122 protein-coding genes, 1 tRNA gene, 14 pseudogenes and 1 other annotated feature (2 of these 138 only partly in view) are annotated in these 113266 nt (G+C 41.5%); of the genes and pseudogenes, 39 read left to right on the forward strand and 98 right to left on the reverse strand.

The window, feature by feature from the left end:
• Window positions 1–8 (forward strand) — tRNA-Gln (locus AC0OMU_RS09410) (it extends 63 nt beyond the left edge of the window).
• Window positions 9–74: 66 nt separating this feature from the next.
• On the opposite strand, the gene mgsR is transcribed toward AC0OMU_RS09410, so the two are convergent.
• Window positions 75–455, reverse strand: a complete 381-nt coding sequence (mgsR, locus tag AC0OMU_RS09415) for a transcriptional regulator MgsR (protein WP_003230147.1) — start codon at window positions 453–455, stop codon at window positions 75–77.
• A 231-nt stretch (window positions 456–686) separates the two neighbouring features.
• Here mgsR and AC0OMU_RS09420 point away from each other — a divergent pair, with 231 nt between their 5' ends.
• The gene (locus tag AC0OMU_RS09420) at window positions 687–932 is read left to right on the forward strand and encodes a DUF2626 domain-containing protein (RefSeq protein ID WP_003226300.1); all 246 of its coding nucleotides are present in this window, start codon (window positions 687–689) and stop codon (window positions 930–932) included.
• 39 nt (window positions 933–971) lie between these two features.
• Here the strand turns inward: AC0OMU_RS09420 and AC0OMU_RS09425 are convergent, their stop codons facing one another.
• Window positions 972–1607, reverse strand: a complete 636-nt coding sequence (locus AC0OMU_RS09425; protein ID WP_014480263.1) for an MBL fold metallo-hydrolase — start codon at window positions 1605–1607, stop codon at window positions 972–974.
• A 156-nt stretch (window positions 1608–1763) separates the two neighbouring features.
• Between AC0OMU_RS09425 and AC0OMU_RS09430 the strand changes: the two genes are divergently transcribed.
• Window positions 1764–1937, forward strand: a complete 174-nt coding sequence (locus tag AC0OMU_RS09430; RefSeq protein ID WP_003230141.1) for a DUF2759 domain-containing protein — start codon at window positions 1764–1766, stop codon at window positions 1935–1937.
• A 31-nt stretch (window positions 1938–1968) separates the two neighbouring features.
• Here the strand turns inward: AC0OMU_RS09430 and AC0OMU_RS09435 are convergent, their stop codons facing one another.
• The 12 genes from AC0OMU_RS09435 to AC0OMU_RS09490 form a co-directional block, all read right to left on the reverse strand.
• Entirely contained in the window at window positions 1969–2283 is a 315-nt protein-coding gene (locus AC0OMU_RS09435) for an MTH1187 family thiamine-binding protein (protein ID WP_003230139.1), read from the reverse strand.
• A gap of 2 nt (window positions 2284–2285) precedes the next feature.
• Complete coding sequence (locus AC0OMU_RS09440; RefSeq protein ID WP_015483435.1) at window positions 2286–3341, reverse strand: YqgU-like beta propeller domain-containing protein; 1056 nt, start codon at window positions 3339–3341, stop codon at window positions 2286–2288.
• 67 nt (window positions 3342–3408) lie between these two features.
• The gene (locus AC0OMU_RS09445) at window positions 3409–4539 is read right to left on the reverse strand and encodes a M14 family metallopeptidase (protein WP_474241190.1); all 1131 of its coding nucleotides are present in this window, start codon (window positions 4537–4539) and stop codon (window positions 3409–3411) included.
• 82 nt (window positions 4540–4621) lie between these two features.
• The gene (locus AC0OMU_RS09450) at window positions 4622–6538 is read right to left on the reverse strand and encodes an LTA synthase family protein (protein WP_474241113.1); all 1917 of its coding nucleotides are present in this window, start codon (window positions 6536–6538) and stop codon (window positions 4622–4624) included.
• A gap of 116 nt (window positions 6539–6654) precedes the next feature.
• A complete protein-coding gene (gene glcK, locus AC0OMU_RS09455) occupies window positions 6655–7620 on the reverse strand; it encodes a glucose kinase GlcK (protein ID WP_130572563.1) in 966 nt (321 codons plus the stop codon).
• Window positions 7621–7630: 10 nt separating this feature from the next.
• Complete coding sequence (locus AC0OMU_RS09460; RefSeq protein WP_004399107.1) at window positions 7631–7846, reverse strand: YqgQ family protein; 216 nt, start codon at window positions 7844–7846, stop codon at window positions 7631–7633.
• 109 nt (window positions 7847–7955) lie between these two features.
• On the reverse strand, window positions 7956–9479 hold the full coding sequence (gene yqgP / locus AC0OMU_RS09465; protein WP_474241114.1) for a rhomboid protease YqgP: 1524 nt from the start codon (window positions 9477–9479) through the stop codon (window positions 7956–7958).
• An 89-nt stretch (window positions 9480–9568) separates the two neighbouring features.
• Entirely contained in the window at window positions 9569–9742 is a 174-nt protein-coding gene (locus tag AC0OMU_RS09470; RefSeq protein WP_003230126.1) for a hypothetical protein, read from the reverse strand.
• A 66-nt stretch (window positions 9743–9808) separates the two neighbouring features.
• Window positions 9809–10372, reverse strand: coding sequence for a 5-formyltetrahydrofolate cyclo-ligase (locus tag AC0OMU_RS09475; RefSeq protein WP_474241115.1), 564 nt, complete (start codon window positions 10370–10372; stop codon window positions 9809–9811).
• Between the two features lie 84 nt (window positions 10373–10456).
• Window positions 10457–10606, reverse strand: coding sequence for a 50S ribosomal protein L33 (gene rpmG, locus AC0OMU_RS09480; protein WP_003153056.1), 150 nt, complete (start codon window positions 10604–10606; stop codon window positions 10457–10459).
• Between the two features lie 83 nt (window positions 10607–10689).
• Window positions 10690–11769, reverse strand: coding sequence for a glycosyltransferase family 4 protein (locus AC0OMU_RS09485; RefSeq protein WP_474241116.1), 1080 nt, complete (start codon window positions 11767–11769; stop codon window positions 10690–10692).
• On the reverse strand, window positions 11766–12236 hold the full coding sequence (locus AC0OMU_RS09490) for a hypothetical protein (protein ID WP_072175540.1): 471 nt from the start codon (window positions 12234–12236) through the stop codon (window positions 11766–11768). Before AC0OMU_RS09490 ends, AC0OMU_RS09485 begins: the two co-directional genes overlap by 4 nt.
• 180 nt (window positions 12237–12416) lie before the next feature.
• Between AC0OMU_RS09490 and AC0OMU_RS09495 the strand changes: the two genes are divergently transcribed.
• A complete protein-coding gene (locus AC0OMU_RS09495; RefSeq protein WP_003245993.1) occupies window positions 12417–12770 on the forward strand; it encodes a hypothetical protein in 354 nt (117 codons plus the stop codon).
• On the forward strand, window positions 12767–13231 hold the full coding sequence (locus tag AC0OMU_RS09500) for an endolytic transglycosylase MltG (protein WP_014480272.1): 465 nt from the start codon (window positions 12767–12769) through the stop codon (window positions 13229–13231). The genes AC0OMU_RS09495 and AC0OMU_RS09500 overlap by 4 nt, the downstream gene beginning before the upstream one ends.
• 28 nt (window positions 13232–13259) lie before the next feature.
• Here AC0OMU_RS09500 and pstB (AC0OMU_RS09505) read toward each other — a convergent pair whose 3' ends face one another.
• The 9 genes from pstB (AC0OMU_RS09505) to AC0OMU_RS09545 all read right to left on the reverse strand — a co-directional run bounded on the left by pstB (AC0OMU_RS09505) (window position 13260) and on the right by AC0OMU_RS09545 (window position 22758).
• Window positions 13260–14042, reverse strand: coding sequence for a phosphate ABC transporter ATP-binding protein PstB (gene pstB, locus AC0OMU_RS09505; RefSeq protein WP_014480273.1), 783 nt, complete (start codon window positions 14040–14042; stop codon window positions 13260–13262).
• 10 nt (window positions 14043–14052) lie between these two features.
• Entirely contained in the window at window positions 14053–14862 is an 810-nt protein-coding gene (pstB, locus tag AC0OMU_RS09510; protein WP_015384102.1) for a phosphate ABC transporter ATP-binding protein PstB, read from the reverse strand.
• A 20-nt stretch (window positions 14863–14882) separates the two neighbouring features.
• A complete protein-coding gene (gene pstA, locus AC0OMU_RS09515; RefSeq protein ID WP_003230103.1) occupies window positions 14883–15767 on the reverse strand; it encodes a phosphate ABC transporter permease PstA in 885 nt (294 codons plus the stop codon).
• Window positions 15767–16696 carry a phosphate ABC transporter permease subunit PstC gene (pstC, locus tag AC0OMU_RS09520; RefSeq protein ID WP_015714268.1) on the reverse strand — a complete coding sequence of 310 codons (930 nt, stop codon included), beginning with the start codon at window positions 16694–16696 and terminating at the stop codon, window positions 15767–15769. The genes pstA and pstC overlap by 1 nt, the downstream gene beginning before the upstream one ends.
• A 68-nt stretch (window positions 16697–16764) precedes the next feature.
• On the reverse strand, window positions 16765–17667 hold the full coding sequence (locus AC0OMU_RS09525) for a phosphate ABC transporter substrate-binding protein (protein WP_015384104.1): 903 nt from the start codon (window positions 17665–17667) through the stop codon (window positions 16765–16767).
• A 155-nt stretch (window positions 17668–17822) separates the two neighbouring features.
• Window positions 17823–19976 (reverse strand): penicillin-binding protein 2A, encoded by a 2154-nt coding sequence (gene pbpA, locus AC0OMU_RS09530; RefSeq protein ID WP_015483440.1) that lies wholly within the window; start codon window positions 19974–19976, stop codon window positions 17823–17825.
• Window positions 19977–20089: 113 nt separating this feature from the next.
• A complete protein-coding gene (locus tag AC0OMU_RS09535) occupies window positions 20090–21382 on the reverse strand; it encodes an MFS transporter (protein WP_003230095.1) in 1293 nt (430 codons plus the stop codon).
• A 106-nt stretch (window positions 21383–21488) separates the two neighbouring features.
• Entirely contained in the window at window positions 21489–22097 is a 609-nt protein-coding gene (gene sodA, locus AC0OMU_RS09540) for a superoxide dismutase SodA (protein ID WP_004398583.1), read from the reverse strand.
• A 178-nt stretch (window positions 22098–22275) separates the two neighbouring features.
• Window positions 22276–22758: a DUF456 domain-containing protein gene (locus AC0OMU_RS09545; protein ID WP_015483441.1), complete on the reverse strand. Its 483-nt coding sequence runs from the start codon at window positions 22756–22758 to the stop codon at window positions 22276–22278.
• A gap of 109 nt (window positions 22759–22867) precedes the next feature.
• Here AC0OMU_RS09545 and AC0OMU_RS09550 point away from each other — a divergent pair, with 109 nt between their 5' ends.
• From AC0OMU_RS09550 to ispG, 3 genes are all read left to right on the forward strand, one after another.
• Window positions 22868–23629: a DUF1189 domain-containing protein gene (locus AC0OMU_RS09550; RefSeq protein WP_474241117.1), complete on the forward strand. Its 762-nt coding sequence runs from the start codon at window positions 22868–22870 to the stop codon at window positions 23627–23629.
• Window positions 23630–23723: 94 nt separating this feature from the next.
• Window positions 23724–24023 (forward strand): LysM peptidoglycan-binding domain-containing protein, encoded by a 300-nt coding sequence (locus AC0OMU_RS09555; protein WP_474241118.1) that lies wholly within the window; start codon window positions 23724–23726, stop codon window positions 24021–24023.
• 122 nt (window positions 24024–24145) lie between these two features.
• Entirely contained in the window at window positions 24146–25279 is a 1134-nt protein-coding gene (ispG, locus tag AC0OMU_RS09560) for a flavodoxin-dependent (E)-4-hydroxy-3-methylbut-2-enyl-diphosphate synthase (RefSeq protein WP_010886567.1), read from the forward strand.
• A gap of 25 nt (window positions 25280–25304) precedes the next feature.
• On the opposite strand, the gene AC0OMU_RS09565 is transcribed toward ispG, so the two are convergent.
• Window positions 25305–25694: a DUF308 domain-containing protein gene (locus tag AC0OMU_RS09565; RefSeq protein WP_010886568.1), complete on the reverse strand. Its 390-nt coding sequence runs from the start codon at window positions 25692–25694 to the stop codon at window positions 25305–25307.
• Between the two features lie 132 nt (window positions 25695–25826).
• Here AC0OMU_RS09565 and AC0OMU_RS09570 point away from each other — a divergent pair, with 132 nt between their 5' ends.
• The gene (locus AC0OMU_RS09570; RefSeq protein WP_003246215.1) at window positions 25827–26408 is read left to right on the forward strand and encodes a nucleotidase; all 582 of its coding nucleotides are present in this window, start codon (window positions 25827–25829) and stop codon (window positions 26406–26408) included.
• 42 nt (window positions 26409–26450) lie between these two features.
• Here the strand turns inward: AC0OMU_RS09570 and zur are convergent, their stop codons facing one another.
• Together zur and AC0OMU_RS09580 are read right to left on the reverse strand one after the other, a co-directional pair.
• Window positions 26451–26888 (reverse strand): zinc uptake transcriptional repressor Zur, encoded by a 438-nt coding sequence (zur, locus tag AC0OMU_RS09575; protein WP_004398578.1) that lies wholly within the window; start codon window positions 26886–26888, stop codon window positions 26451–26453.
• 137 nt (window positions 26889–27025) lie between these two features.
• Complete coding sequence (locus AC0OMU_RS09580; protein WP_003230077.1) at window positions 27026–27907, reverse strand: YitT family protein; 882 nt, start codon at window positions 27905–27907, stop codon at window positions 27026–27028.
• 115 nt (window positions 27908–28022) lie between these two features.
• On the opposite strand from AC0OMU_RS09580, the gene AC0OMU_RS09585 reads away from it, so the two are divergent.
• On the forward strand, window positions 28023–28277 hold the full coding sequence (locus AC0OMU_RS09585) for a DUF2624 domain-containing protein (protein ID WP_003230076.1): 255 nt from the start codon (window positions 28023–28025) through the stop codon (window positions 28275–28277).
• Window positions 28278–28303: 26 nt separating this feature from the next.
• On the opposite strand, the gene AC0OMU_RS09590 is transcribed toward AC0OMU_RS09585, so the two are convergent.
• Together AC0OMU_RS09590 and cshB are read right to left on the reverse strand one after the other, a co-directional pair.
• A complete protein-coding gene (locus AC0OMU_RS09590) occupies window positions 28304–29197 on the reverse strand; it encodes a deoxyribonuclease IV (protein WP_015483442.1) in 894 nt (297 codons plus the stop codon).
• A 9-nt stretch (window positions 29198–29206) separates the two neighbouring features.
• Complete coding sequence (gene cshB / locus AC0OMU_RS09595) at window positions 29207–30523, reverse strand: DEAD-box ATP-dependent RNA helicase CshB (protein ID WP_015483443.1); 1317 nt, start codon at window positions 30521–30523, stop codon at window positions 29207–29209.
• Between the two features lie 168 nt (window positions 30524–30691).
• On the opposite strand from cshB, the gene AC0OMU_RS09600 reads away from it, so the two are divergent.
• A complete protein-coding gene (locus tag AC0OMU_RS09600; RefSeq protein ID WP_100506300.1) occupies window positions 30692–31429 on the forward strand; it encodes a YqfQ family protein in 738 nt (245 codons plus the stop codon).
• Between the two features lie 122 nt (window positions 31430–31551).
• Window positions 31552–32496 carry a 4-hydroxy-3-methylbut-2-enyl diphosphate reductase gene (locus AC0OMU_RS09605; protein ID WP_014477361.1) on the forward strand — a complete coding sequence of 315 codons (945 nt, stop codon included), beginning with the start codon at window positions 31552–31554 and terminating at the stop codon, window positions 32494–32496.
• A 22-nt stretch (window positions 32497–32518) separates the two neighbouring features.
• Here AC0OMU_RS09605 and AC0OMU_RS09610 read toward each other — a convergent pair whose 3' ends face one another.
• From AC0OMU_RS09610 to rpsU, 25 genes are all read right to left on the reverse strand, one after another.
• Window positions 32519–33637, reverse strand: coding sequence for a Nif3-like dinuclear metal center hexameric protein (locus AC0OMU_RS09610; protein ID WP_474241119.1), 1119 nt, complete (start codon window positions 33635–33637; stop codon window positions 32519–32521).
• Window positions 33630–34280 carry a tRNA (adenine(22)-N(1))-methyltransferase TrmK gene (trmK, locus tag AC0OMU_RS09615; protein ID WP_014480286.1) on the reverse strand — a complete coding sequence of 217 codons (651 nt, stop codon included), beginning with the start codon at window positions 34278–34280 and terminating at the stop codon, window positions 33630–33632. Before trmK ends, AC0OMU_RS09610 begins: the two co-directional genes overlap by 8 nt.
• A gap of 256 nt (window positions 34281–34536) precedes the next feature.
• Window positions 34537–34899 (reverse strand): cytochrome c550, encoded by a 363-nt coding sequence (gene cccA, locus AC0OMU_RS09620; protein WP_474241120.1) that lies wholly within the window; start codon window positions 34897–34899, stop codon window positions 34537–34539.
• 328 nt (window positions 34900–35227) lie between these two features.
• Window positions 35228–36343, reverse strand: a complete 1116-nt coding sequence (gene rpoD / locus AC0OMU_RS09625; protein WP_003226225.1) for an RNA polymerase sigma factor RpoD — start codon at window positions 36341–36343, stop codon at window positions 35228–35230.
• Between the two features lie 198 nt (window positions 36344–36541).
• Complete coding sequence (gene dnaG / locus AC0OMU_RS09630; RefSeq protein WP_474241121.1) at window positions 36542–38353, reverse strand: DNA primase; 1812 nt, start codon at window positions 38351–38353, stop codon at window positions 36542–36544.
• Window positions 38354–38386: 33 nt separating this feature from the next.
• The gene (locus AC0OMU_RS09635; RefSeq protein WP_015714278.1) at window positions 38387–38881 is read right to left on the reverse strand and encodes a YaiI/YqxD family protein; all 495 of its coding nucleotides are present in this window, start codon (window positions 38879–38881) and stop codon (window positions 38387–38389) included.
• Window positions 38882–39134: 253 nt separating this feature from the next.
• On the reverse strand, window positions 39135–39947 hold the full coding sequence (locus AC0OMU_RS09640) for a pyruvate, water dikinase regulatory protein (RefSeq protein ID WP_003230064.1): 813 nt from the start codon (window positions 39945–39947) through the stop codon (window positions 39135–39137).
• Window positions 39948–39972: 25 nt separating this feature from the next.
• Window positions 39973–40611, reverse strand: a complete 639-nt coding sequence (gene ccpN, locus AC0OMU_RS09645) for a transcriptional regulator CcpN (protein ID WP_003237058.1) — start codon at window positions 40609–40611, stop codon at window positions 39973–39975.
• 132 nt (window positions 40612–40743) lie between these two features.
• Complete coding sequence (gene glyS, locus AC0OMU_RS09650; RefSeq protein ID WP_474241122.1) at window positions 40744–42783, reverse strand: glycine--tRNA ligase subunit beta; 2040 nt, start codon at window positions 42781–42783, stop codon at window positions 40744–40746.
• Window positions 42776–43663, reverse strand: coding sequence for a glycine--tRNA ligase subunit alpha (glyQ, locus tag AC0OMU_RS09655; RefSeq protein WP_003226213.1), 888 nt, complete (start codon window positions 43661–43663; stop codon window positions 42776–42778). Before glyQ ends, glyS begins: the two co-directional genes overlap by 8 nt.
• An 82-nt stretch (window positions 43664–43745) precedes the next feature.
• Window positions 43746–43921, reverse strand: a binding site (T-box leader).
• A 39-nt stretch (window positions 43922–43960) separates the two neighbouring features.
• A complete protein-coding gene (gene recO, locus AC0OMU_RS09660) occupies window positions 43961–44728 on the reverse strand; it encodes a DNA repair protein RecO (RefSeq protein ID WP_014477369.1) in 768 nt (255 codons plus the stop codon).
• 36 nt (window positions 44729–44764) lie between these two features.
• Window positions 44765–44908, reverse strand: coding sequence for a YqzL family protein (locus AC0OMU_RS09665; RefSeq protein WP_003230053.1), 144 nt, complete (start codon window positions 44906–44908; stop codon window positions 44765–44767).
• A 147-nt stretch (window positions 44909–45055) separates the two neighbouring features.
• Complete coding sequence (gene era, locus AC0OMU_RS09670) at window positions 45056–45961, reverse strand: GTPase Era (RefSeq protein ID WP_003230051.1); 906 nt, start codon at window positions 45959–45961, stop codon at window positions 45056–45058.
• Entirely contained in the window at window positions 45942–46352 is a 411-nt protein-coding gene (locus AC0OMU_RS09675) for a cytidine deaminase (RefSeq protein ID WP_003230049.1), read from the reverse strand. Before AC0OMU_RS09675 ends, era begins: the two co-directional genes overlap by 20 nt.
• Before the next feature lie 118 nt (window positions 46353–46470).
• A complete protein-coding gene (locus AC0OMU_RS09680; RefSeq protein ID WP_015384119.1) occupies window positions 46471–46842 on the reverse strand; it encodes a diacylglycerol kinase family protein in 372 nt (123 codons plus the stop codon).
• On the reverse strand, window positions 46823–47296 hold the full coding sequence (ybeY, locus tag AC0OMU_RS09685) for an rRNA maturation RNase YbeY (protein ID WP_003230039.1): 474 nt from the start codon (window positions 47294–47296) through the stop codon (window positions 46823–46825). The genes AC0OMU_RS09680 and ybeY overlap by 20 nt, the downstream gene beginning before the upstream one ends.
• Window positions 47297–49432: a cyclic-di-AMP phosphodiesterase PgpH gene (gene pgpH, locus AC0OMU_RS09690; RefSeq protein WP_010886570.1), complete on the reverse strand. Its 2136-nt coding sequence runs from the start codon at window positions 49430–49432 to the stop codon at window positions 47297–47299.
• Between the two features lie 78 nt (window positions 49433–49510).
• Window positions 49511–50470 carry a PhoH family protein gene (locus tag AC0OMU_RS09695; protein WP_014477373.1) on the reverse strand — a complete coding sequence of 320 codons (960 nt, stop codon included), beginning with the start codon at window positions 50468–50470 and terminating at the stop codon, window positions 49511–49513.
• Window positions 50467–51663 (reverse strand): sporulation protein YqfD, encoded by a 1197-nt coding sequence (gene yqfD / locus AC0OMU_RS09700; protein ID WP_047182893.1) that lies wholly within the window; start codon window positions 51661–51663, stop codon window positions 50467–50469. The genes AC0OMU_RS09695 and yqfD overlap by 4 nt, the downstream gene beginning before the upstream one ends.
• An 18-nt stretch (window positions 51664–51681) precedes the next feature.
• On the reverse strand, window positions 51682–51963 hold the full coding sequence (gene yqfC / locus AC0OMU_RS09705) for a sporulation protein YqfC (protein WP_003226191.1): 282 nt from the start codon (window positions 51961–51963) through the stop codon (window positions 51682–51684).
• A gap of 56 nt (window positions 51964–52019) precedes the next feature.
• Window positions 52020–52439, reverse strand: coding sequence for a hypothetical protein (locus AC0OMU_RS09710; protein WP_474241123.1), 420 nt, complete (start codon window positions 52437–52439; stop codon window positions 52020–52022).
• A gap of 24 nt (window positions 52440–52463) precedes the next feature.
• Window positions 52464–53459 carry a flotillin-like protein FloA gene (gene floA / locus AC0OMU_RS09715; RefSeq protein WP_003237085.1) on the reverse strand — a complete coding sequence of 332 codons (996 nt, stop codon included), beginning with the start codon at window positions 53457–53459 and terminating at the stop codon, window positions 52464–52466.
• Between the two features lie 21 nt (window positions 53460–53480).
• Window positions 53481–54794, reverse strand: coding sequence for an NfeD family protein (locus AC0OMU_RS09720; protein WP_181219781.1), 1314 nt, complete (start codon window positions 54792–54794; stop codon window positions 53481–53483).
• Between the two features lie 130 nt (window positions 54795–54924).
• Window positions 54925–55371, reverse strand: coding sequence for a GatB/YqeY domain-containing protein (locus AC0OMU_RS09725; RefSeq protein WP_003230022.1), 447 nt, complete (start codon window positions 55369–55371; stop codon window positions 54925–54927).
• Between the two features lie 14 nt (window positions 55372–55385).
• Complete coding sequence (gene rpsU, locus AC0OMU_RS09730; protein ID WP_003152957.1) at window positions 55386–55559, reverse strand: 30S ribosomal protein S21; 174 nt, start codon at window positions 55557–55559, stop codon at window positions 55386–55388.
• Between the two features lie 172 nt (window positions 55560–55731).
• Between rpsU and AC0OMU_RS09735 the strand changes: the two genes are divergently transcribed.
• Window positions 55732–56655 (forward strand): Na/Pi symporter, encoded by a 924-nt coding sequence (locus AC0OMU_RS09735; protein WP_047182896.1) that lies wholly within the window; start codon window positions 55732–55734, stop codon window positions 56653–56655.
• Between the two features lie 36 nt (window positions 56656–56691).
• Here AC0OMU_RS09735 and mtaB read toward each other — a convergent pair whose 3' ends face one another.
• From mtaB to gpr, 12 genes are all read right to left on the reverse strand, one after another.
• Window positions 56692–58047, reverse strand: coding sequence for a tRNA (N(6)-L-threonylcarbamoyladenosine(37)-C(2))-methylthiotransferase MtaB (gene mtaB, locus AC0OMU_RS09740; RefSeq protein ID WP_003230017.1), 1356 nt, complete (start codon window positions 58045–58047; stop codon window positions 56692–56694).
• Window positions 58047–58817: a 16S rRNA (uracil(1498)-N(3))-methyltransferase gene (locus AC0OMU_RS09745; RefSeq protein WP_015384126.1), complete on the reverse strand. Its 771-nt coding sequence runs from the start codon at window positions 58815–58817 to the stop codon at window positions 58047–58049. Before AC0OMU_RS09745 ends, mtaB begins: the two co-directional genes overlap by 1 nt.
• Before the next feature lie 22 nt (window positions 58818–58839).
• Window positions 58840–59775 carry a 50S ribosomal protein L11 methyltransferase gene (gene prmA / locus AC0OMU_RS09750; protein WP_004398884.1) on the reverse strand — a complete coding sequence of 312 codons (936 nt, stop codon included), beginning with the start codon at window positions 59773–59775 and terminating at the stop codon, window positions 58840–58842.
• A gap of 24 nt (window positions 59776–59799) precedes the next feature.
• Window positions 59800–60927: a molecular chaperone DnaJ gene (dnaJ, locus tag AC0OMU_RS09755; RefSeq protein WP_003230010.1), complete on the reverse strand. Its 1128-nt coding sequence runs from the start codon at window positions 60925–60927 to the stop codon at window positions 59800–59802.
• Window positions 60928–61126: 199 nt separating this feature from the next.
• Complete coding sequence (dnaK, locus tag AC0OMU_RS09760) at window positions 61127–62962, reverse strand: molecular chaperone DnaK (RefSeq protein ID WP_014477380.1); 1836 nt, start codon at window positions 62960–62962, stop codon at window positions 61127–61129.
• A gap of 23 nt (window positions 62963–62985) precedes the next feature.
• Window positions 62986–63549 carry a nucleotide exchange factor GrpE gene (gene grpE / locus AC0OMU_RS09765; RefSeq protein ID WP_474241124.1) on the reverse strand — a complete coding sequence of 188 codons (564 nt, stop codon included), beginning with the start codon at window positions 63547–63549 and terminating at the stop codon, window positions 62986–62988.
• A 71-nt stretch (window positions 63550–63620) separates the two neighbouring features.
• Window positions 63621–64652, reverse strand: a complete 1032-nt coding sequence (hrcA, locus tag AC0OMU_RS09770) for a heat-inducible transcriptional repressor HrcA (protein WP_003246126.1) — start codon at window positions 64650–64652, stop codon at window positions 63621–63623.
• 80 nt (window positions 64653–64732) lie between these two features.
• Window positions 64733–65872: a radical SAM family heme chaperone HemW gene (gene hemW / locus AC0OMU_RS09775; protein WP_047182897.1), complete on the reverse strand. Its 1140-nt coding sequence runs from the start codon at window positions 65870–65872 to the stop codon at window positions 64733–64735.
• A 52-nt stretch (window positions 65873–65924) separates the two neighbouring features.
• Window positions 65925–67763, reverse strand: a complete 1839-nt coding sequence (gene lepA, locus AC0OMU_RS09780; protein WP_474241125.1) for a translation elongation factor 4 — start codon at window positions 67761–67763, stop codon at window positions 65925–65927.
• A gap of 133 nt (window positions 67764–67896) precedes the next feature.
• On the reverse strand, window positions 67897–68235 hold the full coding sequence (locus AC0OMU_RS09785) for a YqxA family protein (protein ID WP_181219783.1): 339 nt from the start codon (window positions 68233–68235) through the stop codon (window positions 67897–67899).
• Between the two features lie 16 nt (window positions 68236–68251).
• Complete coding sequence (gene spoIIP, locus AC0OMU_RS09790; RefSeq protein ID WP_014477383.1) at window positions 68252–69457, reverse strand: spore autolysin SpoIIP; 1206 nt, start codon at window positions 69455–69457, stop codon at window positions 68252–68254.
• A 62-nt stretch (window positions 69458–69519) separates the two neighbouring features.
• Window positions 69520–70626: a GPR endopeptidase gene (gene gpr, locus AC0OMU_RS09795; protein ID WP_014480309.1), complete on the reverse strand. Its 1107-nt coding sequence runs from the start codon at window positions 70624–70626 to the stop codon at window positions 69520–69522.
• 203 nt (window positions 70627–70829) lie between these two features.
• Here gpr and rpsT point away from each other — a divergent pair, with 203 nt between their 5' ends.
• Window positions 70830–71096: a 30S ribosomal protein S20 gene (gene rpsT / locus AC0OMU_RS09800; RefSeq protein ID WP_003229989.1), complete on the forward strand. Its 267-nt coding sequence runs from the start codon at window positions 70830–70832 to the stop codon at window positions 71094–71096.
• Window positions 71097–71110: 14 nt separating this feature from the next.
• On the opposite strand, the gene holA is transcribed toward rpsT, so the two are convergent.
• Together holA and AC0OMU_RS09810 are read right to left on the reverse strand one after the other, a co-directional pair.
• On the reverse strand, window positions 71111–72154 hold the full coding sequence (gene holA / locus AC0OMU_RS09805; RefSeq protein WP_029317888.1) for a DNA polymerase III subunit delta: 1044 nt from the start codon (window positions 72152–72154) through the stop codon (window positions 71111–71113).
• Window positions 72155–72193: 39 nt separating this feature from the next.
• Window positions 72194–72343, reverse strand: coding sequence for a hypothetical protein (locus AC0OMU_RS09810; protein ID WP_003229985.1), 150 nt, complete (start codon window positions 72341–72343; stop codon window positions 72194–72196).
• A 40-nt stretch (window positions 72344–72383) separates the two neighbouring features.
• Between AC0OMU_RS09810 and AC0OMU_RS09815 the strand changes: the two genes are divergently transcribed.
• Window positions 72384–72518, forward strand: coding sequence for a YqzM family protein (locus AC0OMU_RS09815; protein WP_003229983.1), 135 nt, complete (start codon window positions 72384–72386; stop codon window positions 72516–72518).
• A 39-nt stretch (window positions 72519–72557) separates the two neighbouring features.
• On the opposite strand, the gene AC0OMU_RS09820 is transcribed toward AC0OMU_RS09815, so the two are convergent.
• The 3 genes from AC0OMU_RS09820 to comEA form a co-directional block, all read right to left on the reverse strand.
• Complete coding sequence (locus tag AC0OMU_RS09820) at window positions 72558–74888, reverse strand: DNA internalization-related competence protein ComEC/Rec2 (protein WP_474241126.1); 2331 nt, start codon at window positions 74886–74888, stop codon at window positions 72558–72560.
• 3 nt (window positions 74889–74891) lie between these two features.
• Window positions 74892–75461: a ComE operon protein 2 gene (locus AC0OMU_RS09825; protein ID WP_003229978.1), complete on the reverse strand. Its 570-nt coding sequence runs from the start codon at window positions 75459–75461 to the stop codon at window positions 74892–74894.
• 66 nt (window positions 75462–75527) lie between these two features.
• Window positions 75528–76145, reverse strand: coding sequence for a competence protein ComEA (gene comEA / locus AC0OMU_RS09830; RefSeq protein WP_474241127.1), 618 nt, complete (start codon window positions 76143–76145; stop codon window positions 75528–75530).
• Window positions 76146–76228: 83 nt separating this feature from the next.
• On the opposite strand from comEA, the gene comER reads away from it, so the two are divergent.
• Window positions 76229–77050, forward strand: coding sequence for a late competence protein ComER (comER, locus tag AC0OMU_RS09835; protein ID WP_063335455.1), 822 nt, complete (start codon window positions 76229–76231; stop codon window positions 77048–77050).
• Window positions 77051–77115: 65 nt separating this feature from the next.
• Here comER and AC0OMU_RS09840 read toward each other — a convergent pair whose 3' ends face one another.
• Genes AC0OMU_RS09840 through AC0OMU_RS09875 form a run of 8 tightly spaced genes read right to left on the reverse strand, consistent with a single transcriptional unit; the run spans window position 77116 to window position 82127 of the window.
• The gene (locus tag AC0OMU_RS09840; protein WP_015384134.1) at window positions 77116–77859 is read right to left on the reverse strand and encodes a class I SAM-dependent DNA methyltransferase; all 744 of its coding nucleotides are present in this window, start codon (window positions 77857–77859) and stop codon (window positions 77116–77118) included.
• Window positions 77856–78212 (reverse strand): ribosome silencing factor, encoded by a 357-nt coding sequence (gene rsfS / locus AC0OMU_RS09845; protein WP_474241128.1) that lies wholly within the window; start codon window positions 78210–78212, stop codon window positions 77856–77858. The genes AC0OMU_RS09840 and rsfS overlap by 4 nt, the downstream gene beginning before the upstream one ends.
• A gap of 17 nt (window positions 78213–78229) precedes the next feature.
• Window positions 78230–78790, reverse strand: coding sequence for a bis(5'-nucleosyl)-tetraphosphatase (symmetrical) YqeK (yqeK, locus tag AC0OMU_RS09850; protein ID WP_474241129.1), 561 nt, complete (start codon window positions 78788–78790; stop codon window positions 78230–78232).
• Window positions 78780–79349, reverse strand: a complete 570-nt coding sequence (locus AC0OMU_RS09855) for a nicotinate-nucleotide adenylyltransferase (protein WP_004398676.1) — start codon at window positions 79347–79349, stop codon at window positions 78780–78782. The genes yqeK and AC0OMU_RS09855 overlap by 11 nt, the downstream gene beginning before the upstream one ends.
• 11 nt (window positions 79350–79360) lie before the next feature.
• A complete protein-coding gene (gene yhbY, locus AC0OMU_RS09860; RefSeq protein WP_003226133.1) occupies window positions 79361–79651 on the reverse strand; it encodes a ribosome assembly RNA-binding protein YhbY in 291 nt (96 codons plus the stop codon).
• Window positions 79645–80487, reverse strand: a complete 843-nt coding sequence (gene aroE / locus AC0OMU_RS09865; protein ID WP_015384136.1) for a shikimate dehydrogenase — start codon at window positions 80485–80487, stop codon at window positions 79645–79647. Before aroE ends, yhbY begins: the two co-directional genes overlap by 7 nt.
• 17 nt (window positions 80488–80504) lie before the next feature.
• Complete coding sequence (yqeH, locus tag AC0OMU_RS09870; RefSeq protein ID WP_474241130.1) at window positions 80505–81605, reverse strand: ribosome biogenesis GTPase YqeH; 1101 nt, start codon at window positions 81603–81605, stop codon at window positions 80505–80507.
• 3 nt (window positions 81606–81608) lie between these two features.
• Window positions 81609–82127 carry a YqeG family HAD IIIA-type phosphatase gene (locus AC0OMU_RS09875; RefSeq protein WP_003226126.1) on the reverse strand — a complete coding sequence of 173 codons (519 nt, stop codon included), beginning with the start codon at window positions 82125–82127 and terminating at the stop codon, window positions 81609–81611.
• A 361-nt stretch (window positions 82128–82488) separates the two neighbouring features.
• On the opposite strand from AC0OMU_RS09875, the gene sda reads away from it, so the two are divergent.
• Window positions 82489–82629, forward strand: coding sequence for a sporulation histidine kinase inhibitor Sda (sda, locus tag AC0OMU_RS09880; protein ID WP_003226124.1), 141 nt, complete (start codon window positions 82489–82491; stop codon window positions 82627–82629).
• A gap of 305 nt (window positions 82630–82934) precedes the next feature.
• On the opposite strand, the gene AC0OMU_RS09885 is transcribed toward sda, so the two are convergent.
• Together AC0OMU_RS09885 and cwlH are read right to left on the reverse strand one after the other, a co-directional pair.
• Window positions 82935–83666, reverse strand: a complete 732-nt coding sequence (locus AC0OMU_RS09885; RefSeq protein ID WP_047182903.1) for an SGNH/GDSL hydrolase family protein — start codon at window positions 83664–83666, stop codon at window positions 82935–82937.
• A 251-nt stretch (window positions 83667–83917) separates the two neighbouring features.
• Window positions 83918–84670 (reverse strand): N-acetylmuramoyl-L-alanine amidase CwlH, encoded by a 753-nt coding sequence (gene cwlH, locus AC0OMU_RS09890; protein ID WP_474241131.1) that lies wholly within the window; start codon window positions 84668–84670, stop codon window positions 83918–83920.
• Window positions 84671–84856: 186 nt separating this feature from the next.
• On the opposite strand from cwlH, the gene AC0OMU_RS09895 reads away from it, so the two are divergent.
• A complete protein-coding gene (locus tag AC0OMU_RS09895) occupies window positions 84857–85483 on the forward strand; it encodes a TVP38/TMEM64 family protein (protein ID WP_063335457.1) in 627 nt (208 codons plus the stop codon).
• Window positions 85484–85501: 18 nt separating this feature from the next.
• Here AC0OMU_RS09895 and gnd read toward each other — a convergent pair whose 3' ends face one another.
• The gene (gnd, locus tag AC0OMU_RS09900) at window positions 85502–86395 is read right to left on the reverse strand and encodes a phosphogluconate dehydrogenase (NAD(+)-dependent, decarboxylating) (RefSeq protein WP_047182906.1); all 894 of its coding nucleotides are present in this window, start codon (window positions 86393–86395) and stop codon (window positions 85502–85504) included.
• A 251-nt stretch (window positions 86396–86646) separates the two neighbouring features.
• Here gnd and AC0OMU_RS09905 point away from each other — a divergent pair, with 251 nt between their 5' ends.
• A complete protein-coding gene (locus AC0OMU_RS09905; RefSeq protein ID WP_047182907.1) occupies window positions 86647–87369 on the forward strand; it encodes a YqeB family protein in 723 nt (240 codons plus the stop codon).
• Window positions 87370–87401: 32 nt separating this feature from the next.
• Here AC0OMU_RS09905 and nucB read toward each other — a convergent pair whose 3' ends face one another.
• Window positions 87402–87812: a sporulation-specific Dnase NucB gene (gene nucB / locus AC0OMU_RS09910; protein WP_009967785.1), complete on the reverse strand. Its 411-nt coding sequence runs from the start codon at window positions 87810–87812 to the stop codon at window positions 87402–87404.
• Between the two features lie 195 nt (window positions 87813–88007).
• On the opposite strand from nucB, the gene sigK reads away from it, so the two are divergent.
• Entirely contained in the window at window positions 88008–88736 is a 729-nt protein-coding gene (gene sigK, locus AC0OMU_RS09915) for an RNA polymerase sporulation sigma factor SigK (protein WP_013308023.1), read from the forward strand.
• Entirely contained in the window at window positions 88736–88864 is a 129-nt protein-coding gene (locus tag AC0OMU_RS09920) for a hypothetical protein (RefSeq protein ID WP_367147621.1), read from the forward strand. Before sigK ends, AC0OMU_RS09920 begins: the two co-directional genes overlap by 1 nt.
• Here the strand turns inward: AC0OMU_RS09920 and AC0OMU_RS09925 are convergent.
• The 5 genes and pseudogenes from AC0OMU_RS09925 to yrkP all read right to left on the reverse strand — a co-directional run.
• Window positions 88818–89014: pseudogene (locus AC0OMU_RS09925) on the reverse strand (recombinase family protein); the annotation flags it as partial. The gene AC0OMU_RS09920 and the pseudogene AC0OMU_RS09925 sit on opposite strands and share 47 nt — an antisense overlap.
• On the reverse strand, window positions 88972–89094 hold the full coding sequence (locus AC0OMU_RS09930; protein ID WP_474241132.1) for a hypothetical protein: 123 nt from the start codon (window positions 89092–89094) through the stop codon (window positions 88972–88974). The pseudogene AC0OMU_RS09925 and the gene AC0OMU_RS09930, both read right to left, overlap by 43 nt.
• A gap of 582 nt (window positions 89095–89676) precedes the next feature.
• Window positions 89677–90008, reverse strand: a pseudogene (locus tag AC0OMU_RS09935) (phosphate-starvation-inducible PsiE family protein).
• Between the two features lie 45 nt (window positions 90009–90053).
• On the reverse strand, window positions 90054–91352 hold the full coding sequence (gene yrkQ / locus AC0OMU_RS09940) for a two-component system sensor histidine kinase YrkQ (RefSeq protein WP_015483453.1): 1299 nt from the start codon (window positions 91350–91352) through the stop codon (window positions 90054–90056).
• Window positions 91339–92033: pseudogene (yrkP, locus tag AC0OMU_RS09945) on the reverse strand (two-component response regulator YrkP). Before yrkP ends, yrkQ begins: the two are co-directional and overlap by 14 nt.
• 266 nt (window positions 92034–92299) lie before the next feature.
• Here yrkP and AC0OMU_RS09950 point away from each other — a divergent pair.
• Complete coding sequence (locus AC0OMU_RS09950) at window positions 92300–93517, forward strand: DUF418 domain-containing protein (protein WP_015384144.1); 1218 nt, start codon at window positions 92300–92302, stop codon at window positions 93515–93517.
• A 505-nt stretch (window positions 93518–94022) separates the two neighbouring features.
• The gene (locus AC0OMU_RS09955; RefSeq protein WP_015384145.1) at window positions 94023–94580 is read left to right on the forward strand and encodes a GNAT family N-acetyltransferase; all 558 of its coding nucleotides are present in this window, start codon (window positions 94023–94025) and stop codon (window positions 94578–94580) included.
• A 369-nt stretch (window positions 94581–94949) separates the two neighbouring features.
• Here the strand turns inward: AC0OMU_RS09955 and AC0OMU_RS09960 are convergent, their stop codons facing one another.
• A complete protein-coding gene (locus tag AC0OMU_RS09960) occupies window positions 94950–95306 on the reverse strand; it encodes a winged helix-turn-helix transcriptional regulator (RefSeq protein ID WP_474241133.1) in 357 nt (118 codons plus the stop codon).
• Window positions 95307–95474: 168 nt separating this feature from the next.
• On the opposite strand from AC0OMU_RS09960, the gene AC0OMU_RS09965 reads away from it, so the two are divergent.
• From AC0OMU_RS09965 to AC0OMU_RS09985, 5 genes and pseudogenes are all read left to right on the forward strand, one after another.
• Window positions 95475–96221 carry an SDR family NAD(P)-dependent oxidoreductase gene (locus tag AC0OMU_RS09965; protein WP_010334554.1) on the forward strand — a complete coding sequence of 249 codons (747 nt, stop codon included), beginning with the start codon at window positions 95475–95477 and terminating at the stop codon, window positions 96219–96221.
• Between the two features lie 526 nt (window positions 96222–96747).
• Window positions 96748–96865: pseudogene (locus AC0OMU_RS09970) on the forward strand (EVE domain-containing protein); the annotation flags it as partial.
• A complete protein-coding gene (locus tag AC0OMU_RS09975) occupies window positions 96850–97053 on the forward strand; it encodes an HNH endonuclease (RefSeq protein WP_474241191.1) in 204 nt (67 codons plus the stop codon). The pseudogene AC0OMU_RS09970 and the gene AC0OMU_RS09975, both read left to right, overlap by 16 nt.
• Window positions 97054–97065: 12 nt before the next feature.
• Window positions 97066–97505: pseudogene (locus tag AC0OMU_RS09980) on the forward strand (SMI1/KNR4 family protein).
• 72 nt (window positions 97506–97577) lie between these two features.
• Window positions 97578–97912: pseudogene (locus AC0OMU_RS09985) on the forward strand (tRNA-Val4).
• A 152-nt stretch (window positions 97913–98064) separates the two neighbouring features.
• On the opposite strand, the gene AC0OMU_RS09990 reads toward AC0OMU_RS09985, so the two are convergent.
• The 4 genes and pseudogenes from AC0OMU_RS09990 to AC0OMU_RS10005 form a co-directional block, all read right to left on the reverse strand.
• On the reverse strand, window positions 98065–98481 hold the full coding sequence (locus AC0OMU_RS09990; protein ID WP_015483456.1) for a hypothetical protein: 417 nt from the start codon (window positions 98479–98481) through the stop codon (window positions 98065–98067).
• A 118-nt stretch (window positions 98482–98599) separates the two neighbouring features.
• A pseudogene (locus AC0OMU_RS09995) lies at window positions 98600–99428 on the reverse strand (peptidoglycan recognition protein family protein).
• 44 nt (window positions 99429–99472) lie between these two features.
• A pseudogene (locus tag AC0OMU_RS10000) lies at window positions 99473–99902 on the reverse strand (phage holin family protein).
• A 45-nt stretch (window positions 99903–99947) separates the two neighbouring features.
• Window positions 99948–100151, reverse strand: a pseudogene (locus AC0OMU_RS10005) (phage portal protein); the annotation flags it as partial.
• A 229-nt stretch (window positions 100152–100380) separates the two neighbouring features.
• On the opposite strand from AC0OMU_RS10005, the gene AC0OMU_RS10010 reads away from it, so the two are divergent.
• Together AC0OMU_RS10010 and AC0OMU_RS10015 are read left to right on the forward strand one after the other, a co-directional pair.
• Window positions 100381–101223, forward strand: a complete 843-nt coding sequence (locus tag AC0OMU_RS10010) for a sialate O-acetylesterase (RefSeq protein WP_474241134.1) — start codon at window positions 100381–100383, stop codon at window positions 101221–101223.
• Entirely contained in the window at window positions 101220–101783 is a 564-nt protein-coding gene (locus AC0OMU_RS10015) for a PadR family transcriptional regulator (protein ID WP_474241135.1), read from the forward strand. The genes AC0OMU_RS10010 and AC0OMU_RS10015 overlap by 4 nt, the downstream gene beginning before the upstream one ends.
• Before the next feature lie 179 nt (window positions 101784–101962).
• Here the strand turns inward: AC0OMU_RS10015 and AC0OMU_RS10020 are convergent, their stop codons facing one another.
• Window positions 101963–102499 (reverse strand): ATP-binding protein, encoded by a 537-nt coding sequence (locus AC0OMU_RS10020; RefSeq protein WP_474241136.1) that lies wholly within the window; start codon window positions 102497–102499, stop codon window positions 101963–101965.
• 229 nt (window positions 102500–102728) lie between these two features.
• On the opposite strand from AC0OMU_RS10020, the gene AC0OMU_RS10025 reads away from it, so the two are divergent.
• The 6 genes and pseudogenes from AC0OMU_RS10025 (at window position 102729) to AC0OMU_RS10050 (ending at window position 106789) form a co-directional block, all read left to right on the forward strand.
• A complete protein-coding gene (locus tag AC0OMU_RS10025; protein WP_474241137.1) occupies window positions 102729–103265 on the forward strand; it encodes an ImmA/IrrE family metallo-endopeptidase in 537 nt (178 codons plus the stop codon).
• A 126-nt stretch (window positions 103266–103391) separates the two neighbouring features.
• The gene (locus tag AC0OMU_RS10030) at window positions 103392–104060 is read left to right on the forward strand and encodes a hypothetical protein (RefSeq protein ID WP_032722192.1); all 669 of its coding nucleotides are present in this window, start codon (window positions 103392–103394) and stop codon (window positions 104058–104060) included.
• A 1-nt stretch (window position 104061) separates the two neighbouring features.
• Window positions 104062–105030 carry a PD-(D/E)XK nuclease domain-containing protein gene (locus tag AC0OMU_RS10035; protein ID WP_032722194.1) on the forward strand — a complete coding sequence of 323 codons (969 nt, stop codon included), beginning with the start codon at window positions 104062–104064 and terminating at the stop codon, window positions 105028–105030.
• Window positions 105031–105034: 4 nt separating this feature from the next.
• On the forward strand, window positions 105035–106156 hold the full coding sequence (locus tag AC0OMU_RS10040; protein ID WP_474241138.1) for a hypothetical protein: 1122 nt from the start codon (window positions 105035–105037) through the stop codon (window positions 106154–106156).
• Window positions 106157–106274: 118 nt separating this feature from the next.
• A pseudogene (locus AC0OMU_RS10045) lies at window positions 106275–106673 on the forward strand (sigma-70 family RNA polymerase sigma factor); the annotation flags it as partial.
• Entirely contained in the window at window positions 106673–106789 is a 117-nt protein-coding gene (locus AC0OMU_RS10050; RefSeq protein WP_251247783.1) for a hypothetical protein, read from the forward strand. The pseudogene AC0OMU_RS10045 and the gene AC0OMU_RS10050, both read left to right, overlap by 1 nt.
• On the opposite strand, the pseudogene AC0OMU_RS10055 reads toward AC0OMU_RS10050, so the two are convergent.
• The 3 genes and pseudogenes from AC0OMU_RS10055 to fumC all read right to left on the reverse strand — a co-directional run.
• Window positions 106755–106952: pseudogene (locus tag AC0OMU_RS10055) on the reverse strand (recombinase family protein); the annotation flags it as partial. The gene AC0OMU_RS10050 and the pseudogene AC0OMU_RS10055 overlap by 35 nt on opposite strands.
• Window positions 106910–107088 (reverse strand): annotated as a pseudogene (locus AC0OMU_RS10060) (hypothetical protein). The pseudogenes AC0OMU_RS10055 and AC0OMU_RS10060, both read right to left, overlap by 43 nt.
• A gap of 111 nt (window positions 107089–107199) precedes the next feature.
• Window positions 107200–108588, reverse strand: a complete 1389-nt coding sequence (gene fumC, locus AC0OMU_RS10065; protein WP_474241139.1) for a class II fumarate hydratase — start codon at window positions 108586–108588, stop codon at window positions 107200–107202.
• 166 nt (window positions 108589–108754) lie between these two features.
• On the opposite strand from fumC, the pseudogene AC0OMU_RS10070 reads away from it, so the two are divergent.
• Window positions 108755–109333 (forward strand): annotated as a pseudogene (locus AC0OMU_RS10070) (LysR family transcriptional regulator); the annotation flags it as partial.
• Here the strand turns inward: AC0OMU_RS10070 and AC0OMU_RS10075 are convergent.
• A pseudogene (locus AC0OMU_RS10075) lies at window positions 109329–110368 on the reverse strand (nitronate monooxygenase). The pseudogenes AC0OMU_RS10070 and AC0OMU_RS10075 overlap by 5 nt on opposite strands.
• A 92-nt stretch (window positions 110369–110460) precedes the next feature.
• On the reverse strand, window positions 110461–111342 hold the full coding sequence (locus AC0OMU_RS10080) for a LysR family transcriptional regulator (protein ID WP_474241140.1): 882 nt from the start codon (window positions 111340–111342) through the stop codon (window positions 110461–110463).
• Window positions 111343–111551: 209 nt separating this feature from the next.
• Here AC0OMU_RS10080 and AC0OMU_RS10085 point away from each other — a divergent pair, with 209 nt between their 5' ends.
• Both AC0OMU_RS10085 and AC0OMU_RS10090 read left to right on the forward strand, forming a co-directional pair.
• The gene (locus AC0OMU_RS10085) at window positions 111552–112409 is read left to right on the forward strand and encodes an alpha/beta fold hydrolase (protein ID WP_474241141.1); all 858 of its coding nucleotides are present in this window, start codon (window positions 111552–111554) and stop codon (window positions 112407–112409) included.
• A gap of 68 nt (window positions 112410–112477) precedes the next feature.
• Window positions 112478–113266: the 5' portion of a DMT family transporter gene (locus AC0OMU_RS10090; protein ID WP_327844472.1), read on the forward strand. Its footprint extends 111 nt past the window's final position; only the first 789 of its 900 coding nucleotides appear in the window; the start codon lies at window positions 112478–112480; its stop codon lies beyond the right edge, outside the window.

Genomic DNA, 113266 nt, shown 5'->3' on the forward strand with positions numbered 1-113266 from the left:
TAGCCCAGTTTCTGAACAGGTGAAAAACCGAAGATAAGCTGATTCGTATAAATCAGCGGATCTTCGGTTTTTCATCATGCAGATTGATGAACCGTTTTCTTCTTCGATAACTTCAACAGTTCTCCCGGGTTATAACCAATCACCAGCTTTTTGTTGTCTACTAGAATCGGGCGTCGCAAAAGCTTCGGCTTCTCGATTAAAAGTTCCAGCACCTCATTTACCGTCATTTCTTCAATGTTTAAATTTAAATTTTTGAAAGTCTGGCTTCTTGTCGCCAAAATTTCATCAATTCCTTCTGTCGTTAACGATAAAATGTACTTTAATTCTTCTCTTGTCGGGGTTTCTCTGAATAAGTGCCGTTCGTTAAATTCAATTTGATGTGCTTTAAGCCAATGTTTTGTTTTTCGGCATGACGTGCAGCTTGGATATGAGTAAAAAGTTAATTGTTGTTCCATTCGTTTTTTCCTCCTCAGTTAACCATCTCTTTGTAGAATAACTACCCGGATCATTTTTCATTTAAACCATTTACAGAACTTTTTTCGGATTATTTTTTAAAAAACATTCATACAATAGAAAACACAATCAAAGGGACAAATTCCATTTGTATATTAATAATGAAAATGTTTACATTTCTAGGTGTGATCTATTATAATAACAGTCAGAGGGACTCTCGGGAGGGGATAAAAATGAATCGCATGTTCCGGGTGTTAGGATTTTGGACGGGAATTTTTGCAGTCATGTTTTATTTAGGTGATATGAAAGATGCTTCCCTTTTATTTTTTGGACAGACGATCTTATTTGTGTTTCTATCGTATTTGAACTTAACCGAACGCATGTATATTTATATTTTTGGCGCTTATTTAACAATTTTCTTCGCCGGCTTTACATATTACTCAATTTTTATTATGGTGCCCGGCGGCGGAGGTCATTAAATGCAGAAAGAGACAAACCTTATCGGTTTGTCTCTTTTTTTACAATGAAAAACCATTTAAAAACGGATTTTGGTCCTGCTCAGTCAGTACGTCTGTTTCAGGTCCATGGCCGCTTAACACCAGCGTGTGTTCCGGAAGCGTAAGCAGTTTTTCATGAATGGACGTCAGCAGCGTCTCTTGATCGCCGCCTATTAAATCCGTACGTCCTATACCGCCTTGGAACAAAACATCACCGGAGATGACCAAGTCTGCATCTTTCACGTAGTAAGACACACTGCCTGGTGAATGTCCCGGCGTAAATAATGTTTCCAAATGAAACGGCCCGATATTCAACTCACCGTCACCTTCAATTAGATGATCTGCAGGCTTAGCTGTGACTTCTATCCCTCGCAGCATGCCGGAGCCGTTTAAAGAAGCATCCGTAAGCCAATTTTTTTCATTTTGATGCAGGTAAACAGGGATATCCCATTTTTCTCTCACTTCATCAAGCGCCCCAATATGGTCAAAATGGGCATGTGTAAGCAAAATGGCTAAAGGCGTCAGCCCTTTTTCTTTTATGTATTGATTGATTTTATGTCCCTCGCCGCCCGGATCAAAAATCAGGCATTGATCATCACTGATGAGAAAATATGCGTTCGCTTGAATCGGCCCTACTGGCATTCGTCTCCATTTCACTATTATCACCTCTTTCTTTTTTATGCTCTTATTATGAGGGTTTTTTAAAAAAGATTCAAACAATCGCATTGAAAACGCTATCGACAAACCTATAAAAAACGGGTAGAATAAAACTGGAAAGAATTGCAGGTTTTTCAATGTAAAGGGGGCTGTGTTATGTTACTTGTCGTGATTTTCGGCCTTGTCGCTCTTTTCGCTTTATGGGGAGTCTTGCGTTCTGTTAGAAATAAAAATATACTCGGGTTTTTATTAGCCGGTGCCACCTTATTTGTCTTTGGATGGTTTACCGTGATGACCGTAATAAACAGCGGGTATCCAACCGCACATTAAAACCTGTATCCGATCGGATACAGGTTTATTTTTATGGCTGTAAATGTTTATTGACACTTTCTATTTTGCTCTCAAGCGTCGTTTTTTTGTCACGCCTGTCATCGATACGGATATTCGTTGCCACTCTGTGCAATCCTTTTTGAAATGGCGCTTCGTGAATTGCCTGAATGACTGCAAAAAGGTCACTGAGTTCTCCCTCGATCAGCGTATTCATCGGTGTCAGCTGATATTTGATTTTCCCTTCTGCTTGATATCCTTCTAATATCTTTTGCACATCGGCTACGTAAGCACTGACACTGGGTGTTTCCGTACCGATTGGGATAATGGTTACATCTGCGATAGCCATCGTTATTCCATCTCCTTTTGATCAATGATAAGTTGCTTCGTTTCATGTGATTTCAATAAAATAATTTGCTCAAAATGAAAGCCGTATAACGCATATTTCCCGTTCGGAGATATTTGAATCGGCTCCATTTCCCGCAGAGACACAAGATCTTTTGTCTCTCCCGATGCTACATTAACTGCTGCGAGCTTATATGCATCGCCGCTTTGTTTGAATGTATAAAACAGGCCTTCTGCTTCATCATAGTCATACTCCATTGGAGCCAAACTTGTATATTTCGCTTGGAGCGGCCATTTCGCTGTAACAGGTGATGTTGATTGCGGCGTTTTAAACTGATACGTCCCTTTTCCTCCGGAAGCTGATTTGACAGTAAAACTCATTTGATGGAAAGAATCGAAGAATAGAACGTCATCCTCAAGCTTCTGTTCCGTCTTAGAAGCTGTATCGAACGTATATAAAGGCCCTGCTTTATCGTCTCTTCCCTCTTTTACATAATCAAATGTATTTTTGGATGTCCAATGAATGAACGGAACCTGTACTGGACTTAAGAAAGATTCGTCTTTTTTAGCATTCACCTGATATGTATGGAAATCCCAGTTCTCATTGAATTCCGTAACCATCATTTGATAAGGATCATACTGATTCCAAGCAGCCTCAAGCTCATACGTTTCGTAATCTTTTTCGTAAAGCGTCTCCCCTTCTGCATTAAGCAAAACCACTGCCGTCTTTTGGCTATGTGTGATTTGCAGCAGAATCATCTGCTCCCTCGCATTGATTTGAACATCAACGATTTGACCATCCGTTTGATAGAGCTTTTTCGCTTTGCCTGTAAAGATGCGGTACGCAAAAAGCTCTGTTTTCGTCGGATTAGACGCAGTATATAATATTGTGCTGTTATTCAGCCAGCCTTCCGCCCCATCCGCTTTTTCCGCGGAAAGCGGTATGATGTCTTTTTTCTCATCTTTTGCCGCCGATGCCTGTTTTTGCTGCTGATGAGATGGTTCGCATGCCGATAGACTAAACAGCAATACCGTCAGCAGAATAAAACAAACTGATCTCATCAGCATTCCCCTCCGATCATCTTTATTCTCTCATATTTGCTTCGGCAGAAAAAAGAAAAAGTTTCAGTTACTCATGAAAAAATAACGCCCTCCACAAGATGCCGTTTGTGGCGTTATATATGTGTGAAAACTGCTGCAACGGCAAAGGATTTTGGCCTTTTCCAAGTTCCACCGTATACCCTTCCTTAAAATAATGGTGAATAAACCAATCACGAAATCCAGCATAGCTGTCTATATCCCTTACTCCCTTATAAATGTTCCCGCTTAACTCCTCAAAATCCTTTATGACGGCAGCAGATTCCTCAGGCTCAAGGCCTTTATAGCCCCAATAAATTTCTTCTCCTTGAGTATGAAGAGCCAGCAGTCTGTCAGGCGGATTCTCCGTGATCAGCCGGTACATCGCAATAGATTCCGGCTCCGTAAGTGGAGAGATTCCCGGAAAATCGCGGTAGCTGGGTGCTGTCGGTTTTCGGTATTTTTCAATTTCCCATAATGATGGAAATTGTTTATTTAAATCAACCCCGTTTATATTCGCCTTCCATTCATTAAAATTCGGACGATGTTCATTTAGCCTTTCGAGCTCATCTCTTCTGGCTCCCATGACTTCTGATCCGTTTAAAACAAGATCAACGCCATCCGGATTGACAAGAGGAACGAGGGATAAGGATGTGCTGTTAAACAGCTTTATGGGAGAAAAGCCAAAGAAAGGCGAATTGCAGCATAATGACATACAGTATTCCTTAAACCATTTTAGCAGGACAGACGTTGTAATCCACTCATTCGCATGAAATGACGCGTTCATATGGACCTTTTTTACGGCATGCTCCCCACCAGCCTTCAGTTCCCAGATAGGCCTGCCGAGTACAGAACGGCCAATTTCCCGGCATGAGACAAACGGAAAAACATCAATAATCTTCTTTATTTCCTTTTCAACAGCTGAATCATCATAGATTTTCTCTTGCTCAATCCAGCTATCAGAAAGTTCCAGCTGCCGAGGCTGTAAAAAGCGCTTTATATCCTCAATGGTTTGAAGCTCTTTGCCGCTATGCTCCTCTATCACATAACCAGGGCAATACAATTGATGTTTTTGTGCGGAGCGATTTGCACTTTTAAGCAATTCCTCGTCTATCTTCAGTTCTTTCGCCACTCTGGCCAAATTGTTCTTGATCGCAGGTTTCACCGTAATAAACGCCATCATCATCCCCCTTTTTTGTTACTATATGACAGCGTATTTAAAAAAAGAAAGCCTCCCGCTCACTTTGACGCGGGAGACATTGTGATTACGATGCCTGATCAAGCATGTGTTTTTCTTTCCGTTTTGACGAATTGTCCAGCCTTTTCTGGTCATAAAATCGCAACAAATCCCCATAAATGATTTCATCAGAAAGTGATAGCTCCTGTTTTGCTTTATCAGCAAATGCTTCACATTGTTTTGTCTCTTCTAACGGTTTTCCCGTCTCTTTGTCATAACACGCACCGTCTGTATAAACAACCTGATCTGTGATAAAGCTCCCGTCCCGGAGCACCGTAAAGTCCAGTTTTTCGTCTGAAAGCAGATCGTTGCCGAATTGAATTTGATCTTTCGTATCAATCCCTAAAAGATTCATCAGCGTCGGCCTGATATCAATCTGCCCGCCTACTGTTTCAATGGTTTGCGGCTTTTTATCAGTAATACCCGGAATATGAATGACCAGCGGCACTTTTTGGAGCTGTACCTCTTCAAATGGGGTTATTTCTTTTCCTAAAAACTGCCCCATCGCTTCATTATGGTTTTCTGATATACCATAATGGTCACCATATAATACAATAACAGAGTTGTCGTATAATCCGTCTTCCTTCAGCTTTTCGATAAACCGTTTTAGCGCCTCATCCTGATAACGCACTGTCGGAAAATATTTATTTAGCGTCTGGCTGCTTGAATCATATTCATCAATCAATTGATCCTCTTCATCAAGATCAAACGGGAAGTGGTTCGTCAGTGTAATCAGCCTCGAGTAAAACGGCTGAGGCAGATTTTTCATCAGCTCTGAAGACTGCTCAAAAAATTCTTTATCCTTCAGTCCCCAGCCGACTGAATTTTCGTCAGTTACATCATACGAGTTAATATCAAAAAACGAATCATATCCAAATGAGTCGTACATTAAATCACGATTCCAAAAGCTCTTATTATTAGCGTGGAGCACCGCTGAATAGTATCCGCTGTTTTTCAAAATTTCAGGAGCGGCCATATATTGATTGCCCGCATTCGTAAAAAACACGGCACCTCGTCCAAGCGGATACAGTGAATTGTCCACGATAAATTCAGAATCCGAGGTTTTCCCCTGGCCTGTTTGGTGGTAAACATTATTAAAGTTGTAGCTCTGTTTTATAAAGTCATTCAGAAAAGGCGTGATTTCTTCTCCATTCAATTTTTCATTAATCACGAAGCTTTGCGTCGACTCTAAGGATACGAGAATGACGTTCCTTCCTTTTGCAGCGCCGAATAAGCGTTTGTTGGCACCCTTCGCATTAGCGGTTACGTAGTTTTCAATTTCCGTCAGGCTGTTGCTGTCTGCCAACGCTCTCTGTGCAGATTGCTTTGACTGAAGAACGCCATCATAAATATGAAAATTAAACAGGCTAATGTTTTTAACAAGCATTTCTCTGTCAAATGAGCGTGTCAATAGCTGAGGTCTTTCCGCCTCAGACAAGCCCAGGTTGAAGAAATAAACAGAAGCAACGAACAAAAAATAAGCCGCCCGTTCATTTTTCGTTGAGGGAATGTCCGATTGAAAAGCTTTTTGCCGGATGTGAAGCCATATTAAAACCGCAATATCTACAGCTAATAGGAGGTCTGTCGGCTCAAGAAGTGTTCCGATGCTGCTTCCGAGATCACCCATATTGCTCGTTTGAAAAAGAACAGGGATTGTTAAGAAATCATTGTAAAAACGGTAAAAAACCATATTTGCCAGCAATACAAACGTGACAAGACAGCTCATCGCGATAATGTAGCGATTTCTGTTTTTGCCTTTTAAAAACAGGCTGAGGCCAAAAATAAGCAACAAAAAACTCAATGGGTTGATAAACAGAATAAATTCCTGTGTTAGATTGTCGATTTTAATATGAAAACTGGTTTTGTAAACAGCATACGTTTTCAGCCACATCAATAAAATGGCAATCAGCATAAATGAAATCTTCGAAAAAAACGTTTTTCGCATTTCAACCTCCTATGCAGCACGCTCAAAAAATCAGTCTATTTCCCAACATTCTCATTAACACATCAAATTAAATCTTAACCTGAGCACAACAAAAAATCAATTTCATTTACACAATTTTAACAATTTTGATGTTTCAGCCATTCATTTTTAGCGATCCAAGCGCCTCCGATAACGCCGGCATCATTTCCAAGTGCTGCGATTGAAATATCAGCAGCTTGGGCCGCCCGCGGAAACGCGCATTTGCGGAATGTTTTCTCAACTTTTGATCTCAGCAGTTCTCCGGCTCTCGATACGCCGCCGCCAAGAACGATTTTGGATGGATTAAGCGAGCTTGCCAAATTTCCGAGCACCAAACCAAGGTGCTTGGCTACATAATCAACCACCTCAAGGGCAATTTCATCATTTTCACCCGCCGCTTCAAACACATCCCGCGCTGACAATTGTTCGGTTGCTTTTAAACGTGTCGTCTTTTTAGCATTTGCTATTTTTTCTTTTGCAATTCTTACAATTCCGGTTGCTGACGCAATTGTTTCGATACAGCCCGTTTTGCCGCAGTTGCAGGGCGCTCCGCCTTCAGGGATGCTGCAAATATGGCCGATTTCTCCGCCGGCGCCATTTATGCCATGTACAATTTCACCATTTGCAATGATGCCGCCGCCAACTCCTGTGCCAAGCGTCACGAGAATGACGTCTTTTGCGCCATCACCCGCTCCCTTCCACATTTCCCCGAGCGCAGCAATATTCGCGTCATTTTCTATAACAGCTGGGATGCCGGTTTCTGTCTCCAGATGGTTTTTTAAAGCATAATTTTCCCACCCTAGATTTACTGTTTCATAAACAACTCCTGCCGCCATATCAACAGGGCCTGGTGCACCCATTCCGATGTATTTGATGATGTGCTTCGGTTTTTGCAGCTCATCCAGCTTGCTGTCGATTGTTTTTGCAATTGTGACAGTAATCGTGTCGCCGGTTTTATCAGTCGGAACTTCCCACTTATGCTGAATTTCGCCATATTGATTAATAAAAGCGAGTTTAATCGTCGTTCCTCCCAGGTCAATGCCCGCAAACCATATCTCGTCCATTTTTATCACCTTAGCCTTTATAAAAATCTCTTCCGTTTTTTGTTTGTTCCAATTCTTTTCGAAGGACAGCTGCCGCTCTGGCCCACTGCTCCTTTTCAATCATGTGGTTCATGTATAATTCCTTTAATTCATCCAGCATAAACTCAATTTCAAGCTCTCTGTCTCCAAAATAAACAATGTGGCCAAACGTTTTTAACAGCTGCTGCACATCATAAAATGTATTCATTTTCCTCACCATTTCTTGAACTTAACTATCATAAGCGTATTCATAAGGAAGCGGTCAGTCAAGAAGAAAACGCTGACAAAAAAGCCAGCTTCCTTTCCATATTCCACCTTTATGATTCTTTATTATTTTCAATATGTTGCTGAAGCTCCTTGTAGCGCTGCTCCTTCGGCTCCAATTTTAAAGCCAGCCTGATGGCCTTTTCTGCTTGTGCAAGCTCATTTTTTTCCGCATACAATAAGGCTAAATAGTAATATGAGGCATGGTCTTTAGGTTCTTTTTTCACTGCTCGTTCCAAAAGGGAAACCGCCTGATCATTTTCGCCGATTTTAATATCAGAAACAGCAAGAATTTTCAAAAGATCGGCAGAGGCATCTTTTTGCGCTGCTTCTCCGTTCAGCAATTCTGTTACTTCTTCATACTTTCCTTCCTGATACAGCTCGCTTGCCTGCTGAATCAGCGCTGACTCCTGGTGTGAAGGCGAATGCAATCCGTAATATAAAAATCCGGCAGCCAAAGCAATCAGCAAAACCGCTGACAACAATCTTTTTCCAAAGGCTCTGGCTTTGGGCAACCCCAATGCCGCTGCAGCGAAAAAGCCGCCAATCAAGCCGCCGATATGTCCTGAATTATCAATATTCGAAACTGCAAAACCAAAGCCCAGATTGATGATAATAATGACAATAATATTGGTTCCTATGGTTCTTAAAAACATTTTTCGATTAGACAAAGCAACATACAGTAATGCACCTAAGCATCCGAATATGGCTCCTGATGCCCCTGCCGAAGGATACGGGCTGAACACAAAACTCGCAATCGAACCCGTAATGCCAGCAGCCAGATAAATCAGCAAAAACCTGCCCGATCCATACATCCGCTCAACCGCTGTACCAACCGACCATAAAGCCAGCGTATTAAAAGCTAAATGCGCTATGCCGATGTGAAGCACAATGGGTGTCAGAAGCCGCCACCATTCTCCTTGTGCAATCAGGCTGTTTTCTTTTGCTCCAAAAGCCACCAGCGTCTCCGTATTAGTGCTGCCTCCGTTTATTTCGAGCAAGAAAAACATCAGGATCTGAAGCGCAATAAATAAATATGTAAAAATCGGTTTTCCGTTTTGAAAAACCGCCGCTTCAGTTTTTCTCTGTTCTTCTTGTTTCAGCACTAGCGAAAGGAAGCGTTCTCGCGCCATTTGCGCATTTTCAAACGAAGCGTGTTCCTCTGAACAATCTTCTGTACGAAATGATGGAAAAACCGCTTGAAGATCATCTCGAAGCATCGTTCCTCTAATGATCGCCGGCTCAACTGACACAGTTCCCTTCTCAAAAGTTTTTTTTGCAATCTCTTCCCAGTCATCAACAGGGGCTTCCGTTGAAAAAAACACATTCAGCAGCTTCATCCTTCGTCTGCCCAATTGATGTCTGACTCGTTCTACTCGTTCGGCCTGCTCTTCGATGTCTCTAACCATTTCTTGACGGAAATCAAGATCGTGCTTATATAGACGAACTAGATCATGAGAGGACTTGTCCGGCGCTTCCAACCATATTTCATCTGACTCACCGGCTTGTATGACGCCATACCCGCTATTCACCAGGTGCGCCGCAATTTTCCAATATGTATACTCCAGCAAAAACATGTTTACCGCTCCAATAGTTTTTTTTCATTATAACAGCTGGCGCTCCGAAACGCCTACTGAAAGCAAAAAATCCCGTTTTTCACGGGATTTTAGAAAGCTTGCTGTATAAACTTATTGCGGATAAATGGAATTCTTAAAAACAAATGGATAAAAGACCGCCTGATTCCTGGCTGGCTGAGTACAGTATTCATAAGACGGTAGCGATTTTGATAAAACATGACGGCAGAAACCGCGAAAATGGCATATATCAAAAGTTTTTTCATGATATCCCTCCTGCCAATAGGGTTTGTTATTCTACCTTATTTATTCTCGAATAAGGGACAGGAAAGTTATGAAAAACAAGAAATAATCCGATCCTCTGTTATCAGCTTATGTACCGGGATGTCATGCGGCAGACTGGGTACGTGCGCAAACAACTGGCACTCCAAAAGCAAAGAGACTGTCTTCCCTTCATATTCACTTAAATAGCGATCATAATAGCCGCCTCCAAAGCCGACCCTAAACCCGTTAACATCAAAACAAACACCTGGAACGATCATCAAGTCAATTTGTGATGGGTTTACTTCTTTTGTTTTTTCAATTACCGGCTCGAGCAGTCCGGCGTAAACGGTTTCGAGCTGATCATCAGTCTGATATGTGCGAAATTGCATTTTCTTCGTGTCCGGATGGCATTTTGGGATGCAAACTTGTTTTCCTTCTTCCCAAGCCTGCTCAATGACAGGACGCGTCGGTATCTCTAATCCTCTGGAAATAGTGACGGCAATGGTGCCGGCATTTTGCCACTCCGGCAGAGAAAACAAGTACTTATACATACGTTCCGTTTTTTGAAGCAGATCTTCATTTGATAAAGCAGACAGTGCCTCCAGCGTCTTTTTTCTTAATTTTGATTTCATCTCTCATCCCCCTCGGAATAGAAAAAAAGCCAGAACCTTTTTCAAAGCTCTGGCTTTTTTCTTACACCTCAAACAGCAAGGCTGTTATTTTGTTTCACGGTGTAACGTAGATTTTTTATCACGTGGGCAATATTTTTTAAATTCAACGCGGTCTGGATTGTTGCGTTTGTTCTTTTTAGAAATATAGTTACGCTCACCACATTCAGTGCAAGCCAAAGTAATATTAACGCGCATTATTTTCCCTCCAAACTAAAATCATTTACTTATTCAGACTTATATATAATACCACTATAATGGACGGAATGCTAGGCTGTTTTTCAATGAATTGCTGAATTATTGAAGATACGCTCATAAAGCTGCAAATATGATGACATAATGAGTCGGGGGTGGTGGAGCTTGAACACTTGTTGTCTGCCAGCTTCTTTTATCCGGCGGGCTTTTTCCCGGTCTTTTAAAAAACTGTCCAGCAGATCAGCCGCTTCCTGTACGAGCGTAAAATCAGCGATGACTGCCGTTTTGTCATGAACGGCATAGTCACAAAAACCACCCGACTGAGAAACGACAGTCAGCACACCTTGTTCCATGCTTTCTTGCGCGGCAAGCCCAAACGGTTCATAAGAACTAGGGAAAACAGCCATTTCACAGTGAGACAGTAACGTTCTGATGTCTTTCCTATTGAGAAACGGCAGGAACATGACGCGATCCTTCAGGTTATATGCCGCAGCCAATTTCTCATAGCAGGACAGAGACGGCCCCTCCCCAGCCAGCACTAGATAGAGGTCAGGCTGATGCTGCTTCAAGATGGCAAACACCTTTAACAGCTGCGAAAATCCTTTTTCCGGAACAAACCTTCCATATGAAAAGAGGAATCTTCTATTCATGCTTCTTGGGATTTTCCCCTTCTCTTCCTCCACCGATACAGGGCTCGGGATAACGGTTATTTTTTTATGTGCCGCCTTATTAAGAGACCGCTTCATAAATGTGCTTAATACGACCAAAGCATCAGCCGATTCTATAAGGAGCCGTTCGGTCATGAGCCTGTATGGGTGTGGGGCTTCTCGGCACACCTTCTTCCTTTCGCTTTCAAGGCCGTGGATTGTCGCAGCAAGCGGAAGGCCAAGCCGTTGTTTCAAATACTGGGCGGCAGGGGCTGTTGTGTCATCATGAGCATGAATCAGATCAAAGCGTTCATTGTGTGATAACACATGGCGAACCATTGTAAAGTTAGCATCAGCTATGTAATCTTCAAACTTCGCATAGGAAAACAACTGCCCGCTCGGAGTACAAACTGTAATGTTGATATGAGGGTTTAAATAGGAATTGAGGCGGTTTAAATGGACACCGAGCCCGCTTTTCGGCTCATCGGGATGTTCGGGTGAAAGCATGAGAATGTTCACCGTTCTTTTTCCCCTCTCCCATAACAGGTGTATGCAGAAAATTGCGCCTCCCAACTGGTGTGCGCTTCTTCAATCTGAAAACTGTTTATATGACGAATCCCATTTTCATCAAGATAGATGTCGTCTGTACCGGCAAGCTTGAGAGAGACATTCATTGAATTCACAATTCTGTATTCAGCCCGATATACAGCATCACCAGCCGCCTGTCTAATCGTCCATTCGCCTTTATCATACGTTGTGCGTTTTGTCCTGACAGCTTCAATGTCTTTTCTTTTGATGACAATGCGCAATTCTTTTATCATATCCTGCGTTTTTTCGAAAAGGACCGCTTCAGCCAGCCGCATTGTTTCTTCTGAGATTTCCCAGCTTACGGTCAGGGTGTGAGCGTTTTGAATGATCATGTCGAATGTGTCCCTAAAAAAGGCAAGCTTATGTCGTATATTATAGGGAAATGGGTGTTTATCCATGGACTCCTAACATTTCTCCTTTCCAATCGTTCACTTCGTGTTCCTATTAAACCATTACATAAAGAAGAAGCAAAGAAAGATTTCTCGACAAAATCTCGTTTTTTTCGCGAATTCCTTTAGAAACTATTGGTTTTATGGTATAAAAAAGAAGGATAAAAAAAGAATAGAAGGTGATGAAACGTGGAAATTGCTATTATTGCGTTGTTTATCGTCAGTATAGCGCTAATTGCATTCTCATATTCTCAAAGAGACCCGATGAAAGATGTAGAACAGGAACTCGAAACACTGCAGCTTTCTGCGATGCAGGAAATTTACAAGCTCAAAAAGAAAATGACAGTGCTTGAGGAAGAATTACTGGAAACAAACCTTGTCATTCGCAAATCAAAGCAGAACGACATCAATCAAAAAATCGCTAAACAAATACTTTCTAAATATAATAACGGTATGTCAGCTGAAGCGATTGCTAAAGCTGAGCATGTATCAGTGGAAGACGTGAATACGATTATCAAAGATAATGAGAAGGTGCTCGTATGACAAAACGGGGCATTCAGGCATTTGCTGGCGGCATCATTTTAGCGACAGCCGTTCTTGCAGCTGTTTTTTATCTGACTGACGAAGACCAGGCCGCTGCTGTAAAAGATAATAAAACAGTAACTGAACAAGACGTGAACAATTACCTTGATTCTAAAAAAATGGTTTCTGTGAACCGTGATGAATATCAAAAACTTCTTGATTCAAAAGAGAAATCGTTGACCGATGACAGCAGCTCAGACACGAAAACAGACAAAGTCAAAACGTACAAGCTCAAAATTAAAGATGGCATGAGCACTGCGGATGTATCTGCTATTCTTGAAAAAGAGGGCATTATCTCTTCGGCTCAAGACTTTAATGACTATGTCATTGATGCCGGCTATCACAAAGAAATTCGTGCCGGCGAGTTTAAAGTAAAATCAGACATGAGTTTCAAAAAGATCGTAAAAACGTTAACACGATAAAAAAACAGGCTGACTCAGCCTGTTTTTTTCATCCAAACTTTCCTGAAATGTAATCGAGCGTTCTTTGGTCCTTCGGGTTAGAGAACATTTTATTCGTATTGTCGCATTCAACAAGCTCGCCCATGTAGAAAAAGGCGGTTTGATCAGAAACCCTTGCTGCCTGCTGCATGTTATGCGTGACAATGACAATTGTGTATTTATTTTTCAGCTCTAGAATGAGTTCTTCAATTTTTCTCGTTGAGATTGGATCTAGTGCAGATGTCGGTTCATCCATCAACAAAATATCAGGATTGGTCGCAAGTGCTCTGGCGATGCAAAGACGCTGCTGCTGGCCCCCTGACAGCGAAAGAGCGGACGTATGCAATCGATCCTTCACCTCATCCCATAATGCCACGTCTTTTAATGACTTTTCCACAATTTCTTGAAGCTTCTTTTTATTTTTGGTGCCGTGGACTCTCGGTCCGTAAGCCACATTATCAAAAATAGATTGCGGAAACGGATTCCCTTTTTGGAATACCATGCCGATATTTTTTCGCAAATCCACGATGTCCACTTTATCCTTTAAAATGTTGCTGCCATTATAGTTCAGCTCACCTGCAAGCTTTACATTCGGCGTCATTTGAATCATTAAATTCAATGTCTTGATAAAGGTCGATTTCCCGCATCCGGATGGCCCGATAATCGCCGTAACCTCATTTTCATAAATGCTCAAATTGATATTTTTTAAAGCATGATGCTGTCCATACCATAAGTTCATTCCATTGACTTGATAGACTTCCTGTTTCATTACAGCTTCGGTAGCAATACTCATTGCCGCCCTCCTATCCGAATTTCCCGTTAATATAATCCTCTGTCTTTTGCTTTTTCGGACTCGTGAAAATCTGTTCGGTCTGTCCGTACTCTACAAGCTCTCCGTTTAAAAAGAATGCCGTCCGGTCAGAAACCCGCAGAGCCTGCTGCATATTGTGCGTGACAATAATAATTGAGTATTCTCTTTTCAATCCTGTAATTAATTCCTCTATTTTTGCATTTGAAATCGGATCAAGCGCTGAAGCTGGTTCATCAAGCAGAAGAACAGCCGGCTTCATCGCAAGCGTTCTCGCGATGCATAAACGCTGCTGCTGGCCGCCGGATAACGAGAGTGCTGATGAATGTAAACGATCCTTCACCTCATCCCAGAGCGCTGCTTTTGTTAAACTTTCTTCCACAATTTCATCTAAAACGGCTTTATTCCGCTCTCCGGCATATTTCAATGCATGTGTGATATTCGCATAGATCGATTTCGGAAATGGATTTGGTTTTTGGAAAACCATTCCGATTTCTCTTCTCAAGCTGACAACGTTAATATTGCCGCCCAATATATTTAATCCCTCATAAAGGATTTCACCTTCCGCTCTTGCAGATGGAATTAAATCGTTCATTCGGTTAATATTTCTCAAAAAAGTGGATTTTCCGCATCCCGACGGCCCAATTAAAGCAGTCACCGCATTCTTTTCAATATCCATGTTTACATGATGAACCGCTTGTTTATTTCCGTAAAAAATAGACAGATCTTTGACTTCAAGCACGTGGTTCTGCTTCGGAACAATAACAGCTCGCTCAGGTTTTTCTTTTACCATTTGTTCAGACATGTTTTTCGCCTCTTTCCGTTCTAATTAGCCGTAAGCTTTTTGTAGATCATCGTGCCAAGCCATCTCGCTGCGAGATTAAACACAAGAACAGAAATCACCAGCACGGCAGAACCACCGTTGGCAATCGCTTCAGCATCCGGAATCATTCCTTGTGTATTGACGTTCCAAATGTGGACCGCAAGTGTTTCAGCGGGCCTGAAAATATTAAGCGGTGATGTTTCCGAAAACGGGTTCCACTCCGTAAAATTAAGACGCGGTGTTGTCAGGCCTGCCGTAAATAATAATGCGGCCGCTTCCCCGAACACCCTTCCTGACGCTAAAATTGCTCCTGTGATAATAGAAGGAATCGCACTTGGAATCAAAACCGTTTTTACGGTATGCCAGCGTGATACACCTAAAGCGAGAGAGGCTTCCTTCAGATCTTTAGGGACTGAACGGATCGCGTCTTCTGTCACACGCACCATGACAGGAAGGTTAAAAACAGTTAACGCAAGCGCCCCGCCTATGATCGTATATCCCCAGCCTGTTAAGTTGACAAACATCAATAATCCAAACATCCCAATGACAATAGACGGAAGAGATGAAAGCACCTCTATACATGTTCTGATGAAGTCAGTCACTTTGTTATTAGGCGCGTACTCAGCCATGAAGACTCCGCCGCCCACACCGAGCGGGATTGTAATCAGCATTGTAATAAACAAAATATAAAAGGAGTTAAACAGCTGATCTCGTATGCCTCCCCCAGCTGCAATGGCGCTCGATTTTGTTGTAATAAATTGAAAACTGAGCTGAGAAACACCGTTTATAATAATATAGGAAAACAAACCTACTAAAATGGCAGCGATAATGGCTGCACACAAACCAAACATTCCGGTCGCCAGTTTATCTGTTATTTTGCGGTTCATTACACTTTCCTCCTAGATGACAAGTAGCGAATAAGCAGGATGAACAAGAATGACATCACCAGAAGCACAAGCCCCATTGACCACAGCGTATTGTTTTCAACGCTTCCGTATGTGGTGTGGCCCATATTCAGCGTGATGATCGTTGTCAGCGTTCCCGCAGTGTCAAACAGGCTTTCCGGCAATACTCTTGTATTTCCAATGACCATCTGAACAGCCAAAGCTTCGCCGAACGCCCGAGCCATGCCTAACACAACAGCTGTCATCAATGTTGGAAAAGCTGCAGGCACAAGTACTTTTCTGATCGTCTGCCATCTTGTCGCACCAAGCGCGTAAGAACCCTCTCGTAAACTCTTCGGAAGAGAAGCCATTGCATCAGCAGAAATCGATGTGATCGTCGGCAGAATCATGACGGAAAGGACAATCGTTCCCGCCAATAAACTGTGCCCTGTTCCGCTCGATTTGAACTGGGCGATAAACGGCACCAATACTGTAAGACCTATGAATCCATAAACAACAGATGGAATACCGACTAAAAGCTCAATCACCGGCTGCAGCACTTTCTTTCCCCAATTCGGGGCAATCTCTGTCATAAAAATCGCACCTGCAATGCCAAGCGGCGCAGCGATTAGAGCAGAAAGAATCGTTACTGCAAATGAGCCAAAAATAAATGGCAGCACTCCGTATTTCGGATCAGTATCTGTAGGATTCCAATTTAAGCTCGTTAAGAATTCAATTGGGCTTACACCATTTACAAGAAAAGATTGCAGCCCCTTCACGCCGAGGAAAATGGTGATTGCAACAGATGCCGCAATCATAATCAGTGCACATGCTGTTACAATCATTCTTCCCCGAACTTCATCCAATTGCCGATTTTGCCTTGAGCTGATTAAACGCTCGCTCACAGACATATTTTCTCTATTGTTTATCATTGTTTTACACTCCTATGAATGTGTTAAGAGGAGAAACGGTTGTCCCCGCACTCCTCTTTTTATTAAGATCAGCTTTGCTTCCCGTTGGCATCGCGTGTCACTTTCATATCAGTAACCGGAATGTAGCCTTGGTCAGTAACAATGCTTTTTTGAATGTCTTCACTCTTTAGATAATCAAGAAATTCTTTAGCTAAACCTGTCGCTTCACCTTTTGTATAAGAATGCTGATAAGCCCAGATCGGATACTCGCCAGTTGCTACATTTTTCGCTTCAGGTTTAACACCGTCAATAGATAGAGCAGTTACTTTGTCATCTGTTAAATATGAGAATGCAAGATATCCAATCGCTCCCGGAGTATCAGCAATGATCTTTTTCACCGTGTTGGAGGAATCTTCAGTAATGCCTTCTGCAGGCTCCGCTCCGTCAAGCGCATATTTCACAAATGTAGCACGTGTGCCAGAAGAATCAGGACGGTTTACAAGTGTAATCTTTTGGTCTTTGCCGCCGAGCTCTTTCCAGTTTTTAATTTTGCCAGTGAAGATTTTTTTCAATTCTTCTTTTGAAATATCCTTCACACCAGCATCAGGGTTTACAGCTGCTGCCATACCAACTACAGCGACTTGATGATCGACAAGCGCTTTTGCATCGATGCCTTCTTTTTCTTCAGCAAAAACGTCTGAATTCCCGATCTGAACAGCACCTTCAGAGACTTGAGAAAGCCCTGTTCCAGAACCGCCAGCTTGTACCTGTATATCAGCATCAGGGTTTTCTTCCATAAATTTTTCCGCGGCTGCAAGTACTAGTGGCTGCATAGCCGATGAACCAGAAATGGTTAAAGAACCTGATGCCTTTTCTTCTCCTTTTGCAGAATCGCTATTCGATTTTTTACTTTCTCCTGCATTTCCGCATGCAGCTGCAATCATCATAAAAGCAGCCATCAGAAGCATAAGCATCAATTTGTTTTTTTTCATTTCCTGAATTCCCCCTGCGTATAATGTGTAATTTGTCCTACACGTATAGAGTAAAGGTTCTATGTAAAAAGGGTTTGAACCGAATGTTAAGGTTTTGTAAATCAGTGCGTTTTTTTGTATAAAAAAAAACGCCCACATCATGTGAGCGTTTCTTTTTAGTTATCAGAAGACGTTGTGTTTTCTGCATTTTCTTCAATTTTGTCTTTATTCTTTTGCTGAGTATCTTCTTTGTCCTGCTTCGATTTCAGCTCAAAATATTTATCCATTACTTCCCTGCCGATTTCGTTTGTAATGGTATATTTAGCGCTGTAATCAATATAAGCCCAAGGGACTACTACAGAGATTGCAATCTCAGGATTATCAGCCGGTGCATAGGCGACAAGTGTCGTATTATAAGTCGATGTTCCTGTTTTTGATTTATCAGGTCCATCATAGAACGATTGTGCTGTTCCTGTTTTACCGGCAGGCTGATATGACGCTGAAGCAAATTGGCTGGCAGCTGTCCCTTTTGTCATCACCCGTCTGAATCCGGCCTGAACCTCTTTAATGTATTCACTCTTCATGTCGATTTTATTCAGCACTTCCGGCTGAACGGATTGTACGACAGCACCGATCCCTCTTTTAGCATCAGGTTCTCTGACTTCCTTTACAAGCTGAGGCTTTAAGCGATATCCGCCGTTTGCAATCGTTGATACGTATTGCGCGAGTTCCAGCGGTGTATACGTGTCGTATTGGCCGATCGCATAGTCAAGCAAGAATCCCGTCAATCTGTCTGTTCCTTTATAGCCTGTCATTTCATTCGGAAGATCAATTCCAGTTTTGACACCCAGTCCAAATTGGCTGAAGTAATTACGGAACGTATCAAAGGCCGTCGTATCAATCGGTAAAGCCTGGTGCGGTTTATATTCACCTTTTCCGAGCGCGATCGCAGTTTTAAACATAAATACGTTGGAAGACTGCTCTAAGGCTCTTTGAATATTGACCGGTCCTAAGTTAGTCCATGACTTTTTACCGCGTTTATCCTGACTGCCGATATACAATGGTTCATCTTGAAAAACAGTATTCAGATTAATAGCTCCGGTTTGAAGGCCTGTCAAGACTGTTGCGCCTTTGACCGCTGATCCCATGGCATAAGATGACGTCATTGTACCTAAAGCGTAATCATCAATTTTATATTTCCCATTTTCTTGTTTAATCTGCTTGCCCGCCATTGAAAGCACTTCACCGTTTCTTGGGTCCATCATGACAACGAATGCACGGTCTAACAATTGCGTGCTTGGTCTTGCTTTAGCAGATTTGAGGTTCTTCTCAATGATTTTTTCCACTTCTTTTTGCAAATCAATGTCAATCGTAAGCACGAGATCTTTACCGGCTTTGCCTTCAGATACCGTTTTTGTTCCCGTGACATTGCCGTTTGAATCTGTGATATTTTCGACTTTGGCTTTTTGGCCCTGCAGAAGGCTTTCATATTGGTATTCCAAATAGCTTTTTCCGACCCTGTCATTACGGCTGTAGCCAAGCGACAGATAATGGTCGAGCAAGTTGGACGGCAACCCTTCATTAGAGCTGGAAACACTTCCGAGCACTGAGCGAAGAAGGTTTTTATACGGATATTCACGTTCCCAATCGGACGTGACATCAACACCTGGCAGTTCGTCTAAATGTTCACTTACCACTGCCATTTCCTTCGCTGATACATCTTCGTTTTTGATATATTGAGGGGTCAATGCATAGCCCGAATCCATCTGTCTTTTGATAGCGAGGATCTGCATATCTTTATCCGTTAATTCATTCAGCTGCTTATCAGTAATCCGTTTTAGCTGAAGCTGGTATAAATCGTCATCGGATATTTTTTTGTCTTCAACCTGCTGTCTTTCTTTAGAGCTAATGAGCTTTTTCGCTTCTTTCGGTCTAGTCAAAATCCAATAATCTTTTTTATCCCGTTCTGTTACTTTTTTTGTATCGACTTTGATCATGTCAGACAGCTTTTTTGCGATCTTTAAGCGCTGTTCTTGCGTGGTCGATTTAGATCTCGTGTATGTGATTGCATTTAAAGCCTTATTTGTCACAATGGCATTAAAGTTTCGATCATAAATTTTCCCGCGTGGTACCGCTGAGCTGACTTCACTTTGTTCCTGCTTATTCGCTTGGTTTTTGTAATCATCGCCTTGCACGATCTGCTTGATGCCCAGTTCCACAATAATCCAGGTAAATATAACAAAGGCAGCTAAAAATAAAATATTCAGCCGGATCGGAAGCGACTTCTTTTTCTCTTTATGATTTTGCTTTTTTGGTTTATTTCTCCTCATAACATCACCTTTTCTATTTACAGAAAGAAAAGACACTCAAGTAAGAGTGCCAGTTTTCATTTTAAAGGTTTTTTCGACTTTTTTCTACAGATAACCCCTTTTTGGCAAAAAAATTATCTCTCGCCTTTTAACAGGGTCGGTTCTGTTACCCGTTTTTGGCCGTCTTCTTCCATGGTTTCATTTTCCCCTTCTTTCTCCTTAAAACGGATATCCTTGACAAAGTAATAAATCAAAGGATGTCCTATACCCAATATCGCAAGTGACAAAGGAATTCCCACATCCTCTTTCAGAAGGGCCACGATCAGGAGAAAGCACAAAATGGAAACAATTCTGCCGGCGTTCAAGAACATTTCTCTAAGCACGATATATTCAATTCTTGCTTTTCTTGCATGCCTCGCCCGCCCTATCACATCATATGTAAGTGATACATATGGCACAAGCAACAGAGGATAGCCGATGGCAATAAAAACGCCGTACGTTAATAATGTCGAAAAGCTCATATGAAACAAAATCAAAAACAGCGCGCCATACAAAATAAGTCCGCCCAGCAAAATCGATTTTTTTCTTGCCTTTTTCTTAATCAGCCTGGATGCAAAGTAGTAGGCAAAGAAGGAAACAGCTGAATTGACAAGACCGAATGTACCGAGAGCAAGTTCGCTGTTTGTCTCAATAAATACAAACACACTGATTAAAAAGACAAAAATCCCTTCTCTCAAACCCTGAAAAAAATGCGCATTCGTGATTCTCCGCCAATTCATATTGCTATGGCGCTCTCCAAATACTTTGCTCAGCATAAAACGGCCCTTTGATTCTCTCCGTTTTAAGAAAAAGCTCATCACGACAGCCAGGGCAAATAAACTGAGGGAGAGACTGAAAATCACTGTATAACCCGTATTATTTTCAAGCCTTGAGATCACGAATCCGGCTACAATCGGGCCGATCATTCCTGCAGAGGAAGACAGAATGCCCATAAACCCGTTGAAAAAGTCTCGCGTATCCGGCTCTGTTATTTCAAAGGTCAGCACGTTAAACGCTAGCCAATAAAAGCCATAGCCCACTCCGAGCACCGCGCCTATTAGCACGAGGCGGCTGGCCGCCGTTTCTCCGGCTAAAAGCACACTTAAATAAAAGGCAGCTAAAAAAATGACGCCGAACCTTAAAATAAATACCCTGTCTATTTTTTTGGCTAACCGTCCAGCCAAATAAAAGGTTATCGGCTGCATTGTCACAATGGATAAATTATATATCGCCAAATCAATAAATTTCCCTGACTGCTTCCAAAGATACACATTAACAAATGTATTGGACAGTGCAATTCCCAGCGAGTAAAGCCCGCCAATGGTCAGCAGAAAGAGTAACCCTTTGTTTACGTCTACATCGCCTATCACTTTTTTTAGTTTGCTCATTACTGACTCCCCTTTACTATCCCTTAGTCTGTCTCACTCAAACCGAGATATGTAAAAAGAAGACATAAAAAAACAAGGTCCCATAATGAGGACCTTGTTTGTGCCATTATTTTGCTTCGCTGTATAGACGAGCCACTTCGTCCCAGTTTACAACATTCCAGAAAGCTGAAATGTAATCAGGACGGCGGTTTTGATAGTTAAGGTAGTAAGCATGCTCCCAAACGTCAAGACCTAAGATAGGCGTTTTGCCTTCTGAAAGCGGAGAATCTTGGTTTGGCGTGCTTGTGATTTCAAGTTTACCGTTGTTCACAACAAGCCATGCCCAGCCAGAACCGAAGCGTCCAGCTGCAGCTGCTGCGAATTGCTCTTTGAATTTGTCAAAGCTTCCAAATACACTGTTGATCTCTTCAGCAAGCGCGCCAGTCGGTTCGCCTCCGCCGTTTGGAGATAAAAGTGTCCAGAATAATTTGTGGTTCGCGTGTCCGCCGCCGTTGTTGCGGACTGCAGTGCGGATGTTTTCAGGAACAGAATCAAGATCTGCAACAAGCTCTTCAACTGATTTGTTGGCAAGAGCAGTGTTTCCTTCAACCGCTTTGTTTAAATTTGTCACGTATGTGTTGTGGTGTTTCGTATGGTGAATAGTCATAGTTTCCTTGTCGATATGCGGTTCTAAAGCATCGTACGCATAAGGTAATTCTGGAAGTTCGTAAGCCATGATAATTCCTCCTTAGTATATATGTACTGAAATGCCGCTTCACAGCGAGCCTTTCTTCATTCAATGTAACAAAAGAATGCTTTGTAATCAATGAAAAAGCTCACGATTTGGCTCATTTCAGCGGACATACTTCACTTTAACCGATAATCTGCCCCATTAAACCTGCCGCCAGCATTTCTTATAGGACCGTCCATAAAAAGTATCCGATCATCAAAAGCTGTATGATGCCCTTGGCAATAACCCCTGTTAAAAAACCAATGAGTGAGCCGAGGCCAATTTTAAACGCTGACTTTAAGTCCTTCTGATGGACGATAAGTTCTGCGCAAACAGCCCCGATAAACGGACCCAATATGATCCCTGCAACCGGAATGACAAAAGGCCCGACTAATAAACCGATCGTGCTTCCCCATATGGCAGCTTTGCTTCCACCGAACCTTTTTACTCCAAGCAGATTCGACACGTAATCTGCTGCGAATAATACTGCGGCAAAAACTGCCTCAACAAGCCAGAACATATAAGAATACGGACTGAATGAAAATAAAAATCCGTACAATACAAATCCGGCAACAATAAATACTACGCTCGGAATAACAGGATACACCAGCCCGATAAAGGCAATGATAAAAACCGCTGCAATCAACAGCCAATACAACATATCCATAGCTTCCATCCTCCCATTTTACTCTGTCTTCTTCATGTCTTCCTTGTATTCACACGCATGCAACGATACAATAAGCAACATATATTAGTTTAGCTAGGAAGTGAAGATAGTGAATGTGTTTCAGCTTTTCATCAAAAGTACATACTCTCCCCGTGATATTGCAAAAACAAGATTTCAAGGAATCGGAAAAGCGATTCTTTATGTATTTTTGCTCTCTGTCCTGTTTGCAATCCCTACCGCTTATTATGTAAGTACAGGGACCGTAAAATCAATGAACGGCTTTAAAACTGTTTTAAACAAAGATTTCCCTGATTTCACAATTTCAAACGGCAAACTTCAAACGGATGAGAAAAAAGCCACGGAATCTCAAGCAAATGGTTTCGTTATCGTGTTCGATCCGACAGACTCCTATGGCACTGAACAAATTGAAGCAAAGCAAAACGCGATCGGCATCCTTCAGAACAAATTTGTTTTGGCCATTGACGGACAAGCCCAAGAAATGTCTTACTCAATGATGCCGTCAGAGTTACAGAAAAAAGATGTCATTGCAGGGTTAAACCAAAATAAAGCGATGATTGTCACTGTTCTCTCAGCTCTTATTTTTCTCATAACAGCAGCGGGAAAATTTATTGAAGTATCGTTTTTAGCGCTTATCGGGTTAATCATTAAGAATTCGCAGAAAAAACATTTATCCTATCATCAGCTCTGGAAGCTTTCTGCTTATTCCATCACCCTTTCAACTGTATTCTTTACAATCATGCGGGCATTAGAAGCAACCGTACCAAGTGAATTTTTGCTGAACTGGTTTGTCAATTTTGTCATCCTGTTTCTCGTTTTAAAAGAGATTCCGTCCAAAAAAGCTGCTGTATAAACCGAGGCTGCATTCGCAGTCTCTTTTCTTTTGTCATGAATCGAAATGGACAAGCATACTATGGTATAAAATTTCGTATGCGGGAGGAAAAGCGATGAAGCGTCTCACCTTAGTATGCAGCATTGTTTTTATACTTTTTATTCTTTTTTATGACCTTAAAATTGGAACCATACCCATTCAGGACCTCCCTGTCTATGAAGCATCAGCAAAAACGGCTGTACAAGAACCGGCTTATAAAACGGTGAATGTAAAGCAGGGTGATACGGTTATGTCGATAGTCGGATCAGCAGGTTCTCCGGATGACATTGTAAAGGATTTTGAAGCACTGAATCCAAATGTGAAAGCTAACGCCATTCAAGCCGGAACAGCGTATAAATTCCCGGTCTACCCTTAATTTAACGTTAATTTCTTGTCAGTTCGGCGAAGACACTGTTACAATGTAATTTGTAAAATAAATTCACATAAACCATACTAGAATTGTTATATCTAGAAGCGGCAACTACAATTAAGGAGCGATTGCAAGTGAGTGAAATCACACATCGTACAAAAACGCGTCCCGTCAAAGTGGGACCTTTAACAATAGGCGGCAACAATGAAGTTGTCATCCAAAGCATGACAACAACAAAAACACATGATGTAGAAGCAACGGTTGCGGAAATTAACCGTTTGGCTGAAGCCGGATGCCAAATCGTTCGGGTAGCATGTCCGGATGAACGGGCGGCAAACGCCATTGCGGATATTAAAAAGCGCATTTCCATTCCTCTCGTTGTTGACATACATTTCGATTATAAACTTGCGTTGAAAGCCATTGAAGGCGGCGCAGATAAAATCCGAATCAACCCCGGCAATATCGGCCGGCGCGAAAAAGTTGAAGCGGTTGTTAAAGCGGCCAAAGACAAAGGCATTCCGATCAGAATCGGAGTAAACGCCGGTTCATTGGAAAAACGGATTTTAGAAAAATACGGTTATCCGACTGCCGATGGAATGGTAGAAAGCGCACTTCATCACATTAAAATTCTTGAGGATCTTGATTTTCACGATATTATTGTCAGCATGAAGGCCTCTGACGTGAACCTTGCAATCGAGGCTTATGAAAAAGCGGCGAAAGCGTTTGACTACCCGCTTCACCTCGGGATCACCGAGTCAGGAACGCTGTTTGCCGGCACAGTAAAGAGCGCAGCAGGACTCGGCGCCATTTTAAGCAAAGGCATCGGGAACACCATGCGCATTTCACTAAGCGCAGACCCTGTAGAAGAGGTAAAAGTAGCAAGGGAGCTTCTGAAATCTTTCGGCTTAGCCTCCAATGCTGCCACGCTCATCTCATGCCCGACTTGCGGCCGTATTGAGATTGATCTAATCAGCATTGCCAATGAAGTGGAAGAGTATATTTCTAAGATAAAAGCGCCGATTAAAGTTGCTGTTCTCGGCTGCGCTGTAAACGGACCTGGTGAAGCGAGAGAAGCTGATATCGGAATCGCCGGCGCACGCGGTGAAGGACTGCTGTTCCGGAAAGGGAAAATTGTCCGTAAGGTTCCAGAGGAAACGATGGTAGAAGAACTCAAAAAAGAAATTGACATTCTTGCTGAGGAACACTACGCAAAACTTGAAGCTGAAAAAGCAAAATTAAAAGAAGAAACACAAAAAGCTTGACGGGAACCCGTCAAGCTTTTTTGTGTTAGAAAAATGGAATAATAAATATTCCAAGCACTAATGAAACGACACCGATACCCATTGCCCAGGCTCCAAGGCCTTGAGCACCTCTTCTTCTTGCGATATAGCCGACAATAATACCGGCAGCTCCCAATAAAACAGGCAGTACAAACAATGAAATGATGGACAAGGCTAAAGCGATGTACCCTATTCCCCGTCCTTCATTGACATTGCCGCCGCTGCGATCATTGTCTTGGTCATTGCTGCGGTCAGCAGCACGATAAGGCTCTGCGATTTCAGCAGCTGTTTCCTCAAAAAAACCGTCATTGTCGCGGGTAATATTTGTCCCTTCAGATCCATGATCAACATAGTAACTGTTGTTATCACGCTTTTCGTAATCGTTTGCCACCTTCAATTCCCCCTTCTGTTTTATTAAAGGAGCTTTTATAGTTTGATCCATTTTGCCTGATTCATGTTTGCTAAACTTTTCTGTTAATGTCAATTGTTTATGTTACACTTGAAGGGATGAAACTGAAGGAGTGTGGGCATGTTACGCTTAGGAATAGATATTGACGGCACAATCACGGCTCAGGATACATTCGTCCCTTATTTGAACCGTTCGTTTAATCTTTCCATTTCATTAAACGATATGACGGATTATGATTTAACAAAGCTGTTAAACATTACCCAGGAAGAATTTTGGGATTGGATGAATCAAAATGAAGCGATCATATATAAGGAAGCATTGCTTGCACAGCATGCGAAACAGTCACTTGATCTTCTCAAAGAGGAGCACAAGCTTATTTATATTACAGCGAGACGGACTCATTTAACTGATATTACCTATGAATGGTTTGACAGACAAAACATTCATTATGACCACATCGAACTCGTTGGCGGTCATCACAAAGTTGAAGCGGTCAAGAATCATAACATCGACCTGTTTTTTGAGGATCATCACGGGAACGCCATGATGATTGCGAAAGAAGCCGGGATACCGGTGATTTTGTTCAATTCCCCTTATAATCAGCTTCCGATTGATTCAAACATCATCAGAGTAAACAACTGGCTAGAAGCCGTTCAATGGATGAACAACAACAAACATCACTTAATACGTGTCAATAACTGAAAAAGGAGCCCAAACCGGGCCCCTTTTTCATATATACGCATTTTACGCAGTAGTGTTTTCTTGGTTTTCCGCTGTACAATCAGGGCATGTGCCATAAATCTCAAATTTATGCCCGCTGACCTGATAGCCATCCAAATCATCACAAAGCTTGTCCATCGGACATGATTCAATTTCCTTTGTTTTGCCGCAGGCAAGACAAATAAAATGATGGTGGTGATGGGTGAATGAACACTTAAATCGGAAGAGCTTTTCACCGGACAGCTCAGTTGTTTCCAAAATCCCAAGTTCTTCATATAAAGAAAGATTTCTGTAGATTGTATCAAAGCTTAAGCCTGGATAATCATCATTCAGTGCAGACAGTACGTTTTTAGCGGTAAGATATCTGTCTGAATCAGCAAAAAGCTGCAGCATATCCTCCCGTTTGTTTGTATATTTATATCCGTTTTCTTTTAGTAGGTTCAGCGCTTCTTGTACGTTCATGAAGGGTCCCCCTTTTCGCTTTGCTTAAGAACGTATCACATGTATGAAAAAGAAAATGGCAGCTGTCTGTCCAGCAAGCCATTTTCTTTACTGCAGATAAAATTATACCCATAAAATGAATAAAAGTAAATGAAAGCCTAGTGGATTGCGTTTTTGAATTTTCCGCCTCTCGTTTCATGAGTATTCATAATTGTTATGAATGCATTTTGATCAACTTCAAACACGATCGATTTGAGCTTTGTCACTTCCAGCCTTGTGACAACCGCGTAAATTACGTCTTTTTCTTCGTCCGTATATCCGCCTTTCCCCTTCAGCTTCGTTGTGCCCCGACCGAGACGGTGCAAAATCGCGTCGGAAATCTCATCATACTGCTCAGACACAATAATGACAGCTTTTGTTTCATCAAGCCCTTGGATCACGGCATCAATCGTTTTCATCGCAATATAATAAGTCATGAATGAGTACATCGCTTGCTCAGGACCGAACACAAAAACTGCCCAAATGAAAATGAACACATTGATGAACATAACGAACTCACCTACTGAAAACGGGAGTTTTTTGGTCAGCAAAATACCGAGAATTTCTGTACCATCCATTGAACCTCCGTTTCGAATAACAAGCCCGACGCCAAAGCCGAGTAAAAGACCTCCGAACACAGTAGCCAAAATAGGCTGGGTTGTGATGGCTTCTACATGGTGAAGTGAGGATTCAATAACGGCAAGCCCGACAATCCCTATAAACGTAGAGACTAGAAAGGTCTTACCGATATATTTATATCCGAAGATCATAAAAGGAATATTTAATATGACAACGAAAAAGGCGAAATTCAGAAAGGGGTTTGACATAAAGAGGTGGTCTAAAATAAGTGATACACCGATAATCCCGCCATCAATAAAATCATTGGGGATTAAAAATAATTCAATACTTACAGCCGCAGATGCAGCTCCTACCAGAATCATAAAGACCCTGAAAATAAAATGGGTAAATGTTTCTTTCTTATGTTGTTTTGTTGGGGTCATAAAATCTCCTTTCCTGCAATAACTATTTTAAATACATTATAAATCTATTTTACCATTAAACACTGACACATTTTACTGATTTGCCCATACATTAAGTCTGGAGGTGGAATGACCGATGATTTTATTTCAAAGAATTATTTTACAGCGGCTTAATCAGGCTACTGCTGACGATTTGCTGAAGTACTCAAAACAATACGGAATCAGCTTAACAAGGTCACAGGCCGTTGAAGTAGCGAACCTGTTATACGGGAAAAATGTAAACATCTTTAATGAAAGTGAACGAATGCGGCTGCTGAAACAAGTAGAGACGATTACATCGAAAGAAACAGCTCAAACAGTTAATGAACTATTCAAACAATTTACAAGCTAAAAAATGGGGGTGTTATCCCCCATTTTTTATTGCTGTAAAATCTTTTCGAGCAATGTATCATCAAATTGTTTTTCTTTCAGCATTTCAATCTCAAAACGGTATGGCGGTTTTTTGTTCTTTTTATCTTCACCGACATATGGTGTTTCAAGAATTTTTGGAATGTCTTTTAACTGCTCATGGTGAACAACATATTGCAGTGCGTCAAAACCAATTTCACCAAAGCCAATATTTTCATGGCGGTCTTTTCTCGCACCTTTGACATTTTTGCTGTCATTGATATGAAGCACTTTAATACGGTCAATGCCAATGATTTTATCGAACTCATTCAGCACTCCGTCAAAGTCTTCAACAATGTTATACCCGGCATCATGTGTATGGCATGTATCAAAGCACACTGACAGCTGCTCATTGTGTGTAACGCCTTCGATAATCAGTGCAAGCTCCTCAAAGCTTCTGCCGCATTCTGATCCTTTTCCAGCCATTGTTTCTAATGCAATCTGGACATTTTGATTCGGATCAATCACTTCATTTAAGCCTTCAATAATTTTTTTGATGCCGGCTTCAGCTCCTGCCCCTACGTGAGCGCCAGGATGAAGGACAATTTGCTTCGCTCCGATGGCCGCTGTCCGTTCAATTTCTGAACGAAGAAAATCAACACCCAGCTCAAAAGTGGACGGATTTGTCGTGTTGCCAATATTAATAATATAAGGCGCGTGTACGATAATCTCGTCAATGCCGTTTTCTTGCATATGTGCCCGGCCTGCTTCTATATTTAAGTCTTCAATTTTCTTTCGGCGCGTATTTTGCGGTGCGCCTGTATAGATCATAAACGTATTCGCCCCATAAGAGACTGCTTCCTGGCTTGCAGCCAGAAGCATATGTTTTCCGCTCATAGAGACGTGTGAGCCTATTCTCAACAACAGGTTCCCCTACTTTCTTTTCTTAGATTGGTTTCTTCTCTGTTTTTTCTTGATTTTCTCCATCTCATAGCTCATTTTCTTTTTATACCCAGGCTTAACCTTCTTAGGCTTTTTCACGAGACGATGAGCAATTTCATCCGCTTCATTCGGCGTTTTTTTACGCTTTTTGCGGCGCTGACGGTCATCGCCTTTTTTCCATTCGCCCTTTTCAAGCTCTAAGTAATCAAATTCGATGCCCATTTTTTCAAGTCTTACTAATGCATCCTCATCAGTAAGTTCATAAATGGTCATCGCTTGTCCTGATGAGCCGGCACGAGCCGTTCTGCCCACACGGTGGACATAGAAATCGAGATCATCCGGCAGCTCATAGTTGATAACATGGCTGACACCTTTAATATCAATGCCTCTTGCGGCAAGGTCAGTTGCAATGACATAAGTGAATTCCAAATCATTGATCTGCTTCATGACTTTTTTCCGCTCACGTGGTGTTAATCCGCCGTGCAGCAAGCCGATTTTCATGCCTTTGCCAGTCAGATACTGGGCAATATGGTCAGCCGTATTTTTCGTGTTGGCAAACACAATCCCCAGGTATGGATTCAAATGCGACATGATGTCAAAAAGGAGCTTGTCCTTGTCACGATGTTTCGAAGGAATGAGGATATGCTCGATTTTCGCAGCAGTCACCTGTTTTGGCTCCACATGGGCGTATTTCGGATTTTCCATGTATTTCTTCAAAAATGGTTTCAGCTTTTCCGGTATGGTCGCTGAGAACACAAGCATTTGCAGATCCTCAGGCATGCGGGAACCGATGTAATCTACATCTGCAAGGAATCCCATGTCCAGCATTAAATCCGCTTCATCAATAACAAGAGATTCCGCTTTATGAACACTTAACGCCTGTTCTTTGATTAAGTCAGCAATCCGTCCGGGTGTACCGACAACAAGATGCGGCTGTATTTTCAATTTATCAATTGATTTTTGTTTATCAGTGCCTCCGATAAAACATTTCGAGCGAATCTGACTGCCTTCCTCACCCTGCGTGATTTTAAGCGCTTCCTGATAAATCTGGTTGGCTAGCTCTCTTGTCGGAGCCGTAATGACTACCTGAACGACATCCTTAGCAGGATCGATTTTGTTTAATAAAGGCAGTAAATAAGCGTGAGTCTTTCCAGTACCCGTCTGAGACTGGCCGATGACGCTTTCTTTTTTTAACACTGCAGGAATCAGCCTTTTCTGGATATCAGTCGGTTCGTAAAAACCAAGGCGATGTACTGCATCTATAATAAATGGTTTCAATTCATAAAGTTCAAATTTCGTTTCTTTCATTTTTCCCAGCTCCTTAAAGCGGCACATTATGTGTCCATCATCACATTATACCCGATTTTGCTTAAAAACACCACGTTTGCAAGGTGTTTGTTTTATTCAGTTATGTAAAGCAAATACCGCAGCCCATGCATATTCTAATAGCAGAGAGAGCTGAAAGGAGGTACAAGTATGTTTTCACCGCAGCAGCCAATGAGAAATTACCCACAGCCCGGACCGCCCCGCCCCATGCCAAATCAGCGAATGATGGGCAGAAGACCGCCTAATATGCGAGGACCTTCATTTGGAGCACAGCAGCAAGGTTTTCAGCAAGCCGGACAATTTCTTCCTCAGGCAAATGCCGGAGCGAGAAATGGTGCAGGTGCAGGCGGAGGCTTAAAAGGAATGCTGTCAAGGTTCCTACCCGGCGGAGGAGGCGCTGGCAGCGCCGGAGTTTCTGGAATTCCAGGAGCAGGTGCAGCAGCGAGCGGAGGTGCCGGCCTGCAAGGCATTCAAAATATCGCCAATCCTGCATCATTATCCAGTATGCTTGGAAATGTGCAAAAAGTACTCGGCATGGCGCAGCAAGTCACCCCTATGATCCAGCAGTACGGCCCATTAGTCCGCAATCTGCCAGCAATGATGAAGCTGTACAGCCAATTAAGTAAAAGTGATGAAACTGAGACAGAGGCCAATGAGGAAAGTGAAAAACAATCCGTTTCAGAAGAATCATCAGAAAAAGAGACTGAAACAAAAACCTCAGATGGGAACAAAAAATCAAAACCAAAAAGTTCTTCTCTCCCAAAGAAATCTAAAACAACTGACAATAAAGAACAAGAATCAAAAACATCTGCCCCGAAGAAAAAGGAAGCTGCCTCTCCTGCTCCGAAAAGAACATCAGGCAGTTCAAAACCGAGATTATATATTTAACATTCTTTGATATCTGAAGTGAGATTGGCTATAATGAGATCAGAAGAATGCAAGAATAGAGCCGTTTGATTACGGCTTTTTATATTGCCTTTACTCACTTCAGTATTGGAGGACAACCAAAAATGGACGTAATTAAAATTTCACCGCGCGGCTATTGCTATGGTGTTGTTGATGCTATGGTCATTGCCAAAAATGCGTCACTAGATAAAAGCTTGCCAAGACCCATCTATATACTCGGGATGATTGTTCATAATAAACACGTCACTGATGCGTTTGAAGAGGAAGGGATTTTTACATTGGACGGCTCTAACCGTCTGGACATCTTAAAGCAGGTTGACAAAGGAACTGTCATTTTCACTGCGCACGGTGTTTCTCCCGAAGTCAGAAGAATCGCAGAAGAAAAAGGGTTAGTCGCAATTGATGCTACATGTCCGGATGTGACGAAAACTCATAATCTAATCTTAGAGATGAAAGAAAAAGGATATCACGTGATCTATATCGGCAAAAAAGGGCATCCAGAGCCTGAGGGAGCCGTTGGCGTAGCGCCAGAGATCGTTCACTTAGTTGAAACAGAAGAAGATGTAAAGAACCTTGATATCCAAGCAGAGAAGTTAATCGTGACGAATCAAACAACAATGTCTCAATGGGATGTTCACGACATTATGGAGCTTGTCAAAGAAAAATATCCTCATGTCGAATATCACCAAGAGATTTGCCTCGCTACTCAAGTGCGGCAGGAAGCTGTATCAGAGCAGGCAAAAAAAGCGGACTTAACAATCGTTGTCGGAGACCCGAAAAGCAACAATTCAAATAGGCTTGCTCAAGTGTCAGAGGAAATAGCCGGGACAAAAGCATACCGGATCGGCGACTTAAGCGAACTGAAGCTCGAATGGCTGAAAGGCGTTAATACCGTTGCAGTTACAGCGGGAGCTTCAACACCGACGCCGATCACAAAAGAAGTCATTCGCTTTTTAGAGCAGTTTGATCACGAAGATCCATCAACTTGGACAACTGAACATAATATACCGCTCAAAAAAATACTTCCAAAAGTAAAAGCAAAAAACTGAGGCTGTAAAAGCCTCAGTTTTTTTATAGAAATGTAAATGGATTTGTATCTGTTTCAGAAACAAAGATATTCACGTCAAACTTTTTATTACACATTGATGTCAGTTTTCTCGTGACGCCTTCTTTCATGATTTTTTCCGCGTAATGGCCCGGATCAACCACATTTAGGCCAAGCATCATCGCATCATGGGCCACATGGAAGTATAAATCTCCTGTGACGTAAACATCGGCTCCCTTTCGTTTTGCATGATGAATATACTTGTTTCCATCTCCCCCAAGAACAGCTACCTTTTTCACCATGCTGTCAGCATCCCCCACCATTCTGACACCATTGACGTCAAGCTTGTCTTTCACAAATAAAGCGAATTCCTTAAGCGTCATCTCATTTTTAAGGGTTCCGACACGGCCGAGCCCTTTTTCGGCGGGAGTCTGTTCGACAGGATAGATATCGTAAGCGACTTCTTCATATGGATGGCTTTTTATCATTGCATTGATAACAGCTTTTTCGATGCTTTTAGGAAATACAGTCTCAAGTCTTACTTCATGAACAAGCTCAAGCTCTCCCACTTCACCGATAAAAGGCTTGGCTCCATCCAATGGCTTAAAGCTGCCGATCCCTTCAGATGAAAACGCGCAATGGCTGTATTCACCGATATGGCCGGCCCCCGCATTTCCGAGCGCGGCTCTGACCTGCTCTTCATATTCCTTCGGCACGTATACTGCCAGCTTTTTCAGAGGATCCGTATAAGTAGGTGCCAGCACTTCCGTCTCACTCAGCTCTAATGCTTCAGCAAGCAAATCATTCACGCCGCCGTCCGCAACGTCTAAATTTGTATGAGCTGCATAAACAGCAATATCATGCTTCAAACACTTTTCAATTAACCTTCCGGCAGGCTGATCTGTTGAAATATGCTTTAGCGGCCGGAAAATAGGAGGATGATGTGCAATAATCAAGTCAACCTCTTTTTCAATCGCTTCATCGATAACGCTCTCTAACACATCAAGTGTAACCATCACATTTTTAATTGGTTTGTTTAAAGTGCCGATTTGCAGGCCGATTTTATCTCCTTCAACCGCATAGGCTTTCGGGGAAAATTGTTCAAACAGCTGGATGATCTGCTGCCCATTTACACTTTTAGCCATGATCGATTACCTCCTTTAACAGCTCCATTCGATCGGAGAGCTCCTTTAATTTTTGTTTGTTTTGCTCTGTATCCGCCGCTTGGCTAATCTGTTCATAAATGCTTTGAGTGTGCTGAAGCTCTTGTGTCCACTTTTTCAAAAAGACAGCATTTTTTTCTTTTGCCAAGAAAGGGCCGACGAGCATCCCGGCTGATAAAGAAATACCGTCATAAGCCGCATCCCTGTCTCCCGCTTCTGCTACCAGCACCTCATAGCACTTTCCGTCCTCTTCAAGGATTACCTCATCTATCAGCGCATATCCTTCTTTATAAAGCCACTCCCTGATATGAACAGCATGAATATTCGGCTGTAAAATGAGCCGTTCCTTCCCCGTTAATTTGTCTTTGCCCGCTTCTAAAATGTGAGCGATCAAAGCCCCGCCCATTCCGGCAATCGTAATGGCATCAGCTTCACCTTTTTTAATCACTTCCAGTCCGTCTCCCTGCCTTACAGAAATGTGCGAGTTTAAGCCTGATTTTTCAACCTGCCGCTTTGCAGACAAAAATGGGCCGTCTGTTATTTCTCCGGCAATCGCCCCGCTGGCTTTATGATTCAGCACCGCATAACAAGGAAGGTATGCGTGATCAGAGCCGATATCGGCCATCACCGCTCCATTCGGTATGTACTCCGCTACTGTTTGCAATCGTTTAGATAATTTTAATTCGTTCACTTGTCATCACAACTTTTCTCAATCATTTTTTCCTTTACTATCATATAAAAAATCAGCCCGGAATCCAAGCTGAAGCAAATGATTTTGAGATTATTTCTTTTGATGCGAGTCTGCACGCGGCAGTCAAAAATAAAAGGCTGTCGAGAACATCTCGGCGGCCTGTGAATGTATAAAGAGAAAAATGGTTCTTTTATTTAATTTTTGACACCCACTCTGCCATATCATCCAGCTTATCGGCCGGAACAAGACCGGAAGGCATTCCATTACCGCCTTTTTCGATCTTTGTTTTAATTTCAGCGACATTTTTCTTATCCCCTACACCTTTTAAGCTAGGACCCGAAACACCTTCATAATTTTCACCGTGGCATGCGATGCAGTTTGCCTTGTAAATTTCTTCTGGTGAAGCGTTTGCATCTTTCTTTTCAGCAGATTTGCTTTCTCCTCCGCTCGCAATCTCCCGAGAGTCATCAAGTCCTTTTACTGATAAAAAGAAAGTTAGACCAATTCCTAAAACAGCGATCAGCAAAAATGGAATAAGCGGGTTCCATTTCATTTCCCTTCCCCCTTTTTGATCCTTCCCCCTATGTAAACACTTCTAATTCTAACTTATTTTTACAAAAAGTAAATGGATTGCTATACAAAAGTTTTTTATTCACACTTTATACAAAATTGAATAGAAACATGCCTAAATCTCTAATATCCTTTTTATTCTATTGTATAATGTATTGTATACGCTTACAATAGAAAATATGGAATTAGATTTTGAAATTTTTCACCACAATGTCCATTTGCAAATGACATCATTTTTCAGTAAAATAAAGGCATATTATCCATATATCTTTTTAAAAAAAGAAGAACGGATCTTCAAGACCCGTTCCATCTTATTCGAGGAAATCTTTCAAACGTTTACTTCTGCTAGGATGTCTTAGTTTCCGCAACGCTTTGGCTTCGATTTGTCGAATACGCTCTCTCGTTACTCCAAATACTTTGCCGACCTCTTCTAATGTTCTTGTACGGCCGTCATCAAGACCGAATCGAAGACGCAATACATTTTCTTCACGATCAGTTAACGTATCAAGCACATCTTCCAGCTGCTCTTTCAATAGCTCGTATGCGGCGTGGTCAGAAGGTGAAGTTGCTTCTTGGTCTTCAATGAAATCACCAAGGTGCGAGTCATCCTCTTCACCGATTGGTGTTTCCAGCGATACCGGCTCTTGAGCAATCTTTAAGATTTCGCGTACTTTTTCAGGCGTTAAATCCATATCTTCCGCAATTTCTTCAGGTGTTGGTTCTCTGCCTAAGTCTTGCAGTAATTGACGCTGCACACGGATTAATTTATTAATGGTTTCAACCATATGAACGGGAATCCGGATCGTTCTCGCCTGATCGGCAATGGCGCGTGTAATCGCCTGTCTGATCCACCACGTAGCATACGTACTGAATTTATAACCTTTGCGATAATCAAATTTTTCAACGGCTTTCATCAGTCCCATGTTTCCTTCCTGGATCAGGTCAAGGAACAGCATACCGCGTCCGACATACCGTTTTGCGATACTGACAACAAGCCGCAGGTTCGCTTCAGCCAATCTGCGTTTAGATTCTTCGTCACCTTCTTCAATCTTTTGAGCGTAGGCGATTTCTTCTTTTGCAGAAAGAAGGTTAACCCGACCGATTTCCTTTAAATACATACGAACTGGGTCATTGATTTTAACACCAGGCGGTACACTTAGGTCATTAAGGTCAAACTCTTCTTCGGCTTTGGCAAGCTGCTGAATATTAGGATCTTCTGTTTCTTCATTCTCACTAATTAATTCAACACCTTGTTCACCTAAAAATTCATAATACTCATCCATTTGGTCTGATTCAATTTCAAAGCTGGACATACGCTCAGCAATTTCTTCATATGTCAAAACGCCACGTTTTTTACCAGACTCTGTTAATTGCTCTTTTACTTGGTCGAATGTTAATTCTGTCTCGTGGGTTTGTTTATCAGCCATTATGGATCCCTCCTTCCAAAGCTTGCAACGAATTCTATAAGCGGTATGATTCTTATTCGGTCCATTCAGGCGTTTTCTATGTGAACTGCCTTTAACAATGTGCGAATAATGAAATGACAATTCATGATGAGGTTAAGCGATCTATTTGCTCCTCCGCAAGGAATCATTGCCAATAAATGCTCCTCATCAGTTCTCCAGTTATTTTAAAGATCGGTTCAATGTAACGATTTCTTGAGCCAGAGAAGCAGCTCTTAAAAAATCTTTTTGCCTTTCGGCTTCGGCTCTTTCCGCCTCTTTTTCTTTTATCATTGACCAATTTCTTTGATTCAACACTTTTTTTACATAATCTGATAACTCGGCTTCGCTAAGCTCTTGATTAACCTGAAGCATTAATATATCAGACAAGAGCTGGCTTATATGATCATCCGTCACCCTGGCCATCAGATGCTGAGGCGTCAGCTCGGCTCCCTCTTCATAAAAAGCATAAAGATAGGCGGCTAATGCCCGGTGCTCATCAATATTAAATTGAAACCCTACCCGGTCAATCACTTTTTTGATGACGCTCCGATCTCGAAGCATGTGAGCGAGTAACAGCCTTTCTGCATTTTCATACGCCGGACGCAAACGTTTTTGCCTTGCTTTTGTCGTCAGATGCGCTCGCCGCGTTTTTGTTTCACCGCTATTGTCAGCAGGTTTGTTTTGCTTGCTGAAAACAGACAGCTGCTCAGTTAAAGACTCCTGTGAAAGCGAAAACTCTGAAGCAAGCTGCTTTACATAGACTTCCTGCTCTAGAGACCCTGAAAGCGTGCTGATTTCTTTCAGTACGTCTTTAATGTAAGCTAGTCGGTCGCCTTCATCGGACAGGTTTTTTCCTTTTCGGAAATATTGCATTTTGAACGCCATTACGGTGACACTGGCATCAATAATGTCGTTTTTAAATTTTTCCCCGCCGAATTTTTTGATGTAATCATCAGGGTCCAATCCGTCAGGAATCATTGCAACTCTGACTTTGCAGCCTTTTTTTTGCAGAAGCTCCGAAGCTTTTAAGGTGGCTTCATAACCGGCTTTATCAGAGTCATAGCAAAGAATGATTTCTTCGACGTTTCTTCTCAGGATCTTGACATGATCATCTGTAAGAGACGTTCCCATCGTGGCTATGCTTTCTTTTACACCCGAGCTTACGGCCGATATGACATCAGCAAACCCTTCAAATAAGACTGCTCTTTCCTGCTTTCTGATATGAATGCGGGCCTTATAAAAATTGTAAAGCAGTTTACTTTTATGAAAGAGCGGGGTTTCAGGACTGTTCATATACTTAGGCTGCTGGCTGCCAAGAGCCCTGCCTGAGAAAGCAACAACAGCCCCGTGATGATCATGGATCGGAAACATGACACGGTTTCTGAAGCGGTCGAAATATCCGCTTCCGTCTTCGCGTCTGATCAGGAGACCCGCTTTTTCCATTTGCGCCTCACTAAATCCCCTCTTTACAAGGAATTTCGTAATAAAGTCCCAAGAATCAAGAGCATAGCCAATCTGAAATTCATCAATCAGCTCTTTCGTAAAGCCCCTAGAAAGCAGATAATCCAGTGCCTCTTGACCTTCTTTTGTATTTATTAACAAATGATGGTAAAATTTCTTCAGGAGCTCATGTGCCTCAGCCATTTTTTGTTCTCCAGAAGACTCTGGCCGGGCTCCGGAATGGACTGTTATATCATCTGGAAAATCAATTTGGTATTTGTCAGCAAGGTGAGAAACCGACTCGGCAAAAGAATAGCCTTCCATCTGCCTTAAAAAAGAGAAAACATTGCCGCCCGCTCCGCAGCCAAAGCAATGAAAAATCTGTTTGTCGGGCGATACGGAAAACGAAGGTGTGCTTTCTCCATGAAAAGGACAGAGTCCAAAGTAGTTTCGGCCTTGCTTCTTTAATTGAACATAATCACCTATGACTTCAACGATATCTGCCGACTTTTGCACCTGATCCACAATTTCATCTGGTATCCGATTTCCCATCTTATAACACTCCGTCGTACATTATTCGATGCTTTAGTGCAAAATCCCTTCATCGTTCGACAGGATTTTTTGCAGCAGTGCAATAAATCGTTCTCGATCTTCTTTATTCAATTTTTTAGGCCCTTTGGCATATACGCCTTTTCTTCTTTGTTTGCCGGAAAAATGACGGCCCTCTAGAGCAAAATCAATCGTGTCTTCTTTGTAAAGACGACCTCTTTCCGACATAACAGAGACATTTCTGTTCAACAGCAGAGATGCTAATCCGATGTCCTGCGTCACAACGATATCTCCCGGTTTTACGTGATTTGCGATATATAAATCAGCAGCTTCTTTATGAGGATCAACATACTTCCATTTTTCTTCATTGCTTCTGGAAAGCTGATAATGTTCAAATGAAGCGACAAAAAGAACTTGAACTTCATACTCGGATGCTGTTTGTAAAATTTCATCTTTTACCGGACAAGCATCAGCATCGACAAAAATCGTCTTTTCTTGTTCATTAAGAAGAGTAATTCTCCATCCCTCCATTAAACTCCTGCATAAAAGCAAGCAAAATCGCACATCCTTTATTATTGTGGATGTATATGAATTTGTCGAAAAATTTCCGGGAGAAATTCTTGACATCTTACCCATAATAGTTTATTCGTATCACACGATCCTTAAACCTAAAATTAATCATTTTATCACAATTTTTTATTATAATACAAACTTCACAAAGATGCTATTGTTTTTCATTATTCCCTTTTGGCACAGCCAAAAACCCAGGATAGAGCGTCCTGAGTTATATGTTTTTTGTTTTGAGATGATGGATAATATTTGCTGTTTCCTCAACCGCTTTATTTGAAACATCAACAACCTGGCAGCCGATCCGATCCACAATCTTTTCAAAATACTCGAGTTCCTCTTTGATTCTATTGATATTTGCATAAATCGCTTTATCATTAAGCCCGAGTGATTTTAAGCGTTCTTTTCTGATATGATTCAGTTTATCAGGGCTAATCTTTAAACCGATGCATTTTTTCGGATCAACGTTAAAGAGTTCTTCCGGCGGATCAACCTCTGGTACAATCGGAACATTGGCAACCTTCAGGCGTTTGTGTGCGAGATATTGAGACAGCGGTGTTTTAGACGTTCTTGACACGCCGATCAAAACGATATCAGCTTTTAAAATCCCTCTTGGATCACGTCCATCATCGTATTTAACTGCAAACTCGATGGCCTCCACTTTTTTGAAATAATCTTCATCAAGTTGGCGCACCCGCCCCGGTTCGTATTTCGCTGTTAAACCGTAGGCTGTTTCCATTTTATCAATCAACGGGCCGATAATATCATAATATAAAACATTTGCTTTTTCCGCTTCGGCTATCAAATATTCTCTGATTTCCGGCACCACGAGTGTAAAACAGATAATGCCCCCGTCTGCCTTTGCAAGTGAAATCACTTCATTGATAGTGCCTATATCTTCAACATAAGGAATTCTTCTTACATGAGTATCATCCGCCGATCCGTTAAATTGGCTGAGTGCTGCTTTCACTACCAATTCAGCCGTTTCACCGACGGAATCCGATACAACATAGATGATGCGGTTATTCATATTATCCCCCCGTTAGTTTGCAATCTTATAGGATTTCATTTTCAGATAAACTGACAAGTATTTTGGTCATATTTGTTTTTGTCACTCTGCCGATCACTTCAAAGCCTTTATCGGTGTCTTTGATGACAGGAAGTGCATCAATTTGTTTTTCTATTAAGTGCTTTGCAATGTCCATCACATAATCCTCGCGTCTGCACACCGTAATGTTCGGCATCCTTGTCATGATGATGTGAACAGGGACCGATGTAAGCTCCTGCTGGCCAATGCTCGCTCTGAGCAAGTCTTTTCGTGAAAGCACCCCGACTAAAACAGCATCGCGGTCCACCACAAACAGAGTACCTACATCTTCTAAAAACATGGTGCAAATCGCATCGTACACAGAAACGTTTTCGTGAATCACTACGGGGATAGATTGAAAGTCTTTCACCTGAAGCTTTTTGAGTTTATCCGCCAAAAGCTGCGTGCCGGTTTTTCCCGTATAGAAATAACCGACTCTCGGGCGCGCCTCGAGGAATCCTGACATGGTGAGTATGGCTAAATCCGGGCGCAATGTCGCCCTGGTTAGGTTCAGCTTTTCTGCAATATGCTCCCCTGTAATCGGCCCGTTTTCTTTTACAATCTGCAAAATATGTTCTTGCCGTTTATTTAGTTCGATCGTACTCACCACCTTTTCACTTCATAGCTATGTAAAGAAATAATAATCCATATTATAACGTAAATATCTTGTAATCAAACAAAAAACTTATAAATGGGGAAAAGACGATTACCGATCACACAGCAACCGCCTTTTCTCTCTTTATTTTACAATAAGGGCATTCATATTCGCAAAGGACTTGATCTCATCCGCCAAGCTTACCATTTGCGCTAAACGATTTGCCTTTAATGACTCATTATCCGCTATAACCATTGTATGATCGAAGTAAGCATCGATCGGTTCTTTTAAGGCTGCAAGTGAAGCAAGCGCCGCCTCATAATCTTTTTTGCTGAAGTTTTCCTGCAGATTTTGCTTCGCTGTTTGGTAGGCATCAAACAGTTTTGCTTCGTATTCATTTTCAAACAGATCAGACTGAATGTCTCCGCGGACTCCTTTTTTGCTGATAGAGATCACTCGGCCTAACGCTTCGGCTGTTTCCTTAAAACCAGGTGCACCAAGCTTTTGCTCCAGTACTTGTGCTTTATGCAGCGCAGAGTACGGCTCAAGCTCAGAGCTTTCCAGCACGGCGTCAATGACATCATGTCTGATTTGTTCAGCATTCAAGACATATTTCAAGCGCTGAGTGAAGAAATCCAGCAGTTCATTTTCTTTATCGGTTTGTACGAAAGTTAGCAGCTCTTCAAATGAAATTCCCCAGTTGCGGTCAAGAAGAATCGCAACAATACCGCTTGCTTGGCGGCGCAGTCCGTAAGGGTCCTGGGAACCGGTCGGAATTACGCCGATAGAGAAGAATGAAGCGATTGTGTCAAGCTTATCCGCCATTGCTACAACAGCTCCGGTGAAAGTAGAAGGCGTTTCTCCGCCCGCTGATCTAGGCATATAATGTTCATTAACTGCCGCAGCCACAGCTTCATCTTCGCCAAGCATTCTCGCATACTTTTCGCCCATAATTCCTTGAAGTTCAGGGAATTCATATATCATATGCGTCACAAGGTCGAATTTAGAAATTTCAGCAGCCCGTTTCACATGTTTTAATGTATCTTCATCAGCCTGAAGACGAACGGCAAGTTTCTCTGCGATTGATGTGACTCTTCTAACCTTATCAGCAAGAGAACCAAGCTCTTCATGGAAAACGATATTTTCAAGCTTCTTCACATTTGCATCAATGTTTAGTTTCTGATCTTCCTTGTAGAAGAATGAAGCATCAGATAAACGTGCGCGCAGCACTTTTTCATTGCCTCGGGCCACATTTTCAATCGCGTGGCTGTTGCCGTTTCGGACTGTGATAAAGTGAGGCAGCAGGTCACCGTTTTTGTCTTTGACAGGGAAGTAGCGCTGATGCTCTTTCATTGTTGTGACAAGCACTTCTTCAGGAATTGACAGAAACTCGGATTCAAATGAACCGTAAAGAGCTGTCGGGTATTCTACTAAATGATTCACTTCATCAAGAAGGTCTTCGTCAACTGGAATGCTCCAATTGTTTTCATCAGCCATTGTTTCCAGCTGAGATTGAATCATTTGCTTTCGGACGCTAGGATCAGCAATAACATGCTGCCCTTTGAGCTGCTCTTCATAAGCTGAAGGTGATTCAATTGACACTTCATGTCCGAGGAAACGATGTCCCTGTGTTGTCCGTCCAGACTCAACGTTTGTGATCGAAAATGGAATGACATCCTGTCCAAATAATGCGACAATCCATTTGATCGGTCGGATATAACGCAAATCTTCATTTCCCCAGCGCATGTTTTTCGGGAAATGCAAGCTTGTAATTAAACCGCTCAGTTCCGGCAGAAGCGACTTCGTTTCTTGGCCGGCTTGGAATTTTTGCACGAATACATACTCTATGCCTTTTACTTCTTTAATGTACAGGTCTTCCACATTCGCGCCTTGGCCTTTTGAAAAGCCGATTGCCGCTTTTGTCCAGTTCCCGTCCGCATCAAGGGCAATTTTTTTCGCAGGCCCTTTTGCTTCTTCTTTTATATCATCCTGCTTTTCTGCGACATCCTTAACGAACACAGCAAGACGTCTCGGTGTATTGAAGAGTTTCACTTCACCGTGAGTAATATTTTTTTCTTTAAGCCAGCCTGTCAGCTTGTCGCCAAGCTGAACCATGCTTTCATTCAAAAAGCGCGCCGGCATTTCCTCTAATCCGATCTCTAAAAGTAAATCCTGTTTACTCATGAGAAGAACCCTCCCCTTTAAGCATTGGGAACCCTAGTTTTTCTCGTTCCTCATAATAGGTTTTTGCTACTTTTCTAGCTAAATTCCGCACTCTTGCGATATAGCCCGTCCGCTCGGTAACAGAGATCGCACCTTTGGCGTCAAGCAGATTGAAGGTGTGCGAGCATTTCAGCACATAGTCATATGCTGGATGAACAAGTCCGTTATCCATTTGCTTGATCGCTTCTTTTTCATATGTGCTGAACAATTGGAACAGCATATCGACGTCTGATGTTTCAAACGTATAAACAGAATGCTCATATTCGGCCATCATGAATAAATCTTTTACTGTAAACCCTGACGTCCATTCCAAGTCAAACACGTTTTCTTTATCCTGGATATAAGACGCGAGACGCTCAATTCCATACGTAATCTCTACAGAAACGGGTTTACACTCTAATCCTCCGACCTGCTGGAAATACGTAAATTGTGTTATTTCCATTCCGTCAAGCCAAACTTCCCAGCCTAGACCCGCGCAGCCTAAAGACGGATTCTCCCAGTTGTCTTCAACAAAGCGAATATCGTGCTCAAGCGGATCAATTCCAAGAGCACGCAAGGAATCCAAATACAACTCTTGAATGTTATCAGGAGACGGTTTAATAATGACCTGAAACTGATGATGCTGATACAGTCTGTTCGGGTTCTCCCCGTAGCGGCCGTCTGCAGGACGTCTGGAAGGCTCTACATAAGCCACTTTCCACGGTTCAGGGCCGATACTGCGCAAAAATGTATACGGGCTCATCGTGCCGGCTCCTTTTTCTACATCGTAAGCCTGCATAAGCACACAGCCCTGACTGGACCAATGCTTTTGCAAGGTTAGAATCATGTCTTGAATATTCATTTCAAGCACCTCCACTTTTCTTTCATAAGTTGACTGCGGCAGCAACCAAAAAACTCCCGTCTCTATGCTTGCCAGCCGCAAACATAGGGACGAGAGTTCTCCCGCGGTTCCACCCTAGTTGCTGAGAACAAAATCCCAGCCTCTTTTTTTAAAATTGCTCAAGAATGCCTTTCGTTGCGTGCTCATCCTTAGCTTACACCGCCCTAAGGTCGCTTTCATGAGGTAAACGCAAGTACTTCTTTCTCTCACTGCAACATATTTTATAATAAATGATCATATAAAAAGATGGACCAAATGTCAACTTTTGTTTTCACCCATAAGATGTTTCATGCTTTCCATTTGATCTAAAAAGCGCTTTGATTTTAAATACAATCCCGAATATTCTTCGTAATATAAATCAATCACTTGCTTTAATTCAGCTTTTGTTTCCTCTTTTAAGGACACATTGCCGAGTCTCGACAGATCAAAATAGTAAAAGAGTCTTAACAGCCTTGCCGTTTGCGGTTTAATCGGTATTCTGTAAGGATCTTTTTCAAAACAGCGGTGGCATATAAAACCATTATCACGAACAGAGAAATGAAAGGTTCCGTCTTGGCTTTTACAATGTACACAATGATTCAGCTCAGGATACAGGCCCATGACACCGAGCATCTTCATTTGAACAATGAAGGTGATAACATCCGGATCTGTTCCTTCATTCAGCTGTTTTAATGATTCTAGTATGAATTCAAATAAATAAGGATTTGGCTTTTTTTCTTCTGTGCCTCTGTCGACTAACTCAGCAATATAGGCAGCATATGCTGTTAAAAACAAGTCTTCCCTGATGCCTCTCATGCTGAGGATCATTTCCCCCTGCTGAAGCGTTCCGAGGCCCGATGTTTTTTGCATTAAGAAAGAACCATACAAAAAGGGCTGGCTGACTGCTGATAAACGGCTGTTCGGTTTTTTGGCGCCTCGTGCCATAACACCTATTTTTCCGTGTTCTCTTGTCAGTAATGTTACGATTTTATTCGTCTCTCCGTAATCATTTGTGCGAAGAACGATTCCTTCACATTTTGTCAGCATTTCCGCACCTTCCTCAAGCAGGAGCGGCCAAGAGGTTTATAAAATTGGATAATCAAATCGGGCTAGCTCATCTTCTAGTTCTTCGGGTCTTTCCATGTTCTCTTTTTCCAGTTCTTTAAAAAGAAGATACGTATCAACATTTCCTGTTTGAGAAAATACGTTCCAGGTAAAATTCAACACAAGAAACCCACCTTTCTGTAGTTAAACTAGCTTACCTAAACTCCAAATTCTTACCTTTATCTTGACCAGATGTCCTCCATTTCATGTTAAACAAAATTTGCTAATGTATCCCTGTTCCTGTGAGATAATGACACACACAGCAAGAGATTAATATTCGTCCTCTTTAAAGCCAAAATCGCGAAGCTGGGACATTTTATTACGCCAGTCTTTCTGCACTTTCACCCACAATTCAAGGTAGACACGGGAGCCCAACAGTGCTTCAATATCCGCTCTCGCTCTTTTTCCAACCTCTTTTAGAAGGCTTCCTTTTTTACCGATCACGATGCCTTTCTGGGAATCCCGCTCGACCACAATCGTTGCCGCTACGTGCACAGAACCGTTGTCCTGCCCTTTGATGGATTCGATGGCCACCGCAATGCTGTGCGGGATTTCTTCTCTCGTCAAATGCAGCACCTTTTCCCTGATTAATTCAGAAATGATAAATCGTTCAGGGTGGTCAGTTACCTGGTCACTCGGATAGAATTGCGGCCCTTCCGGCAAATACGCTTCAATCTGAGCGAGCAATGTTTCGATGTTATTTCCTTCTAAAGCAGAAATCGGAACAATTTCCTTAAAAGGATAACGTTTGCGGTATTCGTCAATTAGCAGAAGCAATTGGTCGGGGTGAATTTTATCAATTTTGTTTACGATTAAGAATACAGGCGTAGACATCGTCTGCAATTTCTCAATGATAAATTCGTCGCCCTTCCCGTAGCCTTCCTCAGCATTGATCATAAACAAGATCAAATCGACTTCTTTTAATGTATTTTGCGCCACTTTCATCATAAAGTCCCCAAGTTTATGCTTAGGTTTATGAATCCCTGGTGTGTCAATAAAAATGGTTTGTGATGTGCCTGTCGTCAGTACTCCTTGCACCTTGTTTCTCGTCGTTTGGGGCTTATCGCTCATGATCGCGATTTTTTGTCCAATGACTCTGTTCAAAAATGTAGATTTTCCTACGTTTGGTCTTCCAATAATGGATACAAATCCTGATTTAAAGCTTTCGTTCGTCATGTAAATCCTCCGATGAAAATGCGCCTGGCAATAATTCTTCCACAGTCATTTCTTTTATTTGTCCTTGTAAATTAGTTAGTACGACAATAACGTCTTTTGTGCAAAGCTCAGAAATCACCTGGCGGCAGGCTCCGCACGGAGATACCGGTCCAGGGGTGTCAGCCGCAACGGCCAGCATCTGAAACTCTGTATCCCCTTCAGAAACAGCTTTAAATAAAGCAGTACGCTCGGCGCAATTGCACATGCTGTATGCCGCGTTCTCAATGTTGCAGCCTCTGTACACTTTTCCATCCTTGGTAAGAAGAGCGGCTCCTACTTGGAATTTGGAATACGGCGCATATGCCATATCACGCGCTTTTAAAGCTTCTGTTATTAATTCTTGTCTGTTCATGTGTACATTCCTCTCTTACCTATAATGGTACCGCTATCACTTTATATTTTACATAATCGCGCGCTTTTTTTCACGCCCATTTCTAAAAATGTAAAATAAATGTAAGAATTTTCAGCCATTACAGCTTTGGCAAAAAAATAAGTAAACCAATGATACACGAAATCACGGCAAAAACGCAAACAGCCCCGGCGGCAGCGTCCTTGGCCGCTTTAGCAAGAGGGTGATGTTTGTCAGTTATTAAATCAACCGTATGTTCAATGGCTGTATTTAAAAGCTCAAGCGAAAACATACCGCCAATCAAAAGGAATATAATCATCCACTCAATCATGCTGAGCTCTACAAGGAAGCCGCAAATGAGAACAGCGCAGGCGGCTGCGGCATGAAATTGGAAATTCCGCTCCGTCCGCGCTGTTTCCCAGATGCCCCGGCCTGCATGCACGAAGCTTTTGAAGAATCGCTTCAGCTCATTTCTATGATCTTTTGAGTCCATAAGCGTCCAGCAATTCCTTTTGCTTAGTAAACATCTCCTCTTCTTCCTCTTTCGTCATATGGTCATATCCTAAAAGGTGCAGAAATCCGTGTACAGCTAGAAATCCGAGCTCTCTTTTAAAAGAATGATTATACTCCTCTGCCTGCTCTCTTGTGCGATCGGCACTGATGATAATATCACCTAAAACCGGAGGCATTTCAGCGCCCACGATTTCGATCTCGCCTTCTCCCTCTTCTTCAAGAGCAAATGAGATGACATCTGTCGGAGCATCCTTTCCCCGGTATTCTTTGTTAATCTGATGTATGTCATCATTGGAAACAATCGTGACAGAAACTTCAGCCTGGTCCTGAACGCCTTCACGCTCAGCGGCAAATTGAAGCAGATTTTCTACTTCTTTGAGCATCTCTTCTGAGACGCTTCCCGTTTCATCAACGATATCAATCAGTAAACTCATCTATTTCACCTTCTTAGTAGCCTCCGGATATTCAATCCGGGAGTGGAAAATTCCTTTTAATGTTGCACAGAGCGTTTTTGCGATTGTATCCAGCTCTTTAAATGTCAAATCGCATTCACTGAACTGTCCGTCCTGAAGCTTATCGGATATAATACCCCGGACAAGCTTTTCAATTCGTTCAGGATTGGGATTATGCATGGATCTGACGGCCGCTTCAACACTGTCGGCCACTGATATAATTGCGGCTTCCTTTGACTGCGGCTTCGGCCCCGGATAACGGAACTCTTCCTCTGTAATCTGGTCGCCTTTTTCCTTCGCTTTATAGTAAAAAAACTTTAAAAGCGAGGTTCCATGATGCTGCTCAGCAATATCGACAAGCTCTTTCGGAAATTTATAGCTTCTCAGCATATTCGCACCGTCTGTCGTATGCGAGATAATAATATTTTTACTCAACTGAGGTGACAGCTTGTCATGCGGATTGTCAATATTCATTTGGTTTTCAATAAAATATTGCGGGCGCTTTGTTTTTCCGAGATCGTGATAATATGCGCCGACTCTTGCAAGCAAACCATTAGCCCCAACCGCTTCACAGGCTGCCTCTGATAAATTGGCAACCATTACACTGTGATGATATGTACCTGGTGTTTCCGTCAGTATTTTGCGCAATAGCGGATGGTTAGGATTAGACAGCTCGAGCAGCCTCATGGTGGATAAAATGCCAAAGCCCGTCTCAAAAAACGGCATCAGGCCGATGATCAATACAGATGAAGCAAACCCCGACACAACCCCCATGAGCATTAACGTGCCGATTTCAAGACCCGAAAGCGCAGTGTTCTGGATCAATAATAAGGATAGAACGACAACCATATTAATAAACGCCACGAAAAGTCCGGTCTGCAAAATCTTTGATCTTGCATTGTGTTTTCCTAAAAATAATACACCTGAAATGCCGCTGATCAAATAATAAATCCCTATGACATAATTGAATGTTCCTGTCACACCCTGATTAAACATCATACTTCCGCAAATCGCAAGAATGATACTTCCCAAAATGGCAATGCGTTCATTCATCAGCAGTTTGATTAAGATGGCGCCGGCCGCAATGGGGACCAGATAGCCGATATTATTATACTCCATCTTCTGAAACAAACTGACAACCTCCATGATCACAAGCAAAAGTGTTGTGATAATCGAGAATAACAGAATGGATTGATTTTTAAACTTCAGATTTTGTTTCTGTTTTTCAAAATAATATACAAGTGTTGCAATGAAAAGTCCGATCATAATCAATAGCCCGCTGATCGGTTTAAAGAGATTTGAGTTATTTAATAACCCGGTCAGCTCAAGTTTCCTGTACACTTCCCGATCAATGAGGTCATTTTCTTCCACGAGCACTTGTCCCTGTTTGATTTGAACCTGCTGGACATTATCTGAGGCTTCCTGCCGTTTTGCCTCTGTTGCTTTCGGATCGAAGACGTAATTCGGAATAATAGCAAAACGCCCGATTTCTGTCGCGGCTCCCAAGTATTTAGACGGAATAGAATTGCTCTTTAGCTCTTTTTCTACCTTATCCTTTGCATCAGATAGTTTATCCGAAGGGATTTCACTGCTCATGACCGTATTTACTGCGGTAATGACCGTATCTCTGACAAAAGAAAAGTCTTCACTGTCTGCTTTCAGCAATGTCTTGATGGAATCCTCGGATATGGAATCATTCACATCTGACGTCAATTTATCCTTTACGGATTTGACCATTGATTTTTCCGATGGTGATTTGCTGCCTTCTTCCGATGATTTTTTCACTTCACTAATACTGTCGAATATTGATGACACAAGGTCAATCCGATTGTCTGTATATTCTTTTTTTAATGTATATTGATCTTCAACCGCGTCCTCAGCGGCTTGCTTTTTTTCCTCTGTGGCTTTTTGATCTTCTACGGTTGCCGGAGCGTAAATGGTCTTGTCGCTGACTGAAAACAGGTCTAAATCAAGTGTTTCCGGCTTAACATGTACAAAGAGCAAAGCAAACATAATGGCAGCCAGCAGAAGATACAGCAGTACATGCATGGAGCGGGCATTTTTAAAACTGCTCCATTTTTTTGAGCTGCTTTTGGTCTTAGCCTTCTTTTTCAACACAAGAACCTCCTCTTGAAACATCAAGCCCATAAGCAATCATAAAAATGACCCGATAACGCGCGATCGGGTCATTCAGCATTAATTTTGCTTATCGTATGCTTCAATAATTTTCGCAACAAGCGGATGTCTGACCACGTCTGTCTGGTCTAGCTCAATCATAGAAATGCCGTCTATTCCTTTCAGCATCTCCTTCGCTACTGCAAGTCCCGATTTGACGCCTTTCGGCAGATCAATTTGGCTAACGTCACCTGTAATGATCATTTTAGAGCCAAAACCCAGTCTCGTCAAAAACATTTTCATTTGAGCAGGCGTGGTATTCTGTGCTTCATCAAGTATAACATAAGCATCATCGAGCGTCCGTCCCCTCATATATGCGAGCGGAGCAATTTCAATGATGCCTCTTTCCATCAGACGTTCTGTATGATCTGCCCCAAGCACATCATGGAGAGCGTCATACAGCGGGCGCAAATAAGGATCTACTTTTTCTTTTAGGTCACCTGGGAGAAAACCAAGGCTTTCACCAGCTTCCACGGCAGGTCTTGTTAAAATGATTTTTTTGATATGTCCGTTTTTTAAAGCATGGACTGCTTTTACGACAGCCAGGTACGTTTTCCCGGTTCCCGCCGGACCAATGCCGAATACAAGGTCATTCCGCTTCATAGCGGCCACGTATTCCCGCTGTCCCATTGTTTTTACACGGATTGATTTGCCTTTTGCGTTTTTTGTAATTTCTTCTTCATACATGCTTTCAAAGTATTCAAGTTCATTCTTCTTTGCCATTTTGATGGCGTAAATCACATCACGTTCAGAGATCTCTATCCCCTTGCGAATTAAAGCGAGGAGCGATCCCAGCAGCCTGTCTGCAATCTGAAACGATTCATCATCGCCTGAAACATAAATCGTCTCGCCGCGCGTAATGATATTTACATTCAGATCTTTCTCCATCAATTTCAAAAAAGAATCTTGGTTCCCGAAGAGTGAAAGCGCCTCGTCCGGGTTTTTCAGTTTTTGATTCATCGCAAGTAAATGTTCTGTCATTCTTCAGTCTCCCTGACAATAGGTGTGGTTTGAACGATATCTTCTATAACTTGGTAGAGAATAATCAACTTTACTTTACCATTCTCAACAGTCTGGTGCAAAACTTTTTCACTTTTCACCTCGCCGTTTTCGCCTATTTTATCCTCTACATCCTGTTTACCCAATTTAATGCCTTCTTGAATTGCTTCTTCTTTCGTATATTTTCGTAAAGCCTCTTCACTTTCTCTCGTTTGCTCTTTGACATAGGATACAGGGAGCTTAAATCCGAGAAAATGAAGCGAATGCTTTTCTTGTTCTGTTTTTGGATGCTTCAATTCCTCTTTTTTAAACGTCATCCCCCAGATCGGGATTGCCAAAGAACCAAAAGAAAGCTTGTGCTTTGTCCTTACTTTGCCCGTATAGACGTTAAATAATGTTTCAAGCGGGACTGTCACTTCTGATCTATACCAGGTTTCTCCGTAAATTTCTGCTTTTGAGGCAACTTCTTGCTGATGGTCTTCGCTGCCGATCAGTCCCGAAACAAGCAGCTGACCCTTTTCAACATGATCGTGTATGGCAGCCATGGGCTGTCCTTTTTGCACAAACATTCTCGTAATGGTTGCTTTCTTTTTGGCGACAATATTGCGCGGGCTAACATACTTTTCTTTTTCGGGCTCATTTTTCTCCACAACTTTCATGTGAATGGTCGTCCCCTTCAGATCAACTCCGACCCAAGTGATATTGTCTATTCCATTGGTTAATGATTTCTGTATTTTTTCGGGCGACATCATTAAAAACTGCAGACGGCCCTTTTTGACGCCGATTTCATTAAGATGCTGCCTCATTTGATGTTCTGTTTCAGGCTTAGCGCCTGTCACATCAATTTTCCACACCATATTGGACAGCAAAAACAAAAGGATGAAAAAAATCGCAAAACCGATCGTAAACCCTATATTCAGCTTTGATTTCAGCAACAGGAAGGGAAAACCCTTCCGATTGATAAATCGGGCTTTACATTTAAATTTACTTCTCACCCGCCGAAAGGCATGTACATCCTGAAGCTGTATATATAACGATACGGCTTCTTTCTTTTTTTTGACATGAAAGACCGGAATCCCCTGTCTTGTGCATTCATTAAGGAGCCGCTCAATCCCTCTTCCCGTCAATTCAAGCTGGACCTTACCCGAAAAAAAAGACAGCCATTTATTTTTCACAACATTTCCCCCTCGGCTTTATGACTCAACATATCGAACGACATCAATCGTACCCTCCAAAAGTATCTCTTCCGGAAGAATCGCCTTGATGACAAAATTTTTACCAGATATGATGCACTGGCCCTGCTTCAGCATAAGCCTCACTTCATTCTCACTGAAAAGCAAAAGACCTCTGTGGTTTTCTATGTAGATATGAAGTCTGCCAACCATTGTAATCCTCGGCAGATCCATCATAACGTCCGGGGGAATTTCCAATGCTCTTGTCAGCCAAGCTTTCATACGATTCTTTCTTTGCCCCATACAAAAAGAACCCCCTTTCATCTCATATGTATGATTTGAAAGGAGGTTCTAACACTTTAATTTTTACGGGCCGGGCGCATCGTACGGTGAGGTTTTTTCGCCCGTGGAGGTCCGAACACCTCTCCTAGAACGATCCCCTGTACGACGGTGTCTTTATTCACCTGAAGCATTTTTTGTTTTGTGTATACTGTTTTTTGTTTGGCAGCAGCAAGATCTCGTTCCAGCCCTTTCAAGTTTCTTGCTGTTTCCCTGCGTCTTTCTTCCGCTTCCCGTCTTGCCTGTTCCATACGGTTAGGGATAGGTGCAGGGGCGTCTTCTTTTGACTGCTTCTTTTGAGGAGAAGCAGATTGCACGTGTTGAGTTTTTTTTCTTTTTTGGTTGTTTTGCTTTTCTTCTTTGTTCTTTTTGCCGAAAATCGCAGAAATGATTCCGATAATCGCTGCAATAATAAGCGGATTGGTCAGTATATCTTCCATCAGAGTTCTCCCTTCTTAGAGAGATTATGATTTGCGGTCTTCATCAGACGAATCTTTCGTCAGTTTGCCGAATGAATCACGCATTTCTGTGTCAGCATCGATGTTTTTGATATTCATGTAGTCCATGACGCCAATATTCCCTTCACGTAAAGCTTCTGCCATCGCAAGCGGCACTTCCGCTTCGGCTTCTACCACTTTCGCGCGCATTTCTTCTACGCGGGCGCGCATTTCCTGTTCTTGAGCGACAGCCATCGCACGTCGTTCTTCCGCTTTTGCCTGCGCGATGTTTTTATCAGCCTCGGCCTGATCGGTTTGTAAAATTGCACCGATGTTTTTGCCGATATCTACATCTGCAATATCAATGGAGAGAATTTCAAACGCAGTTCCTGAGTCCAATCCTTTTCCAAGGACTGTCTGAGAAATCATATCAGGGTTTTCAAGCACTTTTTTATGATTATCTGATGAACCGATTGTAGAGACAATCCCTTCGCCGACACGGGCTACAATGGTTTCTTCCCCTGCTCCCCCGACGAGGCGTTCGATATTCGCTCTTACTGTGATTCTCGCTTTCGCTTTCATTTCAATCCCGTCCATGGCAACACCGGCAATAAATGGTGTTTCAATCACCTTAGGGTTAACACTCATCTGCACGGCTTCCAATACGTCACGGCCGGCAAGATCAATAGCAGCACAGCGTTCGAATGTGAGTTCAATGTTGGCTCGCTGAGCAGCGATCAGAGCATTGACAACTCTGTCAACGTTTCCTCCGGCAAGATAGTGGCTTTCAAGCTGGTTTGTTCCAACGTCGAGTCCGGCTTTATGCGCTTTAATCAGCGGGTTAACAACCCGATTCGGAATGACGCGGCGAAGCCTCATCCCCACAAGAGTGAAAATGCTGATTCTAACTCCGGCTGCTAATGCTGAAATCCATAGCATCACAGGCACAAATGTAAAAAATACAGCTAAAACAATGATCCCTACTACGATAATAGCCAGAATCATAAGTGTTGATGGATCCATATCTATTCTCCTCGTTTCTGTTTAAATTTCTCGCACGACAATGCGGGAGCCTTCTACTTTAATCACCTTTACTTTCTTATCTTTTTCTGTAAACGATCCCTCTGAAACGACGTCAAGGCGTTCATCATCAATAATGACGGTACCGGAAGGACGCAGCGGTGTAAAGGTTATACCCACTTTTCCCATTAAGTCCGTGCGCGTTTGATTTGAAACGTAGCCGCTCTCCGTATTTGTAGAATCATTTAATATCAATTTCTTAAAGAATTTCATACGCTTTCCCAACACCCTTGTCAGTAAAATAAAAGCTGTAATCGAAACAGCTGAGGCGATCAAGAGAGAAACCGCCATGACAGTGAAGCTCCCCGCGGCTAAAAACAGGCTCGCAATAATCGCTCCCAAGCCCAGTAATCCAATGATTCCTCCGGGAAGAAAAATCTCAAGCAGGATGAGGATCACCCCTGCTATAAAGAGGAGAACCGTCTCATACCCGGCAAGGCCGGCTGCAAGATGCCCGTAAAAGAACAGCAATAACGCAATAAGTCCAGCCGTTCCAGGGAGGCCGACACCCGGTGAAAAAAGCTCCACCGTCAGACCTAAAAAAGCGATTGTCAGCAGAATAGGGACAATGACCGGATTCGTCAGCCACCTTGCTGACTTTTCCGCAAAGCTCTCCTTTGCGTAGCTGATCTGCGCCTTTTCGAACCCAAGCTTCTTTACGAGCGTGGACAAATTGTCAGCAGTGCCTTCTGAATACCCTATCTCAATTGCCTTGTCTGCGTTAAGTGTCAGCAGATCTCCCTTAGGCGCGCCGACTTCCTTGGCATCTATATCTGGGTCAGCCATTGCGAGCGCATATTTTGGATCGCGGTTATTTTTCACTGCGGCATCTTCCATCTCTGCCAGCCAAAGTGATTGAGCTTTTTGGTCAGCGGCATTGCCTTGGCCATCAACAATCGCGGCGGCTCCCATTTTTCCGCCAGGCGCCATATAAATGTGATCTGCTTGAAGTGCAATATATGCACCAGCAGACAACGCGCGTTTGTTGACATATGCAGTTACGGGGATCTCGCTTTCGGTTATCAAATCGGCCATATCAATAGCAGATTTGACCAATCCCCCCGGGGTATTGATATCAAGAATAATATGGTCTGCATGTGCATCCTTTGCGTCTTGTAACGAACGGGACAAAAACGAGGCGAGACCCTGTTCGACATTTTTTTCAACCGGAATCACATAAACAGTTTGTTTTTCTGCTTTTGCGTTCAGTTGTACGCCTAATAAAGAAAGCAAAAATATACTCAAAAGAGCAGCACGGAATCCTTTGATTTGAAGCAAGGGCGGTGTATCCCTCCTTCCTTTTATAATAAGTGCCTTCTCTTCATACGTAACAAATGTATCAAAGGTTTCATTTTTTTATGTATAAAAAAAGACATCTCTCTTAGAAAGATGTCCTTTTCTTTGCCATTTAAGACAGTTGACTGCTCACAAGCTTATTAATTAAACTTCCGTCAGCTTTACCTTTTACTTTAGGCATAATTGCCCCCATCACTTTGCCCATGTCCGCTTTTGAGCTCGCACCGACCTCCGCGATGGTTTCATTTACGATTGTACGCAGCTCTTCTTCTGACAGCTGCTCAGGTAAATAAACTTCTAAAATGTCCAGCTCTTTTTGAACTTTATCTACTAAATCTAAACGATTAGCGTTTGAAAATTCCTGGAGGGAGTCTTTACGTTGCTTAAGTTCACGAGAAAGGACAGTGAGTTCCTCATCCTCGGTCAAACTGTCTTTCTTAAGCTTAATTGCTTCATTTTGAAGTGAAGCCTTAACCATTCGAACGACAGTCAGTTTGTCTTTCTCACGGTTTTTCATATACAGCTTCATATCCTGGTTGAGACGCTCAAGAAGACTCATAAATCCACCCTCTTTTAGAATTTGCGTTTTCTAGCAGCTTCAGACTTTTTCTTGCGCTTTACGCTAGGTTTTTCATAAAATTCACGCTTTCTTGCTTCTTGCAAAGTACCTGTCTTTGATACACTGCGTTTGAAGCGACGAAGAGCATCTTCAAGCGATTCGTTTTTTCTAACGACCGTTTTTGACATTCTCTTTCCCTCCCTCCGAATACACCAATCGACTACCTTTAAGTTACACATATAAACATGTACTTTGACATTATAATATAAGCCATCAGTCAGGTCAACTAAGTGAGTTCACTTTTCCGTCATGAGTGCGACTGCCTGTCTATATAATGATAGAAAGGGGTTGGTGAATAGGATGTTAATTCTGATTAGCTTTACTGCTCTTATATTATTCTTTCTCGCAGGCATGAACATGCTTCGAAAGGGCTTAATTTCAATGGCGTACTCAAAAATTGAAGAACGTTTGCTTTTATTTACGGACCATCCGTTAAAAGCGTTTCTTATCAGTATTGTATTTACGGGGATACTTCAGAGCAGTTCAGCTTTTATGGTCATTGTCATCGGCTTTGTAAGTGCGGGCGTTCTTTCTTTTAAGCGTACAATACCGATGATTCTGGGGACGAATGTTGGCTCTACTTTTACAACTGAATTTATTGCTATCAAAATGGATATTTTGATTTGGGTTCTTTTAATAGGAGGTTTATTGTTTTTTCTGACTGGCAGGTATCCTTTGAAACAGCTGGGAACAAGCTTCCTTGGACTGGGCATCATCTTCTTTTGCATCAGCGGATTCAGCCACCTTGCCGGGCCGCTGACGAAGCTGAAAACGGGAGCCGACGTTCTATACCATGTTAACGATTCAAACTGGTCCGCTTTGCTCATCGGGATGGTGTTAACTGCCATCATTCACTCCAGTTCTGTCTGTATCGGCATTTTGATGAGTTTTATGAATGAAGGGATTATCGGACTGACACAGGCGATGAGCGTCGTACTCGGATCCAATATCGGGACATGCATTACAGCTGTCATGGCTGCTGTATCCGGCGGATATGCGGCGAAACAGACAGCGTATGCCCATGTGGTATTTAACGTGCTAGGGGTGGCTCTAGTATTGCCTTTTCTGACCGCAGCGACCGGCTTTGTAGAGCAGTTATCACCCGATCCTGCCCAAAGGATTGCTCATTTCAGTCTTTTATTTAATGTAGTAACAGCTCTTTTATTCCTTCCGCTTACAAACTTGTTTTACCGATTGATTCACTTTCTTATCCCGGCTAAATAAAAAAACCGGTACATTTTAATGCACCGATTTTTTAGGTTAAGAAGACAAACGCATGTGTTCAGTTATTTCATCCTCAACCACACGGACAAACTGTCCTTCGTTGTAAGGATAACCTGCTTTTAGGATTTTGACTTTTACGATTTTGCCGATCATATCTTCCGTACCTTTGAAAACAACCTTCATATAATTGTCTGTGTAACCGACAAACATATTTTCTTCTTCTGTTTCCTTAAACGCTTCCTCAGGGATAATCTCAAGCACTTCATTTTCATACTGAGAAGCGTATTCTTTTGCAAGCTGGTCAGAAAGAGCAATCAGGCGGTGCACACGTTCGTTTTTCACGTTTTCATCCACTTGGTCTTCCATTCGCGCAGCTGGTGTTCCTGTACGTTTACTGTAAGGGAAAACATGCAGTTCAGAGAATTTATGTTCTTTAATAAAGTTATAGGTTTCCATAAATTCTTCTTCTGTTTCTCCAGGGAACCCGACGATGACATCAGAAGTAACAGCTAAGCCTGGCAGTGCTTTTTTCAATTTATTTAAACGGTCTGCAAAGAATTCCATTGTATATTTGCGTCTCATCCGTTTAAGCACTGTGTTTGATCCGGATTGGATAGGAATATGCAGATGATTCACTATCTTATCTGAGCGGTCTAAGACCTCGATCACTTCGTCAGTGATTTGGCTGGCTTCGATTGAAGAAATTCTGATCCGTTTCACGCCTTCCACACGGGTGTCTAATTCGCTCAAAAGCTTCGCGAAGTTGTAATCTTTCATATCTTCGCCGTAGCCGCCTGTATGAATACCCGTAAGAACAATTTCCTTATATCCGGCATCGACAAGCTGCTGCGCTTGTTTAATGACTTCTTCAGGATCGCGGGAGCGGAGCAGGCCTCTCGCCCACGGAATGATACAGAATGTGCAGAAATTATTGCAGCCCTCCTGTATTTTCAATGACGCTCTTGTCCGGTCCGTGAAAGCAGGCACATCAAGCTCTTCATATACTCTTGCTTTCATGATGTTGCTGACGCCATTAATCGGCTGGCGTTCTTCTCGGTATTGGTCAATGTAGCCAAGCATTTTTTCACGGTCCTGTGTTCCGACTACAATGTCGACACCGGGGATCGCCATAATCTCAGCAGGTGAGGTTTGCGCGTAGCAGCCTGTGACACAGATGACACCGTCAGGATTTTGACGAATGGCGCGTCTGATCACTTGGCGGCTTTTTTTATCTCCCGTATTTGTAACCGTACATGTATTAATGACATATACATCAGCTGTTTGTTCAAAATCTCTTCTTTCATAGCCCGCTTCTTTGAAAAGCTGCCAGATTGCTTCTGTTTCATAATGGTTGACTTTACAGCCAAGCGTATGGAAAGCAACAGTTGCCATTACTGATCACCTCTTAATAACTCTGTTTGATAAGAAATCGCGCTTAACGCGTATAGCGGAGCGGTTTCTGTCCTTAAAATTCTCGGTCCAAGGCCGCACGTCACACCGTCTTGCTCTGTGAGCCGTTCAACCTCCGCTTCTGTTAAACCGCCTTCGGGACCAAATACGATCAATAGAGATGATCCTTTCGGAAGGCTGCTTACAATCGCGCTGAATGCGCTTATTTCCCCTTGCTTCGATGACTCCTCGTATGCAACGACACATTTATCGAAATCCTGCATCCTTTGAAGAAGCTGCTGAAAAGAATGGACATCCATCACTCGCGGCACTTCGTTACGGTACGATTGCTCAGCCGCTTCCTTTGCAATTTTCGTCCATCTTTCCCGCTTTTTCTTTGCCTTTTTGTCATCCAGCTTGACAACAGAACGCGCGGCTTGGAAAGGAATAAAGGCATGAGCTCCGAGCTCAGTCCCCTTTTGGATAATCCATTCAAGCTTATCTCCTTTCGGAAGGCCGCTCGCAATATAGACCTTTATCGGAAGCTCTCTGTTTTCATTCGTCCATTCTATCACAAGGCAGGACACTTTATCTTTGGAAACAGATTGAAGTTCACATTTTGCCTCGAAGCCGTCTTGAGAGCAGCAGATAATCTGATCTCCCTCATTCATTCTCATCACGTTCACAATATGATGAACATCTTCGCCTGTAATCGAAAAAGCCGGCGCTTCCTCTATTTGCTGCTTCGTGAGCTCGATAAAATATCGTTGCATACGCTGTGACACCTACTAACTGTTATTTTTTCGCAATAATGCTGACCCAATCTTCCATTGAAAGGATTTCTACAATGGTAAAGCCAGCTTGTTCCAGTGCTTCTTTTACTTCTTGTTTTTTATGACCGATGATTCCTGACGTAATAAAGTGGCCGCCTTCTTTTAACAGGCTGTACGCTTGTGAAGTAAAGCGAAGAATGACTTCAGCCAAAATGTTGGCCACAATCACATCATGTTCCCCTTCAATCCCGTCTAACAAATTGTTTTGCTTCACTTGAGCAATATCGCTGACTTTGTTCAGCTTGAGATTAAGGCGTGCACTTTCTACAGCCACGGGATCAAGATCGTAGGCATGAACCGATTCAGCCTCAAGCATTGCAGCCGCAATACTTAAAATTCCCGAACCAGTGCCGACATCAATCACCTTATCACCCTTTTGCACAAAGCGTTCAAGCGCCTGAATGCAGAGTACGGTTGTCGGATGTGTCCCTGTGCCGAAAGCCATTCCCGGGTCCATTTCAATAATCAGTTCATCAGTATGGACCGGCGTATATTCCTCCCACGTCGGCACAATTGTAAACTTTTCAGAAATTTTCACAGGATGATAATACTTTTTCCAGGCAGTCGCCCACTCTTCTTCATTTACTTCAGAAATAGTGATGTGGTTTCTGCCCAAATCAATATTGTAAAGAAGGAGATTGTTAATCGTTTCTTTAATGCCGTCTACAGTTTCGCCCAGAAAACTGTTAACCGGCAGATATGCTTTGACAATGACACCCTCATCTGGGTAATCATTGGGGTCGAGCTGGTAGATTTCCCCGTACACATTCTCACGTTCTTTAATTAAATCAAGCGGGTCCTCTATCACAACCCCACTTGCACCAGCTTCATGCAATATATTTGAGATAGGTTCGACCGCTTCATGTGTTGTGTGAATGCTTAATTCGGACCATTTCAAAACTACCAACTCCTCATCCAATAATTAATCGCCTTTAAACGCGCGTTTTACCTTGTCAAAGAAACTCATTTCCTGTTCGTCAGGCAGGTTTCCGCTGACTTCGGCAAATTCGCGGATAATGTCTTTTTGTTTATCAGTCAGATTTGTCGGCGTAACGACGCGGACGACGATATGCTGGTCACCCTGTCCATAGCCTCTGACATTTTGAACGCCTTTGCCTCTTAATCTGAATTTCGTCCCTGTTTGTGTACCGGCCGGAATTTTCAATTTCACTTTTCCATGCAGCGTCGGCACTTCTACCTCATCTCCAAGAGCAGCCTGAGCAAACGTTAACGGCATTTCACAGTAAATATCATCGCCGTCACGCTCGAAGAACTCGTGTGCGCGTACATGGAACACGACAAATAAATCCCCGGCAGGGCCGCCGTTTATTCCTGGTTCACCCTGTCCCGAGAGACGAAGCTGCTGCCCGTCATCTACACCGGCTGGAATTGTCACGTTGATTTTCTTGCGTTTTTTGATTTTTCCTTTGCCGCCGCAGTCCGCACATTTGTTTTTAATGATTTTGCCTGTACCTTCACAGTGGTGGCAGACCCGTCTGTTAACGACTTTTCCAAACGGTGTATTTTGCTCCACGTTTAACTGGCCGGAGCCTCCGCAGTGGGAGCATGTTTCTGGATTTGTTCCAGGTTTCGCGCCTGAGCCTTTACATGTTTCGCACGTTTCCTCGCGGGGAATTTCGATGGTTGTTTCTTTACCGAAAGCCGCATCCTCAAACGACAGGGTCATCGTATACTGTAAATCAGCACCCTGGCGCGGAGCATTTGGATCTCTTCGTCTAGTACCTCCGCCGAAAATACTTGAGAAAATATCATCGAAACCAAAACCGCCGAAATCGCCGCCGCCAAAACCTCCGCCGCCGAAGCCTTGGTTAGGATCAGTGTGACCAAATTGATCGTAATGCGCTCGTTTTTGGTCATCTGACAGCGTTTCGTACGCTTCTTTTACCTCTTTAAATTTTTCATCTGATCCGGCTTCTTTGTTAATATCAGGATGATATTTTTTTGACAGCTTCCGATAAGCTTTTTTAATTTCATCCTTTGAAGCGCTCTTACTTACTCCCAGCACTTCATAGTAATCACGCTTACTCATCTCGCTTCACTCTCCCGAATTTCTCACATAAATTAGATTGTATCATTTTGAATTATGATTTTTCAATTCCTTTTATCCCGGGCAAGAAAAAAAGTCAAAGCCAAGAGATGCCTGACTTTGACTTTCTAATCATTGAATCAGATTATGAAATGTGTTCTTTTCGGTCAGCTCCTGAAGCGGGACTGACCCTAAAAAGAACTTATTTTTTGTTTTGGTCGTCGTTTACTTCTTCGTATTCAGCGTCGACAACGTTGTCATCCGCTTTGCCTTCAGCGTTTGCTCCGCCTTGAGCTTGCTGTGCTTTAGCAGCTTCTTCATAAAGCTTCATAGAAAGCTCTTGAACGATTGTTTGAAGCTCATCTTTTTTCGCTTTGATCTCTTCAAATTCGTTTTTCTCAATCGCTGCTTTTAAAGCGTCTTTGGCATCGTTGGCTTTTTTCACTTGTTCTTCGTCCACTTTGCCTTCAAGATCTTTTAATGTTTTCTCAGTTTGGAAAACAAGCTGATCTGCTTCGTTGCGGACTTCGATTTCTTCTTTTTTCTTCGCATCAGCGTCAGCATTTTCTTCCGCTTCTTTTACCATGCGTTCGATCTCTTCATCTGAAAGACCTGAAGAAGATTTGATTGTAATGTTTTGTTCTTTTCCTGTGCCTAAGTCTTTTGCTCTTACGTTTACGATACCGTTTTTGTCAATATCGAAAGAAACTTCGATTTGAGGCACGCCGCGCGGTGCTGGCGGGATATCAGTAAGCTGGAAGCGGCCGAGTGTTTTGTTGTCGGCAGACATTGGGCGCTCACCTTGAAGAACATGGATATCAACAGCTGTTTGGTTATCAGCAGCAGTTGAGAACACTTGAGATTTGCTTGTCGGGATCGTCGTGTTGCGGTCGATCAGTTTTGTAAACACGCCGCCCATTGTTTCGATACCGAGAGAAAGCGGTGTAACGTCAAGAAGAACAACGTCTTTTACGTCACCTGTGATAACGCCGCCCTGAATCGCAGCACCAAGCGCTACAACTTCATCCGGGTTTACGCCTTTATGCGCTTCTTTTCCAGTTTCTTTTTTGATTGCTTCTTGTACGGCAGGGATACGAGTTGATCCGCCGACAAGGATGACTTTGTCGATTTCGCTTGCAGAAAGTCCTGCATCTTGAAGCGCTTGACGGACAGGACCCATTGTGCGCTCTACTAAATGAGAAGAAAGCTCTTCGAATTTAGCGCGAGTTAATGTAAGTTCAAGGTGAAGCGGTCCTGCTTCTCCAGCTGTGATAAACGGTAAAGAAATTTGCGTAGAAGATACGCCGGAAAGATCTTTTTTCGCTTTTTCAGCTGCGTCTTTCAAACGCTGAAGCGCCATTTTGTCTTTTGACAAATCAATGCCGTTTTCTTTTTTGAATTCAGACACAAGATGATCGATGATAACTTGGTCAAAATCGTCCCCGCCCAGACGGTTGTCGCCGGCAGTTGAACGAACTTCGAATACACCGTCGCCAAGCTCAAGGATGGAAACGTCGAATGTACCGCCGCCAAGGTCGTATACTAGGATCGTTTGATCTTCATCTGTTTTATCAAGTCCGTATGCAAGCGCTGCTGCAGTCGGCTCGTTGATGATACGTTCTACTTCAAGACCTGCAATTTTACCAGCGTCTTTTGTTGCTTGACGCTCAGCATCGTTAAAGTATGCAGGAACTGTGATAACTGCTTTTGATACTGTTTCGCCAAGGTAGCTTTCAGCGTATGATTTAAGGTGCTGAAGGATGATAGCAGACACTTCTTGAGGAGTGTAATCTTTTCCTTCAATTTCCACTTTATAGTCAGTACCCATATGGCGTTTAACAGACATGATAGTGTTAGGGTTTGTGATAGATTGGCGTTTAGCCACTTCCCCTACTTGACGTTCGCCATTTTTAAACGCAACAACTGATGGCGTTGTGCGGTTTCCTTCAGCGTTAGCAATCACTTTAGGCTCGCCGCCTTCAAGCACTGCCACACATGAGTTTGTTGTTCCTAAGTCGATTCCGATAACTTTACTCACTTGAATAACCTCCTGCTATGTAATTATTGATTCACTTTGACCATGGAAGGGCGAATGACGCGATCCTTCAGCTTATAGCCTTTTTGCATTTCCTCAACAACAATGTTGGAGCCGTAGTTTTCGTCTTCAGCCTGCATAACAGCTTGGTGCAGATTAGGATCAAATTCCTGCCCTACAGCTTCGATGGCTTCGACGCCTTCTTTTTTCAAGGCTTCTACGAGCTGACGGTGGACCATTTCCATTCCCTGGAGCAAACTTTTCGTCTGTTCATTGTCGGCTTCAACCTGAAGCGCTCGTTCAAAGCTGTCAAGAGCCGGCAGCAAATCAGTCACGATATTTTGAGAACGGTATTTTTGGGACGCTTCCATCTCTAAACGGCTGCGTCGTTTATAGTTTTCAAAGTCTGCTTGAACACGCAAAAGTTTGTTTTCTTTTTCCTCAAGCAAACCTTGCAATTCGTTAATTTGGTTTTGAAGAAGTTCGCTTTCATTTATTTTTTCCTGCTGTTCATCAGCGGCAGCTTGTTCTTCAATGATTTCTTGCTCTTCTGTTTCGTTTTGTTCAACGGTTTGTTTTTCTTCTGACATTGTGTTCACCTCCCTCAAAGTGTAAGGAGAAGGACAGGTGCTGCCCTTCAATAAAATTTGCCAAAATTCCCTTATTCATCATACAGACTTGTTAATGCTTTTGACAAGTCCGAAGTCACATGCTGAAGCAGGCTGACAACCCTGGAATAATTCATGCGGGTCGGGCCGATAATCGCAATTGAGCCGATCTGCTTCTGGTCTACGGAATAAGAAGCCGTAATCAGACTGCAATTTTCCATCTCTTCATAGTCGTTTTCTTTTCCGATTTTAATCGAAATTCCCGTGTGCGGGGATTGAACCAGCTTTAAAACATCCTGTTCTTTCTCAATTAATGAAAGCAGTGACCGAACTCGGGTGATATCATGGAACTCAGGCTGGTTCAGCATATTGATTTTCCCGCCAAAAAACAACTTTTCAACATGATTTGTGGAATGAAAGGTTGAACGAAGCGCGTCGAGTATATTGTCATAGTTTTTAATGTGCTGTCTTAGGTACATGACAACTTCCTTAAATATGCGCTCATTCAGTTCATCCATTGGAACGCCGCTTAAACGGTCGTTCAGTATATTTACCAGTTTTTCAATATCAGACAGATCCATTTTGGTCGGAAAGTTAATCGTTTTGTTTTCCACATGCCCCGTATTGGTAACGAGAATCGCTACCGCCATATCAGGCTGAATCGGAATGATTTGAATCTGTTTAAGGTAATTCTCACTCAGCTTCGGCCCGAGTACGATGGATGTGTAATTCGTCAGATCGGACAAAATTTGCGCTGATTTTTGAACTGTCTTCTCCAGCTCGAAAATTTTCTCTTTGAAGATCGAGTGGATTTGGTCCAGGTCGCTTTTCGTCAGTTTGACGGGTGACAGCAAATGGTCAACATAGTACCGATACCCTTTTTCTGACGGAACACGTCCTGAGGATGAATGGGTTTTTTCAATAAAGCCCAATTCCTCCAAGTCAGCCATCTCGTTTCTTATTGTTGCAGAGCTAAATGTGATTTCATCTTTTTTCGAAAGAGTTCTTGATCCCACCGGCTGTGCCGATTTAATAAAATCGTTGATTATAACCTGAAGGATCAGCAGCTGACGATTTGTTAACATCATCATCACCTCTGTTAGCACTCTCAATAAGCGAGTGCTAATTCTATAACAAAAGTATCAAACCACAAGAAAAATGTCAATTATAACTCACCCAAAAAAGCGCCAAAAACTTCATTGCCTAATAATTTCCCTTGATGAGTCAAATAAACGGCAGACTCCGAATTGTGAATCAGCCCTTTTTCAGTGAGGTCTTTTAATACGCTTGGGAAAAGTCCATCCAGGGAACGGCCGTATTTTTCTGCGAATCGTTTTTTGCTGACACCGGCTGTTTTTCTCAAACCTAAAAACATTTCTTCTTCAATCTGTTCCTCTGTTGTCACTTCATGTGTATCTCTGTACGGAAAACCCTTTTCAGCTATCAGGTCAATGTAATGCTTAACAGGTCCGACATTCACTGTTCGTGTGCCGCCGATATATCCGTGAGCGCCGGCTCCGAAACCGAAATATTGTTCGTTGCTCCAATACGTTAGATTGTGCTTAGATTCCATGCCTGCCTTAGCAAAGTTGCTGATTTCATATTGATGAATGCCGTGAGCTTCCATCTGGCTCATCACCATTTCATACATTTCAGCTTCCTGCTCCTGCGGCGGAAGATGAAGCCGCCCTTTTTGCATCAAATTATAAAATACCGTTTTCGGTTCTACAATAAGGGAGTAAACGGAATAATGCTCGGCATCCAGTGATAAAGCAGTGTTGATGGAATGTTCCAGATGCTTGAGGGTTTGCCCCGGAAGCCCGAACATGAGATCAAGACTGATATTCTCAAAACCAATTTCCCGCGCTCTTTCAAAAGAGGTGAATACATCTTTTTGCTTGTGCACTCGGCCGATTTTTTCTAACAGATCGTCTTCAAACGTTTGTACACCAAAGCTGAGGCGATTTACGCCTGCTTCTTTTAATATTTTTAATTTCTCTGCGGACAAGTCGTCCGGATTCGCTTCAACCGCAAATTCCGATAAGTCGCTTGAGGGCTTCAGCACACGGTTGATCATGTCCATCAGCTTTTTAAGCTGTTCCTCAGACAGGGAGGTCGGCGTGCCTCCTCCAATAAAGATTGTTTTGAGATCAGGCTGCCCAGTTTTTGCTATTGTATTTATCATTTCCTGTTCGAGTGCGTTTAAATACTCGTCGACTGGCTGACTTTGAATAAAATATTTATTGAAATCGCAGTAGTGGCAAATATGCTCACAAAATGGGATATGGATATAAGCTGATTTCAACGGATTCACCTTCTTTACAGAAAGAAGCCGCAGTACAAGACTGCGGCGGCTTCTATTGTTTTTTCGGACTGTCGTCCATTTTCAGAACTGCCATAAATGCTTCTTGCGGCACTTCAACTGAGCCGACCTGCTTCATACGGCGTTTTCCTTCTTTTTGTTTTTCAAGAAGTTTCCGTTTACGTGAGATGTCCCCCCCGTAACATTTAGCCAATACGTTTTTACGCATTGCTTTTATGGTGGAGCGGGCCACGATTTTCTGGCCGATTGCGGCTTGTACCGGAACTTCAAACTGCTGGCGCGGAATGAGTTCTTTCAGTTTTTCAACGATCACTTTTCCGCGTTCATATGCGTAATCACGATGCACGATAAAGGAAAGGGCATCGATTTTTTCACCATTCAGCATAATGTCCATTTTCACAAGCTTGGACGGTTTGTAGCCGATCAGCTCATAATCAAAGGACGCATAGCCTTTAGTGCTTGATTTCAGCTGGTCAAAAAACTCATATACGATTTCCGCTAATGGCATATCATAAATGATGCTGACTCGGTTTGCGTCTAAATACTGCATATCAATGAAATTGCCGCGTTTACCTTGGCAAAGCTCCATTACAGCGCCGACATAGTCATTCGGCACCATCATCGTCGCTTTTACGTATGGCTCCTCAACCCGTTCGATCTTTTGAGGATCCGGCATGTTGGACGGGTTGTCGACAACGACCTTTTCGCCGTCTGTCATATACACGTCATAGATAACGCTTGGCGCTGTCGTAATCAGGTCGATGTTGAACTCACGCTCAATTCGCTCCTGAATGATCTCCATGTGAAGCATGCCTAAAAATCCGCAGCGGAACCCGAATCCAAGCGCTTGCGAAGTTTCCGCTTCATATTGAAGGGAGGAATCATTCAGCTCAAGCTTTTCAAGAGCTTCCCTTAAATCATTATACTTCGCTGTATCAATCGGATACAAACCACAGTACACCATCGGGTTTAGCTTGCGGTATCCCGGCAGCGCTTCTTCTGCAGGATTGGCAGCACTCGTTATTGTATCACCGACACGTGTGTCACCGACATTTTTGATTGAGGCAGTCAGGAAGCCTACATCACCGACCGTCAGTTCATTTGTCGGAGTTGCTTTCGGCGTGAACACGCCCACCTCTGTTACTTCGAATTCTTTGCCGGTTGCCATCATTTTGATTTTTTGTCCCGGCTTTACCGTTCCTTCAACGACTCTGATATAAGCCACGACACCGCGGTAGGCGTCATAAAGCGAGTCGAAGATCAGCGCTTTGAGCGGCGCCTCCGGATCTCCGGTCGGAGCTGGCACCTTTTCTACGATTTGTTCTAAAATCTCCTCAATCCCGATACCAGCTTTTGCTGAGGCAAGCACGGCTTCTGATGCGTCAAGGCCGATAACGTCTTCTACCTCTTGGCGCACACGTTCAGGCTCGGCGCTCGGAAGGTCGATTTTATTGATGACCGGAAGGATTTCAAGATCGTTGTCAAGCGCTAAGTAGACATTGGCGAGCGTCTGCGCTTCAATCCCCTGGGCTGCATCCACGACAAGAATCGCTCCCTCGCAGGCAGCAAGGCTTCGGGATACTTCATACGTGAAGTCGACGTGTCCCGGCGTATCGATTAGATGCAAGATATATTCTTCTCCGTCTTTTGCTTTATATTTAAGCTGAACAGAGTTTAATTTAATGGTTATGCCCCGCTCACGTTCAAGATCCATAGAATCGAGCAATTGTTCTTTCATTTCTCGTTGAGTGATTGCCGACGTTTTTTCTAAAATACGATCCGCTAAGGTCGATTTTCCGTGGTCAATATGGGCAATGATAGAGAAATTCCGTATTCTCGATTGCCTCTCTAAACGCTTTTCTTTATCTGTCACAATCTATCACTCCTACTATTAAACGCAAAATACACTAGCTTAGATTATATCAATAGGATTGTAAAGATTCAATGTAAAACAAGAAAGAGAAAAGTTCCCTGTCATATCTGGGCTGCTTTTCTCTTTCACGTACTTATTGATTCATATCCCGTATCCATTCATACATTGACTGGGCAGTATTGGTTACGGTGTCTGAAAGCGCTTTTCCGGCTTTCGAAAACATATTGAAGGTCTCCACCTTTTCCAGCTCTTTTTGTTTTTCTTCTAAATCTTTTGCCGTGAATGTTTCTCCTAGGATTGAGGCTTCTTTTTCATTATCTTTTCCGTCGGTGAGCGTAAACGCCCCCTTCAGTGAAGGATCATGATAGCCTTTCATACTCAGCATCCCGTTGTTTGCCTGCTGCATGCCGAACAGCACGCCTAAAAACATGATCGTGACAAGCAGTAAGCATTTTCCAAAATACGCAATCAAATCAACCACCTATTTCTTATTGTTTTTTCGTCTCCCCGCTCGCTGCGTTGACCTTTTCAGCATCCCAGTACATTTCGCTGAATACGTCCGCGGCCGCGTTAGCCGCACGCTGCAGCTCTTCGAGATTATTATCTACCCCGCCAAACTCGAGCAAAAGCGCTCTATCGGTTAAATCCTGATTGTAAACACCATTATCGCCTGGCGAGCCTTTGGAAAAGACACCTGTGCTAAGTCCGGGGTATTTTTTCTCCATCAGTTTATGAAGCTCACTCGCAATTTTATAGTTTTCTTCGAAGTTTTTGCTTTTTTTCCCGACGACAAAGGCTACCCTGGCATAGCTTTTTCCTTTAATCGTTGCGGTTGTGTCTTTTTTGCGCCGTGAGTCTCTGTGGATGTCAATGATATATTGCAGATTTTTGTTTGAAGCGAGGGCGTCTTTCACGACCGGCCTTGATTCATCGTAGGACCTGGCATAGTTTAAGCCTTTTTTATTCAATTTTGACTGTATATCGGTTTTATTCACTGTGGCTCCGATTCCCTGGGATTCAAGCGCTTGTCCGAACATATCTCCTACAAGCGTGACGTTGGCTTTAGAATGGCGCGCCATGTCAGGATCGGTCTCGCCTTTTAATAGAGGGAGATATGATTCCGTATTGTGCGTGTGATAGATAAACACGACCTTTTTATCACCTGTTGTTTGTTTGGGCGGATCTTTTTGCGCATTATCTGATTGCGTTTGCTGTTTTTCAATCTCTGCCAAATTCGCTTCCCTTTCTTCCTCCATCACCTTAGACGGCGGCGGCGATTCCGCAGGCATATTCGTATAATCCGTTCCTTGTCCAGCTAACAAAATCTCGGTATCAAATTGTGCAAATCCTGGCAGCTCCCGACCGAGAAAGCTCCGCGGATCTTCGAGGTTAATGCTCGTCGCCAGCTTTAAAGAAAGACGAGAAAGATGAAATGAGCTGTCTGTTTGAGAGAGGTCAGAAGCGAAATAATGGTTTTCCATCCGCAGCAAATGTGCAAATACGTCACCCGGCAATTCTTCAGCAATCCCATAAAAAGAGTCAGACGACGGCCTAAGTTCCGGCCGGAGAGACGTCAGCACACCGGATAGAACAAAAATCACGATAAGGCTTACGATAAATAGAAAGATGGCTTTTACCGCTTTCCCTCCATTTACCGCAACAACAATTTGTCTGTTTCTGCGTTTATTTCTCATTGAATCCCTCCAGCGCTTGTCTAGTAATTACTCTATGAACAAGCTAGAGGAAGTAGAACTGTTTAGTGATTGTAGGAGCCTTTGTTTTCTTGTGACACTTTTTCATGAAGCGCTGTGTTTAATCCGTTCGCTAAAACATTTGCCATATCGTCGATAAATGAATCGACTTCCTTCGGCGTAACCATTAAGTTGTGCCCTAAAGGCGAAAGCACCTCGTGAATGAGCTGCCGTTTTTCATCTTCTTGAAGGGTTCCGACAATCCCTAGGAACGATTGGCGCTGCTTTTGATCGGGAAGATCTTCTTCAGTGAGCACTTTCTTTTTCCCAAACGTCATGCCTGCCGGAACAAGCGATCTTGATGGCCTGTTATCCTTCATTTCTCTGCCAAAATGTTTTAATATGTAGTCCACCGTGTCACTGGCAATTGTCACGGCATCAACTACTGTCGGAACACCGATAGCAATCACCGGAACACCAAGCGTGTCTTTGCTTAAATCTTTTCGTTTATTCCCCACTCCAGATCCCGGGTGAATGCCTGTATCCGATATTTGAATGGTTGTGTTGACCCTTTCCACCGCCCGCGCCGCCAACGCATCAATGGCGATGACAAAATCAGGCTTCGATTGCTCAATCACACCTTTAATAATGTCACTTGTTTCGATTCCTGTTATCCCCATTACACCCGGTGCAAATGCACTGACAGGCCTGTACCCCTCCTGTACGTTTTCCGGCTGAAGCTTAAACAAGTGCCTTGTTACCAACAGATTTTCTACTGCCATCGGTCCAAGCGCGTCAGGTGTCACGTTCCAGTTGCCGAGCCCAACGATCAAACAGCTCGCATCTTTTGAGATATTAAGGTTTTCAAGAAAAGCTGAGAATTCCTCCGCAAAGACAGCAGAGACCTTCTCCTGCATTTCCGAATCATTCTCCCTGATTCCCTGTGCTTCAAGCGTTAAATAGCGCCCTTCTTTTTTTCCCGAAAGCTCTGCGCCTTCCTTTGTAACATCAACTGTGCGGATTTTAATGCCGCCGTGATCACGCTCTTTTTCAATAAAGCCTTTAATTTCTTTTGTCGGCACAGCCTGCTGATTGGCCATTGCTTCCTTCGTTTCTACTGCCAAATCGGTCCGTATCAAATACTGATTCACATCCAGCTCACTCTTTTTCATACAGGGGCCTCCTTCACATTAAGTACCTATATTGTTGCCATTTGCTGAATGAATCATGCTAAAAAGAGAACCTTCAATGAAAAATACTTTACATTTATATTGCAATCTAAAGGTGTGTTTGATAGAATACAATTTGTTCTATTGTGAAGAAGATTTAACCTTAAGACACTGTGCTACAGGTTGTATCTTAGGAGGTGAAACACATGCCAAACATTAAATCAGCGATTAAACGTACAAAAACAAACAACGAACGCCGCGTTCATAACGCGACAATCAAATCTGCTATGCGTACTGCAATCAAACAAGTTGAAGCTTCTGTTGCCAACAACGAAGCTGACAAAGCGAAAACTGCTCTTACTGAAGCAGCTAAACGTATTGATAAAGCAGTGAAAACAGGTCTTGTACACAAAAATACCGCAGCTCGATACAAATCAAGACTAGCGAAAAAAGTGAACGGACTTTCTGCATAATATAAAAACGATCCTCAATAATGGGGATCGTTTTTTTCATTTCTTTTTAACAGCTGTAAAAGGAACAGTTCGAGCAGGAGCTGCTTGTCCTTTTTCCCGGTTTTCATCTCATAGTCCATGACGGCAAGCTGTTCAATAATTGAACGGAGCTCCTCCTCTGAAAAAAGCCTTGCTTGATCCATCGCCAGCTTTACCCGAAATGGGTGAACTTTTAGATTAGAAGCGATTTGTTTTTGTCCGTATCCCTGTTCCGCGAAGTACTTTGTCTGCAGAATCAGCCGGAACTGGTTCGAAATCAGCGCCATAATTTTGATCGGTTCTTCATTTTGTTTAAGCAAATCATAAAAAATTTGCAGACTCTCTGTTCGTTTTCTGTTGACGATTTTATTGATCAGCTCAAAAATATTTTGTTCAAGGCTTCTAGCAACAAGCATTTTCACATCATCCAGCGTAATTTCTTCACGATCTCCAATAAACGTGCAGAGCTTTTGAATCTCCTGAAAAATCGATGACAGATGCCCGTTCACAAGCAGAACCAAATGCTCCGCCGCTTCCGTGCCGATTGTTTTCTGCTCTGTTTTTGCAAGGTTGACAGTAAAGTCCGTCGTTTCCTTTGCGTTTAATTCCTTCGCCTCCATCATAAACGCGTGCTTCTTTAACGCTTTCGTCAGCTTTTTCCGCTCATCAAGCTTTTCATACGGAGCAAGCAGGACAAAGACTGTGTAAGGCGCAGGTGATTGTATATATGATTCAAGCGCACTGACGTTGTGCTCAATTTTTTCTTTTTTCTTTTCACCTGTTAAAAAATATGGATTTTTCACAATGACAAGACGCCGCTCCCCCATAAACGGAAACGTTTCAGCATCTGCAATTGCTTGATCCAGCGGGTCCTCTTCCAGATCAAAAACGGACAGATTGAAATCCTTTGTCTCCTGATCAACGACCGTCTGTCTGATCCTGCTGACGGTTTCTTGCAGCAGATATGTCTCTTTTCCGTATAAACAATAAACCGGATGGACATCTCCTTTTTTCAGGCTTTTCCACACATCAAATACCATTGTTGTACGACTTCCTCTCTTTCATCATCCCCTTCTATCCTAAATTGAGTTTGCAAAATAGTAAAGAGGAAGCCTGACTGCTGCTTCCCCATTTATATTAAACGCCTGTTCGCAAGCCCCCGGGACAGCTTGTAAAAAGGCGATAATCACCAGAACAGAAAACGTTACCTTAGCTTCTAGATTTTTCAAAACAATTCCATTATACTTAAATCAGTCAGGAGGGATAAAGTTGAATGATTTTGAAAAAAACGTTCAAAGCAAACGAAATGATGCTGTAGATTCAGCTGTTGGTTTTGTTGTGTCCTTCGGATTTTTCGCCTTCTTGTTTGTCATGGCAACGGTTATTCACCTAGTTGGTTCATAACAGCGACTGCCCGGGCTGCTGATTTCTCGGCAGTCTTTTTTAGTTCGTCTCTGTTATATCTGATGTATCATATGGAGGATAGACAGAAAAGGTTCCACCTCTGTTTTTGTATCTATATTGGATCGTTCCGTTTTGATCTGTTCGCAGCACGCGGATAGAATGTCTCTGTAATAGTTGCAGAACTTCTTGATGAGGATGATGGTACCGATTGTTTTTCCCAGCTGAGATAATGGCCGTTTCCGGCTGAAGCTGTTGGATGAATTCTTCACCGGTAGAGCCTTTGCTCCCATGGTGCCCCACCTTTAAGACATCTGCTTTAATATTTGGAAACACGTCCATCACCTCCTGTTCCCCTTCTTTCTCCAGATCACCCGTCAAGATCCAGCTCATACCGCCCGTCTCCATCCACAGAACGAGAGAGGAATTATTTTTGCTTGCCGGATCAGGTGCTTCAGGTGACAGTACATGGAACTGCAAATCCTTTATTTGCAATACATCGCCTCGCTTCACCTCTTCAATTGTCACTCCCTCTTCTCTGGCTGTCTGCAGCACTTTCTCATCTTTAGGTTCAGAAACGAACCCTTTCGGAATCACGAGGCGCTTTACTTTATGATACTTCAGCAGAGTCTCCGCCTCTCCGATATGATCTTGGTCAGCGTGCGTCAGAATTAAAGCGTCAAGCTGTTTGATTCCCTTAGCAGTTAAAAACGGAATCAGCACCTTTTCCCCCAGTAAAAACGGATGCTGTTTTTCGCGCCAAGGCTCTGACGAGTAAGACAAAGTGCCGCCGGTATCAATTAAGACACGACCCCGCTGATGCGGAGCACCTACAAACATGCTGTCACCCTGTCCAATATCTATCATATCCACTTCTCCTTCGGAACTAAGACACGGATATATAAAGAGCAGAAACAGCACCGTGCAGCAAATGCCTCCAGTTACCATCAACTGCGACAAGGAGCGTTTTTCAATCGCCATAAGCAATAGGAGGATCGTGACCGTGAATAAAAAAAGCAAAACAGGTGCAGGATGTGCGATCATAATCGTGAATACATCAACATCTGCAATGTTTGTGATTAGCCTATTGGTCCAGCTTATCAATAAATCAAACCAGCTGAAAAACAATCTCCCAAACGAAGCGGAAAGACTTAATAGAAGAACACCTGCTACAGCTTCCGGCAAAATACAGAAGGTATAAAATGGTACCATCAACATATTCATCGGTACGCTGATGATAGAAAACTGATGAAAATGATATAGGAGAATCGGAAGCGAGCCCAGCTGAGCGATGAGTGATACAATTGTCAGCTGCCCCAAGGAGGTTTTAACCTGCTGAAAAATAGAAGAGGATAGAATTAAAGAAAAACTGACGGCGAACGATAGCTGAAAACCGGCTTCAAAGAGATGATAAGGATTGAAGAGCAGAAGGACGATGTATGAAAGGCAAATTGCAGTTGCAGAGTGGACACGCCATTTGACAAGGCTTCCAGCTAAGTAAACACCCGACATGAGAGCGGCGCGTAGCACTGAAGGAGCAGCGCCGGTCAACATCACATAGAGCGGCAGAAATAACAGCAACAGAATTGACGCCTTTTCTCTTGTTATACCAAGGCGTATCATGATATAAAACAAACCTGCTGTCAAAATCCCCACGTGGAGCCCTGATATTGCCAAGAGATGGACAACACCAAGCTTTTGATACGCAGTAAGCACTTCATCTTCCACATAAAATTTGTCACCAACTGTAAGTGCCTGTACAATCCCTGCCGAATCAGGAGGCAGAAGGCTGTTTGTGAATGATATGATATGTTTTCTCAAGCTGAGCACCTTGTACTTGAAATTTTCAGGTTCGCTGCAGTTTTGGATAGACGTGACAGAGTAGTTCCAATGAATATGCTGCCGATAAAGATACTCGTTATAATCAAATGCACCCGGCACAGTTGCGTGATTCGGTTCTTCCAATGTACCAGTCAACTCACATGACATTCCTGGTTCTATGTATAACAGCTGTTCTTTTTCACCAGCAGACTGAATGCGATACGCAGCAGCCCATTTTTCCTTATCAGGTGTCTCAACCATCATAGACATACGGTCGCCGTCAATTTTAGGAATATTGTCAATCACTGCCTTGAATTGATAAGTTCCCTGCCGATAGGAAGAGACATTCTGAGAATCTGTGACTGCATACAGTACAAAAAACAATATAAAAGAGAAGAAACAAACAATAATAAGAAAAGCGTGCCTCGTTTTGATTAAAATGATGAGGAGAAAGAGGATGAAAAGAAAAATAGCGGGGAAATAAGCGGCGGCAGTAATTCCAGCCGTTGCTGAAGCTGCCGCCATAGGCAATAACAATCGCGAATTACGCATTCATCACACGTAGCTCGTGAAAAGTGTATTCGCCTGTTCATGTATCTTTTTCAATTCTTCCTCCGCTAAACCGGCATCGGCCAATTTCCCTATAAGACCCGCTACAAATGAAAGCTTTTCTCTGTTTTTCAGATCAACGATCATTTCATCGAGTTCAACCTGTTCAACAGTTACACCCGCCTGTTCAAATAATTCCTGCGCATACGGATGTGTTTTGTAATCCTCAGCATAATAAACCGTTTTGATACCAGCTTGAATAATAGATTTGCAGCATTGAATGCACGGATAATGCGTCACATAAATCTCAGCTCCATCAGTCGGCACCCCAAACTTAGAGCATTGAAGAATCGCATTCATTTCAGCGTGAATCGTTCTTGCGCAATGATCATCTATCATTAAGCATCCTTCATCTGCACAATGTACACCGCCCGCGATTGACCCGTTGTAGCCTCCTGCTATCATGCGTTTGTCTCTGACTATAGTAGCGCCGACAGATAATCTCGGACATGTGCTGCGCAGCGCCAATAAATGGCTCTGAGCCATAAAGTATTGATTCCATGAAATTCGTTCCACGTTGTTCCCTCCAAATGTTGTGTTGCCTGACCTTTAGTTTACCTATCATAATGCATGACCGTCAAATCACTTTACTGTAATGGAGGACTTTATTTTCTCAAATGACTTTTCACCTATTCCTGAAACCTTAGTGATATCTTCAATTGTTTGGAAACGCCCGTTTTCTTCCCGGTATGCAATAATAGCTTCAGCTTTGGATGGCCCCACCCCTGAGATGCCTTGTAACTCCTCTAAGGTTGCTGTATTGATATTCACCAGCGCTCCCTTCCCTCCATCGCTTTGGACAGACCCTCCGCCACCTTGCTGCACTGCTGTTTCCTCTCCCTTTTTCGGGATGTACACCACTGTCCCGTCCTGCAAAATCTCCGCCAAATTTACTTGCGCTTCGTCTGCTTGTTCACTGGTCCCGCCCGCTTTCTCAATTGCCTGAGATACTCTGTCCCCTGTTCGCATTTCATAAACGCCAGGATGCTGAACAGCACCTTTGATGTCTATCACAATTGTTTCGCTTGACTCGTCGTTGTTTGCTTCCTGCTTTACCACTGTATTTTCTGTCTCTGTTGGTATAGCTTGCTTCACCAGGTCTTTATTTTTCCCTGTGGCCAGAAAGATCATAATCGCTGTGAAAACAGCCGCAGAAGCCGCTAAAATAATTGCTTTCTTATGCTGATTCAACCAATTCATCGTGCATGTTCCCCGCTTTCGTCATATTTTATTTTCATAACACATATGGTTTAGAGGATAATAGCTCAAAGGAGGGGAAACCATTGAAGATAGGCTTTATCGGCACAGGAAATATGGGTACGATCCTTATCGAATCATTTATTGAATCAAAAGCGGCCGATCCCTCAAACATAACAATCACAAACCGCACAATTGAAAAAGCGTTGCACATAAAAAACCGCTACAACAGCATAAACGTTACCGAAAGTCTCGAAAAGCTCGTTTCTGAGAACGAGATGATTTTTATTTGTGTTAAGCCGCTTGATATATATCCTTTACTGGCAAGAGCGTTACCTTATTTAAGAAAAGATCATATTCTCATTTCAATTACAAGCCCCGTTCAAACCGAACAGCTCGAACAATATGTGCCGTGTCAAGTGGCTCGAGTAATCCCAAGTATTACGAACAGAGCGCTGGCAGGTGTTTCTCTCGTCACGTTCGGCACAAGCTGCGGCGAATCTGCAAAAACGAAAATCAATGAGCTGATGCAGCATATCTCTCATCCGCTGCAAATTGAAAGTGACATCACGAGGGTTGCATCAGACATCGTAAGCTGCGGCCCCGCTTTTATGAGCTATCTGATTCAGCGGTTTATAGATGCAGCTGTTTCGGAAACATCAGTGTCTAAACAGGACGCGATTTTGATGTGTAAGGAAATGCTTGTCGGAATGGGAAAACTGTTAGAAACCGAATTGTATACCCTGCCTGCATTACAGGAAAAGGTTTGCGTTAAAGGCGGTGTAACAGGAGAAGGCATTAAAGCGCTGGAAAGCGGTGTACAGGATATGTTTCACCGGGTATTTCAAAATACTCATATGAAGTACGAGGAGGATATTTCCGCAGTGAAAAAGCAGTTTCATGTGTAGACGAGTATGTCATACTTTCGTCTGTACTGCAAAAGCATAAAAAAGCATTTTAAAAAACCATCGTTTTAGGAAACGATGGTTTTTGATTTCTGTGCCTTGAAAAATAGGCGTTCTGATTGTGCTGATGGCTCGGTATCCGTAAAATCAGCTGTCACGCGATGGAGCTGAAAGCCGCAGTTCTTAAGCATTTCTTCGTACTCTTCCACCGGGAACGTTCTTTGCTCGTGTGTCTCATCAAAACGATCATACGCTTCTCCGTTCCACACAAAAAACGACATATCATGAATGACAGAAAGCTCGTCACTTCCGGCAAAGCTCTGCCAAATATAGCTGATATCTTCGTCCTGGTCAGCAAATGTGCTATCCGGAAAGACTTCCGCAATTTTATAAGATGAATGAACATCAAACAGCAAAATGCCTTCAGGCTTTAATACCCGAAATACACTTTTAAAGGTTTCGATCACATCATTTTTTGTTTTTAAATAATTTAATGAGTCACAGCATATCACAACAGCGTCAAATTGACCGTCAAAGCCGGTAATCTCTCTCATATCCTGCTGAAGAAATAAAATAGGCTGGCTACTCGATACCTTTTGCTGGGCGAAAGAAAGCATCTCTTCGCTGAGATCGATGCCTGTAACCTCGAAGCCTTTTTCGGCAAGCCGGATGGAGATTTCCCCCGTGCCGCATGCCAGATCGAGAATACGGCCTTTTTCCGGGAGAGATGCTTCAATCCATTTTGTCCATTGATCGTAAGGCGCGTGTGACATTAACTCGTCATACACGCTTGCAAAGCCTTGATAAATCATTGATTCATTCCAAGGTCAAGATCTGCGAGCGGAGCGTCTCCCCACAGTTTTTCAAGGTTGTAGTAGCTTCTTTCGTCCTTGTGGAAGACATGGACAATCACATCGCCTAGATCAACGAGAACCCATCTTGCTTCATCAAAGCCTTCCATCTTTTTGACTTGAATGCCGTTTTCATCAGCTTGATCCTTGATTTCACGGGCAATCGCCTGTACCTGTTTATCTGAATTTCCGTGGCAGATCAGAAAATAATCAGCAATCAGAGAAATACCTTCCATATCCAGTGCTAAAATATCCTCTGCCCGTTTATCGTCGCAAGCCGCAGCTGCGATCTTTAAAATGGACTTATGATTCATTCACAAATTCCTCCTGTTCAGCTGCCAGACACAAGCCAGTTATACGTTAAAAATGTGTCTGGAAAAACCGGTTGATTTTTTTTCATAAGAAAAACCATTGTATTTTTAATGGACTGAATCAGCGCTTGATTCAAATCTGTCTCAGCAAGCTTACGCACCTCATCGACACCGGGAAATGCCCGGTTTGGCTCAATGTAATCGGCAACGTAAATGACTTTTTCTAAAAGTGACATGCCGGGACGCCCTGAGGTATGATACCTAATGGCGTCAAGAATGTCTTCATCTTGAACCCCTGCCTCTCTTTGGACCAAATAAGCGCCGACCGGAGCGTGCCAGAGCTCCGGATTATGATCCAATAAATGCGCAGGCATTTTTTCGCGCGCAATAATTTGTTTCATTTCTTCTTTCGGGCGGAATTTGGCGTAATCATGAAAGATCGCCGCTGTTTCCGCTTTTTTAGAATCTGCTCCAAAACGCTCCGCAAGTTCGATCGCCGTGTTCATCACGCCAATCGTATGGATATATCGGTGTTCGGTCAATTGCTGCTTCACGCATGCAAGTGCCTCCTCACGATTCATATAAACCATTCTCCTCTACATACTTCTTCACTTTATCAGGGATTAAGTAGTCAGTGGGCTTCTTGCTTTTAAACCGTTCCCTTATCATAGTTGATGATACCTCAAATTCCGGAACGTCTGCAAAGAGAAGCGGATAAGGGGTTTCAACATGAAAACCGGGGCGCTTTACTCCAATAAATTGAATGAGGTTCAGCAGCTCGTCCAGCTTATACCATTTCGGCAAATATTCAATCATATCAGCACCGATAATAAAGAACAGCTGATCATTTGGATAACGCTGCTTCAGTAAAGAAACGGTATCAAAGGTATATGATGGCCCTTCTCTTTCCATTTCAACAAGCTCCAGCTTAAAGGACGGATTAGATTGAATTGCAAGCTTTAGCATTTCCACGCGATGAAAGCTGTCGGTATAGTCTTCGTTCTGTTTATGCGGCGGAATTTGATTAGGCATAAACCAAATTTCATCAAGCCCCGCTTGGTACAGCACCTCATTCGCCATTAAAAGGTGACCATTATGCGGAGGGTCAAACGTGCCTCCGAAAATTCCGATTTTCTTCATTTCAACCACCTTTAAGGAAGCTCGATTTGTTTATTTTCCTTTGATTCCTTATATAACACAATCGTATTGCCGATTGTCTGCACCAATTGAGAGCGGCTTCCTTTTACAAGAGCTTCCGCTACATCGTTTTTATCCTCTTCGCAATTCTGAAGCACGCTGACTTTAATCAGCTCTCTCGCTTCAAGCGCCTCAGCAATTTGTTTAATCATGTTGTCGTTTACTCCGCCTTTACCTACTTGAAAAATCGGCGTTAAATGATGCGCTTTTGAACGCAAAAAACGTTTTTGTTTACCTGTTAACATTCTGTTCCTCCTAATTTTCCTATTACAATGGATCTCATTTTTTCAATATCAGGCTCTTGTCCAGTCCACAATTGGAAAGACAATGCTGCCTGTTCAACAAACATGCCCACACCGTCAAGTGTTTTCAAGCCTTTTTGGCTTGCTTCTTTTAAAAGGGCCGTCTGTATTGGATTATACACGATATCACATACGACGGCACTGCTCGCGGCACGCTGTAATGAAAGCGGCACATCGTCCACGTTCGGATACATGCCCACAGACGTTGTATGGATGATAACATCATACTGCTCAAGACGTTCTTCTGCTTCTTTTATGCTTAATACTTCTTTATTGTGAAACGAGGGAGTAGCTTCTGTAAGCCGCTTTGCTTTTTCTAACGTCCGGTTGCAAATATCAAATTTTTTCGGGGTATTTCGGACAATTGTTGTAAAAATGGCTCTCGCCGCTCCGCCAGCGCCGATCATTAAGAATGACAGTTCAGAGATGGGCTTGTCTAATACCTTCATTAATGACTTCACGAAGCCTTCCCCATCGGTATTGTATCCGACAAGCTTATCTCCCTCTCTTCTGACCGTGTTTACGGCACCGAGCACTTTTGCACTCTCATCAATATGATCCAGATAATCCATAATGGAAACCTTGTGCGGAACAGTCACATTGATTCCTTGTACGCCTAGAGCTCTTATTCCTTTTACCGCATTCTCCAGATCATTCTCTTCTACCTTGAAGGCATGATAATGTCCGTCAAGCCCGAGGTCTTTCAATGATGCGTTATGAATATCAGGTGACATAGAATGGCCAATCGGATTTCCGATAACCCCGTACAGCTTTTTCATACTCCTCTCCCCTTTTCTTAAATTAATGAACGCCGAACAAATACATGAACGCCTTTTGGCGCGTATGCAGTTACCTTTTTATCGGCGTCATGGACAGTAACCCAGCCTAACCCAGAGAAAACAATATCTGTCTTTTTGTCTTTTATCGTAAACGTATGGGCGACCAATTCCGGAAACTCATCCATTTCATCTTTACCCGGAGGTGTGAGCAATTCCCCTGCATGCTTTTCATAAAGCGCGTCTGCATTTTCAAGTTTTGTTCTATGAATCATCAGCTCATTCGGCATATAGCAAATAAAAGGAGATCTTTCCCCAGACACATAATCAAACCTTGCAAGTCCGCCAAAATACAGTGTTTGCTGATCATTAAGCTGGAATGTGCGAGGCTTCAGCTCCTTTTTAGGAGATAATATTTTCAGATCCTTTTTATTGACATAATGCGCCATTTGATGGTTGTTGATAATTCCCGGTGTATCATAAAGCGATGAACCGTCATCCAGCGGGATTTCAATCGCATCAAGGGTTGTGCCAGGAAATTGGGATGTTGTAATAATATCTTCTTCACCTGACACTTCTTTAATAATCCGGTTAATAAAGGTTGACTTTCCTACATTTGTACATCCGACAACATAGACGTCTTTTCCGTTGCGGTAATGCTCAATCGCGTCAATTACTTCTCTGATTCCCTGGCCGCGTCCCGCACTGACCAAAAATACGTCAACCGGTTTTAAGCCAAGCTCTTTCGCTTCACGCTTCATCCATTGGATCAGACGCTCTCTTTTCAGTGACTTAGGCAAAATATCCGCTTTATTGCCAACTAATAAGATAGGGTTTCCCCCCACCAAGCGCTGCATCCCATTAATCCAGCTGCCGTTAAAATCAAAAATATCAACAATTTTTACGACAAGAGAGTCCGTTTCTCCAATACCGTGAAGAATGTTTAAAAAATCATCATCAGTTAAGGAGACATCTTGTATTTCATTATAGTTTTTCAGTCTGAAGCAACGCTGGCAAATCACATTTTCTTTCGTAAGTGATGCAGGCGGCGCGTACCCCAAACCTGTTTTGTCCTCGGTTTGGATCGTAACTCCGCACCCGATACAAACAACCTTTTCCATTTCTTACTCCTCCCACTGAATGTGCCCTTTTCGTTTGAGAGCACTCAGTATTCTGCGTTCGACCTGGCGGTTAAAGCGCGTAATGAATCCGTCAGAGGAAGCGACTGGCACGACCAAAATCGTATGGTAGCCGTTTCGGTTTCCCCCGAGTACATCGGTCAGCAGCTGGTCTCCGATGACAACGCAGTCCTCTTTTTTTAGCTCCATATTGCGCACCGCTCTATTAAAGGCTTTACCCATCGGTTTTCTTGCTTTATAGATGAATGGGATTCCAAGCGGTTCTGAGAAAAGTTTCACTCTTCTTTCATTATTATTAGAGACAATTGTCACTTTAATGCCGTGTTCCTTCATTTCTTCAAACCACTCGATCAATCGCGGTGTCGCGTTTGGTCTGTCCCATTCAACAAGCGTATTATCCAGGTCAGTAATAATTCCTTTTACATTTCGTTCCTTTAATTTCTCAGGTGTAATATGAAAAATATTTTTTACAAACTCGTCAGGTAAAAAAAACTTTTTTAACAAAACCCGCACCCTTCCCTTTTTCTTTCTCTCAAAATGATTGTCGAAAAAAATCGAACTTGCGCCTAAAGAAAAACTGAGCAAAAAAATTTCGACAAAAATTGGGTTTCTTCACCAGGTGTGGATAAATTTACACACACTATCCACTCTTATTACATCACTCTTTAGACAAATTATAAACACGATACTCACAAGTTATCCACTTTTTGGTGTGGATAACAGAACGATTGTTCTTATATGCATTTCATGGTAGATTAAAGATAACTTCAACCTCAGATGAACGCAACTTATCATTGTATGCGTTAAAATCATGAATGATTCCAACTTTTAAGGAGGTGCCTCTCCCATTAATTGGGTTCCTAGCATGAGAAAACTGTCTGATGAATTACTAATAGAATCTTATTTCAAAGCCACCGAAATGAATTTAAACCGTGACTTTATCGAGTTAATTGAAAACGAAATAAAAAGAAGATCGCTCGGACATATTATTTCCGTATCTTCTTAATAGGAATTTGTCTATTTTTTCCGGGCGTATTTCCTTTTTTTACTCAGATGACTGATATTATATCACTTTGGCTGCGCGCTTTACTACTATTTTCAGCAAAAAACACCCCTAAAAAGAGGTGTTTTAAAGGGCCGGTTATTATGCTAACCAGTATATGCCGCCCACAACCAGGAGAACAACAACTAAAACAACAATAAAAGCGTATCCATATGCTCTGCCTGCGCCATACATGTGAAGCGCCTCCTTAATAAGGTTTGATAACAGCCTATGTAGGAGAAATAAATCGGACTAGGCGGTTGTCCGGCTCAACGCTGCAGAATCTGCCCATCTTGTATTCCTTCATATACAATCCTTGCCCCTTTAGGTGTCATATGATTTCCAGAAGGATCTATAAGACCAGATTGGATAAGCGCTTCATCAGTTGCTTTTCCGCCGTCTGCTTCTATAAAATGCTTCCAGTTGTCTACAAGAGGGACATCCAGGCGCTTCGACACATCTCTTGTAATATCGTTATATGAGTTGTGCCATTTCCTTGCTCCGCCTTTTGGTTCAAAAGCAGCTGCTTGATATCTGGAATAGTAAAACAGATGATGCTTCCCATTACCTTCTATAATTGGGATACACGTCATTAAGATTGGCTTGATCCCGTGTTTTCTGCTTTCTTCAATAAAATAAATTAGATTTTCTCTAAAACGCTGCTTCGACACTCTCGGTTTCCCCTCAGTCAGTATGGCAGCGTCATTGGTGCCGAACATAATAAACAAATACTTCGGTTTTTGATCCAGCACATCTGTCTGAAATCGGAGACGGGCATCCTCTGTCGTCTGTCCGCCGATTCCCGCATTGAGTATATCAAGGTTACCGCGCTCAGCTGTTTTTAATATATTGACCCACTGCTGTGCTTTTGGATAATCGCGATAATCCCAGTTAGAACCACGCGTATTGCTGTCACCAAATGCTACAACATCTTCGTATCCCCTTCCCTCGCATCCTGCTGTAACGAACAGCAGAAGGAAAAGGATGATAAAATGTTTCATCTTTACACCCCCAAAAGCCTCACCTTAATGTTATACCTCTGTTTCTCTTCGTTCAATGAAGAGTTTTTCGCTATCACTGTTTTTTCCTATAGTTAACGTGTCCCCCTCAGTGAATATCATTCTGCTTTCATTGCGGCGCAGCTGATGATTTTTTAAAATTCCCTTCTTTCCAATCTGAAAAACACACAAACCAAAGAAAAGAAAATAACCTGAATCCGCACTGGAAACAGGTTATCCGTTAAATCCTGCATTTACTTTAACTTCGATTTAAGCCTGGCCTTTGTTTTTGGCCCATAAATCCCGTCTGCATTTAATCCGTTCATGAGCTGAAAACGCTTGACGGCATTCGCTGTTTTCGGTCCGTAAACTCCATCTATGCCATTGTTTTTGGCTCCCTTATCAGGGTAAAAGTGAAGTGCAGCTAAAGCCTTTTGCAGCTGGAGAATGTTTGTGCCCTTTCGATAAGGCGAAGTGAGCTTTATAACCCCAGACGGCAGAGGATATGATGGTGAAGATTCTTTTGGAGGTGTATCCGAGGAAGAAATTCCGTTTATAAAAGAGTTCCAGTGGTCCAAGAGTTTCCGCGGACATTCTTTCCCAGACCATTTTTTGTGGGGAACAACACGATTTAACGGAATATTGTTTTCCTTCATCAGCTTTCTGATCAGCCACTGGGCATTTGATGTTGCTTTTTCAAAATCGCCATCAGCATTTTCGCAGATTTCAATCCCGATCGATTTGCGATTTCCTGTCCCGTTTGTACCGTCTCCCGCATGCCAGCCGTTTTCATCTATCGGGAGATGCTGATAAATGACTGAATCGTCAACTGTAAAATGCCAGCTTTCGGATGTGCTCGGGTTTTTCACAAAATTGGCGTGCATTTTCGCATCAGCGCCTTTTGCTGTATTCGCTGTATTATGCACCGTAATATAAGCAGGCGTCATCGAATAGCCAGGACGATTATCATTTGATAGCGGTATATAATCCTTTTTTATGGTTACCATTTCTATCCCTCCCTATTATTAAGAATGCAGAAAACAGAGAGATGGACAGCCTTTTTTTTGAGGTAAAAAAGAATTGTGTTCTTAACCTGGTTTTCAGTTGAACCGCTGAAATGGCAACAGTTATACTAATTTAGATGACGGAGGTTTTGGCTCCTGACATCACCTAAGTTGGGAGTGACCATAGACATGTTAAAAAAAGGAATAGGTATACTTGTGATTATTGCTATCATTGCAGTCGGTTTTTTTCAGAAAGAAGCTTGGCTTGATGCAATCAAAGCAGGAGGGATGTTTTCCGTTTTATTTAGTATGCTGCTGATTGCTGCCGATGTTTTTTTCCCAATAGTGCCGTTTGCTTTGGTTGCTGCTTTAAACGGCGCAGTGTTCGGGACTGCAAATGGAATTTGGATTACACTGACCGGCTCAATGCTTGGTACAATATTGCTGTTTTTTCTCGCCAGGTACAGTTTTAGAGATTGGGCCAGAAAAAAAGTTCAGGCCTATCCTGCCATACAAAGCTACGAGGCTTCCTTCAACAAAAACGCTTTTACCGCTGTTTTATTAGGAAGGCTGATACCTGTCATACCTTCACTTGTAATGAACGTGATCTGCGGGCTGAGCCAGGTTCGCTGGCATGTTTTTTTCTTTGCGTCTTTAATAGGGAAAATCCCCAATATTGTTGTTGTCACTATTGCAGGTGCCAATTTCACCAGCAATAAATTATTGTCTATCAGCATTTACGGTGCATATATTCTGATCATCATGGTGGTCATTTATAAAAAGTTCCCTCATCTTCTGAAGGTGCCAAAAAAGTAAGGAGGCTTGTTGGCCCCCTTACTTTTTTTCTGTCGCATGGCCTCCAAATTCATTTCGAAGCGCAGCGACCACCTTTCCTGTAAACGTATCGTCTGTTAAAGAACGGTATCTCATCATCAGTGACATGGCGATGACCGGAGTTGCCGTCTGCAGATCAAGCGCGGTTTCCACCGTCCATTTTCCTTCACCTGAGGAATGCATAATGCCCTTGATCTGATCCAGTTTCGCATCCTTAGCGAAAGCTCGCTCAGTCAGTCCCATAAGCCAAGAACGAATGACAGAACCATGATTCCACACTCTGGCAACCTTCTCGTAGTCAAAATCAAATTGGCTGTTTTCAAGCACTTCGAATCCTTCACCAATCGCGGCCATCATTCCATACTCAATTCCATTATGGATCATTTTTAAAAAATGTCCGCTTCCCGCTTCACCAGCGTATAAATAACCATTTTCGACGGCAGTATCACGAAAAAGCGGTTCCACAATCTCCCATGCTTCATGATCGCCCCCCACCATAAAACAGGCTCCATGCCGTGCGCCTTCCATTCCGCCTGACGTTCCGGCATCGAGATAATGGATACCCGCTTCTTTCATTTGATTGTAGCGGCGAATTGATTCTTTATAATGAGAGTTTCCAGCTTCGATAATCATATCGCCTTTACTTAATAAAGGTGATACATCACGCAAAACAGCATCGACAATGCTATGCGGTACCATAACCCATAGGATACGCGGCGGGTCTAATAAAGAAATTAACTCTTTAAGATTCGTTGTCCCCTCAGCCCCGTATGCTTTCAGTTCATCAACAGCCGCTTGATTTACATCATATCCAACCGCTTGATGATTGCGGTCAATGAATTGCTTTCCTATGTTTATGCCCATTTTCCCTAAGCCGATTAATCCGATTTTCATATCTGTTCCTCCTGATTGTCTAAAAAGCCTTTACTCTTTATGTTCCCTTTGGATTGTATTGTGATACGCAGAAAACAAATGGGGCTTACATCGTCTACGCATGTAAATTTTATTTTTCATGACCGACTGCGCCTGCCAGTTCTATTACTGAATCTCTTTATATCCATAATTATCACTTCATCCTTGATTTACCATCAGTTTAAGTTAAAATATGGGAAGGAATTCGATTTTCTCAGTAAAAAGAAGGTGACATGTTGCAGAATCAATCTCATACTCTTATTGGAGTTACGAAAACCGCTGTATTCTTTTTATACGCTGCACTTGCAATCATCGGTTTTGCAATCGGGTATTTTATCCCGCAGATTGCGAAATGGGCATTATCCCTCCCCTGGATCCCTCTTGAAGGACCGCTTCGGCTCATTACCTCTTTTCAGGGATCTACAGCTGCATTTATCACTGCTCTTCTCGGTATGTGTGCGGGGATTTGGTTCGCTCATTCTGTTATTGCAATGCTGCTGTCTGTCAAAATTACAGATCACACAGTGGAATTCATCAAAGGAAAAAAAGTGCAAACAATTCATTCCGATGACATCGCTCTTGTATTTATGGATCACAAACGGCTTGTCCTCCTGGGAACAGCCGGATATGAATTGGTACGGGAAGAAATTGATGAAAAACCAGTAAACGTTGAGAAGGCCTTTAGACAGCATCATTACGAATGGGCAACAGATGGTGATCCGTTTAAAGATCAATTTCGCCGATGGATTCCTGATGCACCAGACCTATCACAAGGCGCCCATGCCTTATTAAAAACTCGTCACAAAGCGCTGCAGGACGAAGAAAAAGACGATATTGAAGAATTCCGTCTCGAACTGGCACAGCTGGGCATCGTTGTACGGGACGAAGGCACACGCCAATATTGGCGAAAAGCAGAACCCTATCCCCCGAAAATTCAGCACGGCGAAGGATTGTAACAACAGAGGCTCAAGAAAGAGCCTCTTCTCTACTACTGCACAATAAACAGCACTCTGGTGCCGTCAGGATAGCTGCTCATTTGATTCCCTACCCACGAGCCGGCGCCGCGATTATCAGAAGGCGTCACATATCGGACATCAGCCCCTGCGCCGCCTTCCTCACAGACCGCCATCGGCCACTCATCCCGGTCATAGCCCGGCTTGGTCGGGATTCCCTTTAAAGATTCCTCCCGCCTTTTGTCTGCTCCATCTCTGTCAATGGTACAAATATCTGGATGTCCCTCTGCAATCGCATCTCTAATATGACTGCCGGTTTCCGGATAACGAGACAGCGGAAAATATAACACTTTGTCATACGAAGATGCGCCTTGGATCTGTTGAGGAACCATTAAACAAAGAAGAACTGCTGCAGCAAGAAACAGGCCTGCCATCCATTTTTTCATTCCCATCCCCCCATACCTTTGTTCATTTCAATGTATGGGCGCTTGATGAAGAATATTTTTAACATTTGAAGTTCGTATGCTGCTTACCAAAGCCGGACTCCCCCGCGAGAAATTTCCCGGTACAGACACAGACAGCCTCCCGGTCACATACATTTACATATAGGCTTTTGCCTACATACTTTTGTGGAGGTGACGATGGTGACAGGTGTTTTCGCAGCGCTCGGCTTTGTTGTTAAAGAGCTTGTCTTTTTAGTATCTTACGTGAAAAACAATGCCTTTCCACAACCGCTCTCAAGCAGCGAGGAAAAAAAATACTTAGAGCTCATGGCTAAAGGGGATGAACATGCCAGAAACATGCTGATTGAGCATAATCTTCGCTTGGTCGCCCATATTGTGAAAAAATTTGAAAATACAGGTGAGGATGCAGAGGACTTAATCTCCATCGGAACGATCGGGCTGATAAAAGGAATTGAAAGCTATTCCGCTGGTAAAGGGACAAAGCTGGCGACGTATGCTGCGAGGTGTATTGAAAATGAAATCCTCATGCATTTGCGCGCATTGAAAAAAACAAAAAAAGACGTCTCCCTTCACGATCCAATCGGGCAGGATAAGGAAGGGAATGAAATAAGCCTGATTGACGTTTTGAAATCAGAAAACGAAGACGTGATAGATACGATCCAGCTCAATATGGAGCTTGAAAAAGTGAAACAATACATTGACATTTTAGATGACCGTGAGAAGGAAGTGATTGTCGGGCGGTTTGGACTTGATTTGAAGAAGGAAAAAACGCAGCGAGAGATTGCCAAAGAACTCGGTATCTCACGCAGCTATGTATCGCGGATTGAAAAGCGGGCGCTGATGAAGATGTTTCATGAGTTTTATCGGGCTGAGAAGGAAAAGCGGAAGAAGGCGAAGGGGAAATAATGCAGAAGAGGCCGGATCTCATATTCCGGCTTTCTCTATTTGAAAGAGTTATGAAAATCATTTTTTTCATCGCTGATAAGCTCTCCGAGAAAGACAGGCAGGATCGCAACAAATGTCTTGACTTATAAATCCTTTGCCTGCATCCTCCCTCAAGCATTCAAAGCCGGACGTTCTAAAAGCTCCACAGAAAATCCTTCATCGGCATACTTCAGCACATCCTTAGTCCCTGCTTTCTTTATGCAGGCCTCGATCTGGCTGTCGATGCTCGATCCCTTGATCGCTTGTTCCTCGGTATATTGCTATCCCCCTGGATCTCCTTCCTATAAAGTTTTATTAAATAATGATAGCAATCGTTCATGCATTTGTCAGCTTGCGGTCCCTCGATGATTATTATCTCATAAAATGCATCACCCCTTGGGTAATGCTATGTAATAAGTGTTTGTCCTAATGAGGTGATTTTCAATGAGTATGAAAACAAATAAAAAAACCGATGGTTTGAACCATCGATCTGTTTTCTATATCACTGGGCCCTCAATATAGTAAATCTAGCTCATTGGTTATGAAAGCTTATTTTCATTACACACTCTATATTTATTTGTTATCATTTCTATACGTTTATATCAATTTTGAAAAAAATGGTGACAAAAACCAATAAACGTCCATCCTAACTTTATCATCTTATTTATTAAGATTTTAACCTCTTCCTTGTAAAATAAAGAAGCGATTTTCATCTCCAGACAGTTAATGCTATTTCATCGGGACATGTCTGTTAAAGCAGCCAATAAATACATTCAGATATCCACTTACAACCACGATTCAATTTGATCCACTACAGATTTCTGAGCTGACATTAAACAGATAGACTTATAAAAATCTGTACCAGTTCCCTTTCACAATTAGGACATTTCGGCGGCGTATCGGCATAAAGCGAACTAATTTATTAATGTTCAACAACAGAATTTCGTCTATTGGCAATAAAGAATCCACAAATCATTGCAAGAATGGCCATCGCCCACCAGAACGTTGAGATCGCCTGATCATGATCGATGATAATCAAACGAATGACAGCTGTGATGCCAATATAAATGAAGTAGCGAAGCGGAAAAAATAGCTGTCCACTTTGTTGAACAGTGACTTGTATACGAATAGCACAATGTACCAAGTCTCGCTGATCAGAAGTGCGCTTAAGGCTAACGCCAGGAAGAACAGACAGACATTGAGAAGCGCTTGTAACAGGTAAGGCACCTTTTTGAATTTGTTAGAAAATCTCATCATGTTGTCTCCTATTTCAATATATTCGTGGTTTTTATTCTCAGCCTACATCTTGGTGTTCCAAAATCGTAGCACAATGTAGTACTTAGAATTCTTTTGTATACTGTGAAACTGTCCCTGCATGCGGGACATCATTCGCGCAATGCTTCTTTCACCGAGTCCGTTGCTTTCCGGTGTTATATCTGCAAGTTTAATCGTATTGCTAACATGGATCTCAAATATCTCTTGATCCGATACAAACGTGATGCTGATTTCTTCTTCCGGATCTGCGTATTTCAATAAGTTTGACATCACATTATCAAATACACGACCAAGCTCCTCCAAATTCACGTTAATATAGGTTTCCGGCAGCTCGCCTGAAATATGGACCCGAAAATGCTCCTGATGAAGGATAGCAATCTGATCTGATATTAGATCGTAGATCACTTCTTTCACTGCAACGGTCTCCAGATCGGCCTCATATTCCTTGTCCAGCAGGAAATACGCAAACAGATTGTCAGACAAGCTTTTTAATTGCAGTGCTTTACCATAAGCATTGGCTACATACCGATCTTTACTAGTACCCGCTTCGCCTCCCTCTTTTTTGGCAAACTCCAGATTCATGATCAGCGACGTCAGCGGTGTGCGCATATCGTGCGACATTTCGGTAACCAGGCTGCGGCTCTCAGCTTGCAATTCCTCGATAGCTTTAAGTTTATCCAGGAAAGCTTTCCGCAGATCCTCAATGCTCTTTGCAATCATCGCTAATTCATCATGCCCTTTTATCGTCATCTCGTAGTCCAGTTCGCCCCCTTCAAGAATATGAATCTCTTGGTGAATCGTTTTAAGGTAGCGAAGACTTTGGCGAATTCCGAAGAGAACAATGATTAAAAAGATGAGGGTTGCCCCAAGCAAATCCAATGCGAAGGCCAGATCATAATATCGTGAAGAGTAGAAACCGTCGATAATGACTCGTCCTTCACCATCGCTAAACTTGACAGGATGTGAATGATTTTGAGCGTACTGAGTCAGCTTTTCCTTTCCATAATCCGATTCGGAATAAATAGAATCATATTGCAGCTCCTGATCCTTGAATATGGTGAGGTTAATGTAATTTTCTTTTTTGACCCACTCGCCAAACGCTTTTCTATCTGATGTAGACAACTCATTTTCTGAAACGTACTTGCTGAATTTTTGAATGTATCTTGCTGACTCCTCGTGATAATACTCTTCCGAACTCAGATATCCCTCGATCAGGTCATCTGTGATCTTTTGCAACGTCAGAAAGATCACACCACTCACAATCGCAGCAACCACGATCAGCAAAGCCAGTTTTTTAGTTAGCGTAAATTTACGATGCACCAAATCGATATCCTCTTCCCCATTCAGTTTTTATATAAACCGGACGTGCCGGATCATCCTCAATTTTGGAGCGCAGCTTCCGAATATGCACCATCACCGTATTGTTGGAACAGTAAAAGTAAGGCTGTCCCCACACACTCTCATATATATTTTGGGCAGAAAATATTTTGTTGCGTTTGCTCATCAGAAGTTTCAGGATACGATACTCCAGATCTGACAACTTGATTTGCTTCTCCTCTTTCCACACCTCATTAAATTCTTCGCTCACTCTTAGTTTGCCCCCGATAAGAATGTTTCTTCCTGTTCCTTCTTTTCCTGATAGATAGTATATCTGCGTAATTGAGCAATCACTCTAGCGTGAAGTTCCTCTTCCGAGAATGGTTTAGTCATATAATCATCGCCGCCGGCGAGTAATCCCTCAGTTTTATCGAGTGTACTCGATCTGGCCGTCAGAAACAGAATCGGGACGTTAGAGGATTTCCTGATGTGCTGACATGTTTCAATTCCCGAAATGCCTGGCATCATAATATCCAAAATAACCAAATCAAGCGAGTCATTCACAAGTTGCAATGCTCGCTTTCCATCCTTGGCTCTTAGCACCTCGTAGCCTGCACGTGTAAGGGATTCCTCCAAAAGATCACCAATATCCTCATCATCCTCTACGACTAATATTTGATGGGTCATGTCTCTCTCACCTCATGATTCTTGTTGTTATTTCTCGTGTGTCCTTACTATATATCGTTCATAGTAATAAGTACGTTATAAGATACTACGTAAATCTTAACAATTTATGAAAGTTGATGCTCGCCACAAATTTGTCACATTTTTAAAAAAAATGATGACTCTTCATAAATTGTTAAGATTCGGTCTTTATATTTATCCATTGTAAGACTCAAGTTTTTCAGATCCGCACTACACATTGCCGTGATAAATGGGAAAGGAGTATTGATATGATTGTACAAAAAGAAGGACGCGGGCAACCGGTGAGTCTGCGGGAACGGGTTCATTTTCTGGACATCGTACGCGGATTTGCCTTGCTTGGCATTATTATTGTCAATTATTTTCTGATCGTAGATTCAGTAAAGGGATTCGAAATGGCCTCCAATGACGTACTGCATAAGCTGGTTTCCTGGTTTGCCGAAGGGAAATTCGTTACGTTATTCTCCTTCCTGTTCGGAGTCGGGTTTATGATCTTTATGGATCGAGCCGCGCAGAAGGTAGATAGTCCCAACAAGCTGTTTGCCCGCAGGTTATCTATCCTGTTGGGATTTGGCATTTTGCACATCACATTTGTTTGGGTCGGTGACATATTGGCCTTTTACGCCGTAAGTGGCTTCCTGTTACTCGCCTTCTATAAACGCACGGCCAAAACGGTGCTTAGATGGATTATCGCACTTATCGTGCTTCAATTCCTGACTCCTGTTTTCACAATGTTGTACAATGTCATCAATACTGCAGGGTCAAAAAACCCGAATTTTTCAGAGTTTACTTTGTTTAGCCACAGCAGCCTTACCTACATGGAATCCATCAGCACTCGGTGGACAGATATGGTCACGATGGCTGCTGGCTCTTTCTCTATGATCTATTCCATGTTTCTCATGTTTCTGCTGGGCGTGTACTTTGTTAAGATGGAATTTTTCAAAGACATGGAAGCGAAAAAGCCTATATGGAAGCGTATCTGGATCATTAGCACAATCGCTTTTCTAATAACACAAAGCAGTATATTACTAGACATGTTTAATCTTTCTGAGAATATGCTGTGGAAGGACATTTCCTCTGTCTTGGGTCAAAATGGCGGCTTAACCGGAAGTATGTTTTATATGAGCACTTTTGCAATGCTGTTTCTATACGTTCCTCAGTTGCGAGGCCCTATGATGATATTCACCAAAGTCGGACGGATGTCATTGACCTGTTATCTGCTTCACTCTATCATTGGAACAGTTCTGTTCCTCAGGTACGGATTCGGGCTTGCGGATCATATTCAATCCGCCGGCACGTTCATGTTCAGTCTGGCCGTGTACTTCGTGCTTATGAGCTTTAGTACATTGTGGTTGAAACGGTTTAGGTACGGTCCGATGGAATTAGTATGGCGCAAGCTGACGTACGGCAAAGTAAACGGGAGTCCTAAAGCAACTCCGCTGCATTCGGAAAAATCTATTCAGAAATAACCCCCTTGCACAGATTGCATGTCAAATTAGTGTTGTTGAATGGAGCGGGCATTAAACGGACAGATTTGATATATGGACTAGTTATTTTTATATCATTTAGGCTTCTTTGGGCTAATAAATCCACCAGAGTTTACTCAATGTGCATTGCTCATGATCGAATCTAAATTGAATCTTTTACGCATGTTCATAGTCAAAGGCGCTTTCGACTATTTTTGTAACTTTTCGCAGAAAAAATTCGAGAATGATGACAAATCCCGCATACGACACTTAATACGGTAGTGAACGATAGTAAATTAGGGTTACATGCAGCTTGTTTTCCAATGAAACAAAGAAAAAGAATCATACAAAAAGACAGGAGAAAGCTTTTGAAGTATTTTAACGCCAAATTTACCGCGGAAGAAAGAGCGATGGAATCACTTTTTTGTGAAAAGGCCTCGCAGAGCAGCTCGAATGTTTTACTGAACGACTGAACTCGATATTTCAGCAACTGAGGGAGTGAACAATCATGAAAACAAAAAAGGAACCAAAAGTTATTCTGGAACTAGCAAAGGAATCTGATCTGCCAGAATTCCAAAAAAAATTACAAGAAGCCTTTGCGATCGCCGTGATTGAAGCGTTCGGTGATTGCGAAGATGGGCCGATTCCATCGGACAATGATGTTCAGGAGTCTTTCAATGCTCCCGGAGCAGTGGTATATCATATTCTTCAGGATGGTAAGAATGTCGGTGGTGCAGTAGTACGTATCAACAGCGAAACACATCATAATTCGCTAGATTTATTCTATGTATCTCCAGAATATCACAGCCAAGGGATTGGTCTTTCTGCTTGGAAAGCCATTGAAGCACAGTATCCGGATACTGTGCTTTGGGAAACCGTGACACCTTATTTCGAAAAGCGAAATATCAACTTCTATGTGAATAAGTGTGGATTTCATATCGTAGAGTTCTACAATGAACATCACTCTGATCCGCATATGCATCGCAATGGACGCGAAGATGACAAGCCCCTGCCGAATGATGATGACTTTTTCAGATTTGTAAAGATTATGAAAAAAAAGGACTAAACAATTGAACACGGCGAGATGCCGCAGAGAGTTGATGTTTAAAAAGTGTTTTGATCCCTGTCTCAAAAACAGGGGTCAGTCCCCCTTTGAATCATCGGTTTCTTTTCTGACATATACCACGCCCACTTTTCTCTTTTTGTAATTTTAGAAAATATATCAGATACCAAACTACAAATACTATAGTAATTAAGTAAGTTAAAATAATAATAAGATTCATCTAATCTAAAGTAGTCCTTCGTGTTTTAGGTAAAGCTGTATTACATTATGTATATTATATCTGATAGTGCGTTCAAGTATTCCTAAACCTTATTATGAAGGTATTGATTAAGATGACTAATACCTTTAGATCTCTATGAAATTATATTATCTTTAATAAACTTGTTCTGGTTGTACAATTTCATATTCACCTTCTGCATACTCTTGCTCCGCATAATGGCTTCCCCATTGACAGAGCTCCTGCAAGATAGGTTTAAGAGATTCTCCAAGTTCAGTGGATGAATATTCAACCTTCGGCGGTACTTGATTATACATCTTTCTGCTCACAAGTCCACTAGCTTCAAGCTCTCTAAGTGTTTGAATCAGCATTTTCTGAGTTATATTTGGGATAATGCGCTTTAATTCACTCGTTCTCTTTGGTCCATTCATTAAAAAGTATAATACAAGGCCTTTCCATTTTCCGCCAATAACTTCCTTTGTCACTTCAAACCCACAGCTAAATTTTTTCATGTCTAAAGCTCTCCATTCCACATTTATTACTTTTTAGTTACTATATCACAAAAAAGTGGGTACTTCCGATAATGTGCTTACTGAAGGATACTATATCTTGTAAGTTGTTCTTCAAGTACTTAAAGGTACTAGACATAAAATAATATTAATTCTAAAGGAGTGTTAAGTATGGGTAAATTTGAAGGTAAAATAGCGCTTGTAACGGGTGGAACAAGTGGGATTGGTCTTGCTACAGCACAAAAGTTTGTAAACGAAGGTGCATATGTTTATATCACAGGACGTAGACAAAACGAACTTGATAAAGCTGTTAACCAAATTGGCAAGAACGTAACCGGTGTTCAAGGTGATATTTCTAAGCTTGAAGACTTAGACAAACTATATGACATTATAAAGCAGGAAAAAGGTAAGTTGGACATTCTTTTTGCTAATGCAGGCATCGGCAACTTCCTTCCATTAGGTGAAATTACTGAAGAGCAGGTTGATAGAACGTTCGACATTAACGTTAAAGGAACCATCTTTACTGTTCAAAAAGCGTTATCACTATTCCCGGACAAAGTAGGTTCTATTATTGTAACAGGCTCTACTGCTGGATCAATTGGCAACCCAGCGTTTAGTGTATATGGAGCATCTAAAGCAGCTTTAAGAGCACTAGTTCGCAACTGGATTCTTGACCTAAAAGGTACTGAAATCCGTGTAAATGTGGTTAGTCCAGGAGTTATTCTTACACCTGCATACGATGAGCTTTTTGGTGATGCACTTGAAGGAGCAATGGAAAATACCAGAAATACTGTTCCAGCTGGAAAAGTTGGGACCCCTGAAGAAGTAGCAAACGCTGTATCTTTCCTTGCTTCAGACGAAAGCAGTTACTTGACGGGTGTTGAATTGTTCGTAGATGGCGGGCTAGCACAGGTATAATTTCACTGCGCAGAGATTACAAATAGTCCCCAAAAAAGGTTAATGGGGATTTACTTGAAGAAGTCGTATAAAAAAGTCGTTTTCCTTAAAGGACAGGGAATTCGACTTTTTTATGTTTGAATTTGATTAACGTTGTAAATTCGCATTTTCCTGGGGCTACCACTAAATGACCTGTAAAAAAGATTACTTTGTGAATAATGTACTTAAAGTAACGGGTGCTTTACAACAATACAATTTTCTGTTGTAGTAAATGTCATTTTAAAAAATCTGATCGTCTTTTTAATGTGATTCAATTGAACTTCTAACTGTTGGGATGTCTGGTGCAATACAGCTGCCAAAGTTGCTAAGTTTTTATTAGAACATGGATATAAAGTCAAAGAATTGACCGGTGGTATTGCAGCATGGAAAGAAATGAACTTTCCTATCACGAACTCAGATCAAGGCAATAACATACCTGATAATTGTGGGTGTTGACTTAGTGCAAGATAAAAGATACTGGATTGGGGTTGCTTCTCGAGATCATGTAATGAGAGCTGTCCAAGGTGGTTTTGCTCAACTTTGTCATGGCAAAGAGGCACCTTTAAAAAAGATGAATACTGGTGATTGGATTATTTATTACTCCCCCAAGATGAATTTTAAAGATCCTTTACTTAAAAATCAATTCAATGACCTTCAAATCGAAATGATAAAAGCAGGTGAAACACCAGACGGTTATACTTGGCACCATCACCAAGATCCAGGGAGGATGCAATTAGTTGACCAAAAGGTGCATCGGAAAACAGGCCATACAGGAGGCCGACACCTTTGGGGTGGAGGAAGTAAGAACAGATAGGAGTTGGTCAATATGACAGAGTGGAGATTTGCGAAGAGCCAATTGGGGAAACAACTGTTAAAAAAGTCGAAAAGGCATTAGATATTAAGTTTCCAAACGACTATATTACAACTATATTAAACAACAATGGGGCGCGCCCAAGTAAAAAGATATTTGACTTTGAAAATACAAAAGGCGAGGTTTTTAATCGATTACATGGTTTAACTGAAGATAGTTCAAGTTTTATTTTAGAGGTCTTTGAAGATTACCAGGATGGAAGGATGCTTCCTGGGATAGTTCCTTTTGCATGTGATCCTTTTGGTAACGAAATCTGCTTCGATTATCGTCTGAACAAAGAGAATCCGTCCGTAGTTTTCTGGGATCACGAGATTGCATATGAAGATCCTGATAAAGCTTTGAGTCATATATGTGATTCATTTACAGAGTTGGTTAATAAACTATACGAGGAATAAACGGATAAGACCTTTCCCCTTTCTTTTTGATGAGAAAGCGTTAACTGCTATCCGTTATAAAAAAAATAACATATGAAATATTCATACAAATTTAAAGAAGATCCATTTGGTGATTTAGGAACAGTATTGCCAGAAGAAATCAGTATTTTCTCTGATTTCATTGAAAACATCGCTACAGAAGAACAAGCCAACGAGTATATAGATTACATTGAGAAGGTTTCAGAAGGGATATATGAAGATTTTGAGATTGAGTTAAATGCTACAAGTGTTCTCATCAAGAAAGATGTGACAATTGTTGAAAACTCTTTTAGGATAGAAGAGCCCTATGAAAACTCAATTGAAACCGATCAATTTAAGAATTGCTATTAATATGGCGAGATAAGATTCCAGATATATTTAAAGGTTGAATAAAATTAAAACCCTTCTTACATAAAGAAGGGTTTTACATATCGAGGCGGTTGGTACATTCTTGACGAGAACAATAGCAAACGAGGAATCATTGTTCCTGCTGTTTACCCTAATGTAGTAACTTTAAAAGGGAGCCATCGCTCCCTTTTGTTCACTGAATTACAGAACTTTCTAATGTGTATGATCCGCCAGTTTTTGCAGTACTATATCCAGCAACCCTTATGCTATAAGTATAGCTTTTACTGACTGCAATAGTATGTTTCGATAATTCTGAGGAATCATAAGAATTCACAAAAGTTGTCCCACCACCATTTACATCCGTTTTGTAAATACTAACTTTTAACGGAGTTGTTGTACTATCTTTGGACAAATAAAACTTTACTTTTGTAGCTGATCCTGGATGGAATTGCCACTCATGCCCTTCTTTAGCAGCAGCAGCATCAGCAAAAGATCCACTTACCTTGTCATTAAGAGGCAGCATACCTTTAAATTCATAGGCTGAAGCACTTCCCATAGCAGTAAACATTAAAATCAGAACAAAAAACATTGATACTAACGACTTTTTCATTTCACATTTCCCCCTTTTAAATTTAAGTCACTGTAATAATACTTCTCTTCATTTAACAAATCCTCCCACCCGGATTAAACTTCATAAATTTGACACAATAGGATTATAAAGGGTATTTTCAATTTCTGTTATCCTTCAATTTCTCTTCAATTTTCGCTTTTGTCTTAGGACCATAAATGCCATCAGCAGTCAGACCATTCACTGACTGGAATCGCTTGACTGCATTTGCTGTTTTCGGACCATAAACGCCATCAATGCCGTTATTTTTCGCTCCTTTATCCGGGTAGAAATAAAGAGCCGCTAGAGCTTTCTGAATCTGAGTTACCTTTTCCCCTCTCATCATTGGGCTCTTCACTTTGAAAATACCGGGCGGGAGCTGGTAGGACGATTTTTTACTGTTTGAGCTTGTTGTTTTCTTTTTGGCTGTGCTTGTTTTACTTGTGCTTGTTTTCCCACCTAGCGCCTTCAATTCTTTTTCAATGGCAGCCTTAACCTCGTCCCATCTTCCCTCTGACAAAATGCGGTGCGGGCAATACTTACCATTCCAGTCTTGATGTTTGCGGACACGATCAACACCCCATCCTCGTTCTTTAAGCAGCTGTACCACAAACTTAATAGCGAGCTTTTCCGCTGCCTTATATCGTGACCCTCCTGACTTGCTATAACAAATTTCGACACCAATCGACTTACGATTCCCTGTACCGTTTGTTCCATCTCCTGTGTGCCATGCATTTCGATTAGTTGGAATTCCTTGAATGACTTGTTTATCGTCTACTGCAAAGTGAAAGCTGTTGAGCTAGAGTTATTCTTCATATATGAAATTTCATTGGCTGCTGAAGCATCATTTGCAGTGTTGTGAATAGTGATATATCAGCTTTCATAGGGTTAGGACATTTCAATCCATACTTTGATTTAGAGACTAGATTCTTTACAACTTTAATGGCCATATATCCTCTCTCCTTCTGTCTGTGTAATAAAAAAAGCCACTGGCTTAGCCAGCAGCTTTGTCTGCGTTATTCTTACTCTGTTCTTTTTCGTTCTCAATTGTTTGTAATCGATCTGTTATCGTTGTAGGGATTTTAACACCGATCTGTGCTAAATTTTCAGTTATTGATAAGCCTTCATTAGCAATATAAAAAAGAACGGTACCAAAGGTTAAGACACCGTTCAAATTGAGTACTGTATCAATAACGTTTGCTAAAATGACCGCAAAGAAATTGAGTATTGAGTAGCTTGCGGACATAGCCAAACCATGCGCTTCGGCTTCGCAGTTTCTTGAATTTCCATGCCTTAATTACTCCTGTTAAAACGTCAATTATGCTAAGAACTAGAAGTAAATCAAGGTACTTCACCCCTCCAAATAAATATACTCTTGCAAAATCTAATGTTTCAAAATTGATAAACAAACTTGTCTCCTCCATTTCTAGTCACCTCCTCCGAGGCAATTAAAAAAGGACAGCCGGATCTTATGAGACGGCCGTCCCTCTAACTGAAAAGTTTCCATTTGTTAAAGCTGTAAGCTCCCTAACGATTTCTTTAAAGCCGGTAATATCAAAAGACCAGGCTTCAGATTTCCCTTTTGTGCTAATGGCAAATGTTCCGTCATCCACTTTCTGTCCTCTAAGGGCTCTTTTTGTTCCCGATAATGATTTACCCCAGAACTTCAATTTCACTTGCCCGATTGTGGAAGATCGTTATTGAACGAAAGCCCCCGATAGTTGGATAAGAAAAAGCAAAAGAACTTGCTATTTCTCAAATACATCCACCAAATTTTCAATGTTAGTTTGTTGTTCATACATACTAATAAAAAAATAAAACCTTGTTAAAAACTTTACAAGACAAACTGAATTGACCAGTCTAATTAGACTAAAATATTAATGTAAAGAAGTGAAAAATGAGATGATAAAGTCTTTTTTAATGTTGGGGCAGTCGAATATGGCGGGCCGTGGATTTTTGAATGAAGTAGACCCGATCTATAATGAAAAAATAAAAATGCTGTGCAATGGACAGTGGCAGATGATGACAGAGCCGATTAATTACGACCGTCCGGTTTCCGGCGTTGGCCTGGCGGCATCTTTTGCAGATGCATGGTCGAAAGCTCATCCCGATGAAGAAATTGGCTTGATCCCTTGTGCGGAAGGTGGCAGTTCATTGAATGACTGGCATCCGGAAGGCATCCTTTTTCAGCATGCTTTGTCCGAAGCCCGCTTCGCCCTCCGGTCCAGTCAAATTTGTGGAATCCTTTGGCACCAAGGTGAGAGTGACAGTTATCGTTCGCTACATGAAACTTATTACGAGAAATTAACCCTTATCATCGAGACGCTAAGAAACGAGTTGGAACTTGATGAGGTACCGTTGATTATTGGAGGGCTTGGTGACTTTCTTGGAAAGACCGGTTTTGGACAGCACGCGACTGAATTTCGACAGGTTAATGAACAATTGCTGCGTTTTGCTAATGAACAACAGAATTGTTATTTTGTTACTGCAGCAGGTTTGGCTGCGAATCCTGATGGCATTCATTTAGACGCAGCTTCACAACGCAAATTCGGTTACCGCTATTTCGAGGCTTTTTCGAAAAAGCACCATATCCTGAAACCCATTTCGGGAGAGGAGCAATCGCTGAAAGTGAATGGTGACTATTCTAAAACAGAACAGATTTACCTTCATAGTATGGATTTGGCTTTGGGTAAAATTACGTACGCGGAATTTGAGGCGCGGATGGCGAAGGTGATGAAACCATGATTCCCTTACTTATCCTTGGCTTGCTAATCCAAAACCCCGGAGCTCACGGCTATGAACTTCTGGCCTTAATGGAAAAGCGTCATTACAAATACATTGTTAACTTCACGAAAGGTTCATTTTATTACAATCTTCAGCAACTTCAAGAAAAGTGCTTTATTGAACAGATTCAGCAAAAACCCTCAACCAGCGGGCGTGAAATCCGTAACTACAAAGTCACAGATTCGGGAAGGGCAGAATTCGAAAAATTAATGATCAAATACGGCACCAAATCGGAATATGTGAACCTGCAATTTTATGGGGCGTTACTCTTTGCCGATGAATTCGACAAAAATAAATTACTGGATCTGATCCAATCACAAATCGATCAGACTAAAACTCGAATCGAGCTCCTTGATGAATACCTGTCCATCACTCAAGAAATTCCCGGCACAATCGATTACTTTCGCCGTATGAACGAAAATTCCCGTTCACATCATTTGGTTAATTTAGAGTGGTTTGAAAAATTGAAAACAGAAATAGAATCAACTCAACTATTGCAAAATAAAAAAATGAAAAGTTAAATTTAAGAACATTAGTTACCTAAATATAAAACCTGTGTCGTAGATATCTAGTAACATGTTTGATACAGGTTTTATACTCCTTCTTTATTTAAACCAGTAAGAGGGTTGTCAACACTTGCCCCCAACAAAAGCAAGTGAATCAGCTGCGTGTTCTTCTTTTTCAATCGCTAGCCGTTAGTTTAATTAGAATTCAAATAATCCAAGACGCGGTGAACTCTTTCGCTGACTGAGCAATCGCCTTCAATTTTTAACACTGGACAAGATAAATCTGCCATCCAATGTTCGTGTAATGCTTTACTTCTAACTTCCATTCCAGCAGTGTCATATAAAGAAGCCCACTCTAAAAATGCTTTTGATTGTTCATATTTACTGCCACCGGCTAACACTTCATTTCCATAACGCTGAAATTCCCTATGCCTTAATCTCTCAAGCCGTATTTCTTGTGGAATCCATAAGAAGACGACAAGGTCAAAATAACTTTTTAGATTATCGCCCCAGCCACACACTGCACCAGAAAGAATCCATTTCTCATTTATTGTTAAGTCTTTTTCAAGCAACTTTCTTCTTTCAGGAATTTCTCTTTTTTTAGTGAATTTATCTAACCAATAGTAATTATCAGTATCAAGATGCGTATGAGGCAAACGCTTTGATAATGCAGCACCCAATGTTGACGTTCCGACACCAGAGGCTCCCAATATGTGAATATTTTTTTTCATACTTCCCCCTCCTTATTAAGCAACCAAACTCGCTGTTTGTTGCATAAGGTACCTACTATTATTTTGACATAAATCCCTAAAGACCTTTACTTTTCTAGAGAAATCCAGATGCGTGTTATTCATATTCCATCTCATTAGACGCATTTTCCTATGAAAAAAGTCTTGATTTCCCTATAATATTTAAACGAATCCAATTTTTAGATTGTCGTCTTTAAGGAGGTTTTTTATCTTGAGGTATACAAACAGTCATTTAGAGGATTGGATTGAAAACTTATACAGAAAGATTGATATTACAGAACCTGAACAAATTAATTTTGAACGGATTGCTGAGTCATTAGATATCAGACTTTCGTTTAAACCTGTTACAAGCTTCGCACTTAAACACAGCGGAATTTATAACATATGCTTGGACAGCCGAAAAAGCCGAGTTGATCAATGGTATGATTTTGCTCATGAATTTTGCCATATATATAGACATGAAGGCGATAAAAAAACAATGCCTGCAACTTGGACTGATTATTTGGAGTGGCAGTCGAATTATTTTACATATCACTTTTGCATTCCAACTTTCATGTTGCGTAATATCAATCTTCCGTACATACAATCACATGCAATTGAAAATGTAGCTTGGCTATTTAAGGTATCCCCTTCATTCGCTAAGAAACGTTTGAGCATTTATTACAGGAAGCTGACTCAAAATTTATTTAATTCATCCATTAATGGGAAATCAATGTCTCCTATCTTTAGTACTTCTAGAATCATTTAATCGTTGTAACTTATTGTCTTTTTTTGTCGAAAACAAACATTAAATGGTTTTTTTGAGATATTATATACCTATGTCTCTTAGAAAATTATAACCACAAAAAATGTTTTCTAAGAAAGGGAATGAAAAATGCTGTTTATTTTCAAACACATTGATGAGGTTTCAATTAAAAGCTTTTTAACTATACTCAAATTTCAAAAAAACTCATCGAATAAACTTAACGAGTTTAAAGACCTCGAATTTTCCTCAGAGTTTATTAGGTGCACTTTTGTTAAATCATTTGACTCTTATGAATTAATATATGACGATAGTAGCGAGTGCTTGGTAACAAAGAAATTTTCCAGAATGTATTCTGCTCAGGTGTTTATTTCCACAAAAATGAATTACCTTATAATCTACGGAGAAAAAACAGTGTGTCTCAGTGCAGAAAAAATTTTAAATGAAAAACTTAAGTACACACCTAAGCCTTGGGAATTTTCTCTATATGATATATATACTAAGTTTAGTGATTTAGACATCGTTATTAATGAAGTGAAATTTTCAAATGTTAAGTTGCTCAACACTTTACTTAAAGCTATGACTTTAGAATTTGAAAATAACTTTGATGCACTTAAAATTATTCAAGATTTAAATTATCCCCCTGTCTTTATGAGACTAAAGATATTTTATCAAGATGATATATGTGATCTTTCAGTATCAATAGAGCTAGGGCATATAGAGTTAAAATATGAAAGTTTTAGTAAAGTAGTATTCGATAATCTGGAGGAAAAAATTTTAAATCTAATTGAGGGTGCTTAAAATGTCAGAAGAACAACAAATCCAAGGTGAACGCTGGACAAATCAAACAAAAAATATTTTACGTAGGCTTGGTTGGAGACAAAAAGGAGATTCTAATATCGATATTCCATGTACACAAAAATCTACACATGGAAAAAGCGGAGAAAAAAGAAAAAATCCACATGGAATTGATTTATTACTCTCTTATTTCGATCCCTATAAAATTGAAGAAAACACAGTATTAGTGGAATCAAAAAATAGAAATTGGGCAGGAATTACAACATCTACACTACAAGAATTCGTCACTCAAATTTCTAATACAGTTGAATGCGCGAGAACTAGTTCTCCATTAATACAGGATCTAAAATGTTCAGTTATAAACGATGGTTTATTGATGGTATGGTGTAATGAAACTAATAAATATGATGCAGATAAGTTTAAAGAATATGTACGTAATTTAAAAATTAAGAAAAGAAAAAAACCTTTAAATATATACATCGCTTCTAATAAAGAAATTTTAAGATGGTGTTCGATAATACAAAAAATTGAGGATATTAAAAAGAATTATACTGATTTTAATTTCTTTTATCCAAGTGATTATTTTAGCGGTGGAAAAGCCACGACAAGAAGACAAAAACAACTTAACCTTAGTCATATGTTTTCTGATTATATTTTTGCAAAAGGAGAACAATCAGTGGTAGTGCACCGTGGCACCAGAACAGAAGATGTTAATCATATCTTTTTCTTTGCTGAACCAACTATGGACGAATTGGAATTTATGGATAATTGTATAACTCGTTATCAATTTGAGGATGCAGATCGGCTTGTAATACATATCCATGGGAATAAACCAGCCTATAGAGCTCAAATTCAACAGTTTATAACAGAAAAACAAGAAAGTCTTGTTGAAAGTCAATCCCATCTTAAAATTGAAATTGACTATTTAGTCGAATTCAAAGAAGTACCAGAAAACTTCACGTATGAGGAGTAATTAAATGCAACTTAAAAGATATCCTACTAAACTGAGTTTAAAAAGGGCAATGCAAAATTACATGAATTGGACAGATGTATTTGAATTTTTAAGAGAAAGAGGAATTTTAGTTAGTGCAGTCTCTAAAGATGACTTTGCAAAAGCTGGAATGAACTTTTACTTTTCTCGATCTACTTATCTAGATTTAAAACAAAGATTAGATGGTGAAATTAATTATATTAAATCTAGCCGTTACTATATCCCAAAAGAAAAAGTAGATGATTTAAAAGAAAGCCTATCAGTAATCTCTGGTAATAAAATTGGTTCAGATAATACCAAAGTAACATTAATCGATAAGTCAGATGATGCTTGGGAATTTCAAATAAACTATATAGAATCTAAGCCAGGAATGATGAGTCTTCTAGATGAAACAGAAAGACAAATATCCGTGAAAATAAATAATCACAAAACATTTTCTAGTCTGGATTTTAATCTAGAAAGCGCTAATGATCATAAAAAAGTAAATGAAATTTTAACACTACTTCAAAATAAAAACCCTGATATGCAATTTTCTCTGTCTGATATTGAATTAAATAAACTTTCCAGTAATAATAAAATAGCCTTGTTTAAACAGTATTTTGAATCCAAGAATTCTGAATGGGAATTGAAAAAGATACTTAAACTTAAGGTTAATAGACATACAAAAAATATAAAGAGCATCCAAAAATTAGAGCAAGACTTACTCCAAGGAATAAATTCCGCTCTATTAGATGGTGAAAATTTAATCGAAAATCAATTCGTGGAAAATATAACAAAAAAGGATTTCCACTTTACAATGGCTAGTTTACGATATGATAATAAAATCACACCGGAATATATTGATTTTTCTATTGAATTCAAATCAAGACCAGCTAGATTTGAAGCTAAAATCATTAGTTCAGGAGAATATGAAGAAGTTGAAAATGGCATAAAAGAAAATAAAAAAACTTTGAAAAAGGAAAGACAGAATACTATAATCTTTGATTTCCAAAACGAATTTTATAAAATATATAGAAAGTTACTTCGCCAGCAGAAGGAAGAAACACCTGAATTAAGTGGACTGCTTGAACTTGCTGATGAAACTGCTGCTTCTAAAGAAAGTGAATGAATAATTTTTAAAGCCATATTGTAATTAATATGGTTTTAAAAATTATTCATAATCGAACTGATATTCTCATTTTCTTTAATTAACAGCCTCTAGGACACTCATGCCCCCCCCTAATGTAATTGATAATGAAATCCTCATGCATTTGCGCGCATTGAAAAAAACAAAAAAAGACGTCTCCCTTCACGATCCGATCGGGCAGGACAAAGAAGGGAATGAAATAAGCCTGATCGACGTATTGAAATCAGAAAACGAAGATGTGATTGATACGATCCAGCTCAATATGGAGCTTGAAAAAGTGAAACAATACATTGACATTTTAGATGACCGTGAGAAGGAAGTGATTGTCGGGCGGTTTGGACTTGATTTGAAGAAGGAAAAAACGCAGCGAGAGATTGCCAAAGAACTCGGTATCTCACGCAGCTATGTATCGCGGATTGAAAAGCGGGCGCTGATGAAGATGTTTCATGAGTTTTATCGGGCAGAGAAGGAAAAGCGGAAGAAGGCGAAGGGGAAATAATGCAGAAGAGGCCGGATCTCATATTCCGGCTTTCTCTATTTGAAAGAGTTATGAAAATCATTTTTTTCATCGCTGATAAGCTCTCCGAGAAAGACGGTCAGGATTGTAGCAGATAACTTGACTTATAAGTCCCTTGCTTGCGTCCTCCCTCAAGCGATTCAAAGCCGGACGTTCTAAAAGCTCCCCAGAAAATCCTTCATCGGCATACTTCAGCACATCCTTAGTCCCTGCTTTCTTTATGCAAGCCTCGATCTGGCTGTCGATGCTCGATCCCTTGATCGCTTGTTCCTCGGTCGATACCCTTACATATATTGCTATCACCCTGGATCTCCTTCCTATAAAGTTTTATTAAATAATGATAGCAATCGTTAATGCATTTGTCAGCTTGCGGTCCCTCGATGATTATTACCTTCATTAAATGCATCCTGCTATGTAATAAGTGTTTGTCCTAATGAGGCGATTTTCAATGAGTGTAAAAAAAGAAAAAACTAGTTACAGATCAGTAACTAGTTTTCACTTAAAAGATTTAAATGTTTGGTTTCACCATATCTTCTGGTTTAACCATCTCATCAAATTCTTCTTCCGTTAGCAATTTAAGTTGCACAGCAGCCTCTTTTAACGTCAAGCCTTCTTTATAAGCAAACTTAGCAATTTTTGCAGCATTTTCATATCCGATATAAGGATTCAATGCTGTAACAAGCATCAAAGATCCGAAAAGATTTTCTTTAATGGTTTTCTTATTAGGTTCAATACCAACCGCACAATGATCATGGAAAGATTTTATTCCATCACTCAATAACTGCACGGATTGAAGGAAGTTATAGATAATAACTGGTTTAAATACATTTAGTTCAAAGTTACCCTGACTTGAAGCAAAACCAATAGTTGCATCATTCCCCATAACTTGAGCCGCAATCATGGTAAGAGCTTCACATTGAGTAGGGTTAACTTTACCGGGCATAATGGAGCTACCTGGCTCATTTTCCGGGATTGAAATTTCCCCGATACCACAGCGAGGACCGCTTGCAAGCCATCTAACATCATTCGCAATTTTCATTAAGTCAGCTGCTAATGCTTTCATAGCACCATGTACATACGTTATTTCATCATGACTAGTTAAGGCATGAAACTTATTAGGTGAACTTTTAAACTGTTGGCCTGTAAACTTTGAGATCTCCTCTGAGACAACTTCTCCAAAATGCGGATGTGCATTAATGCCTGTCCCTACAGCCGTACCCCCGATAGCAAGTTCACGCATCTTATCAGTTGATTCCAATATCATTTCTTTCGAACGATCAATCATATATACCCAACCGCTAATTTCTTGTCCAAGGGTAAGAGGTGTAGCATCTTGAAGATGTGTACGACCTATTTTTACAATGTCATTGAATTTTTTTGCTTTTTCATCTAATGTATTCCGAAGTTGATCCAGTGCAGTAACTAATTGTTCATAGATAGCTAATACACCTGCAACATGCATCGCTGTTGAGAAAGTGTCATTTGAACTTTGACTGCGGTTCACATCATCATTTGGATGTATGGTTTGGATAGAGCCTTTCTCTTTTAATAAAGATGTTGCAAGGTTTGCTATAACTTCGTTAACATTCATATTGCTTTGTGTACCGCTTCCCGTCTGCCAAACAACGAGTGGAAAATTGTCATCATATTTACCTTCAAGAATTTCATCACAAACTGCGGTAATAACCTCTGTTTTTTCACTATCCAAATTCCCTAAACGATTATTAGCAATAGCTGTACTGCGCTTCAATATAGCAAAAGCTTTAACAATACGTTTTGGCATTTTTTCAGAACCTATCTTGAAGTTCTCTTTACTACGTTGTGTTTGCGCTCCCCAAAACTTATCAGCAGGCACCTTTATTTCTCCAAAAGTATCTTTTTCAATTCGATAGTTCATTAAAATAGTCCTCCTTCTGAACATGAAAATAGTTTAAAATTAATATAAAAATTTATATATTTTGCCGCTAAATTTAGCTTAACACTAATAAATCATGATGTATAATGCATAATAAATATGATTTCAATTCCTTTATGTAATGATTTATAAGAAGAGAGGTTTTTTTATGGAATGGGAACAATTAGAGTACTTTCAAACTCTTGCTCGTATACAGCATGTAACCAAAGCTGCTGAAACGTTATCAATAACACAGCCAGCACTTTCTCGGTCTATTGTTAGATTAGAAAATCACTTAGGTGTTCCGCTTTTTGATAGACAAGGCCGATCCATTAAATTAAATAAATATGGGGAAATATTCCTCAAAAGGGTTGATTCCATGATTCGAGAATATACAGAAGGAAAGGAAGAAATTCAAACTCTTTTAAAACCGGATCAAGGTGAAGTGTCTTTAGGCTTCTTACACACTCTGGGTACGACTATCGTTCCAAACTTAATTGGAGCATTTAAAGATCAATACCCAAATGTTCATTTCCAACTAAACCAGTCTCACTCTAATCAGCTTTTAGATAAACTAAAATCAGGTGAACTAGATCTCTGCCTACTTGCTTCTTTTCCAGTCGAATCAAATATAATGTGGAAACCCTTATGGAAGGAGGAGCTCTTTTTATTTTTGCCCAAAAATCATGTGTTAGCTGCCCGTAAGGATATTACCTTAAACGAAATTGCTAATGAGCCTTTTGTTATATTTTTATATCCTCTTGGCAAAGCTTATTTAAAAGCTGCTTAACCGAAATTTCCTCAGTCAATGACCTTATCCCTTGACCTGCCCACAAAGACATCTGATCATGGTTATTTTGAAGTGAAGCCTTCTGTCTCATTGCCTTCGTTAGTGTATTTTGATAAGGGTACGGAAGGGTTTGTGTTTCAAACTGTTCTTTTTCTTCCATCCATTTATTTACGATTCCTCTGGCCTCTTTACCTGAAAATAATGTCGTAAGCTTTGTATCTGCTTCGTTTGCTTCTCGTATTTTCTGTTTATGCACTGGATGTGCGTTACTTTCGTGACAAATTAAAAAGGCAGACCCAATTTGAACGCCTTGGGCTCCAAGGGTTAAAGCTGCTTTTACTCCTCTATGGTCTATAATTCCCCCAGCAGCTATGACAGGCACACTCAATGCATCTGCTGCTTGTGGAATCAGAGCCATTAAACCTATGGCAGATTCACCTTTGGAAGGTAAGAACGCTCCACGATGTCCACCTGCTTCACTTCCTTGAAGGACTACTATATCCATTCCCCGTTCTTCCATTAACAATGCTTCTTCTACTGTTGAAGCGGTTCCAATTAAACAGCATCCAGCGGTTTTTAGTTCCTTTACTGCATCTTCAGGCGGCAGATCAAAAGTGAATGAGCAAGCCTTTACCTTGTATCTTAAAATAATATCAATTTTTTGATAGAAGTCGTCCCACTCTTCTTGCACAGATGTAAATTGATTTACTTGATTTGCTAACGGTATGTTTTCTTTCCACGAGTCAATTTGATCTTCTGATGGCATCTCCTAGACCTAATGGAACAAACACATTAATTTGAAAAGGAGCGTCTGTCAGCTCAAACATTTCTTTTTTTTTCCAGTAGTTCTGGCGTAAGATATCCCGATGCTAAACTGCCCAGAGCACCTTGATTCGAAACTGCAGAGGCCAGTTGCGGCTTTGTGATACCGCCAGCCATTGGAGCTTGAATAATTGGTTTTGTTAAGGAAAATATCTTCATAAATTCATTCATACCGAATCCCCCCTGTTAAGACATGAATTTTGAAAAAAGTGTCATTTGCAAAGAATCGTATTCGCTTAAATATATAGTTTTCCTTCTTTTTGTCAACTAATGTTTTTCTGAAAATTATCCCTCATATTCGTTAAAAAAGCAGATAAAGCAGGTGTAATTAAAGTGTCTTTTCGCCTAATAAACATGGTTGTTACTAAAGAATATTTGTCAGAAATAGTATGGCTGCGGATGCGGCCTTGTTTTTCATGCGCGGCAATAATTGAACGAGGCAGGAGTGAAATACCCAAACCGGCGCTAACACAGCCAATAATTGCTTCAAGTATGCCAAATTCCATTAATTTTACAGGTAATAAACCTTCTTGTTGCAGGATATTATTGAGCTTTGCTCTGTAAGAGCACCCTTCACGGAATACCAACATTGTTTGTGTTTGAACATCATGGATGGAAGAAATATCAGGGTGTGAAGCACTTGTAACAAGAACCAGTTCTTCTTCCAATACCTTTTCTTGAACTAAATCAGGATGTTCAATAGGTCCTGAAATAAAAGCACCGTTTAACTCATAGTGTAAAACAGCTTGTATTTGTTGTTCCGTAGGACCGGTTACTAGATTTAAATCAACATTTGGATAGAGGTTATTATAATGTGCAAGGAGTTGAGGAAGCCAAACTGCAGCTGTTGTTTCCATTGATCCTATACGCAGTGGCCCAGAAGGCGCGGATGATTCGCTCATGGCTGCTCTAGCTTCTTCAATCGTATGTAGAATTTTTTCTGAGTAAGAAACAAGAATTTGCCCAGAGGGAGTAAGTGTGATTCCTCTACTATGGCGGTAGAATAATGTTGTCTGTAAATCTGTTTCTAGTTGTTGTATCTTATTCGTTACGTTCGATTGAGCATAATTTAAAGTCTGAGCTGCCTTAGAAATACTGCCTTCACGAGCAGTAGTGAGAAAAACCTGTAACAATTGAATATTCATGTAGTCCTCCATAGTTGATATCTGATTTTGAGATGTCTCACATCTTAATTTTGAATTATATATGATAGGAGAACTTCATGTAAACTAAAGCATAGAAAGAATAAATGATTTCCTGAGTGAGTCATACAGATAAGGGTCATTCCATTCAAGAGTAAAAAAATCGACATGACACACCCTAATACAAGGAAAATTGGACAGGAGGGATATAAATGACAACATATCATTTTGTTGAAATAGAGGGTATAAATGTATTTTATCGTAAGGCTGGAGATCCTGAAAAACCAGTCATTTTATTGCTTCATGGTTTTCCAACATCAAGTCATATGTTCCGTGAACTGATACCCATTCTAGAAAATGACTATTATGTAATTGCGCCTGATTACCCGGGTTTTGGTAACACGGCCTCACCCGATAGAGAAAAGTTTGAATATACATTTGATCACATCACTGAAATTGTTGCAGCTTTCGTTGATAGACTTAGTCTAAAGAAATATGCCCTTTATGTCTTTGATTATGGCGCGCCCATTGGCTTTCGTTTAGCTATGAAACACCCGGAACGCGTCACGGCAATAATTAGTCAAAATGGGAACGTCTATCGTGAAGGTTTGGGTGAAAAATGGGCTGAGCGGGAAGATTATTGGGAAAATCCTACACCAGAAAAAAGGGATAGCTACCGTACAGCATTTGCACCGAAAACAATTAAAAATCAGTATCTTGATGGGACACAAAATAATCAAGTATCGCCAGATGGATATACTCTTGATATTGCATATATGTCTCGACCGGGAATTGACGAAAAACAATTAGATTTAATTTTCGATTATAAAAATAACGTGAAGCTTTATCCGGCATTTCAACAATATTTACGCGAATATCAACCACCTTTATTGGCAGTATGGGGCAAAAATGATGTTTCGTTTATTCCTCAAGGTGCTTTAGCCTTTAAAAAAGATTTGCCCGATTCCGAGATTCATTTATTAGACTCTGGACATTTTGCATTGGAAACACATGCGGATGAAATCGGAAAATTGATTTTGAACTTCATGGAAAAAATGAATGTTATATAAATTCGTGGTCACGGTTCAAGGATAAATTTTTTGTAAAAGACATTTAATTTTTATAAGGAGAGAGACGGTTGAAGGCTGTATCACCGAAACAAGGATTTATTCTTATTATTTCCCTTGTTATTATTTGGAGTTTGAATTGGCCCGTTACAAAGATTGCTTTAGAGTATACACCTCCTTTTCTGTTCTCAGGCATGAGAACTTTTCTGGGGGGAATAATTCTAATGATTATTTTTTTGCCGAAACTGAGAAATTTGAATCTGAGAGAGAATTGGGGCATATATTCAATATCCACTATATTTAATGTTATTCTTTATTACGGACTCCAAACAATTGGACTAAATTATTTACCTTCTGGTTTATTTTCGGTTATTGTTTTCCTTCAGCCAGTATTAGTTGGAATTATGGCTTGGATATGGCTTCAAGAGAAAATGACAAAATTCAAGCTCATTGGTTTGATTTTGGGCATTATAGGTGAATTGGTGATTAGCGAAGGAAGCTTTTTAGGGGATATTTCAATTGTGGGGGTTTTACTTGCCGTGGGTACCGCAGTAAGTTGGGCGATTGGCACAGTCTACGCTAAAAAAATAGAACAGAGGGTAGACGTATTAAGTATGATCATTGTTCAGTTTATCATTGGAGGTATTATACTAACGGCTATTGGCGCTTCTATAGAAAATTGGAGAGATATTCAATTGAATTTTTCCTATATGTTTGGCTTATTATTTGGTGGTATTCTAGTCATTGCCTTGGGGTGGTTAATTTACTTCACGTTAGTTAGACATGGAGAGGCGAGTAAAGTAGCATCTTACATGTTTGTTATACCAATCGTTGCATTAATTATTGGAGCACTTTTTTTA

This window comes from Bacillus sp. FAU18 (genome assembly GCF_056033885.1).

Excerpts from the sequence above, each read along its gene's own strand:
- zur (WP_004398578.1), bottom strand. The coding sequence starts at position 26,888 with ATGAACGTACAAGAAGCGCTGAACCTACTAAAAGAAAACGGATATAAA.
- AC0OMU_RS10050 (WP_251247783.1), top strand. The coding sequence starts at position 106,673 with ATGCAGAAGAGGCCGGATCTCATATTCCGGCTTTCTCTATTTGAAAGA.
- AC0OMU_RS10080 (WP_474241140.1), bottom strand. The coding sequence starts at position 111,342 with ATGAATATTCAATTGTTACAGGTTTTTCTCACTACTGCTCGTGAAGGC.
- rpsU (WP_003152957.1), bottom strand. The coding sequence starts at position 55,559 with ATGTCAAAAACGGTCGTTAGAAAAAACGAATCGCTTGAAGATGCTCTT.
- AC0OMU_RS09445 (WP_474241190.1), bottom strand. The coding sequence starts at position 4,539 with ATGATGGCGTTTATTACGGTGAAACCTGCGATCAAGAACAATTTGGCC.
- cshB (WP_015483443.1), bottom strand. The coding sequence starts at position 30,523 with ATGAAAGAAACGAAATTTGAACTTTATGAATTGAAACCATTTATTATA.
- rpmG (WP_003153056.1), bottom strand. The coding sequence starts at position 10,606 with ATGCGCGTTAATATTACTTTGGCTTGCACTGAATGTGGTGAGCGTAAC.
- AC0OMU_RS09600 (WP_100506300.1), top strand. The coding sequence starts at position 30,692 with ATGTTTTCACCGCAGCAGCCAATGAGAAATTACCCACAGCCCGGACCG.
- AC0OMU_RS09535 (WP_003230095.1), bottom strand. The coding sequence starts at position 21,382 with ATGAGCAAACTAAAAAAAGTGATAGGCGATGTAGACGTAAACAAAGGG.
- AC0OMU_RS09605 (WP_014477361.1), top strand. The coding sequence starts at position 31,552 with ATGGACGTAATTAAAATTTCACCGCGCGGCTATTGCTATGGTGTTGTT.
- holA (WP_029317888.1), bottom strand. The coding sequence starts at position 72,154 with ATGGTATTTGATGTGTGGAAAAGCCTGAAAAAAGGAGATGTCCATCCG.
- yqfC (WP_003226191.1), bottom strand. The coding sequence starts at position 51,963 with ATGGGGCAAAGAAAGAATCGTATGAAAGCTTGGCTGACAAGAGCATTG.
- dnaJ (WP_003230010.1), bottom strand. The coding sequence starts at position 60,927 with ATGAGTAAGCGTGATTACTATGAAGTGCTGGGAGTAAGTAAGAGCGCT.
- AC0OMU_RS09885 (WP_047182903.1), bottom strand. The coding sequence starts at position 83,666 with ATGAAACATTTTATCATCCTTTTCCTTCTGCTGTTCGTTACAGCAGGA.
- nucB (WP_009967785.1), bottom strand. The coding sequence starts at position 87,812 with ATGAAAAAATGGATGGCAGGCCTGTTTCTTGCTGCAGCAGTTCTTCTT.
- AC0OMU_RS09905 (WP_047182907.1), top strand. The coding sequence starts at position 86,647 with ATGTTGCAGAATCAATCTCATACTCTTATTGGAGTTACGAAAACCGCT.
- AC0OMU_RS09430 (WP_003230141.1), top strand. The coding sequence starts at position 1,764 with ATGTTACTTGTCGTGATTTTCGGCCTTGTCGCTCTTTTCGCTTTATGG.
- AC0OMU_RS09545 (WP_015483441.1), bottom strand. The coding sequence starts at position 22,758 with ATGGATATGTTGTATTGGCTGTTGATTGCAGCGGTTTTTATCATTGCC.
- AC0OMU_RS09420 (WP_003226300.1), top strand. The coding sequence starts at position 687 with ATGAATCGCATGTTCCGGGTGTTAGGATTTTGGACGGGAATTTTTGCA.
- AC0OMU_RS09635 (WP_015714278.1), bottom strand. The coding sequence starts at position 38,881 with ATGGAGGGATGGAGAATTACTCTTCTTAATGAACAAGAAAAGACGATT.
- era (WP_003230051.1), bottom strand. The coding sequence starts at position 45,961 with ATGACGAACGAAAGCTTTAAATCAGGATTTGTATCCATTATTGGAAGA.
- fumC (WP_474241139.1), bottom strand. The coding sequence starts at position 108,588 with ATGAACTATCGAATTGAAAAAGATACTTTTGGAGAAATAAAGGTGCCT.
- AC0OMU_RS09610 (WP_474241119.1), bottom strand. The coding sequence starts at position 33,637 with ATGGCTAAAAGTGTAAATGGGCAGCAGATCATCCAGCTGTTTGAACAA.
- pstC (WP_015714268.1), bottom strand. The coding sequence starts at position 16,696 with ATGATAAACAATAGAGAAAATATGTCTGTGAGCGAGCGTTTAATCAGC.
- floA (WP_003237085.1), bottom strand. The coding sequence starts at position 53,459 with ATGGATCCATCAACACTTATGATTCTGGCTATTATCGTAGTAGGGATC.
- AC0OMU_RS10015 (WP_474241135.1), top strand. The coding sequence starts at position 101,220 with ATGATTCCCTTACTTATCCTTGGCTTGCTAATCCAAAACCCCGGAGCT.
- mgsR (WP_003230147.1), bottom strand. The coding sequence starts at position 455 with ATGGAACAACAATTAACTTTTTACTCATATCCAAGCTGCACGTCATGC.
- AC0OMU_RS09450 (WP_474241113.1), bottom strand. The coding sequence starts at position 6,538 with ATGCGAAAAACGTTTTTTTCGAAGATTTCATTTATGCTGATTGCCATT.
- AC0OMU_RS09570 (WP_003246215.1), top strand. The coding sequence starts at position 25,827 with ATGTTACGCTTAGGAATAGATATTGACGGCACAATCACGGCTCAGGAT.
- AC0OMU_RS10035 (WP_032722194.1), top strand. The coding sequence starts at position 104,062 with ATGTCAGAAGAACAACAAATCCAAGGTGAACGCTGGACAAATCAAACA.
- pbpA (WP_015483440.1), bottom strand. The coding sequence starts at position 19,976 with ATGAGGAGAAATAAACCAAAAAAGCAAAATCATAAAGAGAAAAAGAAG.
- cccA (WP_474241120.1), bottom strand. The coding sequence starts at position 34,899 with ATGAAATGGAACCCGCTTATTCCATTTTTGCTGATCGCTGTTTTAGGA.
- AC0OMU_RS09585 (WP_003230076.1), top strand. The coding sequence starts at position 28,023 with ATGATTTTATTTCAAAGAATTATTTTACAGCGGCTTAATCAGGCTACT.
- yqeK (WP_474241129.1), bottom strand. The coding sequence starts at position 78,790 with ATGAATCGTGAGGAGGCACTTGCATGCGTGAAGCAGCAATTGACCGAA.
- cwlH (WP_474241131.1), bottom strand. The coding sequence starts at position 84,670 with ATGGTAACCATAAAAAAGGATTATATACCGCTATCAAATGATAATCGT.
- sda (WP_003226124.1), top strand. The coding sequence starts at position 82,489 with ATGAGAAAACTGTCTGATGAATTACTAATAGAATCTTATTTCAAAGCC.
- yqgP (WP_474241114.1), bottom strand. The coding sequence starts at position 9,479 with ATGTTTTTGCTGGAGTATACATATTGGAAAATTGCGGCGCACCTGGTG.
- yhbY (WP_003226133.1), bottom strand. The coding sequence starts at position 79,651 with ATGTTAACAGGTAAACAAAAACGTTTTTTGCGTTCAAAAGCGCATCAT.
- AC0OMU_RS09490 (WP_072175540.1), bottom strand. The coding sequence starts at position 12,236 with ATGGATAAACACCCATTTCCCTATAATATACGACATAAGCTTGCCTTT.
- AC0OMU_RS09470 (WP_003230126.1), bottom strand. The coding sequence starts at position 9,742 with ATGAAAAAACTTTTGATATATGCCATTTTCGCGGTTTCTGCCGTCATG.
- AC0OMU_RS09525 (WP_015384104.1), bottom strand. The coding sequence starts at position 17,667 with ATGAAAAAAAACAAATTGATGCTTATGCTTCTGATGGCTGCTTTTATG.
- AC0OMU_RS10040 (WP_474241138.1), top strand. The coding sequence starts at position 105,035 with ATGCAACTTAAAAGATATCCTACTAAACTGAGTTTAAAAAGGGCAATG.
- AC0OMU_RS09960 (WP_474241133.1), bottom strand. The coding sequence starts at position 95,306 with ATGAAAAAATTTAGCTGTGGGTTTGAAGTGACAAAGGAAGTTATTGGC.
- glyQ (WP_003226213.1), bottom strand. The coding sequence starts at position 43,663 with ATGAATATTCAAGACATGATTCTAACCTTGCAAAAGCATTGGTCCAGT.
- AC0OMU_RS09930 (WP_474241132.1), bottom strand. The coding sequence starts at position 89,094 with ATGAACGATTGCTATCATTATTTAATAAAACTTTATAGGAAGGAGATC.
- AC0OMU_RS09820 (WP_474241126.1), bottom strand. The coding sequence starts at position 74,888 with ATGCGTAATTCGCGATTGTTATTGCCTATGGCGGCAGCTTCAGCAACG.
- AC0OMU_RS10020 (WP_474241136.1), bottom strand. The coding sequence starts at position 102,499 with ATGAAAAAAAATATTCACATATTGGGAGCCTCTGGTGTCGGAACGTCA.
- gpr (WP_014480309.1), bottom strand. The coding sequence starts at position 70,626 with ATGAAAAAGAGTGAGCTGGATGTGAATCAGTATTTGATACGGACCGAT.
- AC0OMU_RS09680 (WP_015384119.1), bottom strand. The coding sequence starts at position 46,842 with ATGGACTCAAAAGATCATAGAAATGAGCTGAAGCGATTCTTCAAAAGC.
- AC0OMU_RS09695 (WP_014477373.1), bottom strand. The coding sequence starts at position 50,470 with ATGACAGAACATTTACTTGCGATGAATCAAAAACTGAAAAACCCGGAC.
- AC0OMU_RS09500 (WP_014480272.1), top strand. The coding sequence starts at position 12,767 with ATGACAAAACGGGGCATTCAGGCATTTGCTGGCGGCATCATTTTAGCG.
- spoIIP (WP_014477383.1), bottom strand. The coding sequence starts at position 69,457 with ATGAGAAATAAACGCAGAAACAGACAAATTGTTGTTGCGGTAAATGGA.
- AC0OMU_RS09725 (WP_003230022.1), bottom strand. The coding sequence starts at position 55,371 with ATGAGTCTTCTTGAGCGTCTCAACCAGGATATGAAGCTGTATATGAAA.
- AC0OMU_RS09475 (WP_474241115.1), bottom strand. The coding sequence starts at position 10,372 with ATGAAATCAAAATTAAGAAAAAAGACGCTGGAGGCACTGTCTGCTTTA.
- AC0OMU_RS09965 (WP_010334554.1), top strand. The coding sequence starts at position 95,475 with ATGGGTAAATTTGAAGGTAAAATAGCGCTTGTAACGGGTGGAACAAGT.
- recO (WP_014477369.1), bottom strand. The coding sequence starts at position 44,728 with ATGCTGACAAAATGTGAAGGAATCGTTCTTCGCACAAATGATTACGGA.
- AC0OMU_RS10030 (WP_032722192.1), top strand. The coding sequence starts at position 103,392 with ATGCTGTTTATTTTCAAACACATTGATGAGGTTTCAATTAAAAGCTTT.
- pstA (WP_003230103.1), bottom strand. The coding sequence starts at position 15,767 with ATGAACCGCAAAATAACAGATAAACTGGCGACCGGAATGTTTGGTTTG.
- AC0OMU_RS09745 (WP_015384126.1), bottom strand. The coding sequence starts at position 58,817 with ATGCAACGATATTTTATCGAGCTCACGAAGCAGCAAATAGAGGAAGCG.
- AC0OMU_RS09460 (WP_004399107.1), bottom strand. The coding sequence starts at position 7,846 with ATGAATACATTTTATGATGTGCAGCAGCTGTTAAAAACGTTTGGCCAC.
- AC0OMU_RS09710 (WP_474241123.1), bottom strand. The coding sequence starts at position 52,439 with ATGGAAGATATACTGACCAATCCGCTTATTATTGCAGCGATTATCGGA.
- comEA (WP_474241127.1), bottom strand. The coding sequence starts at position 76,145 with ATGAATTGGTTGAATCAGCATAAGAAAGCAATTATTTTAGCGGCTTCT.
- glyS (WP_474241122.1), bottom strand. The coding sequence starts at position 42,783 with ATGAGTAAACAGGATTTACTTTTAGAGATCGGATTAGAGGAAATGCCG.
- AC0OMU_RS09640 (WP_003230064.1), bottom strand. The coding sequence starts at position 39,947 with ATGAATAACCGCATCATCTATGTTGTATCGGATTCCGTCGGTGAAACG.
- mtaB (WP_003230017.1), bottom strand. The coding sequence starts at position 58,047 with ATGGCAACTGTTGCTTTCCATACGCTTGGCTGTAAAGTCAACCATTAT.
- AC0OMU_RS10085 (WP_474241141.1), top strand. The coding sequence starts at position 111,552 with ATGACAACATATCATTTTGTTGAAATAGAGGGTATAAATGTATTTTAT.
- AC0OMU_RS09435 (WP_003230139.1), bottom strand. The coding sequence starts at position 2,283 with ATGGCTATCGCAGATGTAACCATTATCCCAATCGGTACGGAAACACCC.
- trmK (WP_014480286.1), bottom strand. The coding sequence starts at position 34,280 with ATGGCCGATATCGGCTCTGATCACGCATACCTTCCTTGTTATGCGGTG.
- gnd (WP_047182906.1), bottom strand. The coding sequence starts at position 86,395 with ATGAAAATCGGATTAATCGGCTTAGGGAAAATGGGCATAAACATAGGA.
- yqeH (WP_474241130.1), bottom strand. The coding sequence starts at position 81,605 with ATGGAAAAGGTTGTTTGTATCGGGTGCGGAGTTACGATCCAAACCGAG.
- AC0OMU_RS09920 (WP_367147621.1), top strand. The coding sequence starts at position 88,736 with ATGCAGAAGAGGCCGGATCTCATATTCCGGCTTTCTCTATTTGAAAGA.
- rpoD (WP_003226225.1), bottom strand. The coding sequence starts at position 36,343 with ATGGCTGATAAACAAACCCACGAGACAGAATTAACATTCGACCAAGTA.
- aroE (WP_015384136.1), bottom strand. The coding sequence starts at position 80,487 with ATGAAAAAGCTGTACGGGGTTATCGGAAATCCGATTGGCCATTCTATG.
- AC0OMU_RS09440 (WP_015483435.1), bottom strand. The coding sequence starts at position 3,341 with ATGAGATCAGTTTGTTTTATTCTGCTGACGGTATTGCTGTTTAGTCTA.
- pstB (WP_015384102.1), bottom strand. The coding sequence starts at position 14,862 with ATGTCTGAACAAATGGTAAAAGAAAAACCTGAGCGAGCTGTTATTGTT.
- ybeY (WP_003230039.1), bottom strand. The coding sequence starts at position 47,296 with ATGAGTTTACTGATTGATATCGTTGATGAAACGGGAAGCGTCTCAGAA.
- AC0OMU_RS09675 (WP_003230049.1), bottom strand. The coding sequence starts at position 46,352 with ATGAACAGACAAGAATTAATAACAGAAGCTTTAAAAGCGCGTGATATG.
- sigK (WP_013308023.1), top strand. The coding sequence starts at position 88,008 with ATGGTGACAGGTGTTTTCGCAGCGCTCGGCTTTGTTGTTAAAGAGCTT.
- AC0OMU_RS09955 (WP_015384145.1), top strand. The coding sequence starts at position 94,023 with ATGAAAACAAAAAAGGAACCAAAAGTTATTCTGGAACTAGCAAAGGAA.
- AC0OMU_RS09895 (WP_063335457.1), top strand. The coding sequence starts at position 84,857 with ATGTTAAAAAAAGGAATAGGTATACTTGTGATTATTGCTATCATTGCA.
- rpsT (WP_003229989.1), top strand. The coding sequence starts at position 70,830 with ATGCCAAACATTAAATCAGCGATTAAACGTACAAAAACAAACAACGAA.
- AC0OMU_RS09950 (WP_015384144.1), top strand. The coding sequence starts at position 92,300 with ATGATTGTACAAAAAGAAGGACGCGGGCAACCGGTGAGTCTGCGGGAA.
- AC0OMU_RS09990 (WP_015483456.1), bottom strand. The coding sequence starts at position 98,481 with ATGAAAAAGTCGTTAGTATCAATGTTTTTTGTTCTGATTTTAATGTTT.
- AC0OMU_RS09975 (WP_474241191.1), top strand. The coding sequence starts at position 96,850 with ATGAATTTTAAAGATCCTTTACTTAAAAATCAATTCAATGACCTTCAA.
- AC0OMU_RS09735 (WP_047182896.1), top strand. The coding sequence starts at position 55,732 with ATGTTAATTCTGATTAGCTTTACTGCTCTTATATTATTCTTTCTCGCA.
- dnaG (WP_474241121.1), bottom strand. The coding sequence starts at position 38,353 with ATGGGAAATCGGATACCAGATGAAATTGTGGATCAGGTGCAAAAGTCG.
- pstB (WP_014480273.1), bottom strand. The coding sequence starts at position 14,042 with ATGAGTATTGCTACCGAAGCTGTAATGAAACAGGAAGTCTATCAAGTC.
- sodA (WP_004398583.1), bottom strand. The coding sequence starts at position 22,097 with ATGGCTTACGAACTTCCAGAATTACCTTATGCGTACGATGCTTTAGAA.
- AC0OMU_RS09580 (WP_003230077.1), bottom strand. The coding sequence starts at position 27,907 with ATGACCCCAACAAAACAACATAAGAAAGAAACATTTACCCATTTTATT.
- AC0OMU_RS10010 (WP_474241134.1), top strand. The coding sequence starts at position 100,381 with ATGATAAAGTCTTTTTTAATGTTGGGGCAGTCGAATATGGCGGGCCGT.
- rsfS (WP_474241128.1), bottom strand. The coding sequence starts at position 78,212 with ATGAATCATAAGTCCATTTTAAAGATCGCAGCTGCGGCTTGCGACGAT.
- AC0OMU_RS09855 (WP_004398676.1), bottom strand. The coding sequence starts at position 79,349 with ATGAAGAAAATCGGAATTTTCGGAGGCACGTTTGACCCTCCGCATAAT.
- AC0OMU_RS09840 (WP_015384134.1), bottom strand. The coding sequence starts at position 77,859 with ATGATTTATCAAGGCTTTGCAAGCGTGTATGACGAGTTAATGTCACAC.
- glcK (WP_130572563.1), bottom strand. The coding sequence starts at position 7,620 with ATGGACGAGATATGGTTTGCGGGCATTGACCTGGGAGGAACGACGATT.
- grpE (WP_474241124.1), bottom strand. The coding sequence starts at position 63,549 with ATGTCAGAAGAAAAACAAACCGTTGAACAAAACGAAACAGAAGAGCAA.
- AC0OMU_RS09555 (WP_474241118.1), top strand. The coding sequence starts at position 23,724 with ATGAAGCGTCTCACCTTAGTATGCAGCATTGTTTTTATACTTTTTATT.
- hrcA (WP_003246126.1), bottom strand. The coding sequence starts at position 64,652 with ATGTTAACAAATCGTCAGCTGCTGATCCTTCAGGTTATAATCAACGAT.